Annotated in this window: 112 protein-coding genes and 1 tRNA gene (1 of these 113 running past the window's edge); 59 read left to right on the forward strand and 54 right to left on the reverse strand. The window is 65.1% G+C overall.

Annotated elements, in window-relative coordinates:
• Positions 1–124 precede the first annotated feature (124 nt).
• The 4 genes from D4754_RS10900 to D4754_RS24645 form a co-directional block, all read right to left on the reverse strand.
• The gene (locus tag D4754_RS10900) at positions 125–619 is read right to left on the reverse strand and encodes a DUF1937 family protein (RefSeq protein WP_121063441.1); all 495 of its coding nucleotides are present in this window, start codon (positions 617–619) and stop codon (positions 125–127) included.
• Complete coding sequence (locus D4754_RS23945; protein WP_163025875.1) at positions 612–773, reverse strand: hypothetical protein; 162 nt, start codon at positions 771–773, stop codon at positions 612–614. Before D4754_RS23945 ends, D4754_RS10900 begins: the two co-directional genes overlap by 8 nt.
• Positions 770–1,012 carry a hypothetical protein gene (locus tag D4754_RS10905; RefSeq protein ID WP_121063443.1) on the reverse strand — a complete coding sequence of 81 codons (243 nt, stop codon included), beginning with the start codon at positions 1,010–1,012 and terminating at the stop codon, positions 770–772. The genes D4754_RS23945 and D4754_RS10905 overlap by 4 nt, the downstream gene beginning before the upstream one ends.
• Before the next feature lie 119 nt (positions 1,013–1,131).
• Entirely contained in the window at positions 1,132–1,368 is a 237-nt protein-coding gene (locus tag D4754_RS24645; RefSeq protein ID WP_420837208.1) for a carph-isopro domain-containing protein, read from the reverse strand.
• Between the two features lie 48 nt (positions 1,369–1,416).
• Between D4754_RS24645 and D4754_RS10910 the strand changes: the two genes are divergently transcribed.
• The 6 genes from D4754_RS10910 to D4754_RS10930 all read left to right on the forward strand — a co-directional run bounded on the left by D4754_RS10910 (position 1,417) and on the right by D4754_RS10930 (position 4,052).
• Positions 1,417–1,764 carry a helix-turn-helix domain-containing protein gene (locus D4754_RS10910; RefSeq protein ID WP_121063445.1) on the forward strand — a complete coding sequence of 116 codons (348 nt, stop codon included), beginning with the start codon at positions 1,417–1,419 and terminating at the stop codon, positions 1,762–1,764.
• A 263-nt stretch (positions 1,765–2,027) separates the two neighbouring features.
• A complete protein-coding gene (locus tag D4754_RS10915) occupies positions 2,028–2,486 on the forward strand; it encodes a hypothetical protein (protein WP_121063447.1) in 459 nt (152 codons plus the stop codon).
• Between the two features lie 12 nt (positions 2,487–2,498).
• Positions 2,499–2,687: a hypothetical protein gene (locus D4754_RS23950; protein WP_163025876.1), complete on the forward strand. Its 189-nt coding sequence runs from the start codon at positions 2,499–2,501 to the stop codon at positions 2,685–2,687.
• Positions 2,687–2,863 (forward strand): DUF4031 domain-containing protein, encoded by a 177-nt coding sequence (locus D4754_RS10920; RefSeq protein ID WP_121063449.1) that lies wholly within the window; start codon positions 2,687–2,689, stop codon positions 2,861–2,863. The genes D4754_RS23950 and D4754_RS10920 overlap by 1 nt, the downstream gene beginning before the upstream one ends.
• A 56-nt stretch (positions 2,864–2,919) precedes the next feature.
• The gene (locus D4754_RS24650; RefSeq protein WP_420837210.1) at positions 2,920–3,168 is read left to right on the forward strand and encodes a helix-turn-helix domain-containing protein; all 249 of its coding nucleotides are present in this window, start codon (positions 2,920–2,922) and stop codon (positions 3,166–3,168) included.
• A 107-nt stretch (positions 3,169–3,275) separates the two neighbouring features.
• Positions 3,276–4,052 carry a tyrosine-type recombinase/integrase gene (locus tag D4754_RS10930; RefSeq protein ID WP_420837209.1) on the forward strand — a complete coding sequence of 259 codons (777 nt, stop codon included), beginning with the start codon at positions 3,276–3,278 and terminating at the stop codon, positions 4,050–4,052.
• A gap of 52 nt (positions 4,053–4,104) precedes the next feature.
• On the opposite strand, the gene D4754_RS10935 is transcribed toward D4754_RS10930, so the two are convergent.
• From D4754_RS10935 to D4754_RS10960, 6 genes are all read right to left on the reverse strand, one after another.
• Positions 4,105–4,179: transfer RNA gene (locus tag D4754_RS10935), tRNA-Val, on the reverse strand.
• A 112-nt stretch (positions 4,180–4,291) separates the two neighbouring features.
• Entirely contained in the window at positions 4,292–4,657 is a 366-nt protein-coding gene (locus D4754_RS10940; RefSeq protein WP_121063455.1) for an HU family DNA-binding protein, read from the reverse strand.
• A gap of 267 nt (positions 4,658–4,924) precedes the next feature.
• Positions 4,925–7,345: an endopeptidase La gene (gene lon, locus D4754_RS10945; protein WP_121063457.1), complete on the reverse strand. Its 2,421-nt coding sequence runs from the start codon at positions 7,343–7,345 to the stop codon at positions 4,925–4,927.
• A gap of 598 nt (positions 7,346–7,943) precedes the next feature.
• Positions 7,944–9,134, reverse strand: coding sequence for a PRC-barrel domain-containing protein (locus tag D4754_RS10950; protein WP_240453846.1), 1,191 nt, complete (start codon positions 9,132–9,134; stop codon positions 7,944–7,946).
• 216 nt (positions 9,135–9,350) lie between these two features.
• Entirely contained in the window at positions 9,351–10,481 is a 1,131-nt protein-coding gene (gene tgt, locus D4754_RS10955) for a tRNA guanosine(34) transglycosylase Tgt (protein ID WP_121063459.1), read from the reverse strand.
• A 337-nt stretch (positions 10,482–10,818) separates the two neighbouring features.
• The gene (locus tag D4754_RS10960; RefSeq protein WP_121063461.1) at positions 10,819–12,216 is read right to left on the reverse strand and encodes a nucleobase:cation symporter-2 family protein; all 1,398 of its coding nucleotides are present in this window, start codon (positions 12,214–12,216) and stop codon (positions 10,819–10,821) included.
• 433 nt (positions 12,217–12,649) lie between these two features.
• On the opposite strand from D4754_RS10960, the gene rimK reads away from it, so the two are divergent.
• Positions 12,650–14,038 carry a 30S ribosomal protein S6--L-glutamate ligase gene (gene rimK / locus D4754_RS10965; protein WP_121063462.1) on the forward strand — a complete coding sequence of 463 codons (1,389 nt, stop codon included), beginning with the start codon at positions 12,650–12,652 and terminating at the stop codon, positions 14,036–14,038.
• A 122-nt stretch (positions 14,039–14,160) separates the two neighbouring features.
• Here rimK and D4754_RS23955 read toward each other — a convergent pair whose 3' ends face one another.
• Entirely contained in the window at positions 14,161–14,697 is a 537-nt protein-coding gene (locus D4754_RS23955; RefSeq protein ID WP_163025878.1) for a Pycsar system effector family protein, read from the reverse strand.
• Between the two features lie 33 nt (positions 14,698–14,730).
• Positions 14,731–15,639, reverse strand: coding sequence for an adenylate/guanylate cyclase domain-containing protein (locus D4754_RS10970; protein WP_163025879.1), 909 nt, complete (start codon positions 15,637–15,639; stop codon positions 14,731–14,733).
• Between the two features lie 477 nt (positions 15,640–16,116).
• On the opposite strand from D4754_RS10970, the gene D4754_RS10975 reads away from it, so the two are divergent.
• Positions 16,117–16,479, forward strand: coding sequence for an SUF system Fe-S cluster assembly protein (locus D4754_RS10975; protein ID WP_121063466.1), 363 nt, complete (start codon positions 16,117–16,119; stop codon positions 16,477–16,479).
• A 114-nt stretch (positions 16,480–16,593) separates the two neighbouring features.
• Here the strand turns inward: D4754_RS10975 and D4754_RS10980 are convergent, their stop codons facing one another.
• The 6 genes from D4754_RS10980 to D4754_RS11005 form a co-directional block, all read right to left on the reverse strand.
• On the reverse strand, positions 16,594–17,331 hold the full coding sequence (locus D4754_RS10980) for an enoyl-CoA hydratase/isomerase family protein (RefSeq protein ID WP_163025880.1): 738 nt from the start codon (positions 17,329–17,331) through the stop codon (positions 16,594–16,596).
• Between the two features lie 110 nt (positions 17,332–17,441).
• Positions 17,442–18,563: an NAD(P)/FAD-dependent oxidoreductase gene (locus D4754_RS10985; RefSeq protein WP_121063470.1), complete on the reverse strand. Its 1,122-nt coding sequence runs from the start codon at positions 18,561–18,563 to the stop codon at positions 17,442–17,444.
• Positions 18,564–18,679: 116 nt separating this feature from the next.
• Complete coding sequence (locus D4754_RS10990) at positions 18,680–19,057, reverse strand: hypothetical protein (protein ID WP_121063473.1); 378 nt, start codon at positions 19,055–19,057, stop codon at positions 18,680–18,682.
• 26 nt (positions 19,058–19,083) lie between these two features.
• The gene (locus D4754_RS10995) at positions 19,084–20,127 is read right to left on the reverse strand and encodes a hypothetical protein (RefSeq protein WP_121063475.1); all 1,044 of its coding nucleotides are present in this window, start codon (positions 20,125–20,127) and stop codon (positions 19,084–19,086) included.
• A 105-nt stretch (positions 20,128–20,232) separates the two neighbouring features.
• Positions 20,233–20,526, reverse strand: a complete 294-nt coding sequence (locus D4754_RS11000; protein WP_121063477.1) for an HdeA/HdeB family chaperone — start codon at positions 20,524–20,526, stop codon at positions 20,233–20,235.
• 44 nt (positions 20,527–20,570) lie between these two features.
• Positions 20,571–20,876, reverse strand: a complete 306-nt coding sequence (locus tag D4754_RS11005) for a hypothetical protein (protein ID WP_121063479.1) — start codon at positions 20,874–20,876, stop codon at positions 20,571–20,573.
• Positions 20,877–21,407: 531 nt separating this feature from the next.
• On the opposite strand from D4754_RS11005, the gene D4754_RS11010 reads away from it, so the two are divergent.
• The 11 genes from D4754_RS11010 to D4754_RS11060 all read left to right on the forward strand — a co-directional run bounded on the left by D4754_RS11010 (position 21,408) and on the right by D4754_RS11060 (position 31,545).
• Positions 21,408–22,403: an isopenicillin N synthase family dioxygenase gene (locus D4754_RS11010; RefSeq protein ID WP_121063481.1), complete on the forward strand. Its 996-nt coding sequence runs from the start codon at positions 21,408–21,410 to the stop codon at positions 22,401–22,403.
• A 156-nt stretch (positions 22,404–22,559) separates the two neighbouring features.
• Positions 22,560–23,552 (forward strand): ABC transporter substrate-binding protein, encoded by a 993-nt coding sequence (locus D4754_RS11015; protein WP_121063483.1) that lies wholly within the window; start codon positions 22,560–22,562, stop codon positions 23,550–23,552.
• Positions 23,553–23,603: 51 nt separating this feature from the next.
• Positions 23,604–24,389 carry an ABC transporter ATP-binding protein gene (locus tag D4754_RS11020; RefSeq protein ID WP_240453847.1) on the forward strand — a complete coding sequence of 262 codons (786 nt, stop codon included), beginning with the start codon at positions 23,604–23,606 and terminating at the stop codon, positions 24,387–24,389.
• Positions 24,386–25,246, forward strand: a complete 861-nt coding sequence (locus tag D4754_RS11025; protein WP_121063485.1) for an ABC transporter permease — start codon at positions 24,386–24,388, stop codon at positions 25,244–25,246. Before D4754_RS11020 ends, D4754_RS11025 begins: the two co-directional genes overlap by 4 nt.
• A 2-nt stretch (positions 25,247–25,248) precedes the next feature.
• Positions 25,249–26,511: a cytosine deaminase gene (locus D4754_RS11030; RefSeq protein WP_121063487.1), complete on the forward strand. Its 1,263-nt coding sequence runs from the start codon at positions 25,249–25,251 to the stop codon at positions 26,509–26,511.
• On the forward strand, positions 26,508–27,908 hold the full coding sequence (locus D4754_RS11035; RefSeq protein ID WP_121063489.1) for an FAD-binding oxidoreductase: 1,401 nt from the start codon (positions 26,508–26,510) through the stop codon (positions 27,906–27,908). The genes D4754_RS11030 and D4754_RS11035 overlap by 4 nt, the downstream gene beginning before the upstream one ends.
• On the forward strand, positions 27,905–28,483 hold the full coding sequence (locus tag D4754_RS11040) for an NAD(P)H-dependent oxidoreductase (RefSeq protein ID WP_121063491.1): 579 nt from the start codon (positions 27,905–27,907) through the stop codon (positions 28,481–28,483). The genes D4754_RS11035 and D4754_RS11040 overlap by 4 nt, the downstream gene beginning before the upstream one ends.
• 1 nt (position 28,484) lies before the next feature.
• Entirely contained in the window at positions 28,485–29,111 is a 627-nt protein-coding gene (locus D4754_RS11045; protein WP_121063493.1) for an NAD(P)H-dependent oxidoreductase, read from the forward strand.
• Positions 29,108–30,028, forward strand: coding sequence for an isopenicillin N synthase family dioxygenase (locus D4754_RS11050; RefSeq protein WP_121063495.1), 921 nt, complete (start codon positions 29,108–29,110; stop codon positions 30,026–30,028). Before D4754_RS11045 ends, D4754_RS11050 begins: the two co-directional genes overlap by 4 nt.
• Positions 30,025–30,810, forward strand: coding sequence for a creatininase family protein (locus tag D4754_RS11055; RefSeq protein ID WP_121063497.1), 786 nt, complete (start codon positions 30,025–30,027; stop codon positions 30,808–30,810). The genes D4754_RS11050 and D4754_RS11055 overlap by 4 nt, the downstream gene beginning before the upstream one ends.
• A 339-nt stretch (positions 30,811–31,149) precedes the next feature.
• Positions 31,150–31,545, forward strand: a complete 396-nt coding sequence (locus tag D4754_RS11060) for a rhodanese-like domain-containing protein (RefSeq protein WP_121063499.1) — start codon at positions 31,150–31,152, stop codon at positions 31,543–31,545.
• Here D4754_RS11060 and D4754_RS11065 read toward each other — a convergent pair.
• The 4 genes from D4754_RS11065 to D4754_RS11080 all read right to left on the reverse strand — a co-directional run bounded on the left by D4754_RS11065 (position 31,542) and on the right by D4754_RS11080 (position 37,552).
• Positions 31,542–32,354: an N-acyl homoserine lactonase family protein gene (locus D4754_RS11065; RefSeq protein WP_121063501.1), complete on the reverse strand. Its 813-nt coding sequence runs from the start codon at positions 32,352–32,354 to the stop codon at positions 31,542–31,544. The genes D4754_RS11060 and D4754_RS11065 overlap by 4 nt on opposite strands.
• Before the next feature lie 275 nt (positions 32,355–32,629).
• Positions 32,630–34,312 carry a chloride channel protein gene (locus tag D4754_RS11070; protein WP_121063503.1) on the reverse strand — a complete coding sequence of 561 codons (1,683 nt, stop codon included), beginning with the start codon at positions 34,310–34,312 and terminating at the stop codon, positions 32,630–32,632.
• Positions 34,313–34,393: 81 nt separating this feature from the next.
• Positions 34,394–36,814 carry a GcvT family protein gene (locus D4754_RS11075; RefSeq protein ID WP_121063505.1) on the reverse strand — a complete coding sequence of 807 codons (2,421 nt, stop codon included), beginning with the start codon at positions 36,812–36,814 and terminating at the stop codon, positions 34,394–34,396.
• Positions 36,815–36,958: 144 nt separating this feature from the next.
• Positions 36,959–37,552, reverse strand: coding sequence for an NADPH-dependent FMN reductase (locus D4754_RS11080; RefSeq protein ID WP_121063507.1), 594 nt, complete (start codon positions 37,550–37,552; stop codon positions 36,959–36,961).
• Positions 37,553–37,737: 185 nt separating this feature from the next.
• On the opposite strand from D4754_RS11080, the gene D4754_RS11085 reads away from it, so the two are divergent.
• A complete protein-coding gene (locus tag D4754_RS11085) occupies positions 37,738–38,154 on the forward strand; it encodes a winged helix-turn-helix transcriptional regulator (RefSeq protein ID WP_121063509.1) in 417 nt (138 codons plus the stop codon).
• 517 nt (positions 38,155–38,671) lie between these two features.
• Here the strand turns inward: D4754_RS11085 and D4754_RS11090 are convergent.
• Positions 38,672–39,931, reverse strand: a complete 1,260-nt coding sequence (locus D4754_RS11090) for a DUF2254 domain-containing protein (protein WP_121063511.1) — start codon at positions 39,929–39,931, stop codon at positions 38,672–38,674.
• Positions 39,932–40,051: 120 nt separating this feature from the next.
• Here D4754_RS11090 and D4754_RS11095 point away from each other — a divergent pair, with 120 nt between their 5' ends.
• Entirely contained in the window at positions 40,052–42,460 is a 2,409-nt protein-coding gene (locus D4754_RS11095) for a GcvT family protein (RefSeq protein ID WP_121063513.1), read from the forward strand.
• Positions 42,457–43,056 carry a nucleotidyltransferase family protein gene (locus D4754_RS11100; RefSeq protein ID WP_121063515.1) on the forward strand — a complete coding sequence of 200 codons (600 nt, stop codon included), beginning with the start codon at positions 42,457–42,459 and terminating at the stop codon, positions 43,054–43,056. The genes D4754_RS11095 and D4754_RS11100 overlap by 4 nt, the downstream gene beginning before the upstream one ends.
• On the opposite strand, the gene D4754_RS11105 is transcribed toward D4754_RS11100, so the two are convergent.
• The 5 genes from D4754_RS11105 to D4754_RS11125 form a co-directional block, all read right to left on the reverse strand.
• Positions 43,053–43,529 carry a GNAT family N-acetyltransferase gene (locus D4754_RS11105; protein WP_121063517.1) on the reverse strand — a complete coding sequence of 159 codons (477 nt, stop codon included), beginning with the start codon at positions 43,527–43,529 and terminating at the stop codon, positions 43,053–43,055. The genes D4754_RS11100 and D4754_RS11105 overlap by 4 nt on opposite strands.
• A gap of 214 nt (positions 43,530–43,743) precedes the next feature.
• Positions 43,744–44,445, reverse strand: a complete 702-nt coding sequence (locus D4754_RS11110) for a fumarylacetoacetate hydrolase family protein (protein ID WP_121063520.1) — start codon at positions 44,443–44,445, stop codon at positions 43,744–43,746.
• Between the two features lie 21 nt (positions 44,446–44,466).
• The gene (gtdA, locus tag D4754_RS11115; protein WP_121063522.1) at positions 44,467–45,513 is read right to left on the reverse strand and encodes a gentisate 1,2-dioxygenase; all 1,047 of its coding nucleotides are present in this window, start codon (positions 45,511–45,513) and stop codon (positions 44,467–44,469) included.
• A 300-nt stretch (positions 45,514–45,813) separates the two neighbouring features.
• Positions 45,814–46,557 (reverse strand): sulfite exporter TauE/SafE family protein, encoded by a 744-nt coding sequence (locus D4754_RS11120; RefSeq protein ID WP_121063525.1) that lies wholly within the window; start codon positions 46,555–46,557, stop codon positions 45,814–45,816.
• A 389-nt stretch (positions 46,558–46,946) separates the two neighbouring features.
• Positions 46,947–47,534, reverse strand: a complete 588-nt coding sequence (locus D4754_RS11125; RefSeq protein WP_121063527.1) for a TetR/AcrR family transcriptional regulator — start codon at positions 47,532–47,534, stop codon at positions 46,947–46,949.
• A gap of 72 nt (positions 47,535–47,606) precedes the next feature.
• Here D4754_RS11125 and D4754_RS11130 point away from each other — a divergent pair, with 72 nt between their 5' ends.
• Both D4754_RS11130 and D4754_RS11135 read left to right on the forward strand, forming a co-directional pair.
• Positions 47,607–48,236: an NAD(P)-dependent oxidoreductase gene (locus D4754_RS11130; RefSeq protein WP_121063528.1), complete on the forward strand. Its 630-nt coding sequence runs from the start codon at positions 47,607–47,609 to the stop codon at positions 48,234–48,236.
• A gap of 77 nt (positions 48,237–48,313) precedes the next feature.
• Positions 48,314–49,015, forward strand: a complete 702-nt coding sequence (locus tag D4754_RS11135; protein ID WP_121063530.1) for an RlmE family RNA methyltransferase — start codon at positions 48,314–48,316, stop codon at positions 49,013–49,015.
• A gap of 35 nt (positions 49,016–49,050) precedes the next feature.
• On the opposite strand, the gene D4754_RS11140 is transcribed toward D4754_RS11135, so the two are convergent.
• From D4754_RS11140 to D4754_RS11155, 4 genes are all read right to left on the reverse strand, one after another.
• Positions 49,051–50,130, reverse strand: coding sequence for an extracellular catalytic domain type 1 short-chain-length polyhydroxyalkanoate depolymerase (locus D4754_RS11140; RefSeq protein WP_121063532.1), 1,080 nt, complete (start codon positions 50,128–50,130; stop codon positions 49,051–49,053).
• Positions 50,131–50,156: 26 nt separating this feature from the next.
• On the reverse strand, positions 50,157–50,573 hold the full coding sequence (locus tag D4754_RS11145) for a CopG family transcriptional regulator (RefSeq protein ID WP_121063534.1): 417 nt from the start codon (positions 50,571–50,573) through the stop codon (positions 50,157–50,159).
• Between the two features lie 341 nt (positions 50,574–50,914).
• Complete coding sequence (locus D4754_RS11150) at positions 50,915–51,781, reverse strand: YihY/virulence factor BrkB family protein (RefSeq protein WP_121063536.1); 867 nt, start codon at positions 51,779–51,781, stop codon at positions 50,915–50,917.
• A 47-nt stretch (positions 51,782–51,828) separates the two neighbouring features.
• Positions 51,829–52,878 (reverse strand): AI-2E family transporter, encoded by a 1,050-nt coding sequence (locus D4754_RS11155; RefSeq protein ID WP_163025881.1) that lies wholly within the window; start codon positions 52,876–52,878, stop codon positions 51,829–51,831.
• Between the two features lie 242 nt (positions 52,879–53,120).
• Here D4754_RS11155 and D4754_RS11160 point away from each other — a divergent pair, with 242 nt between their 5' ends.
• Both D4754_RS11160 and D4754_RS11165 read left to right on the forward strand, forming a co-directional pair.
• The gene (locus D4754_RS11160; protein ID WP_121063540.1) at positions 53,121–54,233 is read left to right on the forward strand and encodes an AI-2E family transporter; all 1,113 of its coding nucleotides are present in this window, start codon (positions 53,121–53,123) and stop codon (positions 54,231–54,233) included.
• Complete coding sequence (locus D4754_RS11165) at positions 54,230–55,378, forward strand: acetoin utilization protein AcuC (RefSeq protein WP_240453848.1); 1,149 nt, start codon at positions 54,230–54,232, stop codon at positions 55,376–55,378. The genes D4754_RS11160 and D4754_RS11165 overlap by 4 nt, the downstream gene beginning before the upstream one ends.
• 121 nt (positions 55,379–55,499) lie before the next feature.
• Here the strand turns inward: D4754_RS11165 and D4754_RS11170 are convergent, their stop codons facing one another.
• Positions 55,500–55,934, reverse strand: a complete 435-nt coding sequence (locus D4754_RS11170; protein ID WP_163025882.1) for a potassium channel family protein — start codon at positions 55,932–55,934, stop codon at positions 55,500–55,502.
• A gap of 114 nt (positions 55,935–56,048) precedes the next feature.
• Between D4754_RS11170 and D4754_RS11175 the strand changes: the two genes are divergently transcribed.
• The 6 genes from D4754_RS11175 (at position 56,049) to D4754_RS11200 (ending at position 62,868) form a co-directional block, all read left to right on the forward strand.
• Positions 56,049–56,711, forward strand: coding sequence for an ABC transporter ATP-binding protein (locus D4754_RS11175; protein WP_121063542.1), 663 nt, complete (start codon positions 56,049–56,051; stop codon positions 56,709–56,711).
• Positions 56,708–59,110, forward strand: coding sequence for an ABC transporter permease (locus D4754_RS11180; protein WP_121063544.1), 2,403 nt, complete (start codon positions 56,708–56,710; stop codon positions 59,108–59,110). Before D4754_RS11175 ends, D4754_RS11180 begins: the two co-directional genes overlap by 4 nt.
• 70 nt (positions 59,111–59,180) lie before the next feature.
• On the forward strand, positions 59,181–60,263 hold the full coding sequence (locus tag D4754_RS11185; protein ID WP_121063546.1) for an AbrB family transcriptional regulator: 1,083 nt from the start codon (positions 59,181–59,183) through the stop codon (positions 60,261–60,263).
• 43 nt (positions 60,264–60,306) lie between these two features.
• The gene (locus tag D4754_RS11190) at positions 60,307–61,110 is read left to right on the forward strand and encodes a glycosyltransferase family 2 protein (protein WP_121063548.1); all 804 of its coding nucleotides are present in this window, start codon (positions 60,307–60,309) and stop codon (positions 61,108–61,110) included.
• Positions 61,107–61,415 (forward strand): lipid-A-disaccharide synthase N-terminal domain-containing protein, encoded by a 309-nt coding sequence (locus D4754_RS11195; RefSeq protein ID WP_121063550.1) that lies wholly within the window; start codon positions 61,107–61,109, stop codon positions 61,413–61,415. Before D4754_RS11190 ends, D4754_RS11195 begins: the two co-directional genes overlap by 4 nt.
• Positions 61,390–62,868 (forward strand): ArnT family glycosyltransferase, encoded by a 1,479-nt coding sequence (locus tag D4754_RS11200; protein ID WP_163025883.1) that lies wholly within the window; start codon positions 61,390–61,392, stop codon positions 62,866–62,868. Before D4754_RS11195 ends, D4754_RS11200 begins: the two co-directional genes overlap by 26 nt.
• A 320-nt stretch (positions 62,869–63,188) precedes the next feature.
• Here D4754_RS11200 and D4754_RS11205 read toward each other — a convergent pair whose 3' ends face one another.
• The gene (locus tag D4754_RS11205) at positions 63,189–64,406 is read right to left on the reverse strand and encodes a cytochrome P450 (protein WP_121063554.1); all 1,218 of its coding nucleotides are present in this window, start codon (positions 64,404–64,406) and stop codon (positions 63,189–63,191) included.
• Between the two features lie 114 nt (positions 64,407–64,520).
• On the opposite strand from D4754_RS11205, the gene D4754_RS11210 reads away from it, so the two are divergent.
• Positions 64,521–64,853 (forward strand): TfoX/Sxy family protein, encoded by a 333-nt coding sequence (locus tag D4754_RS11210; protein WP_121063556.1) that lies wholly within the window; start codon positions 64,521–64,523, stop codon positions 64,851–64,853.
• Between the two features lie 53 nt (positions 64,854–64,906).
• Here D4754_RS11210 and ndk read toward each other — a convergent pair whose 3' ends face one another.
• On the reverse strand, positions 64,907–65,329 hold the full coding sequence (ndk, locus tag D4754_RS11215) for a nucleoside-diphosphate kinase (protein ID WP_121063558.1): 423 nt from the start codon (positions 65,327–65,329) through the stop codon (positions 64,907–64,909).
• An 11-nt stretch (positions 65,330–65,340) separates the two neighbouring features.
• Positions 65,341–65,544, reverse strand: a complete 204-nt coding sequence (locus D4754_RS23960; RefSeq protein WP_163025884.1) for a hypothetical protein — start codon at positions 65,542–65,544, stop codon at positions 65,341–65,343.
• Between the two features lie 34 nt (positions 65,545–65,578).
• Here D4754_RS23960 and D4754_RS11220 point away from each other — a divergent pair, with 34 nt between their 5' ends.
• The 3 genes from D4754_RS11220 (at position 65,579) to D4754_RS11230 (ending at position 69,019) form a co-directional block, all read left to right on the forward strand.
• On the forward strand, positions 65,579–66,172 hold the full coding sequence (locus tag D4754_RS11220; protein WP_163025885.1) for a hypothetical protein: 594 nt from the start codon (positions 65,579–65,581) through the stop codon (positions 66,170–66,172).
• Positions 66,173–66,557: 385 nt separating this feature from the next.
• The gene (locus tag D4754_RS11225; RefSeq protein ID WP_121063562.1) at positions 66,558–68,441 is read left to right on the forward strand and encodes an ABC-F family ATP-binding cassette domain-containing protein; all 1,884 of its coding nucleotides are present in this window, start codon (positions 66,558–66,560) and stop codon (positions 68,439–68,441) included.
• Complete coding sequence (locus D4754_RS11230) at positions 68,438–69,019, forward strand: retropepsin-like aspartic protease family protein (RefSeq protein ID WP_121063564.1); 582 nt, start codon at positions 68,438–68,440, stop codon at positions 69,017–69,019. The genes D4754_RS11225 and D4754_RS11230 overlap by 4 nt, the downstream gene beginning before the upstream one ends.
• Here D4754_RS11230 and D4754_RS11235 read toward each other — a convergent pair.
• A complete protein-coding gene (locus D4754_RS11235; protein ID WP_121063566.1) occupies positions 69,016–69,489 on the reverse strand; it encodes a DNA polymerase III subunit chi in 474 nt (157 codons plus the stop codon). The two genes, D4754_RS11230 and D4754_RS11235, sit on opposite strands and share 4 nt — an antisense overlap.
• A 6-nt stretch (positions 69,490–69,495) precedes the next feature.
• Positions 69,496–70,995 carry a leucyl aminopeptidase gene (locus D4754_RS11240; protein WP_121063568.1) on the reverse strand — a complete coding sequence of 500 codons (1,500 nt, stop codon included), beginning with the start codon at positions 70,993–70,995 and terminating at the stop codon, positions 69,496–69,498.
• Between the two features lie 254 nt (positions 70,996–71,249).
• Here D4754_RS11240 and lptF point away from each other — a divergent pair, with 254 nt between their 5' ends.
• Genes lptF through rsmA form a run of 6 tightly spaced genes read left to right on the forward strand, consistent with a single transcriptional unit; the run spans position 71,250 to position 78,693 of the window.
• Positions 71,250–72,401 (forward strand): LPS export ABC transporter permease LptF, encoded by a 1,152-nt coding sequence (gene lptF, locus D4754_RS11245; RefSeq protein WP_121063570.1) that lies wholly within the window; start codon positions 71,250–71,252, stop codon positions 72,399–72,401.
• Positions 72,398–73,501 (forward strand): LPS export ABC transporter permease LptG, encoded by a 1,104-nt coding sequence (gene lptG / locus D4754_RS11250; protein WP_121063572.1) that lies wholly within the window; start codon positions 72,398–72,400, stop codon positions 73,499–73,501. The genes lptF and lptG overlap by 4 nt, the downstream gene beginning before the upstream one ends.
• A complete protein-coding gene (locus D4754_RS11255) occupies positions 73,498–75,651 on the forward strand; it encodes an LPS-assembly protein LptD (protein ID WP_121063574.1) in 2,154 nt (717 codons plus the stop codon). The genes lptG and D4754_RS11255 overlap by 4 nt, the downstream gene beginning before the upstream one ends.
• Positions 75,642–76,883 carry a peptidylprolyl isomerase gene (locus tag D4754_RS11260; RefSeq protein WP_121063576.1) on the forward strand — a complete coding sequence of 414 codons (1,242 nt, stop codon included), beginning with the start codon at positions 75,642–75,644 and terminating at the stop codon, positions 76,881–76,883. The genes D4754_RS11255 and D4754_RS11260 overlap by 10 nt, the downstream gene beginning before the upstream one ends.
• Positions 76,880–77,857 (forward strand): 4-hydroxythreonine-4-phosphate dehydrogenase PdxA, encoded by a 978-nt coding sequence (gene pdxA, locus D4754_RS11265; RefSeq protein ID WP_121063578.1) that lies wholly within the window; start codon positions 76,880–76,882, stop codon positions 77,855–77,857. Before D4754_RS11260 ends, pdxA begins: the two co-directional genes overlap by 4 nt.
• A complete protein-coding gene (gene rsmA, locus D4754_RS11270; RefSeq protein ID WP_121063580.1) occupies positions 77,854–78,693 on the forward strand; it encodes a 16S rRNA (adenine(1518)-N(6)/adenine(1519)-N(6))-dimethyltransferase RsmA in 840 nt (279 codons plus the stop codon). Before pdxA ends, rsmA begins: the two co-directional genes overlap by 4 nt.
• A 75-nt stretch (positions 78,694–78,768) precedes the next feature.
• On the opposite strand, the gene D4754_RS11275 is transcribed toward rsmA, so the two are convergent.
• The 3 genes from D4754_RS11275 to prfA all read right to left on the reverse strand — a co-directional run bounded on the left by D4754_RS11275 (position 78,769) and on the right by prfA (position 81,633).
• Positions 78,769–79,494, reverse strand: a complete 726-nt coding sequence (locus D4754_RS11275) for a DUF4167 domain-containing protein (RefSeq protein ID WP_121063582.1) — start codon at positions 79,492–79,494, stop codon at positions 78,769–78,771.
• A 250-nt stretch (positions 79,495–79,744) separates the two neighbouring features.
• Positions 79,745–80,578 (reverse strand): peptide chain release factor N(5)-glutamine methyltransferase, encoded by an 834-nt coding sequence (gene prmC / locus D4754_RS11280; RefSeq protein ID WP_121063584.1) that lies wholly within the window; start codon positions 80,576–80,578, stop codon positions 79,745–79,747.
• On the reverse strand, positions 80,575–81,633 hold the full coding sequence (prfA, locus tag D4754_RS11285) for a peptide chain release factor 1 (RefSeq protein WP_121063586.1): 1,059 nt from the start codon (positions 81,631–81,633) through the stop codon (positions 80,575–80,577). The genes prmC and prfA overlap by 4 nt, the downstream gene beginning before the upstream one ends.
• A 61-nt stretch (positions 81,634–81,694) precedes the next feature.
• Here prfA and D4754_RS11290 point away from each other — a divergent pair, with 61 nt between their 5' ends.
• Entirely contained in the window at positions 81,695–81,982 is a 288-nt protein-coding gene (locus D4754_RS11290; RefSeq protein ID WP_121063589.1) for a hypothetical protein, read from the forward strand.
• Here the strand turns inward: D4754_RS11290 and D4754_RS11295 are convergent.
• The 3 genes from D4754_RS11295 to speB (D4754_RS11305) form a co-directional block, all read right to left on the reverse strand.
• Positions 81,923–82,336: a DUF1499 domain-containing protein gene (locus tag D4754_RS11295; RefSeq protein WP_163025886.1), complete on the reverse strand. Its 414-nt coding sequence runs from the start codon at positions 82,334–82,336 to the stop codon at positions 81,923–81,925. The genes D4754_RS11290 and D4754_RS11295 overlap by 60 nt on opposite strands.
• Before the next feature lie 120 nt (positions 82,337–82,456).
• Positions 82,457–83,425 (reverse strand): agmatinase, encoded by a 969-nt coding sequence (gene speB / locus D4754_RS11300; protein WP_121063591.1) that lies wholly within the window; start codon positions 83,423–83,425, stop codon positions 82,457–82,459.
• On the reverse strand, positions 83,422–84,384 hold the full coding sequence (speB, locus tag D4754_RS11305; protein ID WP_121063592.1) for an agmatinase: 963 nt from the start codon (positions 84,382–84,384) through the stop codon (positions 83,422–83,424). The genes speB (D4754_RS11300) and speB (D4754_RS11305) overlap by 4 nt, the downstream gene beginning before the upstream one ends.
• A 183-nt stretch (positions 84,385–84,567) precedes the next feature.
• Between speB (D4754_RS11305) and mazG the strand changes: the two genes are divergently transcribed.
• The 7 genes from mazG (at position 84,568) to D4754_RS11340 (ending at position 90,189) form a co-directional block, all read left to right on the forward strand.
• Positions 84,568–85,392 (forward strand): nucleoside triphosphate pyrophosphohydrolase, encoded by an 825-nt coding sequence (mazG, locus tag D4754_RS11310; RefSeq protein ID WP_121063594.1) that lies wholly within the window; start codon positions 84,568–84,570, stop codon positions 85,390–85,392.
• Positions 85,393–85,630: 238 nt separating this feature from the next.
• Entirely contained in the window at positions 85,631–86,572 is a 942-nt protein-coding gene (locus D4754_RS11315; protein WP_121063596.1) for a nucleoside hydrolase, read from the forward strand.
• A 112-nt stretch (positions 86,573–86,684) separates the two neighbouring features.
• Positions 86,685–86,987, forward strand: coding sequence for a hypothetical protein (locus tag D4754_RS11320; protein WP_121063598.1), 303 nt, complete (start codon positions 86,685–86,687; stop codon positions 86,985–86,987).
• A 320-nt stretch (positions 86,988–87,307) separates the two neighbouring features.
• Entirely contained in the window at positions 87,308–87,769 is a 462-nt protein-coding gene (locus D4754_RS11325; protein WP_121063600.1) for a DUF2852 domain-containing protein, read from the forward strand.
• Between the two features lie 168 nt (positions 87,770–87,937).
• Positions 87,938–88,372, forward strand: a complete 435-nt coding sequence (locus tag D4754_RS11330; protein WP_121063602.1) for an RDD family protein — start codon at positions 87,938–87,940, stop codon at positions 88,370–88,372.
• A gap of 90 nt (positions 88,373–88,462) precedes the next feature.
• Positions 88,463–89,290 (forward strand): arginyltransferase, encoded by an 828-nt coding sequence (locus D4754_RS11335; protein ID WP_121063604.1) that lies wholly within the window; start codon positions 88,463–88,465, stop codon positions 89,288–89,290.
• A gap of 74 nt (positions 89,291–89,364) precedes the next feature.
• Positions 89,365–90,189 (forward strand): hypothetical protein, encoded by an 825-nt coding sequence (locus tag D4754_RS11340; RefSeq protein WP_163025887.1) that lies wholly within the window; start codon positions 89,365–89,367, stop codon positions 90,187–90,189.
• Positions 90,190–90,264: 75 nt separating this feature from the next.
• Here the strand turns inward: D4754_RS11340 and D4754_RS11345 are convergent, their stop codons facing one another.
• From D4754_RS11345 to D4754_RS11355, 3 genes are all read right to left on the reverse strand, one after another.
• Positions 90,265–92,619 (reverse strand): TRAP transporter large permease, encoded by a 2,355-nt coding sequence (locus tag D4754_RS11345; protein ID WP_121063608.1) that lies wholly within the window; start codon positions 92,617–92,619, stop codon positions 90,265–90,267.
• Positions 92,620–92,631: 12 nt separating this feature from the next.
• Positions 92,632–93,528, reverse strand: a complete 897-nt coding sequence (locus tag D4754_RS11350; RefSeq protein ID WP_121063610.1) for a TRAP transporter small permease subunit — start codon at positions 93,526–93,528, stop codon at positions 92,632–92,634.
• 75 nt (positions 93,529–93,603) lie between these two features.
• On the reverse strand, positions 93,604–94,695 hold the full coding sequence (locus tag D4754_RS11355; protein WP_121063612.1) for a TRAP transporter substrate-binding protein: 1,092 nt from the start codon (positions 94,693–94,695) through the stop codon (positions 93,604–93,606).
• Positions 94,696–94,820: 125 nt separating this feature from the next.
• On the opposite strand from D4754_RS11355, the gene D4754_RS23965 reads away from it, so the two are divergent.
• The 3 genes from D4754_RS23965 to ilvN all read left to right on the forward strand — a co-directional run bounded on the left by D4754_RS23965 (position 94,821) and on the right by ilvN (position 97,748).
• Positions 94,821–95,234, forward strand: a complete 414-nt coding sequence (locus D4754_RS23965) for a hypothetical protein (RefSeq protein ID WP_163025888.1) — start codon at positions 94,821–94,823, stop codon at positions 95,232–95,234.
• 165 nt (positions 95,235–95,399) lie between these two features.
• On the forward strand, positions 95,400–97,151 hold the full coding sequence (locus tag D4754_RS11360; protein WP_121063613.1) for an acetolactate synthase 3 large subunit: 1,752 nt from the start codon (positions 95,400–95,402) through the stop codon (positions 97,149–97,151).
• 36 nt (positions 97,152–97,187) lie between these two features.
• Positions 97,188–97,748, forward strand: a complete 561-nt coding sequence (gene ilvN / locus D4754_RS11365; protein ID WP_121063615.1) for an acetolactate synthase small subunit — start codon at positions 97,188–97,190, stop codon at positions 97,746–97,748.
• Positions 97,749–97,853: 105 nt separating this feature from the next.
• On the opposite strand, the gene D4754_RS11370 is transcribed toward ilvN, so the two are convergent.
• Positions 97,854–98,198, reverse strand: coding sequence for a hypothetical protein (locus D4754_RS11370; protein WP_121063617.1), 345 nt, complete (start codon positions 98,196–98,198; stop codon positions 97,854–97,856).
• Between the two features lie 267 nt (positions 98,199–98,465).
• On the opposite strand from D4754_RS11370, the gene D4754_RS11375 reads away from it, so the two are divergent.
• The 3 genes from D4754_RS11375 to D4754_RS11385 all read left to right on the forward strand — a co-directional run bounded on the left by D4754_RS11375 (position 98,466) and on the right by D4754_RS11385 (position 100,729).
• Entirely contained in the window at positions 98,466–99,233 is a 768-nt protein-coding gene (locus tag D4754_RS11375; RefSeq protein ID WP_121063619.1) for a helix-turn-helix domain-containing protein, read from the forward strand.
• A gap of 99 nt (positions 99,234–99,332) precedes the next feature.
• The gene (locus D4754_RS11380) at positions 99,333–100,508 is read left to right on the forward strand and encodes an aromatic ring-hydroxylating oxygenase subunit alpha (protein ID WP_240453850.1); all 1,176 of its coding nucleotides are present in this window, start codon (positions 99,333–99,335) and stop codon (positions 100,506–100,508) included.
• Positions 100,505–100,729: a hypothetical protein gene (locus tag D4754_RS11385; protein ID WP_121063621.1), complete on the forward strand. Its 225-nt coding sequence runs from the start codon at positions 100,505–100,507 to the stop codon at positions 100,727–100,729. Before D4754_RS11380 ends, D4754_RS11385 begins: the two co-directional genes overlap by 4 nt.
• Before the next feature lie 185 nt (positions 100,730–100,914).
• On the opposite strand, the gene D4754_RS11390 is transcribed toward D4754_RS11385, so the two are convergent.
• The 5 genes from D4754_RS11390 to D4754_RS11410 all read right to left on the reverse strand — a co-directional run bounded on the left by D4754_RS11390 (position 100,915) and on the right by D4754_RS11410 (position 108,789).
• Positions 100,915–101,694, reverse strand: coding sequence for a DUF2189 domain-containing protein (locus D4754_RS11390; RefSeq protein ID WP_121064062.1), 780 nt, complete (start codon positions 101,692–101,694; stop codon positions 100,915–100,917).
• Between the two features lie 64 nt (positions 101,695–101,758).
• On the reverse strand, positions 101,759–103,159 hold the full coding sequence (locus D4754_RS11395; protein ID WP_121064064.1) for an amidase: 1,401 nt from the start codon (positions 103,157–103,159) through the stop codon (positions 101,759–101,761).
• Between the two features lie 204 nt (positions 103,160–103,363).
• Positions 103,364–104,485, reverse strand: coding sequence for a peptide chain release factor 2 (gene prfB / locus D4754_RS11400; RefSeq protein ID WP_121063623.1), 1,122 nt, complete (start codon positions 104,483–104,485; stop codon positions 103,364–103,366).
• A 244-nt stretch (positions 104,486–104,729) separates the two neighbouring features.
• On the reverse strand, positions 104,730–108,188 hold the full coding sequence (gene mfd, locus D4754_RS11405) for a transcription-repair coupling factor (protein WP_121063625.1): 3,459 nt from the start codon (positions 108,186–108,188) through the stop codon (positions 104,730–104,732).
• 73 nt (positions 108,189–108,261) lie between these two features.
• The gene (locus tag D4754_RS11410; protein ID WP_121063627.1) at positions 108,262–108,789 is read right to left on the reverse strand and encodes a component of SufBCD complex; all 528 of its coding nucleotides are present in this window, start codon (positions 108,787–108,789) and stop codon (positions 108,262–108,264) included.
• Between the two features lie 186 nt (positions 108,790–108,975).
• Here D4754_RS11410 and hemB point away from each other — a divergent pair, with 186 nt between their 5' ends.
• From hemB to D4754_RS11425, 3 genes are all read left to right on the forward strand, one after another.
• Entirely contained in the window at positions 108,976–109,974 is a 999-nt protein-coding gene (gene hemB, locus D4754_RS11415) for a porphobilinogen synthase (protein ID WP_121063629.1), read from the forward strand.
• A 250-nt stretch (positions 109,975–110,224) separates the two neighbouring features.
• A complete protein-coding gene (locus D4754_RS11420) occupies positions 110,225–111,898 on the forward strand; it encodes a M10 family metallopeptidase (protein WP_121063631.1) in 1,674 nt (557 codons plus the stop codon).
• A gap of 136 nt (positions 111,899–112,034) precedes the next feature.
• Positions 112,035–112,643 carry a lipid-binding SYLF domain-containing protein gene (locus D4754_RS11425; protein ID WP_121063633.1) on the forward strand — a complete coding sequence of 203 codons (609 nt, stop codon included), beginning with the start codon at positions 112,035–112,037 and terminating at the stop codon, positions 112,641–112,643.
• Between the two features lie 93 nt (positions 112,644–112,736).
• Here the strand turns inward: D4754_RS11425 and D4754_RS11430 are convergent, their stop codons facing one another.
• Positions 112,737–112,901: the end of an NAD(P)-dependent oxidoreductase gene (locus tag D4754_RS11430; RefSeq protein ID WP_121063635.1), read on the reverse strand. The gene runs 708 nt beyond the window's last position; the window shows 165 of its 873 coding nt (coding positions 709–873); its start codon lies beyond the right edge, outside the window; the stop codon is at positions 112,737–112,739.

Genomic DNA, 112,901 nt, shown 5'->3' on the forward strand with positions numbered 1-112,901 from the left:
GTCCGTGGGGGGTCCGGCATCCGCGGGCGATGGCCTTCGTCCCGCGCCACCTCGCGCATCCGTTCGCCCAAGCGGCCCTGGTAAGCCGGGCCCATGACGGGCCGGATCGGCGGGCTGAAGTATTTCACGGCATCTCCCCCATCACGAACACCGGCGTGCGCAGGCCCAGGGCCCACCGCAGGACGGCCCAGACCTCGGCACTGGAATCCCAGCCCGGCACGGGCGCGATCGCCACCGCGCCGGCCCCGCGCAGGAACGGCGCCGACCAGCAGGCCCAGAATTCGCGGTCCAGCGGATCGAGGCGGAATTCGTCCAGGTCGGCCTGCACCATCCCCGCCATCAGCGCGGCAACCGGCAGCGCCGTGACCCCGGCCAGCACCAGCTCCCGCGCGCAGGCCATCGCGGCGTCGCCACAGGCGATCGATGCGTCCAGGTCGAAAGGCATGCCGTTGGCATCGCCTGCGATGTCGTCGACATAGGGCGTGGCCAGGTACACGATCCGCCCGGCTGCGTGCCGGGCGATCAGGGCCGGCGTGGCGTTGTGGGTCAGGAGGCCCGCGGCGGCGCAGTGGCTCAGCGCCGGGTGCGTCCAGTCAGGGATGGCGGGCAGGTCAGCCATTGGCCCGCGCCTCGCGCCGATCAATCGTTTTGGTCAAAAACGTTTGGGCCGGGGTCAAAAGGCTCGCCAGCCATTGAAAAGTTATTCCCGACCCGGCGAGGATGCCGATGGCGAGGGACACCGCCCCCCGCGCAATACGAAGGGCGGCAATCATGCGGTCTCCTCCCCCATGTGCTTGGTCAGCGCGTCGCCGTGGCGCAAGACGGCCATCATGACGAATTCGCCACCGGGCTTGTTGGCCCCGTTCCACCAGTTGAGAGCCGTCTGGTACCGCACACCGAACGCGACCGAGACTTCCTCCGGATTGCGGTAGTTCTCGTGAAGGAATTCTGACCAGCGCGCCGCAAAGAACGTACGAAATCCGCGTGGTTCAAAAGGTTTGGATAAAGACATTTGAGCTGGTGCCCCCCTATGTTCGCCTTGTGACGGGCGAACAGGAACACTGGTTGAAAGGGCGGATGCGGAGGCCATCAGAGGGTGGTCTCCGTTTCTGTTTGGGCGGNCGGAGGCCATCAGAGGGTGGTCTCCGTTTCTGTTTGGGCGGCTTGATCATGGGCCGAGATAATGGCCTCGGCCGTGATACCGGTCCTGTTTCGGCTCGCTACTCGAAACACCCCCGCGAGGTGCCTCGAAGGTATCGACCCGTTTCTCGACCATCGGTAGACGGCGATTGGTTCAACGCCGCACGCTGCCGCGATCTCCTCACGCGTGCCAACTTGATCCAGCAAGATTTTGATCTTTGATGTCATGCCTCCGCAAAATGACTATCACAGTCACTATGTCAAGAGGCTGAAACAGTGATTGCCCGCACGCCAGCCGCCGAACATGGTTTCGGCATGTCAATCAAGCCAGACTCACTGCTTCCGCCAGACGTCTGGCAGGCCATGAAAAACGAAGCCGTCGGTCATCGCCTTCGCCTTCTGCGCCGGGCGCTTGGCATGTCCCCGTCAGAAATGGCGGACAGTCTCGGAATCGAACGCACCTACTGGTCACGGTACGAAAAGGGTCGCCAAGGCCTATCGGATGCCGTTGCGGCCTTGCTCACAATCCGATTTGGCGTGACCCTGGACTTCATCATGCTCGGAAAGTGGGACAAGCTTCCGCTCGACCTCGCAGAAAAGATGCGCGCGCTCCCGCCTGAATAAGTCATCCAGGCACTCGCCCGAACAGGCCGCTCGCATTGCAAGCACATAGAGTTTGCTCTGCCGCATCGCACTCCCTCCCACCAAGAACTTTAAGAACACAACAAGAACAATAAACACTTTCCGGGAGGCATCGCGCAACCACTGGGTTTCAAAAAAGACTATTTTGGTCATTCGTCGATTGACAAATGACCTTTTCAGTCATAGCCAAGCCACTCATTAGCCGCTGACCAACCTATCAGGTCCCGGCCCGATGGAGGAAACAAATGCACGCGCAAGCCGACAACATCGCCCCCGAACTTGTCACCCTCTGCGACGAGCTGGACCGCCTGCCGCAGGCCGACATGGCCGACCGTCTGTGCACGGCCATCATGGAAAACGACGGCTTGATGGCCCTTCCGTCGCTCAATAGGCGCCGCGGGCAGGCAGGCTACGAATTCCAGGTCTTCGGCATCCGCGCCATCGGCCACACACAGCGCGCCGCCGCGGAACTGTGGCGCTGCACCGCCCGCACCTCGATCGGCGGCTACGATGCCCCCGCCGTCGGCGACATGGTTGTGCTGCAGGCGCAACTGCGCTGGCTGCAATCCGCGATGATCATCCGCATGTCGCCCGACACGCGCCACCGCTGGGCCACGCTGGTCATGGCCATTTCCACCGACCACGGCCTGCTGACCCGCGCCGATGCGGTGCTACGTGCCAGTGTGCCGATGGCGGCGGAATAGGAGCGCAGCCCCATGGATCATCGAAACGCAACCACGTTCACCCTGGCGATCACCGCATCGGCCCCGCGGGCACCAGCGCAACGACGGGCCCAGAAACGGAAGCCGTCCGCCCATTGGCTCAGCTGGGCACTGCCCGCCGCACTGGTGTTCTGGGTTCTTTTCCTCGCCGTGATCGCAGCGGCTTGCGCAGGGGCGCTGTGATGGCCGTATACGTCGATGACATGCGCGCCCCGTTTGGCCGCACGGTCATGTGCCACATGGTTGCCGACACCACGGTCGAGCTGCGCGGCCTGCCCCGTTTGATCGAGGCCGCGCGTCTGCGCAGCCGGTCCTTCCCCGGAATGATGAACGCCGCCGCCGATCAATGGGGCGGATAAGCGATGCAGGAGGTAGCAGCGTGATGGCCCAACCCGCCCGCCCACTTACACCCAACATGCTGGCAGACCGCTGGATGTGCTCGGCCGAGACTGTGCGGCAGCTCGTAAAGCGTGGCGACTTGCGCGGATTCCGCGTCGGACGCATGATCCGGATACCAATCGACGCCGTGGAGGAATACGAATGCCTGACATCAGTATCGGACGCCTCCGGGGCGGTTTCTGCGTCTACTGGGACGATGGCGGGAAGCGACGGCGCCATAAGCTTGCGGCACGCACCAGAGCGGAAGCTGAAGCCGAAGCGGTAGAGGTATTCCGGCGCGAGACCTTCGCAACCCGCTCCCAAGATCCGACGGTTGCCGAGATCTGGGAAGTGAAACGGGAAGACTTGGGCGCCAAGCCGACCGCGACGACAATGGCTTGGACCGGCAAAGCTGTGTTGTCCCATTTCGGACCCTATCGACCGGACGACATCGACAAGCGCTTGTGTGTCGAGTACGAGCGTCGGCGCCTCGAAGCAGGTATATCCACCGGTTCGATCTGGACCGAGCTCGGCCATCTTCAATCGGCCCTGAACTTCGCGCGCGACACGCGCATGATTGATCGCGCGCCGAAGATCTGGCGCCCCACCAAACCGCAGACGGACAAGCGGATCCTGAACCATGGTGAGGCCAGGTCGCTGATCGAGGCCGCGCACGATCCGCACATCCGTCTTGCGCTGATCCTTTTGCTTGGGACAGCCGCACGCGTGGGCGCCGTGCTGGATCTGACCTGGGACCGGGTGGATTTTGACCGCGGCACGATCAACCTGCGCCTCTCGGACAGCGTGACCCGCAAAGGACGCGCCATCGTGCCCATGAACGCATCGACGCGCGCCGCGCTGGACGTCGCCTATAGGGCCGCGCTGAGCGACTATGTGATCGAGTATGCCGGCAGACAGGTAAAGAGCATCCGGAAGGGTGTTCAGAACGCGGTGGCCCGTGCCGAACTTGGGCACGTTCGCATCCATGACCTTCGCCACACCGCGGCGGTGACCATGCTTTCAAACGGCGTTCCGCTGGAGAAAGTCGCCCAGGTTCTAGGCCACTCGAATACCGGCGTGACCTTCTCGACCTACGGGCGATTCCTTCCCGAACATATGCAAGACGCCGTCGATGTACTGGATTTCGCGAGCCTGAAATGGGGCACCTAGGTTCAAGGAACCATGGAGCACTTCGCAGATTTCAGCTAAGCCATTGAAAGTATGGTGGGTGATAAGAGATTTGAACTCCTGACATCTTCGATGTGAACGAAGCGCTCTACCACTGAGCTAATCACCCGTGAGGCGGGTATTTAGCGAGCCTGCCCGGGGTCTGCAAGGGGGTTCAGGCCAAAAACAAGGGCCCCGGACCCATGTCCGAAGCCCTTTTGGATCATCCCGGTTTGGACGGATCAGGTGGCGTCGGTGCCGCCCGCGTCGTCGGCCGGTGTTTCGGCCGCCTTGTTCTGGCGGACCTTGCAGATGATGATCCGGTTGCCGTCCTTTTCCTGCGCGCGATTGATGCGCAGCTTGCCCAGCGGCGGCAGGTTGAAGGCGCGGCCTTCGGCCAGAGAGCTGCCAAGCGTCGCCAGCATCGCTTCGACCACGGGCTTGGCGAACTTCTTCTTCACGCCCGAGCTTTCGACGACAAGGTCGATCAACTCGCGGCGTCTCAGTTCCGGCGTGCCGTCGACGACGGGCGCGCTGGCCGCGACGACATCGCCGCCGGTTTCGGCAGCAACGGTGCGGGCTGCGAGTTTGGATTTAACGGTACTCATCTACGATCCCCAAAAGGTTGTACGTTTCGCGAACGGTACACCCATTTGGAACACGAAACCACGGAAAACGGACGGTTTCCGAAAAGCGCCCGCGGATATCCGCCCAAAATCATGCGTTTTGTGACAGATCGCACATCCAAGTGGTCATTTATGTGTCTTCGGGAGCAAACGGGGGGCGCGGACCCCGCCGACCAAGGGCCAAAACGAAATCACCGGCCGGGCGCTGGGGCCCGGCCGGTGATCGATGTTTCCAGTGCCGGGCACCGTTCAGTGCGCGGTGGTCGCCTGCGAACCGTTGCCGCTGGCCATGGCGGCACGGGCGGCGGCGGCCTCGGCATCGGCGGCCTCGTCCCAGTCCACCGGCTCCGGCTTGCGGGAAAGAGCGTGTTCCAGCACCTCGGACACGTGCGAGACGGGGATAATCTCCAGCCCCTCCTTCACGTTGTCGGGGATGTCGGGCAGGTCCTTGGCGTTTTCCTGCGGGATCAGCACCGTGGTGATGCCGCCACGCAGCGCCGCCAGCAGCTTCTCCTTCAGACCGCCGATGGCCAGCGCGTTGCCGCGGAGAGTCACCTCCCCCGTCATCGCGATGTCCTTGCGGACCGGGATCTGGGTTAGCACCGACACGATCGACGTCACCATGGCCAGACCGGCAGACGGCCCGTCCTTGGGGGTGGCGCCCTCGGGCACGTGGACGTGGATGTCCCAGGCTTCGAACTGCGGCGGCTTGATGCCAAGCCGTGGACCCACCGACCGGACGTAGGAACTGGCGGCGTCGATGCTTTCCTTCATCACGTCGCCCAGCTTGCCGGTCGTCTTCATCCGGCCCTTGCCCGGCAGGCGCAGCGCCTCGATCGACAGAAGCTCACCGCCGACCGAGGTATAGGCCAGCCCGGTGACGACACCGATCTGATCCTCCTTCTCGGCCAGGCCATAGCGGAACTTCGGCACGCCAAGGAAATCGTCGAGGTTGTCGGGCGTGACTTCCACGTTTTCGACTTCCTTCCGGACGATCTTGGTCACGGCTTTCCGCGCCAGCTTGCCGATCTCGCGTTCCAGGTTCCGCACGCCCGCTTCGCGGGTATAGGTGCGGATCATCTGGGTCAGCGCCTCGTCGGTCAGCTCGAACTCCTTCTTCTTGAGCCCGTGGTTCTTGACCTGCTTGGCCACCAGGTGCTGCTTGGCGATCTCGGCCTTCTCGTCCTCGGTGTAGCCGGCCAGCGGGATGATCTCCATCCGGTCCAGAAGCGGCCCCGGCATGTTGTAGGTGTTCGCCGTGGTCAGGAACATCACGTTCGAAAGGTCATACTCGACCTCAAGATAGTGGTCCGAGAACGTGGCGTTCTGTTCCGGGTCGAGCACCTCCAGCATCGCCGACGCCGGGTCGCCCCGGAAGTCCTGGCCCATCTTGTCGATCTCGTCGAGAAGGATCAGCGGGTTGGTCGTCTTGGCCTTCTTCATGGCCTGGATGATCTTGCCCGGCATGGAACCGATATAGGTCCGACGGTGGCCGCGGATCTCGGATTCATCGCGCACGCCGCCAAGCGAGATGCGGATGAATTCCCGCCCCGTGGCCTTCGCGACCGATTTGCCAAGCGACGTCTTGCCCACGCCCGGAGGGCCGACAAGGCACAGGATCGGGCCTTTCAGCTTCTTCGAACGCTGCTGCACCGCCAGGTATTCGACGATCCGTTCCTTGACCTTTTCAAGCCCGTAATGGTCCGTATCCAGGATATCCTGCGCACGGTTCAGGTCTTTCTTGACGCGGCTCTTCGTGCCCCACGGGATCGACAGCATCCAGTCGAGATAATTGCGCACGACGGTGGCTTCCGCCGACATCGGGCTCATCGTCTTCAGCTTCTTGATCTCGGCATCCGCCTTTTCGCGTGCCTCCTTCGAGAACTTGGTCGCGGCGATCTTTTCTTCCAGCTCGGCCACTTCGCCGGCGCCGTCCTCGCCATCGCCCAGCTCCTTCTGAATGGCCTTCATCTGCTCATTCAGATAGTACTCGCGCTGGGTCTTCTCCATCTGGCTTTTCACGCGGGTCTTGATCTTCTTCTCGACCTGCAGGACCGACAATTCGCCCTGCATCAGGCCATAGACCTTCTCAAGCCGTTCGCTGACGGACAGCGTCTCCAGAAGCTCCTGCTTCTGGTTCACCTCGATGCCAAGGTGACCTGCGACGAGGTCGGCGAGCTTCGCCGGTTCGGTCGTCTGATCGACGGCCGAAAGCGCTTCCTCGGGGATGTTCTTGCGGACTTTCGCGTAGCGTTCGAATTCCTGCGCGACGGTGCGCAGCAGCGCCTCGGCGACCGAGATGTCGCCGGCCTCTTCCGCCAGCGGAATGGCGCGCGCTTCGAAATAGGACGGGTTGTCCACGAATTCGGTGATCTGCACCCGCTCCTGCCCTTCGACAAGCACCTTCACGGTGCCGTCGGGCAGTTTCAGCAGTTGCAGCACATTGGCCATGACGCCGGTCTTGTAGATCCCGTCGGTTTCAGGATCGTCTTCCGCCGGGTCGATCTGGCTCGACAGCAGAATCTGCTTGTCGTCTGCCATTACCTCTTCCAGTGCCCGCACCGATTTCTCGCGGCCGACAAAGAGCGGCACGATCATGTGCGGGAAGACCACGATGTCCCGCAACGGCAGGACAGGGACCGGCGAGAGGGTGTACTGTGGCTCTTGCATTTGCATTCCTTATCATTGGCAAGACGGCCCGGGCCCCGCTTCGCGGCAGCATGTAGGGCTGTCTCCGGCTCGAATGAAATAGGTGGGGTACGGGTGCCCCACTGTCAACCGGTTGGTAACCTGTCACGACGGGCCATCCGTTCCCGGCCGTCGCCATTCAATCTGCCGTTTTCGGGGCCCTGTGGCCCGTGGCTTGCGCCATGGGTCCCGTTTTCGAAGGCGGGACCCGCGCTTGCAGGTGCAGGGCGCCCAGTCCCGACGGGGCCAAGCCGTCTCCCGAGGCTTGGTATTGGCAAAGACGAGTGGGCCCGGCGCCGCATTTTGCAACGTGGTGAAAGAATATTAGGCATGACGCACCCTATCAATATCGATCACTCAGCATGGTGAACCAGCCCGCAGCGCCCCAGGGTCGCAGTGGGGAGGGTGCTCCAGAAGGGCGCACCGTTCCCCCTCGCATCATCCGATCTTCCCGGGGTTTCAAGCGTCCGGCGGTCGTCGCGTCACCCGAGCGAAAAGGACACCGTCTCGGCAAAAGAAAAACGGGCCGGCCCCTCAAGGCCGGCCCGATACCTCTCAGCCGTGGTCACGGTCGGTCGGATCAATCCATTTCGAGGATGCTCATGATCGACCGGTTGCCTTCCACGAGTTGCACGTCGCGGTCGGAGTATTCCGGCATCGATTCAAGCTCTGCCTCGGAATGGGTGGGCAGCAGGATATCGTCACGGACCAGTTCCATCCTCTCGAGCGGAATGGCGACCGAATGCTCGCCCAGCCCAAGGAACCCGCCGACGCTGACGATGGCCACGACCTGGTCACCGCGTTTGCCGACACCGTCGATTTCACCGATGTCTTCGCCAGTTTCGCTCAGCACGTCACGGCCCAGGAATTCGTCGACCTGCATGTTGGCCCACGGTGCGGTCCGCATCTGCTCGCGGTATCCCTCACGGTCCTCATCATTGGCCATGCGGCCGGATTCGTCGACGTCGAACAGGATGACGGCTGTATCCGGCGACGTGTCGCTGGACTCGGTGTCGTCGGCACGATCCGTGTCCATCGCGGCTTGATCGTCATCGTTCTCGCCGGTCTGAACGTTCACATCCGCCTCGCCCTGCTGGACGTCGATGTTTGCCTCTTCAGCCTCTTCCACGTTGACCTGCGGGTCCTCGGTGTCGACGTTGACGTTCGCCTCGCCCTCGGCCTGCTCGATCTCGACATTCGGTTCGGCCTGCTCGACATCGACCTGCGCGGCCTCGCGTTCATCGATGCTCACGGTCGGCTCGGCCTGACGTACATTGACCTGCGGTTCGGATTCTTCGATCTGGATGCGGGGCTCGGGGCGGATGAACTCCACCTTGGGCTCGGGCATCTGCACGGCGATATCGGGGTCAGCCTGGTCGACGTCAACGTCGGGGCGCGGCACGATAACGGTGATGATCGGTTCGGGAATCCGCACGGTCACGACCGGCTGGGCCTGCTCGATCGTGACGATCGGGGCCTGCTGCTCCACGTTCACGGTCGGCTTGGGCACCCGGACGGTGATCTCGGGCTGCGGCTGTTCGACGGTAACCTGTGGCTGCGACTGATCGACGTCGACATTCGGCTCGGCAATCGTGACCGACACCTTCGGCTGGCCTTGCTCGACCTTCACCTGTCCGTCCATCGCGGTGGTGGCGGCGCCCGTATCTGTATCGGTCGACTGGGCAAGGGCCGGTGCGGCAAATACGATCGAGGCGGCGGTCAGGATGGTCGTCGCCTTGTGAAATTGCTTGAGAGATTTCCAATTCGTCACTGATATTCTCCACTTGGGGGAGCCGGCGTAAACACGCGGCCCGTTTGCGGTAAATGACCCCGGCGTCCCCGGGGGGGCTGTATCAGTGAAACAATCTGTGACCGGTGACCGTTCCGGTTTTCCGGTTTAACATTTCTCTCCAAATTGTTTGGGAACCCCAGCGCAGTGCGACCGGTTAACGTTCAATCTGCGTGCCGCCCGACCGGTTGGTCTTCGTCAAAGTGGCGCGATATCGCCCTCGGCACGCGCGGCGTGGAACCCGGCCTCGAAATCCGCAAAGCGGGCCTCGGCAATAGCCGTTCGCATCTCTGCCATGATCTGCTGAAAGTAATGCAGATTGTGCCATGTCAGCAGCATCGACGACAGGATCTCGCCCGACCGGAACAGGTGGTGCAGGTAGGCCCGCGAATAGCTGCGGCAGGCCGGGCATGTGCACGCCTCGTCCAGGGGCCGCGGATCGTCCTGGTGACGGGCGTTCTTGATGTTGACCTGACCGCGGCGCGTCCACGCCTGCCCCGTCCGGCCCGAGCGCGACGGCAGCACGCAATCCATCATGTCGATCCCGCGCTGCACGGCGCCGACGATATCGTCGGGCTTGCCCACGCCCATCAGGTAGCGCGGCTTGTCATGGGGCAGCATGGCGGGCGCATAATCCAGCACGCCGAACATCGCCTCCTGCCCCTCGCCCACGGCCAGCCCGCCCACGGCATAGCCATCGAACCCGATGGATGTCAGCGCGTCGGCGCTCTCCTCGCGCAGCTCCCGCGTGACACCGCCCTGCTGAATGCCGAAGAGCGCATGGCCCGGCCGGTCCCCGAACGCCTCGCGCGACCGCTCGGCCCACCGCATCGACAGGCGCATGCTCTCTGCGACCCGGTCATCGGTCGCGGGCAGCGCGGGGCATTCATCGAAACACATCACGATGTCCGATCCCAGCAGCCGCTGGATCTCCATCGACCGTTCGGGCGTCAGCGTGTGCTTCGAGCCGTCGATATGGGACCGGAAGGTCACCCCCTCCTCGGTCAGCTTGCGCAGCTCGGCCAGGCTCATCACCTGGAACCCGCCCGAATCCGTGAGGATCGGCTTGTCCCAGTTCATGAACTTGTGCAGCCCCCCCAGCCGGTCGACCCGCTCGGCCCCCGGGCGCAGCATCAGGTGATAGGTGTTGCCCAGCAGGATATCGGCCCCGGTTTCGGCCACGCTTTCCGGGCGCATCGCCTTGACCGTGGCCGCGGTGCCCACGGGCATGAAGGCCGGCGTCCGGATCTGACCCCGCGGGGTCGAGATCGTGCCGGTCCGCGCCGCCCCGTCTGTGGCGTGCAGGGAGAATGAGAATCGTTGCGTCATGGCCGCAAGGCTTACCCCGTTGGCGCCCGAAGGCAAAGCGCACGGCAAGGTTTACCGCGCCGGTCCCTGCATCAGAGGCCGCAAAGGGGGGCTCTGCCCCCGCCCGGGCCTGCGGCCCGGACTCCCCCGGAGTATTTCCAGAAAGAAGAGAACAAGAAGACGCGCCCCTGTTTCTCCTTTTTCCAAATACTCCCGCCGGAGGCATCCGACAGAGGCGGCAAGAGCCGTCTTTCGAAAGACTGGCGCCACGACTCTAACGGCAGGCAGCCCGGGAAACGGCCGGCGCGCCCGAAGATGTCTTCGGGCGCGCAGACGAAGGTGCGGGATCCGCAATCGGTCAGATCGGGTCGGCCTCGGAGGCCATCTCCAGCGCTTCCTCGCGTTCCGGGTCGGTCACCTCGCGTTCGGGGATGACCAGCGACAGGATGATCGCCGAGAGCCCCGCCAGCGTGATCGGTGCGGCCACCACCTGCTTGATGAAGGTCGGCAGATGCTGCGTGGCGTCGGGCACCAGCACCACGCCCAGCGACAGGCCGAAGCTGACCGCCATGATGTAGACACGCCGCTGGTCGATGGGCTCGGTCGCGAGGATGCGGATGCCGGCCACAGCGATCGTGCCGAAGAGAACGAGCGTCGCCCCGCCCAGAACCGGCTTGGGGATGATCAGGAAGGCCGAGCCAACCACCGGGAACAGCCCCATGATTACCAGGAACACGCCGATCCACATGCCGACATGCCGGCTGGCCACGCCCGTCATCTGGATCACGCCGTTGTTCTGGCTGAAGGTCGTGTTGGGAAAGGTCGAAAAGATCGCCGCGATCCCCGAATTCACCCCGTCGCCCAGCACGCCCCCGCGAATGCGGCTCATGTAAAGCGGACCTTCGACAGGCTCCCCCGAAATCACCGAGTTCGCGGTCAGGTCGCCCGATGTCTCGATCGCCGTCACGAGATACAGAAACGCGATCGGGATGAAGAGCCCGATGTCGAAGTTGAACCCGTACTTGAACGGCATCGGCACCTCGAACAGCGGCGCGCTGGCCAGCGGGGCCAGGTTCACCATGCCCAGCACGCTCGCAAGCGCCGTGCCCGCCACCAGCCCGATCATGATCGCTGCGATTCTGAGCATCGGCTTGCCGATGAACGTCAGCACCAGGATAACCACGACGACAAGGGTGCCGAGCAACAGGTTGATCGGCTCACCCAGCGCCTCGCCCGCCCGCGCGCCGCCGGCGAAATCGGTGAAGCCGACCTTCAGAAGGCTCAGACCGATCACCGTGATCACGATGCCCGTCACCGTCGGCGTGATGATCTTCTTCAGGTAGGGCAGGAGTTGCGACAGGATCATCTCGACGAAACAGCCCGCGAAACACAGACCGAAGATCATCGCTAGGATCTCTTCCGGCGTGCCGCCGCTGTTCTTGACCGAAAACCCGGCCGCAAGGATCGCGCCCAGGAAGGCAAAGCTGGTGCCTTGCAGGCTGAGAAGCCCCGAGCCCACCGGCCCGATGCGGCGACACTGGATGAAGGTGCCCACGCCCGACACGAAGAACGCCATGGCGATCAGGTAGGGCACGTGTTCGCCCAGCCCCAGCACGCCGCCGATGATCAGCGTCGGCGTGGCGATCCCCACGACGGCGGCCATGATATGCTGTACCGCCGCCAGCGCCGCCTGGGGCGGGGCCGGTATGTCGTCGAGCCTGTAGACGAGATGATGATGCGAGTCCGCGTCGGCCATGGGGATCCCCTTCGATGAACAGAACAGAACTGGTTACTGCCTGCGATCTTCACGCCTGTTCCGGAATCGCTTCAACAAGGCCGAAACCGGATGGCGCCTCAGCGCGCGCTTCATGTCATTTTCAAGACAATCCCCTGCGACCTGCCCAATTTTCGTGCATCCCGGATATCGCGCCCGAGCGATTGAGCACCGCACGCCCCGATCATCGGGGGGAGAACAATCGAAGGTTGATTGACACATTTCGCCCCCAACAACCGTGGCGCAGATGGCCGCTCATTGGCGCGGGAATCCGGGGGGCGGCGCTCAAGGAAAGGCCCTTCGGGGCGCGCCGCCGCCATCCCCTCCCACGACGGCCCCCCATGACACCCGGCGCGGTTCCCCCTGAGCGCAACCTCTGTCATACCTGAAGGCGAACAGACGCGACGGAGATATCATGACCGAACCCCTCACCTTCGGATGGGAAGAGTGGGTTGCCCTGCCCGACCTCGGCCTGCCTGCGCTCAAGGCGAAAGTGGATACCGGGGCCAAGACCTCGGCGCTGCATGCGTCCGAGATCGAAACCTTCGGCCCCGCCGCCCGCCCCCGCGTGCGCTTTTCCGTGCACCCGATCCCGGGACGGACGGACCTGACGATCCCCTGCTCGGCCGATCTGGTCGACCGCCGCGAAGTCACGTCGTCGAACGGCGAGACCGAGCTGCGCTATGTCATCGGCACGCGGATCCAGGTCGCCGGCCAAAGCTGGCCGATCGAGGTGACGCTGACCAACCGCGGCTCCATGGCCTCGCGCATGTTGCTGGGCCGGCAGGCGCTGTCGGAACATATCTCGATCTCGCCCACCGAACGGCACCTGCAGCCGGATCTGTCCTTCGACGTCTACCACTCCTCGCAGGTCCGCAAGGCCGCGCCCAAACGTGCGCTCAGGATCGCCGTGCTCAGCCGCGAGAACAACTATTCCACCCGCCGTCTTGTCGATATCGGCGAAAGCCGCGGTCATACGGTCGAGGTGATCGACACCACCCGCTGCTACATGGCCATCAACGCGCTGGCGCCCGAAGTGCATTACGACGGCAAGCGCCTGCCCCGCTACGATGCCGTGATCCCGCGGATCGGCGCGTCGATCACGCCCTATGGCACCGCCGTCATCCGCCAGTTCGAAACCATCGGCACGTTCTGCGTGAACGGGTCCGACGGGATCACCGCCAGCCGCGACAAGCTGCATGCCCACCAGGTGCTGGCCTCGCGCCAGATCGGGATGCCCGCGACGGCCTTCGCGGCCTCGCCCAAGGACACGACCAACCTGATCGGCCTTGTCGGTCAGGCGCCGCTGATCGTGAAGCTGCTGGAAAGCACCCAGGGCAAGGGCGTCGTGCTGGCGGAAACCAAGAAGGCGGCCGAAAGCGTGATCTCGGCCTTCCGGGGGCTGCGCGCCAACTTCCTTGTGCAGCAGTTCGTGAAGGAAGCCGCGGGCGAGGATATCCGCTGCCTTGTCATAGGCTCCCGCGTGGTGGCCGCGATGAAGCGCACGGGGGCGGAGGGCGATTTCCGGTCGAACCTGCACCAGGGCGGATCGGCCTCGGCGGTGCGCATCACCAAGCCGGAGCGCGACACGGCCCTGAAAGCCGCCCGCGCCTTCGGGCTGAACATGGCAGGCGTGGACCTGCTGCGGTCCGAGGACGGGCCCAAGGTGCTGGAGGTCAATTCCTCCCCCGGGTTCGAAGGGATCGAGAAGGCCACGGGCAAGGATATCGTCGGCAAGCTGTACGACGAGATCGAGTTGCGGGTGCGGCCGCAACCGGTTAGGCGGCGGAAGGTGGTTGGGTAAGAGCATTAACACCAGACAGGTACAATGCAACTGAGAGCTTGTCTGCCATGTGCACAAAACAGCCTTCGCGCACTTCGCCTGTGTCGGTATGATCTAGAAAAAATTTGTCAACGCCCCAAGCGCTAAACGACAAATTTCACCCAACATGCAAGCGCGAGGCTAGGAGGAGTCATCCAAATAGAGAAGCGCAGACGGCTATATTTTCTTGCGCAGACTTTAGCGACATCATAACAGTGCGCCAATCTCTCCCTCGAGATATCAGAATCGGATAGTTTGAGTAATTCCATGGTATAATGATCGCCATCTTCGAAACTGGCAACCGCATCAAAGAAAATAAATCCTTGAGGATTAGAGGATCGCAATCTAGGAGCGACGACCGAAAATGCGGAGCCCGCCCCAAGAAAAAGAAAAATAAATGTCAAGATGGTAGCAGAAAAATCCACGCAAATCACAGCATTCGCCACCATTTTACGGACAGATGCATCAGACACCAGCCCACCAATTACCAAAAAATAGAGCGAACAAAAAAACGTCGCCTTCGCGTCCGCCAGCGATATGTAATGACGAATGTACACCTCCTCGAAGCTCGAAAAGTTTTCAAGCCACTCAGGCAATTCGCTTATCACTTCACCAGAAACTTTACCTTCGCTTTCAGTCAAGATTGATTACCTCCAGAAACACCGAATGACCAACTAACTTATCCGGAATACTTTGTAGGAACCAAGTGAAGTCGGCCGACCGCTTTCCGGGACCTCAAAGGCTCTCTCCAGCCAGCCCACGTGAACCAATTTATATAGATCGAAGCCGATCCTCATTTCATTTGGGGGGCAGCTTTGTTCAATCTTTACGGCACGGTTAAGTGCATCACCATACACGTCAATGCTAGAGTATCCTGTGATCGGCACCGTCACTCGCCTCACAACCGCGAATCCGTAATCTGCACCCACTCTAACATCAAGTTTAGGGAGAGATCTTTTCTCAAGTGCAGGATTAATACTTTCTCTCAACAATTGGATGCAACTAACACCCAAATCCACAAGGGAATCGCAGAGATTGGTAAAAGACGGATGATCGATGTAGGCGATGAACCCATCTCCAGTTGTCTTCAAGATAGCTCCATTGAAATGACCCACCAGCGAACCCATTTCGCGAATCAACATCTCATAACTCCGATCGAAAGCCTGAGAGTCAGAAGACCTCAATGCAGTAGACCCGCATATATCCAGAGAGATAAAACCGAAATCTTTACCCTCCTCATCAGCCGAGAGGTCACTTTGAGGTTTCGCGCTTTCTGATGGCGGCCGATATTCACCCACCTCCAGCTCCTCATCTAAAGAACTGCTGCGTGCCTCAACGTATTCTGTTGCGGACTTCACGCTTGGACCCATTGCGTACATGGGAACTCCGGGTCCAAATCCTGAAAGCAGTTCATCCAAGTACACTTTGACCTTTAGGAACTTATCGACGTAATAAGTACCCCCTTGATCTTCTCCCTTGTCATACCTTCTCGGATCAGGTTCCAAACACACAATCGCCTTTCCTGTGTCCGGATCATAGCTTTCTACTCGTTGAATGAAATCCGCCCTTCGCTTCTCCTTCAATCTTACCTCCTGTGGTCCCCACGAATTTCACGATACTGCTTTCGGTCCACTATCCTAATACCGGCAAGGACATGAATGTCTATATTGATAATGCTGGCGGAGCGTGACGCAAAGTCTTTTTCAAAGCGACTTACCGGGCACCCTCAGTTGAAAAACTGGCTTTCGCACCACACAGGCGTAGTGAAGAGCGCGATGTGCGCCATGTTAACGCCGATTTTAGGCTGCGAGCGGGTTTGTTTCCAACAATAACACATAGCTTCACCACGGTTTCCGTGGCGCGACCCCTTCAGCCCAGAAGCAAAGTACAGTTGAACACGAACATCAGCTCCAGCAGGTAGAGCGACACCAGCGCCATGACGAGGTGCCGGTTCAGGTGAGGTCCATCATGAGCATGCCGGCAAGGGACGCTTGTGGCACGGGCTGGACGTTCCCCCCCACAATTCCTATATATTCACTCAGATACCGCGCGAGGAATTGATGACCGACGCCCCCCAGCCTCTTGAAGGCACGCCGCTGATCGCACCGTCCAGCACCGACCATCCGCTCTATGACGCGGTGGCCGACGCGTGCCGCTCTGTCTACGATCCCGAGATCCCGGTGAACATCTTCGAACTGGGTCTCATCTACACGATCGACATCAGCGACGAGAACGACGTGAATATCAAGATGACCCTGACCGCTCCGGGCTGCCCCGTGGCCGGCGACATGCCCGGCTGGGTCGCCGAGGCGATCGAGCCGCTGCCCGGCGTGCGCAAGGTCGATGTCGATCTCACCTGGGAACCGCCCTGGGGGATGGAGATGATGTCGGACGAGGCGCGGCTGGAGCTGGGCTTCCTGTAAGCCCCGACGGTGCGTGGGGACCACGCACCCTACGCTGCCAGTTGGCGTAGCGATCCGTGCTCCGCCCCATTCGACATCCCGTGGGGTGCGTGGTCCCCACGCACCGGAATGCGTCTACCCCAGGATATCCTTCGCCACCGTCCGCTGCCCATTTGCGCGGCGCGATGCCTCGCGTTCATAGACCAGAGCGTCGGCCATATTCATGCCATAGCCCTCGTCGATCTGGTGCTTCAGCCCGGCGATGGTGTCCGGGTCGAACGCCGCGATGGATTGCGCCAGCGCCGTGACCTCGGCCACCAGCGCGTCGTCCTCGACCACGCGGTTGATGAAGCCCAGCCTGTCGGCCTCCTCCGCCGTGACCCGACGCGCGGTCAGCGAGATCTCCTTCGCGCGGTGCGGGCCGATCAGCCGCGGCAGGCGTTGCGACAGGCCCCAGCCCGGCAGCAGACCCACCTTGCCGTGCGTGTCGCAAAACCACGCTGACCGCGCGGCCAAGGCCATGTCGCAGTTCAGCACGAGTTCAAACCCGCCGGTCACCGCAAGGCCGTTCACCGCGGCGATGGTGGGCTTCGCCAGCCGGGCCAGCGCGGCGGCCGTGTCGATATCGGCATCCGACACGCTGACGCTTTCGGTCGAGACTGACAGTTCCTTCAGATCGACCCCGGCGCAGAAGGCGCGGCCCCGCCCCATGATCGCCACGACGCGCACGGCGTCATCCGCGCCCATCGCATCCAGCGCCGTGACCATCTGTGTCCGCAACGCCCGCGACAGCGCGTTCAGCGCATCGGGCCGGTTCAGGATCACCCAGCCGATATGGTCCTCGACCCGCGTCTCGATCAGTGTGTCGCTCATCCGTCGTCTCCCCGTCCGCGCAGGGCCATCCGGCCCTGCCTCCCGCTGGCAAGTCATGCATGTTTGCCCGCGCCCTGCCAGCCCGGCTCCGCCTGACGCTGCGGCGCGGCCTAGGCGTGCGCCAACCGCAAGGGCGACAGGTCGTCGGGGGAAAGACCTTGGGCCGCGATGTCTTCGGGTGTCGGCGCGCCGGTGGCCAGCGCTGCGGCAAAGCGGGACAAGGCAGGCGCCGTCTGGATGCCATAGCCGCCCTGCCCGGCAAGCCACAGGAATCCGTCCGCCTTGCCCGACAGGCCCACCACGGGCGTCCCGTCGGCCACGAAGCTGCGCAGCCCCGCCCAGCGGCTTTCGATCCGGCGCACGGACAGGTCGAAGGCGCGTTCGATATGGTCGATGCAGATGGCGATATCCAGCTCCTCGGGCTGGACGTCCTGCGGCTCCACCGGATCCGCGTTGGCGGGAGAGATCAGCAGGCGGCCGGCATCGGGCTTGAGGTAGAAATCCTCGACCGCGTCCACGACCATGGGCCAGGCGTCGATCTCCATGCCCTCCGGCGCGGCGATGGTCAGGGCGGTGCGGCGCTTGGGTTGCAGGCCGATCCGTTCCGCGCCCGCCAGCGCGCCGATATGGTCGGCCCAGGCACCGGCGGCATTGATCACGACGGGCGCGCGGAAACGGCCCTTCGGCGTCTCGACCGTCCAGACACCGTCCTGACGGGTCATCGCGGTGACAGGCGCTTTGGTTTCGACCGTACCTCCGCGCGCACGGAAAGCCCGCAGGAACCCCTGCAGCAGCGCGTCGACGTCGATATCGGCCCCCACCCGGTCGAGCATCGCCGCCGCGGCATAGCCTTCGCGCAACAGAGGCATCTCGGCTCGCGCCTCTGCCGCGTTCAGCCGTTCGACCGGGCCATGCGCCGCGGCCTCGGTGATCTGCGCCTCCAGCGCGTCGAGCTGATCGGACCGCGCAATCACCATCATGTTGCGTGGGGTGACCAGCGGCACGTCGGCAAAACCTGCGGGCGGATCGCGGAAGAACGGGCCCGACGCGCGGGTCAGCGCGCGGATCGCCGGGGGCCCGTAATTCGGTTCGTAAAGTGCGGCCGACCGGCCCGTGGAGTGATACCCGGGCTGCGCTTCCATCTCGAGCATCCGGACCGTACCCATGCGCGACAGTTCGGCCGCCACGGATGCGCCCGCCATGCCTGCGCCGATCACGATGAAATCATGCATGTTGTGCCCCCGTTGTGCTTCGGCCCGTTCTGGCAGGTTCCGGGAGCGGGCAAAAGGGCACGACTGGCTGCACCGAAAGATGCAGCCGGAACAGCCTCTTCAAAGCCTGAAAGGGATCAGTCCAGCCCGAACGCGGTCGGATTGACCGATTTGCCGTTCGCCACGCGCACCGCTTTCTGACGCGCGCCGGTGGCCGTGTCGCGCAGGAACAGCGTCGCGCCTTGGCGTTCGACGGCGTAGGTCGTGCTGCCTACCTTGACCGTATCGACACCTACCGCCGGTGCAGGGATCATCGTGGGTCCGCCGGTCGTATCCATCCGGTAGACAACGCCCTTGAATTCGTTCGACGGATTTTCGGGAAGAATGAAGGGCTTGACGGTCGGCATCACCGAAAGCACTTCTCCGTCGCTGTCGCGCAGGTAGTTGCCCGCAAGGGCCGGGCTCGCTGCCAGGGTCGTCAGGGCCAGGCCCGCCGCCACTTTCAACTTGATCATGCGCGTCACTCCACCCTCGTGAAAACTCAAAACCGGGCCAGCGTTACTGCAACGGAACCCGTCAATCGCGGCCCGTCGCCCGTGTTGCCGGTCAGATCGCGCAGGCCAAGCCTGACGGAAACCGGCGATTCGGGAAGGGCCATGGCGAAGCCTACCGTCAGATTTCGCCCGTTCCAATCTGCAATGAGGTTCAGCCGTTCCGTCATCTCCCACGCCAGGGCGCCAAAAAGTATAGTGCCCTCCCGGCCCTTGCCTTCGGCCGTGTCGCGCTCGGTCTTGTCCGCGAACCGGCCGGATCCTGCGCCCAATGTCAGGACGCCGTCGAACGGCATCGTGCCCCGGTCGAACGCCCAGGACCCCACGGCATAGTAGCTTTGCTGCCCGTCGGTTTCCTGCACGAACAGGTTCTCGCCGCCAACCGCCACCGACAGCCCGTCCCACAGGTAGCGGCTGATCTCGACCGAGGCCGATATCCTGTCGGTATTGCCGGGTTCGGACAGGTCGTTGAGCGAGACGCCCAGCGAAACACCCACGGTTTCGAACGCGTTGCCAAAACCCACGCCCAGCCCGAAACCGCCATCGGCCTCGTCGGTATAGGGCACGCGGCTGACACCGCCGAAGCCTGCGCCGATGCTGACCTTGCCGTCCTGATTGGAAAACAGTGCCGGGCCATAGCCCGATGGCACCGTCAGCACATGGGCGGCCGCGTTGGGCAACGCCACCTTGTTGGCACGGTAAAGGTCACGCACGGCGCGCGGATCTTCCAGATCCAGCGCCGACACCTGGCGGCGCAAGGCACGTTCCGAGGTAACAGACGGCCCGAAGGAAAACCGCTGCCGGTCGGGGTCGAAGCGTAGCGTGCCGGCCTCCAGCATCCGTTCGGCATCGCCTACGGGCAGCAGGAAGCCCGCGATCTCGATCGTCTGGTAAGTGCCGCCTGCGCCAAGATCGGGCGCCTGCGCGCGTGCTGATGAGGCTGCGAGACAGGCCGCCAGCGCCGCCCCCGCGATGCGCGTTCCGGCCAGTCGCGCGGATTTCCGGTTCGCCCGGGTTTCGAGATGTTCAACCACTGACACGCACTGTCCTGCCCTACGCAATCCGGCCAACCCCTGGCAGGGATTGGCCGACCGAGAACAGGCGCGCAAGGGTCTTGGCGCGGCGGATGCCGGAAAGACTTACTTCGCGGCCTTTTCCAGCGCGCCGAAGACGGTGCCTTCGGGATCGGCGATGCAGGCATCGACGACCTCGTCGGTCAGCGCGGCCATCGCCGCGGCCTCGGCCTTCCGTTTGCCGTTCAGTCCGTTCAGGAAGCCGTGGGCATAGACCATCGTGTATTCACGTTCGGTCCCGCCCATGTGCAGCAGATCGCGGCAGGTGATGTCGTCGATATCGACGGTCACCGTGTCCTGTGCGGTGGCGGCGGTGGCGGCAAGGGCAACGCCTGCGGCGAGGATCAGAGCTTTGTTCATCGTATCATTCCACTTGTTAACGTCAGAAAAGAGATGGGTATGACTTAATCGGTCATGCAGGTGCCGTAGACCGCATTTCCGACGGCACGCCCTCGCAGGCCGCCGCGGGTGCCGCCGGCCACGGCGCCGAATCGTGCGCCGCGTCCCCGGCTTCCCGGTGTATGGGCGATCGCACCCACCACGTCGCCCCGGACCGCCCCACGGGCAGCGCCCCTCAAAGCACCGCCAGCCGTCGCCTCGCGGGCATAAGAACTGCAATCGGCGGCGTTCTGGGCATCTGCCGGGCCTGCCGCCAAACCGGACAGGCCAAGAAGGGCGACCGCACAGGCCGCCCGGATTGTAACATGCATGGATGTGCTCCCCACCATACGTACTCGACAACAAGAACCGGGCGGACTGGCCGCCCCAGACTCTGACGTAGCCAGCCGCGGCAGGATCCGTCAACTGACGGATTGCCGTCATTTCGCGCATCTCTTGATCAACCCGTGGAATACCAGCCCGAAAAATGGGCATGCACGATCCGCCAGAGCGGGGCGCCCGCGCTGACAACTGGCTCTGCCGCTGCGCCGCGTCCTAGATTTCTCTCGAGTAGAAGCCGAACGGCTCCGGCCGGATCATTGCTCATCCATTCCAACGGACCGCACGCGGTGTGCGGATCTGGGTCTGTTTGTGGTGAGGCGACGCGTGCTCGAAATCTTTCCGGATACGGGGTCTGAACCGGGCGACCAGCGTGTCGCCGCTCGCGCCTGTGCCCGGCCCACCGACCGGAGACACGCCATCAGGCCGCCTTTGCATAGCCCGTCCGTTGTTCCCGGAGTAGAAGCAGTCAGCGTCCGCGTGGGCGCAGGTCATTGCTCCCCTCTCCCGAAAGGAGACCTGTCATGACCGACACGACAAAGCTGGCCGAGTTGGAGAAGGAATCCCGCATCGGCGACTACGGGACCGAGACCCATCGCGACATCCCGCTGATTGACCTGTCCGATTTCTTTGCCCGCAAGGCAGAGATCACGGACGCGTTGTGGCAAGCGGCAACCGATATCGGGTTCTTCCAGCTGACCGGCCACGGCATCCCGCAGGCCCTGATCGACGAGGCCTTCGCCATCTCTGCCGCCTTCTTCGACCTGCCGGCCGAGACGAAGGAGGCGTTGCCCCTGAAGCCCGGGACCAACGCGGGCTGGGAGTACCTGGCGCAGGTCCGCCCCTCCACCGGAACGCCGGACCACAAGGAAAGCTTCCAGATCACCCTGCCGCGGATGGCGGACCTGTGGCCGTCGGAAGACGACCTTGCCGGGTTCCGCGCCACGATGCTGGCGTTCGAGCGGATGAACTGGGCCGTGGCAATGAAGGTCCTGTCGTGCTTCGCCGACAAGCTGGGCTTCGCGCCGGACCTGTTCGTCAAAGGCCACGATCCGCAATCGCCGGACTACCAGTCCACCCTGCGCCTGATCCACTACCTGGGGATGGAAGAGGCCAAGGCGGAGGATTTCAGGTTATGGCGTGCCGGGGCGCATACCGATTTCGACTGCCTGACGCTGCTGCATCAGAAGGACGGCCAGGGCGGTCTGCAACTGTGCCCCGGCAAGGACAGCAAGGGCCGCGCGCTGGCGTGGACGGACGTGCCACCCACCGGTGGCGTGATCACCTGCAATATCGGCGACATGCTGATGCGGTGGTCGGACGACAAGCTGCTGTCGAACCTGCACCGGGTTCGGATGCCCAAGCCCGACGAATACCTGGGCCCACGCTATTCAATTGCCTTCTTCGCACAGGCCAACAGAGACACGCTCCTTGAAGGGCCGGACGGCAAGTACGACCCCATGACGGGCCACGACTACATCCAGATGCGCCTTGGCGCGAATTACGGAACGAAAGGATGAAAGCGGCCCCACAAGAAATCCGGCAGGTGCGCGATACGCTCGCGTGCCAACCCCACCCTCTTCAAATCTTCCTCGACACTGACGAGAGGGTCCAACAGCGCTCCCCGCGCCGGACGGGAGGCTCAATGAACAACAAGTCCAACACGGAGGTTACTCATGAAAACCAAAGCACTTGCAGGCGCGCTTCTGGCGCTTGCCGCGGCGCCCGCCGCAGCACAGGACCTGCCCAAGGTCGTCTTCGGCACCAACTGGCTGGCACAGGCCGAACATGGCGGTTTCTACCAGTCCGTCGCTGACGGGACGTACGAGGAATGCGGCCTGGACGTGTCCATCGTCCAGGGCGGTCCGCAGGTCAATAACCGCGCGTTGATGCTTGCGGGACGGATCGACTATCACATGGGCGGCGACCTGCTGCAGGCGTTCAACGCCGTCAAGGAAGGCGTGCCGGTCGTGTCCGTGGCCGCGATCTTCCAGAAGCACCCGCAGGTCATCGTCACCCACCCGGGCAAAGCCGAAACCTTCGAGGATCTGAAGGACCTGACGCTTCTGATCGGCGACAACGGGTATCAGTCCTACTACCAGTGGATGATGGCCGAATACGGCTTCACCGCCGAACAGCGCGAACCCTACACCTTCAACCCCGGCCCGTTCCTCGCCGATGATACCAAGGGCATGCAGGGCTACCTGTCGTCGGAACCCTACCTGATCAAGAAAGAGGGCGGTTTCACCCCCGATGTCTTCCTGATCGCCGATGCGGGTTATTCCACCTATGCCACGACGATCGAGACGATGGCCGACACTATCGCCGAGAAGCCCGAGCAGGTGAAATGCTTCGTCGATGGGTCGATCAAGGGATGGTACAACTACCTGTACGGCGACCATTCGGCCGCCGACGAAATGATCATGGCAGACAACCCGGAGATGACGCAGGACAAGATCGACTACGGCATCGAGAAGATGCTGTCGGAAGGCATCGTGGTGTCCGGCGATGCCGAAACGCTGGGCATCGGCTCGATCACCGACGAGAAGGTCGGCGGCTTCTTCCAGAAGATGGTCGATGCCGGCGTGACCGACAGCGATATCGACTGGAAATCGGCCTACACGAATGAATTCGTGAACGAAAAGGTCGGAATGGACCTGAAGAAGTAAACCCCTGGCCGGCGGGGCGAACCGCTCCGCCGACCCCTTACGGAGGTGGCAATGGCCAAGGAACGCAAAGCCCTCGGGCAACGCGACCCGGTGCTGACGATGAGCCATGTGGAAAAGACATTCCGCGGCAATATCGTGGCCCTGAAGGACATGAACCTGGACGTGAACGAGGGCGATTTCATCTCGCTGCTTGGTCCGTCGGGCTGCGGGAAGTCGACGGCGCTGCGCCTGATCGCCTCGCTGATGCAGCCCACGTCGGGCGGTATCCGCTGGGCCGGGGGGCAGTCGAACGACGATCTGGGCGTCGTGTTCCAGGAACCCACGCTGATGCCCTGGGCGCGCGTGGCCGAAAATGTCTGGCTGCCCTTTCGGCTCCGCGGCAAGAGCTACGGCGAAGTGAAGGACGACGTGCTGGAAGCGCTGAAGCTGGTCGGGCTGGAGAAGTTCCAGCGCGCTTTCCCCCGCGAATTGTCGGGCGGGATGAAGATGCGTGTGTCCATCGCGCGTGCGCTGGTCACGAAGCCGCGGCTTATCCTGATGGACGAACCCTTCGCCGCGCTCGATGAGATCACCCGCCACAAGCTGAACAACGATCTGCTGGAGCTGCGCGAACGCGTCGGCTGCACCGTGATCTTCGTGACGCATTCCGTGTTCGAATCCGTCTTCCTGTCGGACCGTATCGTCGTGATGGCCGCCCGCCCCGGCCGCGTGATCCGCGAGCTTGAGGTCGACGCCCCCTACCCGCGCGGCGAGGAATTCCGCACCTCGGCCGAATATGCCGCCTATTGCCGGCAGGCCTCGGAAGCGCTCCACGAAGCGATGGGAGAACCCGCATGAGCATCGCCGAAGACGGCGGCCCCGTCATCCATCCTGAGCTGGACGCAGAAGAAGCACAGCGCGCCCGGACCGAACGCATCCTTAAGATCGCGCGCTGGACGCTCCCGTCGCTGGTAATGGTGCTGACGATCCTCGCCTGGCATCTTTACGTCACGCTGTGGGAGATCCCGCATTACATCCTGCCCGGCCCCGGCCTTGTGGCGCAGAAGATGGTGGAAGACTGGGATCTTCTTTGGCCCGCCATGCTGAAGACCGGGCGGCTGACGATCCTGGCCCTGCTGCTCGCCGTCATGGGCGGCGTGGGGCTGGCGGTAGCGTTCACCCAGTCGAAATGGGCGGAGATGTCGTTCTTTCCCTATGCTGTCATCCTGCAGGTGACGCCGGTGGTGGCGGTCGCGCCGCTGATCCAGATCTACGTCGAAAACGCCTTCGTCGCGGCACTTCTGTGTGCGTGGATCGTGGCCTTCTTCCCGATCCTGTCGAACACGACCATCGGGCTGAAATCGGCGGATCATAACCTGTCGGATCTCTTCACCATCTACGGCGCCACCAAGTGGCAGCGCCTGCGCTACCTGTCGGCGCCGTCGGCGCTCCCGTTCTTCCTGGGCGGTCTGAAGATCGCCGGTGGTCTGGCGCTGATCGGCGCCGTGGTCGCAGAATTCGTGATCGGCCGCGCAGGCACCGGGCTTGGCTTGGCCTCGACCCTGCTGGAAGCGTCCTATCGCTTCAACTTCGGCCGGCTTTACGCCGCGCTGATCCTGATTTCGGTAATGGGCGTGGCGATCTTCGCGCTGATGAGCACGATTTCCTACCTTGCCCTTTACCGCTGGCACGAAAGCGCCCTGAAACGAGAATGAATATGGACTTCAAGACACTGCCATCCGGGCGCTTCACGCTGAAAGACGTCTCGGTCCCCGCCTGCCTTCTGGGGCGGGAGGGCGACCTGATCCGCACCGATATCGGCATCGACGGCGATGTGATCGCAGCCCCCGGGGGCGAAACTGTCGACATGAAAGGCGCGATGGTGCTGCCGTCCTTCACCGACATGCACACCCATCTGGACAAGGGCCATATCTGGCCTCGCTCCCCCAACCCGGACGGGACGTTCGATGGGGCGCTCTCCACCGTCCGCGCCGACCACGCGATCTGGACGGCCGAGGATGTCTCGGCCCGGATGGAATTTTCCCTGAAATGCGCCTACGCCCACGGCACGCGGCAGGTGCGCACCCATATCGACAGCCTTGACGGCCAGTACCAGCGCAGCTGGCCCGTGGTGGTCGAGATGCGGGAGAAATGGGCCGGCAAGGTCGATCTGCAGGCCGTGTCGCTGATGAGCTGCGACCGCTTCGGCACCGATGGCGAATTCGCGGCATTGGCAGAGGTCGTGGAAGAGGCCGGCGGCGTTCTGGGCCTTGTGACCTACCCGATCCCCGATCTGCCGCGCATCCTGACCGGATTCTTCGAGATGGCGGGCAAGATGGGCCTGTCGGTCGATTTCCATACCGACGAGACGATGGACCCGGGGTCGGAAACGCTCCGCATGATTGCGGAAGCCGTGATCGAAACCGGGTACGATCTGCCGGTCGTCGTGGGCCATTGCTGTTCGGTGTCCACTCAGGAGGAGAGCCGCGCGTTCGATACGCTGGATCTGGTCGCCAGGGCCGGGCTGAACGCGGTCTCCCTGCCAATGTGCAACCAGTACCTGCAGGACCGCACCCCGGGTCGCACGCCCCGCCGCCGCGGCGTGACGCTGGTGCACGAAATGAAGGACCGTGGGATCAACGTGTCCTTCGCGTCCGACAACACCCGCGATCCGTTCTACGCCTACGGCGATCTGGACATGGTCGAGGTCATGCGCGAAGCCACCCGCATCGCCCATCTGGACCATTCCGGCACCAACTGGGTGAAGGCCTTCACGTCCAACCCGGCCCAGGCCTGCGATTTCATGGCACCGGACCTGTCGCCCGGCGCATCCGCCGATCTGACCATCTTCAAGGCGCGGACATGGACGGAACTCTTCTCCCGCCCCCAATCCGACCGGATCGTCCTGCGGGACGGCACCGCCATCGACCGCACGCTTCCCGATTACGCAGAACTCGACCACCTGATGAGGACATCATGACAGCCGACATAGAGGGCGCCAAGGCCGCGCTTTCGCATCTCGACATCGAACAGAGCCCGGCGGGCATCAAGGCCGCCAGCCGCGATTTCTTCTGGTATTCGCCCGTCCTGAAAAAGCACATGGACCACCTGGAGGCCGATTTCGTCGTCCGCCCCCGGACGGAAGCCGAAGTGATCGAGATCCTGAAGGTCTGCTATGCCCATGACGTCCCCGTCACCACGCGGGGCGCGGGCACGGGCAATTACGGGCAGGCCATGCCGATGGAGGGCGGTTGCGTCATGCACCTGCGCCACATGACGGCGGTGAAGGAGATCCTTCCGGGCCGGGTGATCGTCGAACCCGGCTGCCTTCTGCAGGATCTGGATGCCGCCACAATCGCCCATTCGGGGCAGGAACTGCGCATGTTCTCCTCCACCTGGGCCACGGCCACGATTGGCGGGTTCATCGCCGGTGGCTCGGGCGGCGTGGGGTCCGTCCGCTGGGGCTCGCTGCGCGACCTCGGCAACATCATCCGCCTGCGCGTCGTGACGATGGAGGAAGAGCCCCGCGTGCTGGAATTCACGGGGGAGGAACTGGCCCGCGTCTCCCACGCCTATGGCACAAACGGGATCATCACCGAAATCGAGATGCCGCTGGCCCCGTCCTACGACTGGACCGACATCTTCGTGACCTTCGAGGACTTCGGCGAAGCGATGGCCTTCGCCGACGATATCGCCTGCGAAGACGGGATCTTGATCAAGATCTCGTCGGTCTACGAGGCGCCTACCGCGCACGAGTACTTCCCGCGGGTCAAACCTCATGTCTCCCCCGGCGATCACCTTGTCGGGCTGATGGTGGCCCCGCAATCGATGGACGGGTTTCTGACCTTCCTGGCCCGCCGCCCCAAGGCCAAGCTGATCTACCGCTCGGACGCCAGCACGTGGGAGCGCGGCCCGGGCAAGGTCTTCGAATACGGCTGGAACCACACGACGCTCCGCGCCCTGCGCGTAGACCCGTCGATCACCTATCTTCAGGTCCGCTATGCCTTCCCCGACCACCGCGCACTGGTGGAAAAGATCCGCGCGAAATTCTCTCCCGAGATCCTGCAGCACCTGGAGGCGATCCGCGGCGGCGGCAAGGTCAACTTCGCCGGGCTGACGCTGGTCAAGTTCACGACCGAGGAACGGCTGGACGAGATCATCGCCGCCCATGAAGAGGCCGGCGCGCTGATCTTCAACCCGCACCGCTACACGCTGGAAGAAGGCGGCCGCCAGATGACCGACGACACCCAGCTGGCCTTCAAGCGCGAGGCCGATCCGAAGGGCCTTCTGAACCCCGGCAAGATGATCGGGTGGGACGATCCGGACTTCTCCTATGACGGCATGTACCATTACCCGAAGATGAGATCCCCCGCATGAAGGCACTGGTTCTGTTTGCCCATCCCTGCCCCGAAAGCTTCGCCGCGGCCCTGCATGGCACGATCGTCGACACGCTGAACGGGCGCGGATGGGACGTTGACGATTGCGATCTGAACCGCGAAGGGTTCGACCCGGTGATGTCGGAAGAAGACCGGCGCACCTATCACGACATCCCCGAAAACAAGGCCCGCGTGTCGGGGTATGTCGACCGTCTGATGGCGGCCGAGGCGCTGATCCTGTCCTTCCCGGTCTGGAACTTCGGCTATCCGGCGATCCTGAAGGGGTTCTTCGACAAGGTGTTCCTGCCCGGCGTGTCGTTCCGGCTGGAAGAGGGCAAGGTCGTGCCGAACCTGACCCATATCAAGAAACTGGTCGCCGTCACGACCTATGGCGGCACCCGCTGGCGGGCCTTCACCGCGGGCGATCCGCCGCGCCGATCGGTCACCCGCGCCGTCTGGCACACGACCCGGCCCGACACGATGCGCTACCTTGCGCTTTATGACATGAACCGGGCCACACAGGAGAAACGGCAGGCCTTCCTGGGCAAGGTCAAACGCGAAATGGAGGCACTTTAGGATGCAGGTGCTCGTCGTCTATTGCCACCCGCGCCCCGACAGCTTCACGGCGGCAGTCAAGAACACCGTTCTGGAAAAGCTGCACGCGGCCGATGCCGCTGTCACGGTGCTGGATCTCTATGCCGAAGGGTTCGATCCGGTGATGGGCGGCCCGGAAAACGCGGCCTACCTCGACTGCACGCTGGGCCGGTCCCATGTCGCGGCCCATGTCGTCGCGATCGAGGCCTGCGATACGCTGATCTTCGTCTACCCCACGTGGTGGTACGGCCTGCCCGCGATGCTGAAAGGGTGGCTCGACCGCGTGCTGCTCCCCGGCAGCGCTTTCCTGATGCCCGACGAGACACATTCCGACATCCGCCCCGGCCTGACGCATATCAAGCGGCTTGCGGTCTTCACCACCTGTGGCGCAAGCTGGTGGCTGACGCGGATCATCGGCGCGCCCGGCAAGCGCACGATCCTGCGGGGCCTGCGCATCCTGTGCGCCCCGCGCTGCCGGACGGCCTTTGCCGCGCATTACCTGATGGACGCGTCCAGCCCGACGAGCCGCGCCAAGCATCTCAAACGCGTCGCCCGGAAGATGGACCGCTTCCTGGGTGGCCCCGGTGAACCGCAGAAGGTGCCCGCATGATCCCTGTCCTGAACTGGAACGAATTCCAGACCGACCCGCAAGCCTTCGTGACCCGGCTTGGGAAAGCCTGCCGCGAAACCGGCTTCTTCCTGCTGTCGGACCACGGCGTCCCCCAGAACCTGATCGAAGGCACCTTCGCCGCCGGCGACGCGCTGTTCTCACTGCCCAAGGCAGAGAAGGCCGCGTTCTCGATCTACAACAACCCGCACAACCGCGGCTGGACGGGTGAAGGCAGCGAGAACCTCGACGACAGCTCGGACCAGGTGGACCGGAAGGAGGCGTTCAACGTCGGCCTCGACCTCGCCGCCGACGATCCCCGCGTTCTGGCGGGGGAGCCCTTCCGCGGTGTGAACGTCTGGCCCGACCTGCCGGGCTTCCGCGAGACGGTGCTGGACTACTACGACCGCGCGCTGGCCCTTGGCGTCGACCTCCACCGCGCCATCGCGCTGGATCTGGGGCTGGAAGAACATTACTTCACCCCGCATTTCTCGGCGCCCCTGTCGACGCTGCGCATGCTGACCTACCCGCCCGGTACCGGAGCGGCGGGAGAAATCGGCGCCGGCGCCCATACCGACTATGGCTCGATCACGCTTCTGATGACCGACGGCGAAGGCGGGTTGCAGGTGCAACCGCGCGGGCAGGACTGGGCGGACGTGCCCCATGTCCCCGGCGCCTTCGTGGTCAACATCGCCGATTGCCTGATGCGCTGGACGAACGACATCTACGTCTCGACCCCGCACCGCGTGCTGCCGCCGAAACGCCAGCGCCGGTCACTCGCGTTCTTCATGGATCCCAACCCCGACAGCGTAATCCGTGCGCTTCCGGGCACAGGCGAGGCCAAGTACCCGCCCGTCACCGGCGCAGACTACCTGCGCCACCGGCTCGATGCCACCTACGCACCGGAGCCGGCAGAATGAGGCGATTGGACTGGACAGAACGCCGCGCGCCCGAATTCGGCGACGTGGACCCCGAGAAGACCATCGCCATCCTGCCCACGGCGGCGGTGGAGCAGCACGGGCCGCACCTGCCCGTTGGCACCGACACGCTGATCGCGACCGGCATGCTGGACCGCCTGCGCGCCGCCTGCCCCGACGATCTGGACATCGCCATCCTGCCGATCATGGCGGTGGGCAAGTCGAACGAGCACCTTTGGGCCAAGGGCACGCTGACGCTGTCGGCCGCCACGGCGCTGGCGGCCTGGACCGAGATCGGCCTGTCCGTCGCCCGCGCCGGCGTGAAGAAGATCGTCATCGCCAATTCCCACGGCGGCAACCTCGACCTGATCTCGATCCTCTCGCGCGAATTGCGGGTCGAGGCCGGGATGCTGGCCGTCAAATGCCAGTGGGGCAATTTCGGCCATCCCGAGGGCCTCTATTCCCCCGACGAGATGCGTTTCGGCATCCATGGCGGCGATGTCGAAACGTCACTGATGCTGGCCTTCCACCCCGAAACGGTGGACATGTCGAAGGCCATCAACTTCCGCTCCGCGGCCGAGACGGACCCGATCCCGCCCACCGGCCCGATCTCCCGCGGGTGGATCGCGGCGGACCTGAACCCGGACGGGACCGTGGGCGATGCCTCGCTGGCGACAGCGGAAAAGGGCGCGGCCACGGCCGACCACCAGGTCGCGGGCTTCATAGAACTTCTGCGCATGGTCGAAGCGATGCCGGTGCCCAAGGCGCCCGCGAAGATCGGGTAACGGCACGGGTCAACACGGGACGACCAAACTCGCCCCCCCGGCAATCGACCCGCGCCAGGGGGGCTTTGCCCCCGTCCGCGCCTGCGGCCCGAACGCCCCCGGAGTATTTTGGAAGAGAAGAAGAAGCGATCTCCTCCCCCGAACGTCTTTCTCCACGTACTCCCGCCAGAGGTGGTCTGCGGCAAGTTGCAGAACCCCGTCACCAGTTGGGTGTACCCGTCCACATGGCCACCTGTTCGGCCTGTTCGACGATACGCGCTGTTTTATCGTCATTTCCGCCAGTTCCCATTGGCAGACCGCCCCGCTAGACAGGCCTCAAAGCCTCAAGGAGCACCGTTCATGCCCACCCCTGTCACTGCCATCCCCGCCGCACCTTCCGACCGCGCCCTGGCGCATTTCGAAGCCATGCTTGCGTTCGAGACCGACTGCTGGGACACGCACGAAGCGCTTCAGGCCGAACAGAGGGACTTCACGCTCATCGATGTCCGCTCGCCGCAGCAATTCGCGCAGGGCCACATCGACGGCGCGATCAACCTGCCCCACGGCAAGATCACCGCCCGGCGGATGGAGGCTTTCCCGGCAGCCACGACCTTCGTCGTCTACTGCGCGGGCCCCCATTGCAACGGCGCCAACAAGGCGGCCGTGCGGCTGGCGCGGCTGGGATTGCCGGTGAAGCTGATGATCGGCGGGATCACCGGGTGGCTGGACGAAGGCTTCACGCTGGCAGAAGGCTAGTTCGCGCCGGACGGCGGCAGGTCCACGCGAAAGACCGTTTCGGCCAGATCGCTCTGCGCCGGCGGGTAGATCCGCGCGACCCGCGGATCGTGGCCCGGCACGATGTGGGCCTCGCTTTCGGCCATTGCCCGGATCCTGTCATGGGCCGCCAGCATCTCGGGCAGGCCGAAGGCGATGGCGTATGGCACGCCGCGCTCCAGTTCCTCGAAGTAATGCAACGCGTCCGAGGCGAGCACCACCCAGCCGCGCGCGGTATGAACGCGCACCACCTCCTGCCCGGCAGTATGCCCGCCGACCCGATGCAGGCTGAGGCCCGGCGCGAATTCAAGATCGCGGTCGTGCAGTTGCAACCGGTCCCGGCGCAGCAGGTCTTCAAGCCGGGCGATATCGTCGGCGTGATAGGCATGGGCGAAAAAGGGCACCTGCATCCAGGGGCCGGTGATATGGGCCATCTCCTCGGCCTGCATCCAGAACTGCGCGCGGGGGAAAGCGTCAAGGTACCCGACATGATCGTAATGGGCGTGGGTCAGGATCACCGTGTCGACCGCGTCAGGGGCAACGCCCAGGGCCCGCAATGCCTCCGGCGGCGCGATGGTCTGGTGATGGCCGTTCGCGGCGCCCTTCGCGGCATCGATCCCGGTATCGACGACAATCACCCGGCCCGCCCCCGAGATCACCCAGAAATAGAAATCCATCTGCAACAGATCCAGCGGATCCGGGTCGTTGATGAAATTGTTGCCCCGCGTCCGCACGGTGTTCTCCGCATGGCGGATCGCGAAGATCCGGTAGTCGGGCAATGCCGCGGTCATGAAAGATCCTCCCTCCGGCGCCGGGTCTGCGCCCGGTCCCGGCCTCCCGTGCCAGTCTTCACCGACCGGCCCATCAAGGCAAGCCGCGCGCGGTAGCGGTTCGGAAGACGCCCGACCTGTCCGGGCAGCACAGGGTGGGCCGCCGCCCCCCCCCGAGATACTTGAAGACCAGAAAAACCCGGGCGCATCCCCTGTTTCTTCTTTTCCCAAATACTCCCGCCGGAGGCACCCGACGGCACGGCCCGGAACCTCCGCCGATCTGAAGAGAGGACCCGTCAGGAATGCTCCTCGGCCGCCGTGGCAGCCAGGAGACGGTTGTAGGCCTTCAGCGCATCGACATGGAACAGGGCCCCGATGATTTCGGGGGCGTCGCCGGAGGTATCGACCACCGGCAGGAAGGCCACCTGCGCGCGGTCGAAGACGGGCATGGTGGCCTCCAGCGTTTCCGAGGCGCCGACGGACAGGCCCTCGGCCAGCATGCGCTCGCATTCGTCGGGATCGGCCTCGTTCGTTGCCCCTTTTGCCCGCATCACGCCGCCCGCGCGCAGCATCGCCAGCAGGTAGGCCTGCGGCCCGGCGGCAAGATGCGTGCCGCGACGCTCCAGCTGGGTCAGGAAGAAGGACCGGTCCACAAGGCGGGAGCTGATGGCCGTCGAGAGCGAAACCGCGATCATCACCGCCAGCCCGATCTCCCAGTCGCCGGTCAGTTCGAACACGATCAGCGTGGTCGAGATCGGCGCGCCCAGCACCGCCGCGGCCACGGCGCCCATCCCGGCAAAGGCATAAAGCGTGTGATTGCCCGACACGTCCGGCAGGATCGAAGTGGCCACCAGCCCGTAGGCCAGCCCGGTCAGCGCGCCGACCATCAGCGAGGGCGAGAACACACCCCCGCCCATGTGGCCGCCGAAGGTGATGGCCACCGCCAGCACCTTCACCACGGTGAATAGAACCGCCTGCGTCAGGAACAGATCCCCCGTCAGAGCGCGGTAGGTCGTCTCGTACCCCACGCCGATGATATGCGGGAACCAAATCGCGATCAGGCCCAGCATCGCGCCCGACACGGCCGGGCGCAGCCAGCGCGGCAGACCGATCCAGTTCTGCGCGGCGGTTGCCACGTCTTCGGCGAAGAAGATCGACCGTATCAGGATCACGCCCACGATGCCGCAGACGATGCCCATCAGCAGGAAGGCGGGCAGCTCGACGTAGAACTGGAAATCGACCGTGTCGGCGAGATCGAACTCCACCTGTTCGCCCAGCCCCAGCCGCGTGATCACGGTGCCGGCGACGGCCGCGATGACGATGGGCGCGAAGGCATGCACGGCGAAATGGCGCAGCACGACTTCGAGCGCGAAGAGCGCCCCGGCGATCGGCGCATTGAAGCTGGCAGATACGGCGGCCGCCACGGCGCAGCCCAGAAGATCGCGGCCGGTGATCCCGTCGGCGTCGATCCGCTTCGACACCCAGGTCGAGATCACGCCCGCGATGTGCACCACCGGCCCTTCGCGCCCCGTGGACCCGCCCGAGCTGAGCGTGATCAGCGACGCCACCATCGACGCGATCCCGGCCCTGGTTTCGACCCGGCCTTCGTGCATGGCCGCGCCCTGGATCACGTCGGCCACCGACCGGACCCGACCGTCGGGCGTGAATTTGTGCAGGATCAGGCCCACGATCAGCCCGCCGATCACGGGCGCGAAGAAGATCGCGTACCACGGCAGGCCGCGGGCGAAGCTGTGCAGGTAGTGCACGTCGTGGGTGCCGTAGACCCACGCCTGCAGAAGGTCGATGCCCACCCGGAAGGCCAGCGCCGCGAAGCCCGCCGCGATCCCGATCAGGAGTGCTATGAACCAGAACTGCACCTGCCCCGGCCCGCGCCGCTTCAGCGTGTCCCATCCGCGCCGCAGCTGCGCCAGCCCCGAACGGGTCTTGCGGCTAAGGAAGGAGCGCTGGGGTTCGGTCATGGGCTGGCGTTTCGGGCTAGGATACCATCCCTCATAGGCCAGCAACGCCTTCGAAGAAACAAGACCTGCGGTCGCGGGGATTTACGCCCTCAGCCTGTGGCCCTCGGGATCGAAGGGGGGACGGACAAGGATTTCCGCCTTGTGCGGTCGGCCCAGCACCATCACCTCGACCGTATCACCCGGGTTCCCGGCCTTGATAGAGGCCAGCGCCAGCGACCGGTTCACGCCATAGCCATAGCCGCCGGAACTGACCCGCCCGATGCCGGTGCCGTTCAGGAAGATCGGCTCCCCCCCCGTCGCATCGGCGTTCGAGGCCGTCACATCGGCCTCGTCCAGCGCGAGCATCACCATCCGTTCGCGGGCGGGTTTCGCCAACGCCGTTTCCACCGCATCGCGGTTCAGGAACGGTTTGTCGAGCTTGACCAGCGCCTCAAGCCCCACTTCCTGCGGCCAGTATTCCGGCGAATACTCCCGGCCCCACGAGCCATAGCCCTTCTCGAGCCTGAGCGACATCAGCGCCCGGCTGCCCACCGGCCCGGCGCCCAAGTGGCGCCCGGCTTCCAAGAGCGCCGCGTAAAGGCGTTGTTGATCGTCCGCGGCGCAATGCAGTTCCCACCCCAGGTCCCCGGTGAAGGAGACGCGGAGTGCCATGCAATCGACACCCGCGATCTCGACCCGCTTGGAGCGGAAGAACGGGAAATCGGCGGTCTCAAGCGACGTGTTGGTCAACCGCTGCAACAGCGCGCGCGACGCAGGCCCTGCCACGTTGAAGCCGCAGGTCGTGTCGGTCAGGGACCGGTGCGTCGTGCCCTTGGGCAACGGCACGGCGTGGAAGAACCGCTGGTGATAGCGTTCGGCCATGCCGGAGCCCAGGATCCAGAATGCCTCCTCCCCGGTCTTCGTCACGGTAAAATCCCCCGCGATCCCGCCGCGTTTGCCGATCAGCGGCGTCAGGCAGGACCGTCCGACCGTCTTGGGCATCCGGTTGGCGAACAGCGCATCCAGCCAATCGCCCGCGCCCGGCCCTGTCACCTCGTACTTGGCGAAATTCGAGATATCGATGATCCCGGCCTTCTCTCGCAGCGTCCGCGCCTCGGCGCCCACGATGTCCCACCATAGCTGGCGGGTAAACCCGGCGGTATCCTGGGTGCCGGGCGTATCGGCGAAATACAACGGATGCTCCCAGCCCCCGTTCAGCCCGAAGACCGCGCCCATGGCCTGCTGGTCGGCATAAACGGGCCGCGTGCGCGCCGGACGGCCCGCACTGCGTTCCTCGTTCGGGAAATGGATCGCGAAGCGGTGGGCGTACTGGTCCGTCACGCGCGCCTTGGTAAAGGCAGGTGTCGCCCAGTCGCCATAGCGCGTCAGATCCCACGCGAACATGTCGTAGCGCGGTTCGCCCTCGACGATCCATTCCGCGGCCATCATCCCGAGCCCGCCGGATTGCGAGAAGCCCGGGATGATCCCGCAGACACAGAAATACCCCGGACGTTCGGGCACCGGACCGTAAAGCGCCGAGCTGTCGGGCGACCAGATCATCGGTCCGTTGATCACCCGCTTGATCCCCGCAGCGCCCACGGCCGGGACACGGTCGATGGCGCGCATCATGTTTTCCTCGATCCGCTCCAGATCGTCGGCAAAGAGTTCATGACCAAAGCCCTGTGGCGTCCCGTCCTCGGCCCAGAGCCGCACGTCGCGCTCATAGGCGCCGATCAGCAGGCCCTTGCCTTCCTGGCGCAGATAATATTCCCCGTCCCGGTCGGCGACAGAGGGCAGACGCCGATCCATCCCCGCGATCTCGGGGATCGTCTCGGTCACGAAATACTGGTGCTCGGTCGGTTGCAGCGGCAGGGAAATCCCCGCCAGCGCCGCCACCTCCCGCGCCCAGAGGCCGGCGGCATTGATCACCCAATCGGTGCGGATCTCGCCCTTGGGCGTCTCGACCACCCAGCCGCCATCCGGCTGGGGACGCGTCGCGGTGACCGGCGTGAAGCGATGGATCTCGGCCCCCCGCGCCCGGGCGCCGGCGGCATAGGCCTGCGTCACGCCCGACGGGTCCACATTACCGCCATCGGGTTCGTACATGATGCAGCGGATGCCATCGAAATCGACCAGCGGGTGCAGGCGTTCGGCCTCGTCGCGGGAGACCTCGTGGAAATTCATCCCGTACAGCCGCGCCTTGGCCTCCTGCAGCCGCAGCTGGTGTTCGCGTGCCTGTGTCTGCGCAAGGTACAGCGACCCCGCCTGAAAGATCCCGCAGCCCTGCCCGGTTTCCTGCTCCAGCTCCTTGTAGAGCGTCATCGTGTAATGCTGCAGGCGCGAGATATTGGTGTTGTCGTGCAGCCCGTGGATGTTGGCGGCGGCGTGCCATGTCGATCCGCTGGTCAGTTCGTCCCGTTCCAGCAGAACGACATCCGTCCACCCCAGCTTGGCCAGGTGATAGAGGATCGAGCATCCGACAAGACCGCCGCCGATCACGACAGCCTGGGCATGGGTTTTCATCTGGGCGGGCCTCCGTTTGACGGGGCCACCCTTGCGCGGGGCGGGCTGCCGGGATCGTCCGATCCCGACATGCCCTGTCGCTGTGCGACCAGTTCAAAACCTGTCGCTGGGTGACCGGTTCGGACCGGTCACCCAAGGGGTCGTTCAGGCGGCGGCCGCCTCCTGTGCGTCTGCACTGCGCATCGGCTTCAGCGCGGTCGCCCACTTGGCCAGCTCGGCCAGGGTCTGGGCCGCGCCATCCTTCATCGGCTCGTTGGGCACCAGATCGCCATTGTCGTCGAAATGGTTCCAGACGAACGGCACCGGCACGAAGCCCGGCAGAGCCATCATCTTCAGGCCGCCAACAAGGCTGCGCAGGACATCGCCGCTGCGCATGCCACCCGATACGCCGCCATAGCTGACGATCGCGGCCGGCTTGTAATTCCACTCCACCACCAGAGCCTGCAGCGCGTTCACCAGCGCCGCGGGCGGGAAGCCGTCGTATTCCGGGGTCACGAAGACAAAGGCATCGGCCTCGTCCACGATGGCGGACCAGCGCTTGGTATGGTCATGTTCGTAGGCCTGCATCGCCGGGTGCTTGGGTTCGTCCAGCAGGGGAAGACCGACCTCGGCCAGGTCGACGACATCGACGTCGAACGCACCGTTCTCGCCGGCGGCCGCGGCGACCCAGTCGGCAACCTTGGGGCCGATGCGGCCCGGACGGGTGGACCCGATGATGATCTTCAGCTTGAGTGACATGGTCATACTCCTTTGTTCTGAAATTGAACGTGCCTTCCCCGTCCGCCGGATGCAGCCGCGCTGCCCCCCGGCGCCACCGGTCTCGGTTGCGTTCGGAAACTCTGGTATCCGTCGGATACCGGGTTAACTTATGCAAATGCTGCGGCGCCGCAAGACGGCACGTTTCCGAAACCGAGGTATCCAAGATGAAACCAGACACGCATGTCCTGCCCGGCCACGAGGATCCGGCCTGCGGTCCGGTCCGCAATCTGCTGCAAACCGTGGGCAGCAAATGGAGCATGCTGATCGTCGCGCACCTGGCCGAGGAACCGCGCCGGTTCACCGATCTCAAGCGCACGATCGGGGGGATCACGCAGAAGTCCCTCACCGCGTCGCTGCGCGAGCTGGAGAAAAATGGCCTTGTAGAACGGGCGGTTACGCCGGTTGTGCCACCACGGGTCGACTACCGGCTGACACCGCTGGGCGAAACGCTGCTGGGCCCGATGAAGGCGCTCACGGACTGGGCCGTGGCCAACGAATGCGCCGTGGCCCGGGCCCGCGCGCGGTTCGAAACCGAGCAGGCGGCAGCTGCGACACGCCGCCCCGCGCCTCCCCCAATCTGATAGAAGCCCTGCGCGCCGCCGCACAGACCGATCGCCCGCGCAAGCGGGCGCGAACATCGTGTCACGCCGCGGGCGTGTCCGTTAGGCAACCACATCCAAAATCGTAGTGGATCCAGCAACTCGCTACGGATCCGATCCTATCCGTTGCAAGCACAACCACGGCCAGCATGGCAGGATTTGCTTTTGGAAATGCACGAGTCACCGCAGGCTTTCCCTTTCCTGCATGTCTTGCAGCAAGACGCTTTCAGAACGTTCTCACCGCGAAGCTTTTCGACCAGACCCCAGACACCTTGTGCCGTCAGCGCCGTCTGGACAGGGTTCCAAGCCTCACTTTGCGGGTGAGCGTAAACGGCTCCCGCACCCGAGATTGCCATCACGGCAAAACCCGCCAAGATTGTCTTTTTCACGTTGGTCCCCCACGAGCCCACCCAGCTCACGCGACACCTATACAGATTTCTACGCTCGTTAACACTTTAAATATCACATCTATGGTCGGACGAATAATCCGCCAGCCGTATCAGAAGTCCGACAGGCCTGCCCCGCGGTCGTACCATTCCCGGTCCGCGCCATCGGGCATCGCCTCCTCGGCCCGCTTGCGACACCGAAGGGCGCAGGCGCGGGCTTCCCAGATCAGGGCATCCGGCGCCTCGTCCGACAGCACCGCCAGCGCCCGCGCGACAGCGCCGTGCACCTCGACACAATCACCTGCGTCGCGAGAAATGGGGTCGTAGGACGAGCGGAAGAGGCGTTCGCAATCCAACGGATGCAGGTAGAGCCGGTCGAGCGTCCCTTCCTCGGCCGGTTGCGCGACCTTGCTCCGGCAGCTCAGCACCCGGGCCAGCCGGTGCGCGATATCCTGCGCCGTGCCTGGATCGTTGACCGAGGCCGACAGCGCCCGCTTGGCCACCTCGGCGATCAGCCGGACGGCAAAAACCGGGTCCTGCTCGAAACTGCGCATCTCGCGGATGGGCAGCGCCTCGTGCAATTGCGTCTCGGATGATGACGCCAGTTCATCGACCCCCACGACCAAAGCCAGGGGCATGCCGCGCAGGATATGATCGCCCACCCGGATCTGCACCAGGATCCGCGCGTCGTGCGACGCGGCCCAGGCCTGCAGCGCGTCTTCGAACACCTGTTGCAAATAGCCGTTGCGATTGGCGCGCAGGATCAGCACCTCCGCATCGCCAGGATCCCATTCACGGGCCGATCGCGCGCCGTTGCAGGGCCGCGCCACCGCGGTGCCCACGGCCTGCACCGCCTCACGTTCCAGCGCGTCGAGCGTTTGCGGCAGGCTGCCCAACCCTTCCAGGTGCACGATCCAGCGCATCATGTTGTAGACGACCAACAGCACCACAAGCGCCGACACGCCGAACAGCACCACGATCCCCTTCTCGTCGAAGGCATGTGCCTCCAGCAGGATCAGGGCGATCAGCGCGAACAGGAACGACCCCACGAAGCTGGCCAGCACCGAATGCGTGATCGTGTCCTGCCGCAGCACAAGATAGGATCGCGGAGACCACTGGCCCGCGGCCAGGAAGAAGGCCGACGTCATGATCGTCAGTGAAAAGATCGAGACCGACAGCATCGAACTCGCAAGGATCTGCAGGATCGTGTCCACCGCCTCGGCGCCCACAAAATCGGACATCCGGTCGGGAATGAAGGGCGCCAGCAGCACCGCGCCGACCAGCGCAAGCAGATTCAGCACCGCGTACAGGATCACCCGCACATAGATCCGCCGCGATACCTGCAGCGCATATCGAAGAAAGGCCCGGATCATGATGCCTGTCCCGATGTCGCAGCGGTGAATGTCTGCCTGCGACAGGTCCTGTCGTTTTTCAGCTTGCTCAAGACCCTGTCCCCCGGAATGGTCGCTGCAACAACTCTAGCGGAGCATTTCATGAAAACCACCACCCGTGTTGTCGTCATTGGCGGCGGTGTCGTCGGCTGCAGCGTATTGTATCATCTGACGAAACTCGGCTGGTCGGATGTCATGCTATTGGAACGGTCCGAACTGACGTCCGGTTCCACATGGCATGCCGCGGGCGGGTTTCACACCCTGAACGGCGACACGAACATGGCCGCGCTGCAGGGCTACACCATCCGCCTCTATCGCGAGTTGGAAGAACTCACCGGCCTCTCCTGCGGTCTGCACCACGTGGGCGGAGTGACGCTTGCCGACAACCGCGACCGGTTCGATATGCTGCTGGCAGAACGCGCCAAGCACCGGTTCATGGGGCTGGAGACAGAGATCGTCTCGCCCGAGGAGATCGCAAAGATCGCCCCCATCACCAACACCCAGGGCGTGATCGGCGGGCTCTACGATCCGCTGGACGGCCATCTCGATCCCTCCGGCACCACGCAGGCCTATGCCAAGGCCGCCCGCATGGGCGGGGCGGAGATCGAGCTCCACTGCATGGTGAAGGAGACCAATCAGCGCCCTGACGGGACGTGGGATGTGGTCACCGACAAGGGCACGATCCATGCCGAACACGTGGTGAACGCCGGCGGGCTGTGGGCGCGCGAAGTGGGCGCGATGGCGGGCGTCTACCTTCCGCTGCATCCCATGGCGCACCAGTACCTGGTGACGGAAGACATCCCCGAGATCTACGAGCGCGACGCCGAACATCCCCATGTCATGGACCCGGCCGGCGAAAGCTATCTGCGTCAGGAAGGCCGGGGCCTGTGCATCGGTTTCTACGAACAGCAGGCCGAAGCCTGGGCCGTCGACGGCACGCCGTGGACGTTTGGCCATGAACTTCTGCCGGACGATTTCGACAAGATCACCGACAGCGTCGCCTTCGCCTACAACCGCTTCCCCGTGCTCGAACGCGCGGGCGTCAAATCCGTGATCCACGGCCCGTTCACCTTCGCCCCGGATGGCAACCCGCTGGTGGGCCCCGTCCCGGGCCTGCGCAACTACTGGTCCGCCTGCGGCGTGATGGCGGGCTTCTCCCAGGGCGGCGGCGTGGGTCTGACGCTGGCTCAATGGATGATCGAGGGCGAGCCCGAACGCGATGTCTTCGCGATGGATGTCGCCCGCTTCGGCGACTGGATCGGGCCCGGCTATACCCTCCCCAAGGTGGTCGAGAACTACCAGAAGCGCTTTTCCGTCTCCTACCCGAACGAGGAACTGCCCGCCGCGCGCCCCAACCGCACGACGCCGATGTACGACATCTTCACGTCGATGGGCGCGGTCTGGGGCCAGCAGTTCGGTCTCGAAGTCGCGAACTACTTCGCGCAAGGCGATGAGCCGACCTATGAGACCCCATCCTTCCGCCGCTCCGACGCCTTCGACGCCACGGCCCGCGAAGTGAAGGCCGTGCGCGAGGCGGTGGGCATCAACGAGACCCACAATTTCGGCAAGTACCGGGTGACGGGCGCGAACGCCCGCGCGTGGCTCGACCGCATCATGGCCGGCCGGATCCCGAAACCGGGCCGCCTGTCGCTGACGCCGATGCTGTCGTCCAAGGGCAAGCTGATCGGGGATTTCACGGTGTCCTGCCTGTCGGAGACGGAATTCCAGGTCACCGCGTCCTACGGCGCGCAGGCGTTCCACATGCGCTGGTTCGACATGAACGCGGCCGACGGCGTGCGGGTGGACAACATCTCGGACAGCCGCACCGGCTTCCAGATCGCCGGACCCAAGGCGCGGGAGGTGCTGGCGGCCTGCACAAGGTCTGATATCTCGGACATGAAGTTCATGGACATACGGCGCCTCATCGTCGGCATGACCGACTGCCTTGTTCAGCGCGTGAGCTATACCGGCGACCTGGGGTACGAGATCTTCTGCGACGCCACTGCCCAACGCCAACTCTGGTCCACCTTGTGGACGGCTGGCCAGCCCCACGGGATGCAGTCCTTCGGGATGCGGGCGATGATGTCGCTCAGGCTCGACAGGTTCTTCGGGTCGTGGATGTCCGAATTCTCGCCCGACTACACGCCGGCGGAAACGGGGCTCGACCGGTTCATCGCGTGGAAGAAGGACGCCGATTTCATCGGTCGCGCCCCTGCGGAGGCGGAGCGCGCCGCGGGCCCGGCCCGCAAGCTCTGCGCCTTCGTGGTCGAAGCCGACGATGCCGACGTGCAGGCCTACGAACCCATCTGGCTGAACGGCGCGGTCGTGGGCTTCTGCACTTCGGGCGGCTATTCGCACTGGACGGGCCAGTCGGTGGCGCAAGGCTTCCTGCCGGTGGACAGCATCGCCCCGGGACTGGACGTCGAAATCGAGATCCTAGGCCAGATGCGCCCGGCAAAACTGGTCGACGGCGCCCTGTGGGATCCCGACGGCGCACGCATGCGCGGATGAGGATCGCGACCGTTCTTCTGGCGGCCGGTTCGTCCTCCCGCATGGAAGGACGCGACAAGCTGATGGAGCGGGTTGGGGACCAGCCCCTCCTCCATCTCATGGCCGTCCGAGCATTGGCGGCCGGCGGCCCGGTCATCGTCGCCCTGCCCGACCGGAACAGCCCCTTCGGCCTGACCCGCTGGGACTGCGTCGAGGGGCTGGACGTGTTGCCCGTATCCGTGCCCGATGCATCCGAAGGCATGAACGCCAGCCTCCGCACCACCATCGCGGGGCTCCCCCCGGTCGATGCCGCGATGATCCTGCTGGCGGACCTGCCGGAGCTGACCGCCGACGATCTGCGCACGATGAAACAGGCCATCACGCGGAACCCCGATCACCCGATCTGGCGCGCAACGGACACAGACGGCCGCCCCGGCCATCCCGTCGCCTTCTCGGCCACCTTGTTCCCGGATCTTCTGGCACTCACCGGCGATACCGGCGCCCAAAGCATCGTCCGAGCGCACAAGGATCAGGTCCACCTGATCCCCCTGCCCGGCAGCCACGCTACGCTGGATCTCGATACCCCCGAAGCCTGGGACACGTGGCGGAACCGCTAGGCGGTCAAAACCTTCTCCATCCGGAAGTTCGTCAGTTCGACGCCCCGCCGCACGGGTTTCTGTTCCCGGACAACGTGCCAGCCCATCCGTTCGAAGAAGGGCCGCGCCTTCAGGCTGGCATCGGTCGTCATGACGGTGGCGCCAAGCGCCTTCGCCCTGTCTTCCACCGCGTCGTATAATTGTCGGCCCACACCCTGCCCGATCGCATCCGACCGGATGAACGCCAGGTCGACATGGCCATCCGCATCGATGGTCATGAACCCGACCACCCGGCCGTCTGCTTCGGCGGCGAAGCCATCGACGCCGTCCAGCCGGTCGGTCCAGCCTTCCGGATCATGCACCGCCCCGGCCCAGGCATCGCGCTGTTCCTGAGTGTACTCTGCCATGGTGCCACGCTGGACCGCGTCGAAAAACACCTCGCCCGCCGCTGGCCCGTCCGTGGCCACAAGCGGCCGAATGATAATACTGTCCATACGCACCCCGCTCCGTCAGGTGAACCCAATTGCCGGACCAGTTGCAAAGGTCAACACAACCCGCCCCACCGCGCCCGAGCGGGCGCGTCGGATCCGAAGGATACGTCGCGGGCGGGCGGGTGGGCCCGCGAGGGCGCGGTGGGGCAGCGGCATTCCCATCCAACCAGAAAACGGTCCGACGGAACGGCGATACCAAAGCTCGCACGAACCTCTCTCAGCTTTCGCGCGGCCCGATCTCCGTTCGGATCTCGTCCAGCCCGGCAACCCCGCCGGTGATCACGTCCCCCGCCACGACCGGCCCCACGCCCGCAGGCGTGCCGGTCATGATCAGGTCGCCCGCTTCCAGCGCCATCGTCCGCGACACGATCGCGATCTGTTCCTGCACGTCCCAGATCTGTTCCGCCAGATCGCCGTCCTGCCTGACCTCACCGTTCACCGCCAGCCAGATCCGCCCGGCCTCGACCGACGGTACATCCGCCCAGGGCGTGATCGCGGTGATCGGCGCCGACATGTCGAAGCCCTTGCCCCAATCCCACGGTCGCCCCATCTCGCGCGCCTTCAGTTGCAGATCGCGGCGCGTCAGATCCAGCCCCACGCCCGCGCCGAAGATATGGCCATAGGCATCCTCGGCGCGGATATTGCGCCCGCCCTTGCCGATGGCGATGACCAGCTCGATCTCGTATTGCAGGTTCTCGGTCTCGGGCGGGTACGGCACGGTCACACCGTTATCCACCACCGCATCGGCAGGCTTGGTGAAGAAGAACGGCGGCTCCCGGTCCGGATCGCGCCCCATCTCGCGCGCATGGGCTGCATAGTTGCGGCCCACGCAGAAGATCCGGCGCACGGGGAACCGCGCGCCCGAACCCTTCACCGCAACCGAAGCCTGTGGATGCGGCGGAAATACATAGTCGGTCATCTGGTCATTCGTCCCTTGTCGTCAGGCATTGCCGCGGGCTTCGCGGAAAAGTCCCAGCTTTTCCTGAATGGGCCGGTCGGAAAAGGCAAACAGAACGGCCTCGCCCTCGGGCTCGTGCACCACCTCGTGCCACGACGGCACGACGAACACATCCCGCGGACCCCAGGTGATCTCCTGCCCGTTGACCCACGACCGCCCCCGCCCCTCGACCGGCACGAAGCCCGTCGCATCGGTCGACTTGTAGGGCGCGGTCTTCATGCCCTTGGGCAGAAGCTGCAGGCAGGTCCCCACCGTCGGCATAGCCCAGTCCCCGTTCACCGGGTTCACGTAGCGCATCTTCAGACCGTGGCAGGGATCCCATTCACGGGCCGCCTTCATCCGCTCCAGCGCCTCGCGCGAGCGATCATAGGGATAGTTGAAGATCGGCGAGGCCGGGGTGCTCTTCTCGTACCCCAGCGGCAGCATGTTCGCCCCGTAGCGCGCCAGTGAATCCCCTTCAGGCGTGTCGCGCTTCTGCTGATCCTCGCCCATGCCCTCGGCGAAGGACGCGTCGAAGAACTGCACGATGGGAATGTCCAGCACGTCGAGCCACAGGACAGGATCCTGCGTGTCGTTGCCATGATCGTGCCACTGCCAATGCGGCGTGATCACGAAATCCCCGTATTGCATGTTGGTGACCTCGCCATTCACCACCGTCTCACCGCCCGCGCTTTCCAGCACGAAGCGCAGCGCCGACTGGCTGTGGCGGTGCGCCGGCGCGACTTCTCCCGGCATCACAAGCTGGACACCGGCATAAAGCGACGTCGTGATCCGCGACTGCCCGCGCAGGCCGGGGTTCTCCAGGATCAGCACCCGGCGCTCGGCCTCCTTGGCGGAGATCAGGGCCGAGGCCTCGATCAGCTTCTCGCGCACCGTGTCGTAGCGCCAGGCATGGGGCTTGCAGCCACTGGTGGGCTCCGGCGTGATGATGCCCGCCATCACCGACCACAGCGCGGTCATGTTCTCGGGGTCGATGGAGTCGTAGAACGCGCGGCGCTCCGGCGTCTCGCTCGGGGTCTCGAAAGCCATCGGGGTCTCCTCCTCCTTTGGCGACAGTTTGCAGGCCGGTTTCGAACCGGTCAGAGCCTGCCTTCGCCGTGGCAACGCGTCTCCTCCCTGCTCCCGAAACCTATCGCGCCTTTCGACAGGCGGAAAGAGTTTTGATATCCGAAACGCACCGCTTCCCGGAACGATCCCCCTTCTTCACTTCCGAAACACTCCGGGGGAGTCGCCCGAAGGGCGGCGGGGGCAGAGCCCCCTTTCAACGCCCCGGAAAGCCCCGACAAAAGGGAAACTTGCCCCCGCCCGGCCCGACCGGGTCCGGCCCGGTCAACCGGCCAGCGTCTGCCAGACCATCCGCAGCGCCATGGCCACCAGCAGGACCAGCACGATCCGGTCGAACAGTTGGGCCGAGACGTTCTTCGCCAGTCGTCCCCCCAGCGACATCGCCGCCAGTTGCCCCACCAGCCCGGCCATGCTGACCGCCGCAATCGGCCAGGTCAGAAGCCCGTGGGAGATCTGCACGGGAACCTGGCTCAGGCACATCGCCACGAAGGACAGCGAGATCGTGGGCACGAAAACCGCTCTTTCCAGCCGCAACGCGTTCAGGAACGTGATCGACACCGGCGCCGACAGCCCCACCGCCCCCTGCAGGATACCGCCCGCGAGACCTGCCGGACCGGCCAGCTTCGTGGCAAGGGGCAGTGACAGATGAAATCCGGGCCGCGCCAGACGCAGCAGAACATAGATCAGAACGATCCCGGCCAGACCCAGTATCAAAGCCTCGGCCGGCAGGCTCACCAGCATTTCCGTGCCGATCCACGCCCCGGCAAAACTGGCAGCCGCCAGGATCCACGGCAGCGGGCCGCGCATGCGGGTCTCGCGGAACTGCCACAGTTGAACGAGGTTCGACACGAGGTTCGACAGCGCCATGATCGCCACGGCATCCCGCAGGCTCAGCACCGCCGCGATCACCGGAACGGCAATCACCGGCGCGCCGGCCCCCGTCACGCCCTTGACGAGCCCGCCCAGGGCCATCGCCACCGCGATGATCGCAAATTCGGTGAGCGTCATGGCCCCAGCCTCGCATCCATCTGCATGGCCGTGCCCTTCACCCGCCACCGGGACGATGCCTAGCGCGGCGGCCCTCCGGCCACAAGCCGCGCCCCGCGGGGCCAGAGAACGGGCGTTCCGCGATGTCGACCCTGTGGATGTTCTTGTGGAAGAAGAACATTGCCCCGGCTTTCCCGCCGCGATCAGCACGGGGCCTGTGGGCAAAGCCGTGGACAGGCCGGAGGATGGCCCGGCCCCTGCGCCATAACGCCCTGCGGCACCTCAACGTGTGCGCGCTTCACGCAGAAACTGCACGAAACCCCGGCGCTTTCCATCAAGGTTTCGTGCCGTCAGGGAACGTGGAAAACTCCCGCTCTCCCCGCCAACTGCGGGCACTGGCCAACAATCGTCTAGGGCGCGCGGATTAGCGCCTTTTCTGCCGCCAGCGTCATGCGGGCGACGTAGTCGGCCTGGCTCCACCCGCAGTCGAAACGCAGTTGCCGCCAGCTTCCGACCGAAAGCATGGTCCACAGCAGATCCGTCGCCTCGGTCGCGGACAGGTCCGGCGTCAGGTCCCCGTCGCGGTGCAAAGCCGCGACCGCCGCGGCGCAGCCGTCGCGCACGGCACGCATCCGGTCGGCCAGCGCCTCGGCCGCGTCGGCGTCGGTGTGCTGCATCGCTGCCAGCGCTTCGCCCAGGCCCCAGATCTCGGGGATGTAATTGCCCCAGGACTCCACCCAGCTTTTCAGCCGCGCCCGCCCTGTTTCCGCCGTGCGGCTGGGTTCCAGCCGCGCGTCGACCTCGTTCACCTCGTCCAGGTGGCGCGCCGCGGCGATCAGAAGCTCGGCCCGGGTCGAGAAATGCAGGTACAGCGCCTGCCGGCTGATCCCGGCCGTGCGCGCGATGTCCGACATGCGGACCGATTTCGACCCGCCCTGCAGCAGATCGAGCGTTGCGGTCAGGATACGAAGGCGGGTCGTCTGATTCTCACTTGACATGATGTAAAGTGCACGCCACTTGACAGCATGTCAACTTGACACGGTGTCAAGTTCAGTTTCGGAGGGAAACCCATGAAGATCATCATTTTCGGTGCGACCGGCTCTGTCGGGTCGAAAGTTGTCGATACGCTGCTGGCGGACGGCCATGACGTCACCGCCTTCGCCCGCCATCCCGAACGGCTGGATACGGATAGCCCTGCGCTGTCCCGGGTCGCCGGCGACGCGCTGGACGCCGCGCAGGTCTCGGCCGCGATGGCCGGGCAGGACGCGGTTGTCGTGGCGCTTGGCGCGGGCAATTCGATCACCAGCCGGATCAGGTCCAGGGGCACGCTGAACGTGATACGCGCGATGCATGACCACGGCGTGCGGCGGCTGATCTGCCAGTCGACGCTGGGCGCGGGCGACAGCTGGGCGAACCTCGATGTCTTCTGGAAGACGGTAATGTTCGGCTTCCTGCTGAAACAGGTCCACCGCGAGCATGAATTGCAGGAGCAGCTGGTCCAGGCCTCGGGGCTCGACTGGACCATCGTCCGGCCCGCGGCCTTCACCGACGATCCGGCCACCGGGCAGTACAAGACCGGCTTCGGCCCGATGGTCCGCGGCCTGAAACTGAAGATCCCGCGCGCCGATCTGGCGGGGTTCCTGTCGCGCCAGGTCACCGATCTGACCTACCTGCACCGCCCTGTCGCGATCTCCACCTGATGCCACGGGGCTTGAGGCGGGGGCCGCAAGGCGCTAGGCAAGTTCAGCCCCCGCCCTTTTTTCCAAGGTGACCCCCTATGGCCCGCAACACGTCCGGCCGCGGCCAGCGCGATCTGAAAGTCAAGGTCAAGACAGCCCGCGGCCGCAAGCTTTCATCCACCCGCTGGCTGCAGCGGCAACTGAACGATCCCTACGTGCACCGCGCGAAGGCCGAAGGCTTTCGCGGGCGGGCCGCGTTCAAGATCATGGAACTGGACGACCGCTACCACTTCCTGCAACCCGGCGGCCGCATCGTGGACCTTGGCTGCGCCCCCGGCGGCTGGCTGCAGGTGGCGGTGCCGCGCGTGAACGCGCTGGGAGAGATGCAGAACAAGCCCCAGGGCCGCGTGATCGGCATCGACATTCAGGAGGTCGAACCGGTGGCGGGCGTCGAACTGCTGGAGATGGACTTCATGGCCGACGGCGCCGACACCCGCCTGCGCGAAATGCTGGGTGGTGCGGCGGACGTGGTGATGTCGGACATGGCGGCCAAATCATCCGGCCACAAGCAGACCGACCACCTGCGCATCATCTCGCTCTGCGAGGCGGCGGCGTACTTCGCCTTCGACGTGCTGGACCCGGGCGGCACCTTCGTGGCGAAGGTCCTTGCCGGCGGCGCCGAGGGCGACCTGCAACAGGTGCTGAAGCAGAAGTTCGAGAAGGTCGCCAACGTGAAGCCACCCGCGTCGCGGTCGGACAGTTCCGAGAAGTTCGTGGTGGCGATGGGGTTTCGGGGTTAGGGCAGCCTTGACGCTCGGCTGCCCCCGCCCGTCTGTCAGGTGGACGCACTGAAGAAGAAGCGGACCATCTCCGTGCTCGCATCCGGGCCTTGCGGGTCGGTATAGCTGCCCGTCGTCTGACCGCCGGACCATGCGTGTCCAAGGCCCTCGACGACCCAGTGTTCGACCGCTTCCGTACCTGCTTCGTCGTAAGTCGTGCAGCGCCGATAGGTCCGGCCGCCCGACGTGCCCTCATCCTCGGTCTGAAGGCTCTGCCGCGGGCCGCCATCAAGAGCCTGCCGCACGATACGCTCGCCGTTCGATGGGTGCACCGTGGCATCGGCATCGCCGTGGAAGACGATGGTGCGCGTGGCAGCCTTACCCGGAGCGCTTTCGATCACGCGTCCGGCCATGGCCGCGAAGGCGGAGGGGACGTCCTGCGCAGCCCCCGCGGGCAGACCGGAATGGGCGCCCACGGACTTGAACAGATCCGGATAGGTATCGCCAAGAATGACGGCCATCGCGGCCCCGGCCGACAGGCCCGCGACGAAGACCTTGCCCTTGGGAATGGCATGGTCGGCGATGGCCTCGCGGGTCAGACCCGCGATAATGGCAGGCTCGCCACGGTCGCGCTGCTGATCCCCGCGGCTGAACCAGTTCCAGCAAGACTGGGCGTTGTCGCCGCGCGATTGGTGCGGATAGACGACGATGAAACGATGCCGCTCGGCCAGGGCGTTCATCCCGGTCCCCTTGGCGAAATCTTCCGGCGTCTGGGTGCAACCGTGGAGCATGACGACCAACCCGGTGACACCCTCTGCCGCCGAGGCGGGAACATAGGTGCGATAGCGACGCGTTCCCGCGGCGCAGGTGAACGTGCCTTCTGCAAAAAGCGCCCCGTTCGGCAGGTCCTCGGGCGCGGATGCCGGGGGCGCGTTGGGCTGAAGGCGGGCCATCAGGCCGGACAGCGCGGTCGGCAGCGCGTCGCTGCCGCCACCGGCGGGCAACCCGGCCATGGGTCCGGCGGTCAGGCCGTGCTGGGCAAGGGTCCGGGTCACGAGGTCGTTGGCGGCGGCAAGTTGCGTGGCGCGCGTTTGCCCGGCCGCCGGGCGCCAGGCGCCGGCGTTGAAGTTGATCATCTGTTGCGTCCTTGTGAGGGCCGCCGCTAGTGGATGCGGTCGGCCAGGGCCTTCTTGATGTCCGCAGAAGCCTGAAGGCTGCCGAGAACGGTGATCGAGCCGATGGTCGCCCGGGCGAGATCGGGCGTGACGTCCGAGCCGATGCGGGCCAGGCCCACAACTTTGATATGCAGAACCTCTCCCGCCGCACGAAGTTGCTCAAGCTCCGCCCGTCCGAAGTCCCTGAGGCCGAGCTCCATGGTATGGCGCTCGATCGAGCGGTCGACGGCCTCTCCATGCGTGTCGAGCTGCTTGCGGATCGCCGTCCGGATGAAGTCGCTCCGGTTCGAATAGAACCCCTCCTGCACCAGAAGATCGATGCGGCCGAGGTCGACGAAGCCAAGATTGATGGTGATCTTCTCGTTATCGGGCTGCTTGTCCCTGATCTGTCTTATCTCGGCCATGGCAAATTCTCCATCTACATGGATGGTATATGGATGTTCCTAGGAAGGTTGCAAGTGCGGCCGGCGGAAATGACCACGAAAGGGCAGCGTACGCCCGCACTGCCCTGCGTCGCCTGTGCACAGGGCACGGACGGACGTCTATCAACGGTCGTTGCTTTGGGGTTCAGCAGTACGGCGAAAGGGGCAGAACGCGGAAGGGGTTTGCCACTGCGTAAGAACGGACGCTCCCCACCCGCTTCGCTGGGCCCCGGCACCGTGCCGTCAATGACCAGTCCCGTCCGACCGATGGACCAGCAGTTTTCGCCGGGACGAGGCCGCCAAAGCATCCGCGACCCGATACGCTACTCTGCCTGTGCCTTCCATTTTTCCTTCAACAACACCCCGTTGAATTCTGCCCCCACGATCAGGATCGCGGCCATCACGTAGAGGAAGATCAGCGTGGCGATCACCCCGGCCAGTCCGGCATAGGTGGCGTTGTAGGTCGCGAAATGGGCGATGTAGTAGCCGAAAACGGTGCCTCCGATAGCCCAGAGCACCAGCGTCAGCACCACGCCGGGCAGGATCTGCTGCAGCCGGATGCGGTGCCCCGGCAGCCATTTGTGGAAGGCCGACACGGCCAGGAACAGCACGATCACCGTCATGACCGAGTTCATGACCCGCAGGTATTCCGGCTTCACCCAGCCCAGCATCTGGACCGGGAAATCCTCCTGAAAGAACTTCAGGTAGATGGGCAGCGCAAGTTCCAGCGTCACCGCGGCCATCACCGCCACGGCGCCCATGATCACGAACAGGATCGCCATCAGCCGGGTCTTCCAGAACGGGCGCGGGTCGACCTCGCGGTAGGCGCCGGTCATCGCCAGCCGGATCGCGTCGACGCCGTTCGAGGCGAAGTAGATCGCCACCAGCCCGCCGAAGGTCAGCAAGCCCGGCGAGGCGCCTTCGACGACGGACCGCACTTCGGTCGTGAGGGGCTCGGCGATCTCTTCCGGCCAGGCGCCGAAGATCAGCGCGTTCACCCCCGATACGGGGATGTTCTGCGACAGGAAAGCCGCGAGCGAGACGATGAACAGGATGAACGGGAACAGCGCCAGCAGCAGCGACATCGCGAGATGGCTGCAAAAGACCAGCCCGTTCGTCGCGTTGAACCGCAGGAACGCCTGCCAGAAGGCCCAGAGCCAGAAGATCACATCCGATTTCACCTTGCGCATGCGTCCGACCGTATCATCCTTTGCGCGGTTGTGACCTGCCGGGCCGGTCATTCTTCGGCGGCTGTGGCGTCTCGGGCATTGACCTCGGCCCAGTCGGTCCAGATCGCCACGAAGATACCCGCCAGAACCGGGCCCAGCACCAGCCCCGGTGCGCCGAAGAAGCCAAGGCCCCCCAGCGTCGAGACGAGAAGCAGCACGTCATGCAGCCCGCTGTCGCGCCGCACCAGCGCCGGGCGCAGCATGTTGTCGATCACCACCGCCATCCCCGTGGCCCAGACGGCCAGCGCAGCCGCGCGGATCATGTCGCCTTCGATGGCGAAATAGATCGCGGCGCCGAAGACGAAACCTTGCGCGCCAAGCCCCGGGATCATCGCGAAGACGATCATGATCACCGTCCAGAAGGCCGGCGATTCAATTCCCGCGGCCCAGAAGCTGAAGCCGCCCAGCGCGCCCTGCAGGATGCCGATGACGAACATCACCTTCAGCGTGGCATGGCTTGTCGTCACGATCCGGTCGTAAAGCCGCTCCTGCGTCTCGGGCCGCAGACCGGACAGGCGTAGCACCTGCAGGATCGGCGGGACGTTCATCTGCACGAAGAACGCCAACGCGTAGATGAAGACGAAGAGATGCAGGAAGAACTCGGCCGCGCCCCGGGTCAGGGCCGAGACCGAATTCAGCAGGAACGCCGCGATCTGGCGGACAATGTCCCCCAGCTTTGCCAGCGCATCGTTCATCTGCGTGGACAGCCAGTCGTGATACGGCACCCAGTCGGGCAGCTGGAACTTGCCGCTCGCGCTGTCGGCCGTGACCTCGGCCAGCACGCCGCGGATATCCGTGACCATCGACGTGGCCTGTTCGGCCGCAAGAGAGATCACCCCGATCAACGGCACGATGACGGCCAGCGCGAACGCTACAAGTGTCAGCATGCCGGCCAGCCCGCGCCGCTGCCCCGTGAGCCTGAGCGCGCGCGAAAAAACACCGCCCAGCATCTCGGCCACGATCGCCGCCAGCAGAAGCGTCAGCAGGAGATGCCCCACCATGCGCACGAAGATCGCGGAAATCAGCACCGTGACCAGCATCAGGACGATCCAGCGCACGGAATCGGCGTCTTGCCCAGGGCGTCTTGGCGGTTCGCCGGAAGATGTACTCATGCCCTGCCCCTGCTTGGCCCTGCCTGCGGCCCCACCTATGTTCGCTTGCGCCTTGGCGCGGCCCGCTGCAACATCGTCGCAATATCAAAGCGCCACGCGCCGCGCAGCAACTCATTGCCCGCAAGGATCCAGATGTACCCGATCAACAACGCTTTTGCCGACATGCCCATCGGCCAACGGCGCGCATCATGACCGATCCGCACTCCTTCATCGCCGAACAGAAGCGCGCCGACGGGCTGCGCCTGTGCCGCGATGTCCTGATCATCGGCACCCTTGCGATCTGGGGGCTGGGATCGGGCGCGGGTTTCCTTGTTCCCCTCGTTCTGGCGGTGCTGGCCTTCGTGCTGATCATCTCGGTCAGCGACCGGATCCGCGCGATCCGCATCGGTCCGCTTCAGGTTCCAAGGTGGTTCGCCAATCTCGTGAGCCTCGGGTTCGTCAGCGCGGGGCTTCTGTCTGTCATAAGCATCCTCGCCACCCAGGCATCGGAACTCGTCAGCGAGTTGCCCAAGTACCAGGGGCCATTCGATTCCACGCTCGAACGGCTGGCACGTCTCGTGGGCGAGGACCTGGCCGACATGTTCCGCGGCCTGGTCATAGACATCGACACGTCGCAGTTCGCGCTGACGGCCGCAGGGGGCGCCGGTGCGTTCCTGTCGACCTTCTTCCTGATCTGCATCTATTCCGGCTTCATGATGGCCGAACGGCGCAGCTTCAATGCCAAGATCCAGCTTGCCGCCGCCGATCGCAAGACGGGGTCGGACATCTCGGAATTGCTCGAGGCGATCGCCTACAGCATGCAGCGCTATCTTTCGATCAAGTCCTTTCTCAGCCTGCTGACGGCGGGGATCAGCTATCCCGTGTTCAAGCTCATCGGGCTCGACTTCGCCGAAACCTGGGGCGTGCTGACCTTCGCGCTGAATTTCATCCCGACCATCGGCTCGATCGTGGCGGTCATCTTTCCGGCGCTGATGGCGCTGGTCCAGTTCGACACGATCACGCCGTTCCTGATCGTCGTCTTCGGCTGCGGTACGGTGCAGTTCCTGATCGGCAACGTGCTCGACCCCACGCTGCTGGGCCGGTCGCTGAACATGTCGTCCTTCATGGTCGTACTGTCGCTGATGTTCTGGACCGCCGTCTGGGGCATTCCCGGCGCCTTCCTGTCGGTGCCGCTGACGGTCTGCATCCTGATCGTCTTCTCGCACATTCCCGCGACACGGCCCGTCGCGATCCTGCTGTCGCAACGGGGGTTGTTGCTGACGCCGGCGCAGGCAATGGGAAAGGAAAAAGACAAGGAATGACGGCACCCGCGCCAGACATGCCGCCGCCGCGCTTCATCGGCAGCCAGATCTACGCACGGCCCAGCTATGACGGGGCTCACCCACTGGCGATACCGCGCGTGCCGACGGTCATGGCACTTGCCCGCGCGATGGGCTGGCTGCCGGGGTCCGTCTACCTCACCAGCCCGCGCGCCAAGCCCGAGGCGCTGCGAACCTTCCACACGCGCGACTATCTCGACGCGCTCCTCCGTGCCGAGACCAGCCAGTCGCTGGCGCCCGACGACCGCGAGCGTCACGGCCTGGGAACCCTGTCCAACCCCGTCCATCCGCTGATGTACCGCCGCCCGGCCACGGCGGCCGGCGGCTCGCTTCTGGGGGCCGAGCTGATCGCGAATGGAGGCGTCGTCTACAATCCCGGCGGCGGCACGCATCACGGCCATGCCGACCGCGCGGGCGGATTCTGCTACCTGAACGATCCTGTGCTGGCGATCCAACGGCTTCGCGCGCTGGGGCTTTCCCGCGTGGCCTATGTCGACATCGACGCCCATCATTGCGACGGGGTCGAAGACGCGTTTGTCGGCGACGACGCAATCCGCATCGTCTCGATCCACGAGGCAAAGCGCTGGCCCTTCACCGGCACGGTCGACGATACCGCCGGCGGCGTGGCCTTCAATATCCCCGCGCCACGCGGGTTCAACGACACCGGCTTCGATTACGTGCTGGAAGACCTGATCCTGCCCGCCGTGGCCGACCACCGCCCCGACGCCATCGTCCTGCAATGCGGCGCCGACGCGGTGCTGGAAGATCCCCTGTCCCGGCTGGCGCTCTCCAACGGGTCCCACTGGCGCGCGGTCCGCGCGTTAGGCGCGCTTGCGCCACGGATGCTGGTGCTGGGCGGCGGCGGCTACAACCCGTGGTCGGTGGGCCGCCTCTGGACAGGCGTCTGGGCCACGCTCTCGGGCGCCGAGATTCCGGGCCCGGACGACGCACTCCCCGCGGAGGCCCAACAGATCCTCCGCACCCTCACCTGGCGCCGCGCCGCCGGACGCAACCCGCCCGAACACTGGTTCACCACGCTGGCCGACCACAGGCGCGATGGAGAGATCCACCCAGACCTCCGCGACACCGTCACGACCCTGCGCAAGCGTCTTCACATCTATCACTGACACCCCAAGGCTCCCGCGGCGCGCGCGGGGCGGCAAGGAGGATCGCGCAGGCGATCCGACGGGGGTGGGCGGGCGGGCAGCCCCGCGCGCGCCGCGCCTGACGCGCCAGACCGCTAAACCGTCACGACCAGTTCGGCCCGCCCCGCCCGATCAGCCGGCTGATATAGGCCACAAGGAACGCGGTCGAAATCCCGAAGGTCATCATCCCCGTCATCGACGCGAACGCGGCAAAGATCCGCGCGCCCCGGCTCAGCACCACGTCGCCATAGCCCACCGTGGTATAGGTCGAGAGCGCGAAGTAAACCGAATCCGCCAGTTCCCCGAACAGCCGGTCCCGCATGAAGGCCGCCGCCCAGAACCAGATTTCGGCCACGTGCAGGAAGGTCACGCCGGCCACGGCCACCAGCAGCAGCAGCGTGCCCGCCCGCCGCGGATGCGCCTCGTCCTTCGCGATCCGGTCCAGCACGGCCGATGTCGCGCCGATCCCCACCACGTGGAAGATGATGCAGCCCACCAGCACCACGCTGCCCCAGAAAATCTGCTCCCAAAGATCCATTCCAGCCCTCGCACACCAAGACGCAACCGTCATAAGCAACCCTGCCCCGGTGGTCGAGCCTGCCCCCATGGACATTCCGGCCCCCGGCGCCGATGGTCTTCCCGGAACAGCCCCATGGATCCGCCCGTGCTCCTCACCCTCACCGATCTCACCAAGACCTATCCCGGCGCCGACCGCCCCGTGCTGGCCGGCGTCACGCTGACGCTAGACCGCGGGCAAAGCCTCGCGCTCACCGGAGAAAGCGGCAGCGGCAAGAGCACCCTTCTCCACCTCACCGCCGCGCTCGACGCCTTCGACAACGGTGAGATCACGCTGGGCGACACCGCTTATTCGACGCTGACCGACACGACGCGCGCCGCGCTGCGCCGCGACCGTCTCGCGCTCGTCTTCCAGCAGTTCAACCTCGTCCCGTCCCTTACCGTCGCACAGAACCTCGCTCTCCACGCCCGCCTCGCCGGGCGCGAAGAGGCGGACTGGACCGCCCACCTGACCGACCGCCTCGGACTCACGGACCTGACCCACCGCTACCCGGAACACCTCTCCGGCGGTCAACAGCAGCGCGTCGCCATCGGCCGCGCGCTGGCGCTTCGGCCTGCGCTTCTTCTGGCCGACGAACCCACCGGCAGCCTGGACGAGGCGACCTCGGACACGGTCATGGCCCTCCTCCTCGATCTCGTGGCCGAAGCCGGGTCCGCCCTCCTGCTCGCCACCCATTCGCCGCGCATCGCCGGGCTTCTGGACCGGCAGACCCATCTTTCCCGCGGGACGCTGACGTGATCCGCACGATCCTCGCGACCCTCCTGTCCCACTGGCGCCGCCAGCCGGTGCAGCTGTTCACGCTGCTGGCCGGGCTGGCCCTTGCCACGGCGCTCTGGTCCGCCGTCCAGGCCATCAACGGCGAGGCCCGCGCCGCCTATGCCGAGGCCAGCGCCACCATCGGCAGCGGCCGGGCCGAGGTGCTCGTCTCCCCCACCGGCCGGATCGAGCTGGCCGATTACGTGGCGCTGCGGCGCGCGGGCTGGCAGCTGGCGCCGGTGCTGGAAGGCCGCGCACGGCTGGGGGGCACATGGGTCACCGTGACGGGCGTCGACGTGCTGAACTATCCCGGCCTGCCGGTCTCGCCCGACGACGAGATGCCGGTCGTGACCGACCTGCTGGGCGACGGCCTGATCTTCGCCCATCCCGAAACCGCGACCGATATCGGCGACGCGCCGGACCTGCCCCGCATCCGCACGTCGCAAGCCGTGGCGCCGGGCACGGTCCTCACCGACATCTCGGTCGCGGAACGGCTGCTGGACCGAAACGGGGCGCTCACCCGCCTGATCATCCTGCCCGACCAGCCGATGGGGCTGACGCCGCTGGCAGACCTCGCGCCGCATCTCCGGCAGGAGGTCCGCGATCCCGGCACCAACACCGCGCGCCTGACCGACAGCTTCCACCTGAACCTGACAGCCTTCGGCCTTCTGGCCTTCGCGGTGGGTCTCTTCATCGTCCACGGCGCCATCGGCCTTGCCTTCGAACAACGCCGCGGCGCGCTGCGCACCCTGCGCGCGCTCGGGGTGCCCGTCCGGCAGCTCGCCCTGTGCCTTCTGGCCGAACTGATGATCCTTGCCCTTGTCGCGGGCACCCTTGGCCTGATCCTCGGCTACCTGATCGCCGCCGCGCTGCTGCCCGATGTCGCCGCCAGCCTGCAGGGCCTGTACGGAGCCCCCGTCACCGGCGGCCTTGCCCTGCGCCCCGAATGGGCCGCCGCCGGGCTGGCGATGGCGATGGCCGGGACGCTGGCGGCGGGGGCACGTGCGCTGTGGCGGATGATCCGGCTTCCAATCCTTGAAGGCGCGGGAACCGCCGGGTGGGTCGATGCCGCGCAGCGCAACACCGTCCGGTTGCTGGCCCTTGGCCTTGCTTTGCCCCTGGCCGGTGGTCTGGCAGTCTGGGCCTTCGACGGGCTGCTGGCGGGCTTCGCCCTGCTGGGCGGGCTGCTGCTGGGCGCCGCCGCCCTTCTGCCGCCGCTGATGAGCCTCGCCATCCGCGTCGCCGCCCGGTTCGCGCGTCGTCCGGTGGCGGAATGGATCTGGGCCGACCTGCGCGCCTTCCTGCCCGGCCTGTCGCTGGCGCTTATGGCGCTCCTGCTCGCGCTGGCCACGAATATCGGCGTGGGCACGATGGTGTCGAGCTTCCGGTACACCTTCACCGGCTGGCTGGACCAACGGCTGGCCTCCGACCTCTACGTCAACGCGCAGAGCGATGCCGAGGCCGAAACGCTGGCTGCCTGGCTGGCCCCGCGCGTGCAGGCCGTCCTGCCGATCCGCTCCGCCGAGTTTGACCGCCCGGACGGGGACCTGCGCGTTTATGGTATCGTCGACGACACGATCTACCGCGACAGCTGGCCCATGATCGCGTCCGCGCCCGACCTGTGGTCCCGGCTTCATGCGGGCGAGGCTGTGCTTGTCAACGAACAGCTGGCCCGGCGCGAAGGGTACTGGCCGGGGACCGAGCTGGACCTGACCCCCGATCTGCACCTGCCCGTCGTGGGTGTCTATTCCGACTATGGCAACCCCAGCGGACAGGCGATCCTGTCGCTGGACCTGCTGGAAGACCTGCGCCCCGATCTGCCCTATCGCCAGATCGGCCTCCGCGTCGCGCCCGGCACCGGCCCGGCATTGGCGGCGGACCTGACGGAACGGTTCGACCTGCCCCCCGATGCCGTCACCGACAACGCCGCGATCAAGGCGGCCTCGCTTGCGATCTTCGACAAGACGTTCCTTGTCACCGGAGCGCTGAACGCGCTGACGCTGGGCGTCGCGGGCTTTGCGATCCTGACGAGCCTCCTGACGCTCTGGACCCAGCGCCTGCCGCAGATCGCGCCGCTTTGGGCCATGGGCCTGACCCGCCGCCAGCTGGCCCGGATCGAGCTGATGCGCAGCCTTGCCCTTGCCGCCGTGACCGCACTGGTGGCGCTTCCGGTGGGCCTGCTGCTGGCCTGGGCGCTGCTGGCAGTCATCAATGTCGAGGCCTTCGGCTGGCGCCTGCCGATGCTATTGTTTCCCGTCGACTGGCTGCGCCTGTTCGCGCTGGCGCTGGTGACAGGCGCCGCCGCCGCGGCGCTGCCTGCGCTCCGGCTCTACCGCCTGCCGCCCTCAGAACTTCTGAAGGTCTTCGCGCAGGAGCGGTAGGCCATAGCGACCTGACGGCATACAACAATCTGCTTGCACCATTTGGCAGACAGGATCATAGGCTGGCCGCGTGAAGGACCATCTGCTGACACTGCGCAACGTTCTGGGGCTGCTACTGGCGGGATCCGTCGGCGGCTTCATCGTGTTTTACTTCGGCGGACCGATGCCCTTCCTGATCGGCAGCCTGCTGTCGGTGGGGCTGCTGGCCATGATCGGCACGGCAACAGACCGCCCCCTGCCCGAATTTCCCCAACCCCTGCGCCGCGTCTTCGTGGGCGTCATCGGCGCGATGATCGGGCAAAGCTTCACGACCGAGCTTCTGGGCCTGATCCCCGAACTCTGGCCATCGCTTCTGGCCGTGATCCCCTTCGTGGCCCTGACCCAGACCGCCAATTACGCCGTCTTCCGCAGGCTGGGCGGGTACGACAAGACCACGGCGTTCTTTTCGGCCATGCCCGGCGGGCTGATCGAGGCGATCACGCTGGGCGAACAGGCCGGCGCCAATGTCCCCGCGCTCACGCTGCAGCAGTTCGCGCGGATCGTGCTGGTGGTGATCACGGTACCGATGCTGTTCCTGATCTGGTCGGGTCACAGCGTGGGCAGTGCGGCCGGCCAGCGGCTGTCGAACGATCCCGCAACGTGGATCGACGTGGTGCTGATCCTGGGCATGGCGCTGATCGGCGCGCCACTGGCGGCAAGGATCCGCCTGCCCGCGCCCATGCTTCTGGGGCCGATGATCCTGTCGGCCATCGCCCATATCTCGGGCCTGACCGACACCCACAGCCCCGCGTGGCTTTTGCATTTCTCGCAGCTTGTGATCGGTGCCGGGCTGGGGTCGCTTTTCGGTCAGAGCAATCTGCGCCAGCTTGGCCGCGCCCTTTGGCTGGGCGCCGTGACCGTCACGATCATGCTGACGCTGGCCATTCTCACCGCGGTCTTGCTGAACCCGTTCGTGCCGATCAACGCCGAGACGCTCTTCATCTCCTACGCCCCCGGCGGCGTGACCGAGATGAGCCTGATCGCCCTGTCGTTGGGCGTGACACCGGTCATCGTGGCCACGCATCACATCTTTCGCATCCTTCTGGCGATCCTTGCGATCACCCTGTCGCCGCGGCGCTGGTACACCGACGATCCCGGCCCGCACCGCCCCTGATCCCCGCCCGGACCCGACCGGCGGTCTTTACAAACGGGCGATCATGCTGCAATCGAAGCCGACACAGATCCCGGCGCCGTCCGCACCCCTTGAAGGATTTCCCGTGAAGGTTTCCATCGTCATCCCCATGCACAACGAGGCCGAGAACGTCGACACGATGGTCGCCGAGATCGAGACCGCCTGTGCCGAGCTTCCGGGGATGGAGCTGTTGCTGGTCGACGACGGCTCGACCGATGCGACCGCCGACCTGATCCGCGCCCTGGCACCCACGCGCCCATGGCTACGGCTAATCCGGCATCCCAAGGCGGGCGGGCAATCAGCCGCCGTGCATTCGGGCGTGCTGGCCGCCAAGGGCGATATCATCTGCACGCTGGACGGCGACGGGCAAAACCCGCCGGCGGAAATCCCGAACCTCGTGGCCCCCCTGCTGGCACCTGACGCGCCGGCCGACCTCGGGCTGGTTGCCGGCCAGCGGGTGGACCGGCAGGACACCGCGTCGAAGAAGCTGGGATCGCGCTTTGCCAACGGTGTGCGCGCCTGGATGCTGAACGACGGCACACGCGACACGGGCTGCGGGCTGAAGGCGTTCAGACGCGACGCCTTCCTGGCGCTGCCCTTCTTCAACCACATGCACCGCTACCTGCCCGCGCTCTTTTCCCGCGATGGCTGGAAAGTCGCCCATGTCGACGTCACCCACCGCGAACGCGGCGGCGGCACGTCGAAGTACAACAATTTCCAGCGTGCCATGGTCGGCATCCGCGACCTGATGGGCGTGGCATGGCTGATCAAGCGCGCCAAGACGGCCCGCCCCGCGGAAGACCCCCTGCGCCCGGAGAGCACGACATGATCGACTGGCTGCTGTCCGTCTTCAAGGTCACCACCACGGGCGAACTGATCTGGGTCGCCGTGGGGCTGTTCGGGCAACTGATGTTCACCATGCGCTTCCTGCTGCAATGGATCGCGTCGGAACGGCAGAAGAAATCGGTGATCCCGGAAGTCTTCTGGTGGTTCTCGATCTCCGGCGGGCTGATCCTGTTCGCCTATGCCTGCTACCGCGCCGATCCGGTCTTCATCCTGGGGCAGAGCTTTGGCGTCGTGATCTATGCCCGCAACCTGTGGCTGCTGTATGCCGAGAAACGCCAGAACGCCTGAGAGCGCGGAAGGCGCCACGCTCCTGACCGCCTGCATCTGGGCGATCCTTGCGCTGACGGCCTACCGGATCGCGCTCCTCCCCTTCGCCACGATCGACCTGTTCGTGGACGAGGCACAGTACTGGCTATGGGGGCAGACCCTGGATTGGGGCTATTTCTCGAAACCGCCGCTGATCGGCTGGGTGATCCGGGCGTTCACCGAACTGGGCGGGTCCGATGCCGCCTTCTGGATTCGCCTGCCGGGGCCGTTGCTGCATTGTGCGACCGCGCTGATCCTTGTCCGCGCCACGCGAGAGATCGCGCCGGCGGACGCGGCGGGGCTGGTGGGGCTGGCCTATGTCTCCATGCCCATCATCGGGATCGGCACGGTGCTGATGTCGACCGACACGGTGCTGTTGCCCTTCTTTGCCGCCGCCCTGTGGTGCTGGGCGCGGCTGACCCGCGCGCCGTCGCTGGGCGTGGCCGCGCTTATGGGGCTGTGCCTTGGCCTTGGCATGATGGCCAAGTACGCGGCGATGTATTTCTGGATGTGCGCCCTGATCGCCGTGGTGATGGTGCCCGCCGCCCGCATCCGGTGGAAGGACGCGGGCCTGGCCTTCGTGGTCTACCTGCTGGTCTTTTCGCCCAACGTGCTGTGGAACCTGACGCACGGGATGACGACCGTTTCGCACACCGGCGACAACATCGCCTGGATCAAGGAAGACGCGGGCATCACGCTGAACCTGTCCGGCACGATGGATTTCATCGGCGCGCAGTTCCTTGCGATGGGCCCGATCCTGTTCGCGGGGTACCTGTGGGCGCTGGTCCGCCGCGGGCGGGGCTGGCCCAATGCGTGGCTGGTCTGGATGTCGCTGCCGGTTCTGGCACTGGTCACCGTGCAGGCGCTGCTGTCGCGCGCCTACGGCAACTGGGCGCTGGCCGCCTATCCGGCGGCCCTGATGCTGGCGATTCCTGCTCTGCTAGCGGTCGCGCCCCGGCTTCTTTGGGCCGGGCTGGCGCTGAATGCCGCGCTGGTGCTGGCGCTGCCCGTCGCGGTCACGCAGGCCACCGGTTGGCATATCGGCGACAACCCTCAACCCGTTCTCCGCCGCTACACGGGGCGGGCCAACGTGTCGAACCAGATCATCGACGAAGCCCGCCGCCAGAATGTCACCGCCGTGATGGTTCAGGGGCGGGAGGTGCTGGCGGATCTCTACCACACGGCCCGCGACAGCGACGTCGCCATCTACGCGATCCCGCCCGACGGCACGGCGCACCATTACTACGCCCAGACCTATCCGTACCCTAGGGACCGGCAGGGCGCGTTTCTCTACGTGACCATGGGCGCGGGCCGGTCGCCCTGCACGACGCCGCTTCGCGCCCCTGTCTCGGAATGGTCCACCGGCCCGGGGGCTTACCGCAGCGCGACGATGCAGGCGTATCTGCTGGATGAGAGTTGCTGGCGCGCGCCTTAGGTGCGTGGAGCTCTTGGCGTTACGAGGCGCACGCACGCCAATTCCGCCACGGAGCGTGGAGACCACGCACCCTACCAACCGTCTGAACCTTGATCATTGTCGAGGGAACCTTGGCCGGACATCGGCCCATGGAAACCTGCTCCCACGCTTCGGGCTTGCCGTAGACGGTGCGTGGAGACCACGCACCCTACCAACCCTCTGAACCTTGATCATTGTCGAGGGAACCTTGGCCGGACATCGGTCCATGAAAACCTGATCCCACGCTTCTGGCTCGCTGTAGGGTGCGTGGTCCCCACGCACCTTCCCCGCCCCCAGATCCCTCACAGAACCGCCGGCAGCGCCTTGTACCCCCGGAACCGCATCCGCCCGCCTGGAACGCGGCCCTCGGTCACGCGATAGTCCGGAAACCGCTGCAGGAACCGCGCCACCGCGATCCGGCCTTCCAGCCGCGCCAGCGTCAGCCCGACACAGACATGCGGCCCGCCCGCAAAGGCCAGGTGCCGGTTCGGATGCCGCCCGATATCGAACCGCTCGGGCCGGTCGAAAACCTCAGGATCCCGGTTCGCGGCCCCGATCACCAGATGCAGGTTCGTCCCCCTGGCGATCCGCAAACCGCCGATCTCCACCTCTCCGGTCGTCTCTCGATTGCCCAATTGGTTGGGCGAGCGAAACCGCAGCACTTCCTCGATCGCGGGTTTGATCAGGTCCGGCTCCTCCATCAGCCGCGCCCGCTCGCCGGGGTGGTCGTTCAGCAACGCCAGCGCACTGCCGATCAGGTTCGTCGTCGTCTCGTGACCCGCGTTCAGGATGAAGATGCAGTTCTGGATCAGCTCGGTCTCGCTCAGCTGCGCATCTGCCCCTTCGCCATTGATGAGCCGCGTCAGCACATCCGTTTCCGGATCACCCGGAGCCGCCCGCCGCCGTGCCACCAGATCCTCAAGATACGCGCGGAATTCCTCCACCGCCCCGTGCCCCGCGGCCAGCTGCGCCGCGCTCAAGGCCGGCTCCAGCGCGCCAAGAATGGCCAGCGACCAGTCTCGCAAAGGCCCGCGCTCCTCCATCGGCACGTCCAGCAGGTTCCCGATGATCTGGATCGGAATGGTCGAGGCGAAATCCTCGATCAGGTCCACCTGCCCCCTCCCCGCCATCGCGTCCAGCAGATGATCGACCGTCTCGACCAGCCCCGGCTCCATCCGCGCAATCGCACGGGGGGTCAGCGCCGACGTCATGATCTTGCGCACCCGCGTGTGCAGCGGCGGGTCGGAAAACACCAGCGACGTGGTGTGATGTTCGTAAAGCGGCGTCCCCGGCCCGAATTTCGGCGCAAAGGCCACCTTCTTGTCCGACGAGAAAAGGGTAGTATCCCGGTAGATCCGGTCCAGATCCGCATGGCGCGAGAGCAGGATCGACCCGTCGGGCTGGCGCAGCACCGGCGCCTCGGCCAGCAGGCGGTCGTAAAAGGGAAACGGATCCTCGACAAAGCCCTTCGGCGGCGCGGCCAGATCAAAATCCTGGATGCTCTCGGCCTTCATGTCCATCACACGCCCTCCCAAACGCCGCAGTCGCGCGCAGGGTGGTCGTTTCGGCCATTGGCGTCAATTCAGGGCGTCGAAACAGATGACAGCGTCGCGCGCCACCGGTAGATTTCCTGCATGAGCACACCGATCTCGTCCATCCGAAACCTTGGTCCGGCCTATGAACAATCCTGCGCCCGCGCCGGCATTCATTCGGCTGAAGAGTTGCACGCGCTGGGACCCGACGAAGCCTATGGTCGCCTGCTGGCCACCGGTTCGAAGCCGCATTTCATTGCCTATTACGTACTGGTCATGGGGCTGCAGGGCCGGCCCTGGAACGATTGCAAGGGGGACGAGAAAAAGGCGCTCCGCAAACGGTTCGACGCGATCAAGGCCGCGCATCACGATGTCGACCGGTCCGCGTTCGAGGCGGCGCTGGACGCCATCGGCGTGATCGAACGGCGCGCATGAAAAAGCCCGGGCGTTGCGGCCCGGGCTTTCGTATCTTCCGGCGTGGCGTCGGTTCAGCCGACGATCTCGGTGCCGGCGAAGAAATAGGCGATCTCTTCCGCGGCGGTTTCCGGTGCGTCCGACCCGTGGACCGAATTTTCGCCAACGCTTTCGGCGAACTCCGCGCGGATGGTGCCCGGTGCGGCTTCCGACGGGTTGGTGGCGCCCATGATCTCGCGGTTCTTCGCGATGGCGCCTTCGCCTTCCAGAACCTGCACGACGACCGGGGCGGACGACATGAATTCGCACAGTTCGTCGTAGAAGGGACGTTCCTTGTGGACGACGTAGAACTGGCCGGCCTGTGCCTTGGTCATCCAGATCCGCTTCTGCGCGACGATGCGCAGGCCCGCCTCTTCGAACTTGGCGTTGATCTTGCCGGTCAGGTTGCGCTTGGTTGCATCGGGCTTGATGATGGAAAAGGTCCGCTCGAGGGCCATGGGATGCTCCTTCAGAAATGGGTCCGGAACGCACCGTGCGCCCGGCCGGAATAAGCTCGCGCGCCCCTAGCATGCACCCCTTGCGAAGAAAAGCCGTTTGTCATGCGGCAGGACGACCGGCCCGTCGCGTCCGCCCGTTCCTCCGGCGGCAGAACCCGGCCCATGCAGGCCGCGCGGCCGCCGACAGGCTGGATTTCCGCATCGGCGGTTGCCATGATGAACGGGCATTTCAACAATCGGAATTTCTTCATGTTCAAACGATCGCTGCTGCTGAGCACCCTGCTGGCCGGCCCCGCCCTTGCCGACATCTCGGACGAAGCGAATGCCTGCATCGACGCGCTGCGCGCGCAGTCCGGCGCGGCGGGCGGCGAAATCCTTGAACAACTCGGCAGCGAAGCCGGCACCCTTGTCCGTCTTCGCGATGCGACCGGGACCGAATACGAATGCGTAGTCTGGTCCGGCCCCGAAGTCGCCTCCCTGAAGGCGGTCGATGGAACCGCGGCGGATGCGAACGCCTCGGCACCGATCGTTTCGGGCACACAGCGCGTACAGTTCGACAGCGGCACCAGCGGAACCGCCATGACCGTCGTGCTGAACCCCGACACGTCGGTCAGCTACGTCCTGGGCGCCAGCGAAGGGCAAACCCTGAACGTCGATATCGGCTCGCATGGCGGTGCGATCGACTACCGGATCGTCAACCCCGACGGCTCGGCCCTCCTGGGGCTCACGGCCTCCGATACACCGTACCAGGGGCAACTCGTGCAATCCGGCGACCACGTGATCGATATCCAGAACGCCGGCGCCCAACCCGTGACCTTCGACGTGGGCATCGGCATCGACTGACACGGCATCGGAGACGCCCTCGCCCACCTCCAAGCCATCTTCGCGGAGCCGCCGTCGCGCTGCCGGAAAGAGCCGTCGCGTCCTGCCTGTCAAGGGGGCGCAGCCCCGCGCGGCACGCGCGGCTTGCCCTTGATGGGCGGGACGCGATGGATCAGGCAGCAAGAGCGATGGCGGCTCCGTGAAGATGGCGGGCCCTCTTCGTGGTGAGCCCGAGCCCCTGCCACAAATCACCCGACCCGACCGCCCGTGTCCCGCGGGGTGGGCGGGCGGGCGCGGGACACGGGCGGTCGGCCACGTTCACAACCCTGCACGCAATGGCCGTTTCCGCCGTCTTTCCACCTGTCCCCCGATTGACTCCCCCCGCCCGTCACGCCACATCCCTCCCATGCTCAGGATCGACGGAATAAACTACGCCATCGCAGGCCGGCCTCTGTTCGAGACCGCCTCCGCCACGATTCCCACCGGCCACAAGGTGGGCCTTGTGGGGCGAAACGGCACCGGCAAGACCACGCTCTTCAACCTGATCCGCGGCGATCTGCACCTCGACGGCGGGTCGATCTCGCTGCCCTCTCGCGCCCGCATCGGCGGTGTCGCGCAGGAGGTGCCGTCCTCCGATGTGTCGCTCCTCGACACCGTGCTCGCGGCCGACACCGAACGGGCAGACCTTCTGGCGGAATCCGAAACCGCGACCGATCCCGGCCGCATCGCCGACATCCAGACGCGTCTTGCCGATATCGACGCCTGGTCGGCCGAGGCGCGCGCCTCGACCATCCTCAAGGGCCTGGGCTTCGATGAAGCGGCACAGGCGCAGCCCTGTTCCGCCTTCTCGGGCGGCTGGCGGATGCGCGTGGCGCTGGCGGCGGTGCTGTTCTCGGCGCCCGATCTGCTGCTTCTCGACGAACCGACCAACTACCTCGATCTCGAAGGCGCGCTCTGGCTCGAAAACTACCTGGCCAAGTACCCCCACACGGTGCTGATCATCAGCCACGACCGTGGGCTGCTGAACCGGGCCGTGGGCGCGATCCTGCATCTGGAAGACCGCCAGCTCACGCTCTACCAGGGCCCCTACGACCAGTTCGCCCGCCAGCGGGCCGAACGGCTGGCGCAGGCCCAGTCGATGGCCAAGAAGCAGGAGGCGCGGCGCGCGCACCTGCAATCCTATGTCGACCGTTTCCGCTACAAGGCCGACAAGGCGAAACAGGCGCAATCGCGGCTGAAGGCGCTGGCGCGGATGCAGCCCATCACCACCCCGCAAGAGGCCGCCTTGCGCGCCTTTTCCTTCCCCGAACCGGAAGACCTGCCGCCGCCCATCCTGCGTCTCGATGGCGGCTCGACGGGCTATGGCGACACGACGGTACTCAACCGCCTGAACCTGCGCATCGACCAGGACGACCGGATCGCGCTGCTGGGTCAGAACGGTCAAGGCAAGTCGACATTGTCGAAGCTCCTGTCGGACCGCCTTCCCCTGATGGAGGGCGAGATGGTGCGCTCCACCAAGCTGCGCGTGGGATACTTCGCCCAGCACCAGGTCGATGAACTGGACGTGTCGGAAACCCCGTTGGAGCATCTCCGCCGCCTGCGGCCCGGCGAGACGCCCGCGAAACTTCGCGCCCGGCTGGGCGGTTTCGGACTGATGTCCGCGCAGGCCGAAACGCCCGTGGGCGATCTGTCGGGCGGGCAGAAGGCGCGGTTGTCGCTGCTGATCGCGGCCATCGACGCGCCGCACATGCTGATCCTCGACGAGCCGACGAACCACCTGGATATCGAAAGCCGCGAGGCGCTGGTCGAGGCGCTGACCGATTATACCGGCGCCGTGATCCTCGTCAGCCACGACATGCACCTGCTCAGCCTCGTGGCCGACCGGCTGTGGCTGGTTTCGAACGGCACCGTGCAGCCCTGGGAAGACGATCTCGACGCCTACCGCCAGCGCCTTCTGTCCGGGACGACCAATGGGTCCAAACCGGGCGGCGCCCCCAAGCGCGACGCGCCGGCGCCGCAGCGCCGCCCCCGCCCCACCAAGGACGAGATGACGGCGCTGCGTTCTGAACTTCGCAAAAGCGAGGCGCGGCTGGAGAAGCTGAACGACATGCATTCCAAGCTGTCGACGAAGCTGGCCGATCCCGAGCTTTACGACAACAACCGCTCCGACGAGCGTCTGGTCTGGCAGAAGAAATTCGCCGAGGTCGAAAGCGGCATCGAACGGGCCGAAGCGCTGTGGATCGCCGCGCAGGAGAAGCTAGAGGCGGCGGAACAGGCGGCCCGCGGATGAACGGCGACGACTACGCCCGCCTTGGCTATCTTGCCCTACTGGGCTGTGCGCTGATCGCGTGGCTGCTGATCCAGAACCGCCATTCCATCGGCCGGCTGGTGCAGCAGATCGTGGCCTGGGTCTTGATCTTCGCCGCTGCCATTGCCGTCTTTGCGCTCTGGGACGATATCGGCGGCGCGCTGTTTCTTCAGCGCGACGCCACTGTCACGTCGGAACGGGTCGAGATCCCGCGCGCGCGGGACGGGCACTACTATGTCACGATCATGGTCAACGACGTGCCGGTCGATTTCGTCGTCGATACCGGGGCGACCGATGTCGTCCTGACCGCGGCCGATGCCGAACGGGCGGGCTTCGATCTGGATCAGCTGTCCTATTCCGGTTCGGCCCTCACGGCGAATGGCCGTATCAGCACCGCGCCCGTGTCGCTTGACCGGGTCTCGCTGGGGCCGAACACGGATTACAACGTCCGCGCGGTCGTCAACCGAAGCGACATGCAGGGATCGCTTCTGGGCGTCTCCTACCTCGACCGCTGGCGCCGGATCGAGATCGCCGATGGTGCCATGGTGCTGAGCCGCTAGCCGCTCGCGCCCTCGCGTTCGGCCTTCTTTTCCCAGCGGCCCGATTCTTCCGACCAGTACTGCGCCGCGCAGCCCGCATCGGTCAGCTGTTTCCACTGTCCACGCGCGGTATCCAGCGCGGCCTGATCGTTGCCGTCGAACAGGATGCAGGCGCGTTCCAGCCCGGTCATCTCTTCGGGGGCGATCTCGGCACCGTCGACGCTCATCACGCACTGCGCACCGTTGGGCAGCGTGCCGTCCGTCGTCAGCAGGACCGGCTGGTCGGCATCATGTTCACTGCCCGCCAGACCGTGGGCCAGGAACCCGTCTTCCGGTCCCAGCCACAGCTTTTCGTCCAGCCATTCCAGCCGCGCGCGGTCCCGGCCGCGCACCGCGACACGCCAGCCGGCGCCCCGCGCCCGATCCAGAAGCGCGGGCAGCGTGGCCTCCAGCGGGCGCTGCGTCAGGTGGTAGAAGTAGACCGCCCCCATCGCTGCCTATTCCGTCTCGTACTTGTCGGCCACCAGCCGGTTCAGCGCCATCACACCCCAGCCCGTCGCGCCCTTGGGGGCATAATCCGTATCCGACTTGACCGAGGCGACACCCGCGATATCCAGATGGATCCACGGCATCCCGTCCTTGACGAAGCGCCGCAGGAATTCCGCCGCGGTGATCGATCCCGCGTCGCGCCCGCCCACGTTCTTCACGTCGGCGATGCGGGATTTCAGCTTGCTGGCATAGGCCTTGCCCAGCGGCATCCGCCACGCGCCCTCCCCTTCCTTTTCCGCCGCCTTCAGGAAGGCGTTGCAGAACGGATCGTTGTTCGAAAACGTCCCGGCGTTTTCGTGCCCCAGACCCACGATGATCGCCCCCGTCAGCGTTGCCAGATCGACCATCGCCGCCGGTTCGAACCGCTCCTGCGCGTACCACATCACGTCGCACAGGACCAAGCGGCCCTCGGCGTCGGTGTTGATGATCTCGACCGTGTCGCCCTTCATGGATTTGATCACGTCGCCCGGCCGCGTCGCGCGATCCGACGGCATGTTTTCCACCAGCCCGACAAGACCCACGACATTCGCCTTGGCTTTGCGCGCGGCCAGTGCCCGCATCGTGCCCGACACGACGCCCGCGCCGCCCATGTCCATGGTCATGTCTTCCATGCCGGCCGCAGGCTTCAGGGAAATCCCGCCGGTGTCGAAGACCACGCCCTTGCCCACCAGGGCCAGCGGCGCGGCATCTTCCTCGCCGCCCATCCATTCCATCACCACGACCTTCGACGGGCTGGCCGAGCCGTAACCCACGCTCAGCAGCGTGCGCATGCCCAGTTCGGCCAGCTGGTCTTCTTCCAGCACCTCGACCTTCAGGCCCAGCGATGCCATCTCGGCCAGACGGTTCGCAAATTCGGTGGTGGTCAACACGTTCGCGGGTTCGTTCACCAGATCGCGGGTGAAGTGGACGCCATCGGCCACCGCCAGCGCGGTTTCCAGCGCCGCGGTCATCTCTTCGGGCTCCTTGTGGCCGATCTCGATGGCGCCGTTGGAGTTACCTGTGCTGTCGTCATCCTCCGGCGCGCTCTTGTGCACCTCGAAATCGTAGTTCCGCAGCGCGAGCCCCAGCGCCAGTTCGCCCGGGTGGCGCACGGCGCCCGCCATGACCGTCAGGGGCGACTTGCCCTTCAACGCCGCCAGCTTCGCGCCGGCCTTGCGCGTATCCAGCGGTCCGGAATTCCGCGGTAGCATAACGATATCGAGCGCTTCGACCGCCAGTCCCGTGGGCCAGGCCAGCGAGAAAACGGTTCCTTTCTTGGCCTTGCTGAACCGCTCGCTGTCGATCAGGCGGGCCACGGCGCCGCGGGTCAGACGGTTCGCGCGGCGTCCGGCCTGGTCCATCCGGCCATCCGGCGCCACGAACACGGCCAAGCGGCCCTTGGTCTCGGCCAGGGTCGACAGGTCGATGGGAATGAAGCGGATTTCGGGCGTGGTCATGACAGGCTCCATCTGGACGAAAAGCGGACCGGCAGACCCGGACCGACAGGTTGAGCGGGACCTTGGCGCAGCCGCGCAGGAAAATGAACCGCTTTCGCGACGGAACGGGGAAAAATGCGCATGCAGGGGCACATCCTGCCGGCCCGAGCGCGGCACGGCGGGGAAATGCCGGCGCGGCCAAGCCGCCCGCACAAGGCAGTTTTCCTTGCCGGGCGCGTGCTTTAAGCTTACCGGCATCAGACACGCTGGCTTCCGGGGGGATCGCAGTGCACCGCTACGACAGATATGTCCTGTCGCAATACCTGCTGTTCTTCGGTTTCTTCGCGCTGATCCTGGTCATCGTGTTCTGGATCAACCGTGCAGTCAGCCTGTTCGACCGGCTGATCGGCGATGGCCAGTCCGCGATGGTGTTCCTTGAGTTCACCGCGCTGATCCTGCCGACGCTGATCCGCACGGTAATGCCGATTTCCGTGTTCGTGGCAGCCGCTTACGTGACGAACCGGCTGATGCGCGAAAGCGAGATGACGGTGATGCAGGCGACCGGTTCCAGCCCGTGGCGGCTGGCGCGGCCGGCGCTGGCGCTGGGGCTGACGGCCGCGCTGATGATGGCGATCCTGACGAACGTACTGCGCCCGGCCTCGATCACCCAGCTGGAGCTCCGCGAGGCCGAAGTGGCCCAGAACGTCACCGCCAGCCTTCTGAAGGCCGGCACCTTCCTGCATCCCGCCGGCGGCGTGACGGTCTACATCCGCGAGATCGCACCCGATGGCACGCTCCGCGATCTGTACCTGTCGGACCGCCGCGATCCGAACGAGGGTCAGACCTACACGTCGGCCCAGGCCTACCTCGTGCGCGAAGGCCAGCGGGCCAGCCTTGTGATGGTCGATGGCACGGCCCAGCAGCTTGCCACCGCGACAGGCACGCTTTCGACGACGCGGTTTGCCGATTTCTCCTACGACATCACGTCGCTGGTCACGCAGGACCGCCAGACCTCTTTCGATCTGAGGGGCGTCTCCACCCCCGCGCTGATCTGGGACCGGGACGAGATCCTGGCGCAGGAGGGCATGAGCCTTGGCAGGCTGGTCGAGGAACTGCACCAGCGGTTCGCCTGGGCCACGGTCTGCGTGGCCGTGGCGCTGGTGGGGTTTGCGACGCTGACGCTGGGCGGCTATTCGCGGTTCGGGCAATGGCCGCAGGCGCTGGGGGGCTTCGTGATCCTGATCGGGCTGGAGATCCTGCGCGGGATGGTCGCGCCGCCGGTCGTCCGGTCGCCCGACCTGTGGCCGCTCCTGTACCTGCCGACGCTCGCCGGGGTGATGATCGCGTCGCTTTTCCTTGCGCTCGCCGGGCGCCCGGTCAGAGTGCTGCTGGCGGGGATATGGCCACCCTCCCGCGACGGAAGGGCTGACGCCGCATGACGCTGGATTTCTACTTCGCGCGCCGCTACAGCCAGAGCTTCCTGATGGTGGCCGGGGTGTTCTTCATCCTGATCCTGCTGGTGGAGCTGTTCGAACAACTGCGCCGGTTCCAGGACGCCGATATCGGGCTTGCCAAGCTTCTGCAGCTGTCGCTGCTGCGCACGCCGCAATCGATGAGCGACATCATCCCGCTGCTGGTCATCCTGTCCTCGATCCTGCTGTTCGTCGGGCTGGCGCGGACGAGCGAGCTTGTCGTCACCCGGGCCGCGGGCCGGTCGGGCATCCGCGCGCTGGTGGCGCCTGTCGCCATGACCGCCGTGATCGGCGGGCTGGCCGTGACCACGCTGAACCCGATCGCCGCGGCCACCGCGCAGCGCTATGACGAACTGTCCGACCGCTACCGCCACGGAGAGGCCGCCGCGACGCTTTCGCTTTCTGGCGAGGGCCTCTGGCTGCGGCAGGGCGGGATCGAGGAAGGGCAATCGGTCATCCACGCCCTGCGCGTCGCCCCCGACGCGCGGACGCTCAGCGACGTGTCGATCCTGACCTATGCGCCGCGCGGCGGACCGGTGCGCCGGATCCGGGCGGAAAGCGCCACGCTGGACAATGGCGAATGGCACCTGACGCGTGGTAAGACGTGGCCGCTTGGCCCCGACACAAGCCCGGAATTCGACAGCCAGACCTTCACGTCGATGACCATCCCCACGACGCTGACGGCGACTCAGATCCTCGACACCATCGGCCAGACCGCCGGCACCTCCGTCTACGCGCTGCCCCAGAAGATCCGGCAGCTGCGCGAGGCAGGCTTCTCCGCCACCCGGTTCGAGGTCACCTACCAGTCGGAACTGGCGCGGCCGCTTTTCCTTGTCGCCATGGTGCTGGTGGGCGCGGCCTTCACCATGCGCCATGTCCGTTTCGGCGGGACGGGCGTGGCGGTGCTGGCGTCCGTCCTTCTGGGCTTCGCGCTCTACTTCATGCGCAACTTCGCGCAGGTACTGGGCGAAAACGGCCAGCTGCCCGTCACCCTGGCCGCCTGGGCGCCGCCGGTCGCGGCGGTGATGCTGACGGCGGGCCTTCTTCTGTACGCGGAGGACGGATGACGCCCCCTGCGACTGCCCCGGCCCACCCGCTTGCCCTGCGTCTCCTGGCCACTTTCGTCCTGACGGTCTGGGCGGTGCTGGCCCATGCGCAGGACGCGCCCATGGGCGCGGGCCCGGCGATCCTCGTGGCCGACCGGATCTACCTCGTGAACTCCGACACGCTGGTCGCCGAAGGCAATGTCGAGGCGTTCCACGACAGCACCCGCCTGCGCGCCGGCAAGATCAGCTACGACCGCACGACCGAGAGGCTTTCTATCGAGGGTCCGATTCGCATCGACCGGGGCGAAGGCACGCTGGTGCTGGCCGACCGGGCCGAACTGGACAGCGATCTGGAAACCGGGCTGCTGGTCGGCGCGCGGCTGGTGCTGAACCAGCAGCTGCAAATGGCCTCGCAACAGATGAAGCGGGTCGGCGGGCGCTATACCCAGCTCTACAAGTCCGCCGTGACCGCCTGCCGCGTCTGCGAGACCGGCCGCGCGCCGCTCTGGCAGATCCGGGCGCGCAAGGTGATCCACGACCAGCAGGAACGGCAGATCTATTTCGAAAACGCGACCTTCCGCATTCTCGACGTGCCGGTCTTCTACTTCCCGCGCCTGCGCCTGCCCGATCCCAGTGTCAAACGCGCCCGCGGCTTTTTGATCCCGGAACTGCGCAGCACGACCGAACTGGGCGTGGGCCTGCGCCTGCCCTATTTCATCCCGCTGGGCGACAGCGCGGACGTGACGCTTTACCCCTACCTGTCGCCGCAGACCCGCACGCTGGGCGCGCGCTACCGGCAGGCACTGGAACGGGGCGAGCTGTTCTTCGAAGGCGCGCTTTCGAAGGATGACATCATCCCCGGCAAGCTGCGCGGCTACCTGTTCGGCTACGGGCAGTTCTTCCTCGATCGCGACTGGTCGGTCGATTTCGACATCAAGACGGTCAGCGACAATGCTTACCTCCTGAACTACGGCCTGCCCGATTACGACCGGCTGCGCAGCGAGGTGGGGCTGCAACGGATCCAGCGCGACAACATGTTCCGGGCCGAGCTGAACTACTTCAAGTCGCTCCGCGACAACGAGCTTGAAACCCAGCAGCCGACCTTCGTGACCGATGCGTTCTATGTCCAGCGGTTCGTGCCCGCACAGATCGGTGGCGAATTCCGTTTCATGGCCGATATCCACAGCCACGGCCGCGCCTCGCGCGAGGACATGGTCGGCCGCGACGTGGCGCGCACGACGCTCGACATGGTGTGGAAGAAGGACTGGATCCTGAGGGGCGGCTACCGCAGCACGCTGGATATCGGCGCCAGCACCGACAATTTCGGCATCACCGACGACAGTGCCTTTCCCCAGCACGTCTCGCGCACGACGCCGCGGATGGCGCTGGGAGTCTCCCGGCCGATGACGCGAACGACGCAGACCGGGGCGGTGCAGTATCTTGAACCCATCGTGCAGCTGGGCTGGGCCAACCTTTTCGGCGGCAACGTCCCCAACGAGGAAAGCCGGTTCGTCGAATTCGACCGCGGCAACCTGATCTCGCTCTCCCGCTTTCCCGCGCCCGACCGCCGCGAACATGCGCCGACATTCGTGTACGGCGCGACCGCGGCCCACTACGCCCCGTCGGGGCTGGAGCTGTGGGGCGCCGCGGGCCAGGTGCTGCGCGAACCCGAGGATGCGGATTTCACCCCGACCTCGGGCCTCGAAGGCACGGTGTCGGATCTGCTTCTTGCGGGCGAGGCCGTGATCAACAACCGTCTGTGGCTGAACGGACGGACGTTGCTGAACACCGATCTGTCCGTCTCGAAGGCCGAACTTCGCGGGCGCTGGACATCGTCGCGAACGGCGCTTGTCGGTTCCTACCTGTGGCTGGGCGCCGATCCCGAGGAAGAGCGCCTTGATACCACCTCCGAGATCTGGTTCGACGGTAGCTACGCGGTGCGGCCGGGCTGGACCGCAAATGCAAACATGCGATATGACGTAACCGAAGATACCCCGACCTCGTTGGGCGTTGGGCTGATCTACAGCAACGAATGCGTGGAACTCGACCTTTCGCTCAGCCGACGCTATACGACCACCGCCTCCGTCGATCCGTCGACGTCCTTCGGCATCAATGTCCGGCTGGGCGGTTTCGCCGTTCAAAACAGCAATTACAGGCGTACATGTTCTTGATCCTGACCCCTGCCCGCCGCACCGGCGCTTACGCATTTCTCATCGCCGCGGTGTTCGCGTTGTTCGGTGCGACCTCTGCCATGGCAAACGGGCTGTTTTTGCCCGCGGTGATCGTCAACGACGACGTGATCACCAATTACGAAATCCAGCAGCGCTCGCGCCTGCTGGCGCTTCTGCGCGCCCCCGGCAGTTCCGAAAAGGAAGCCCGCGAGTCGCTGCTGGAAGACCGGCTGCGCCAGCAGGCGATGCGGCAATACGGCCTGACCCTGGCCGAGGCCGACGTGACCCAGGGCATCGACGATTTCGCCCAGCGGGCCAACCTGTCGGGCGAAGAGCTTCTGAACGCGCTGGAGGAAAACGGCGTCGCGCGCGAAACCATGCGCGACTACGTAACCGTGAACCTTGGCTGGACAGAGCTTGTGCGCGGCCTCTTCCTTGAGACTGCCCGCCCCTCCATGGCCGAAATCGACCGGGCGCTTGGCCTTGCCGGCACCACCGGCGGCGTGCGCGTTCTGCTGTCGGAAATCATCATCCCGATCACCGCACAGACCGCCGAGGAGGTCGACGCGCTGGCCGGGCAATTGGCAGAGATCGACAGTGTCGGCGAGTTTTCGGCGGCGGCGCAACGCTATTCCGCGGCGCAGACGGCTCAGGATGGCGGCCGGATGCCGTGGATCGACCTGAACCGCCTGCCGCCGCAATTGCGCCCGATCATCCTGTCGCTGTCGCCCGGGCAGGTTTCCGACCCGCTGGGGCTCGAAGGGGCCGTCGCACTCTTCCAGATGCGCGACATCCAGGAGATCGCCGCCCAGAGCCCAAGCTATTCCGCCATCGAATTCGCCACGCTCGCCCTGCCCGGCGGCCGTACGGCCGACACGCTGGCCCGCGCACAGGCGATCAAGGCACGGGTGTCGGAATGCACAGATCTTTATGGCGAAGCCCTGGGCATGCCGGAAGAGGCTCTGCAGATCCGCAGCATGGCACCGTCCGAGATCCCGCAGGACATCTCGATCGAACTGGCGCAGCTGGACGATGGCGAAAGCTCCTATGAACTGACGCGCAACAACGGGCAGACGTTGCTGTTCGTGATGCTCTGCTCCCGCACGGCCGAGGCCAACAAGGACGCGACCCGGGAACAGGTCGCACAGGCCCTGACGGTGCAGCGACTGGAAGCGGCATCGCGCGGGTTCATCGACCAGCTGAAGGCCGACGCGATCATCGTCTACAAATGACGGCCCCCATCGCCCTGACCTGCGGCGAACCGTCCGGCATCGGCCCCGAAATCGCCGTCGCAGCCTGGGCCGCGCTGCCGCGGCCCTGCCCCTTCGTCTGGATCGGCGACCCGCGCCATCTGCCCGAAGGCACGCCGGTGACGGAACTTGCGTCGCCTGCCGCAATGGACAGCGACCCGCCGGATCGCTTCCCGGTTCTCCGGCACGACTTCGCCGCGCCGGCGGTGCCCGGCCAGCCCGATCCCGCGAACGCGGCCGGCGTGATCGCCGTGATCGAACGCGCGGTGGCGCTTGCGCAATCGGGCGAAGCCTCGGCCGTGTGCACGGCGCCCATCCACAAGAAGGCGCTCATTGACGGCGCCAATTTCGCCTATCCCGGCCATACCGAATTCCTTGCCGCATTGGGCAGCGCCCCCCGCGCCGTGATGATGCTGGCCAGCGACCAGCTGCGCGTGGTGCCCGCGACGATCCACATCGCGTTGCAGGACGTGCCCGCGGCGCTGACGCCCGCGCTGCTGCGGGACACGATCGAGATCACGGCCAAAGGCCTGCGCGACCAGTTCGGAATCGCCCGGCCCCGGATCGCCGTGGCGGGGCTGAACCCCCATGCCGGCGAAGGCGGCGCCATGGGGCGGCAGGAACTTGACTGGATCAACGATCTGGTGGCCGAGATGCAGGCCGAAGGCCATGCGCTGACCGGTCCGCACCCGGCGGACACGCTGTTTCATGCCGCGGCCCGTGCCCGCTATGACGCGGCGGTGGCGATGTATCACGATCAGGCGCTTATCCCGATCAAGACACTGGATTTCGACCGGGGCGTGAACGTCACGCTGGGCCTGCCCTTCATCCGAACCTCGCCCGATCACGGCACCGCCTTCGACATCGCGGGCAAGGGGCTTGCGAACCCGACAAGCCTGATCGAGGCCCTGAAACTGGCGCAGCGCATGGCTGCGTCCCGGAGCACCACCTCGTGAGCGCCATCGACGCCCTCCCGCCCCTGCGCGCGGTGATCGCCGAACACGGGCTGTCGGCCCGCAAGTCGCTGGGCCAGAACTTCCTGCTGGATCTGAACCTGACCGCCAAGATCGCGCGGCAGGCCGGGCCCCTGGCGGAATCGGACATCCTGGAAATCGGCCCCGGCCCCGGCGGGCTGACCCGCGGGCTGCTGTCGGAAGGCGCGCGCCGCGTCGTGGCCGTGGAAAAGGACAGCCGCTGCATCCCCGCGCTGCAACAGATCGCCGAAGCCTATCCCGGCCGGCTGGAGATCGTCGAAGGCGATGCGCTGGCCCTTGACGTGAAGGCTCTGCTGACGCCGCCCATCCGCGTCGCGGCCAACCTGCCGTATAATATCGGAACCGAACTGCTGGTGCGCTGGCTGACGCCGCCGGAATGGCCGCCCTACTGGGAAAGCCTGACGCTGATGTTCCAGCGCGAAGTGGCCGAACGGATCGTTGCCAAGCCCGGATCGAAGGCCTACGGACGGCTGGCCCTTCTGGCGCAGTGGCGGTCGACCGCGCGGATCGCGCTCGTGCTCCCGCCCGAAGCGTTTACCCCACCGCCCAAGATTTCAAGCGCGGTGGTCCACCTGGAAGCCCTGCCGGAGCCGCGTTTTCCCGCCGACCCGGCGGTCCTGTCCCGCACGGTCGCTGCCGCCTTCAACCAGCGCCGCAAGATGCTGCGCGCCAGCCTGAAGGGCCTGGCCCCGGATATCGAGGACAGGCTGCTGGCATCGGGCATCAAGCCCACGGAACGGGCCGAACAGGTCTCGCTGGAACAGTTCTGCACGCTGGCGCGCAATCTGGCGGAATAGGCCCATAAACGAAAATCGCCCCGAAAACGGGGCGATTGAAGTGTCTGGCGATGTGGTGTCAGGCGCCCGAGGCGGTTACTCGGCGGCCTTGGTGGCCGGATCGGTCTGGATCTCACCGGTTTCCGCGGGGCCTGAGGCCTCGACATCCTTGCCCTTGTTCAGGGACACGACGTCGGCCGAGCCCTGGTCGGCCCCCTTGTCGCCAGCGGCATCCGCCTTGGGCTTGCGCGGCGCCCGCGTACGCGGCTTGCGCGCGGGCTTGGGGGCGGATTCGGGCGTTTCGACAAGGTTGTTGTCGCTGCCCTGGTTTTCCCCGTCGACCACGTCGAGCCCGGTGGACGCATCGCGCGCGCCCGAGTTGTCGCGCCCTTGATCGCGCCCCTGGGAGCCATCGCGCCCGGAGGATGCGTCGCGATCGTCCTGCCCGGACTGGTCGTCACCCGATTTCTGCTGGTCACGGTCCTGGCGCTGCGGACGGTCGGTGCTGCGATCCCGTTCGGCCTGGCGTTCGCGGTTCTGCCGCTCCTGCTCTTCGCGCTTGGCGTCCTGTTCACGCTGAGCTTCGCTCAGCATGCGCAGGTAATGTTCGGCGTGTTGCTGGAAGTTTTCCGTGGCAACACGGTCATTGGCCAGCTGCGCATCGCGGGCCAGCTGGTTGTACTTGTCGATTATCTGCTGCGGCGTGCCGCGCACTTTGCCTTCGGGGCCGTTGCTGTCAAACACCCGGTTGACGACGTTGCCGCCACCTGAAGGACGGTTGCGGTTCGACTTCGACCGCGTGCGTGATTTGGACGATCTCATATCGCTGATTTGAGCCTTGTCTTCGCTGTCGTTTTATCCGGGTGCGCCTCATCCGTGCGCCTTGCCGGTTCGTCGACTTTTTCTGGCTTGATGTCGCATGGTGCCCGGGTGATCGAAAGGATCGTTAGCCCCCGGCAGCCTGTCGCTGCGACTTCCACGGATTAAACATGAGACGGGCACGCTTACAAGTGGCTGAATGGCGATTTTTCGCGTTTTTTCGTGTCAATTGCCCGTAACACGCAAGATCTTGTTAGATATTTCGTCGCCCGAGCACCACCCGGTCGCGTCCGTCCATGTCCGGGATCACCTCGATACCCGCCAGATAGGCAGCCTCCATCAGTGCTGCAACAGCCGCGCCCTGGGTCGGTCCGATCTCGACGATCAGCCGCCCGCCGGGTTCCAGCCTTCGGGGCGCGCCTGCGATGATGATCCGGTAGGCTCCCAGACCATCGCCGAAATCCGTAAGCGCCTCGGCAGGTTCGAAATTCTTCACCTCGGGTTGAAGATCCTCCATTTCGTCATGTGCGAGGTATGGCGGGTTGGAAACGATCAGGTCGTAGCTGCGGTCGATGGTCCCGTACCAGTCCATCTGCTGGATCTGCGCCCGCCAGGTCAGCCCGTGCCGGACGATGTTGGCGGAGGCCTGCAGGCAGGCCGCTTCGCTGACATCGACCCCCAGCCCCACGGCATCGGGACGTTCGGCCAGAAGTGTGGCCAGAATGCATCCGGACCCGGTTCCCAGGTCGAGAATCCGCAGGAACGGCTCCGCCAGCGCGGCCTCGATCAGGATCTCCGTTTCGGGCCGCGGGTCGAGCACATCGCGGTTGATGTTGAAGGGACGTCCGTAGAACTGACGCTCCCCCACGATCTGGGACACGGGAATCCGGGTCTCGCGCATCTCGATGAAGCGGTCGAAGCGTTCGGCGATGACCGGGTCCATCTCCTCGGGCGCGATCAGGGTTATGCGGGCGGCATCCGTCTGGGCCGCGAAGGCCAGAAGCCTGCGTGCGTCGCGCACCGGATCGGCCACGCCCGCCTCCCGCAAGCGCGACGCGGCGCGGGCAAGGGCCTCTCCGGCGGTCATGTGCCGTGCCCCATCTCGGCCAGCATCGTCGATTGCGCATCGGCGGTCAGCGCATCAATGACCTCGTCCAGGTCGCCCTGCATCACCTGGTCCAGCTTGTAGAGCGTCAGGTTGATGCGATGGTCCGTCATGCGGCCCTGCGGGAAGTTGTAGGTGCGAATCCGCTCCGACCGGTCGCCCGACCCAACCTGCGCCGCCCGGCTGGCGGAGCGTTCGCTGTCGGCTTTATGGCGTTCCAGATCGTAGAGCTTCGTGCGCAGGACCTGCATCGCGATCTCGCGGTTACGGTGCTGGGATTTCTCGGAACTGGTGACGACAATGCCCGACGGCATGTGCGTGATACGCACGGCGGAATCGGTCGTGTTCACGTGCTGGCCACCTGCGCCCGACGACCGCATCGTGTCGATCCGGATGTCGTTTTGCGATATCTCGATATCCACGTCCTGCGCTTCGGGAAGCACCGCGACCGTGGCCGCAGACGTATGAATCCGCCCGCCGCTTTCCGTCGTCGGCACCCGCTGCACCCGGTGCACGCCGCTTTCGTATTTCAGCCGGGCAAAGACGTTCTCACCGCTGATATGGGCCACCACTTCCTTGATCCCGCCAAGTTCGGTCGCCTGTTCCTCGACGATCTCCAGCTTCCAGCCCCGTCCTTCGGCATAGCGCTGGTACATGCGCAGAAGGTCACCCGCGAACAGCGCCGCCTCCTCTCCGCCCGTGCCGGGCCGGATCTCCAGCATTGCCGGGCGGGCGTCGGCCTCGTCCTTGGGCAGAAGCGCCAGTTGCAGGTCGTGCTCTGCCTCGGGCAGGCGCGCGCGAAGGATCGGCAGTTCTTCCTCTGCCAGTTCCTTCATGTCGGGGTCGGCCAGCATTTCCTGCGCATCGGCCAGGTCGGCACGCAGTTGCCGCCAGAGCGCGATCTGTTCGACCACCGGCTTCAGGTCGGAATATTCCTTGGCCAGGGCCGCGATCTCGCTGCCGCTGGCCGCCGCCATCGCCGCTTCGAGATACTCGAAACGCTGGGTGATCTGGTCGAGTCGGTCTGTCGGGATCATTGGCGGTCATTCCGATATCGCGGGGCTTTGGTCAAGCACCCGCCCGTGCTAGCATAGACGCATGATACGTATCATCGCCTTAATCACGCTTAGTGCAGCGCCCGCCATGGCCGATGTCATCGGCCCCGGCGGAAAGGTGCAGGATTGCTATTGCACCGACAAGCAGGGCGAACGGATCGAGCTGGGCGAATATTCCTGCCTGCAGGTCGATGGGCGGATGTTCATGGCGCAATGCCAGATGTCGCTGAACGTGCCGATGTGGCGCGAGATTCGCGAAGGCTGCCTGTCGTCAGAGGTCCAGCCGGTCGATCCAGCCATCGACGCGGGCACGGTTGACGCCCATATCTGACGCGCCAAAGCGCAGCCGGCCCCAGATCTTCAGCATGTCGCCGTCCTGTTGGGCGGTTGTGTAATCCGGGAAACCCATCACCTTCGTCCGCGTGATCCACGTGATCCGCCCGTCTTCGACCGATCCGGCCAGCCGTTCGGTGCGCGGCGTGTCCATCGCAATCCGGTCCAGCCGCGCCAGCCCGTCCGGCCCGGTCTCGACGATTCGTTTCACGCCGTCGGGAAGATCCTCGTCCGACGTGAATTCCAGTCGCACGTTCCAGCGCGCCGGGTCGCTGGGGGCCAGCCGGATATAGCCCGCCCCGACCACGGCCAGCACAATGACGACGAACAGGATCATCAGGATCGTTCTCATGCCCGGGTCCACATTCCTTGGCCCGCCAAACAGGGGGGCCTTCCTTCCCGACGCGGGTCGCGTCGGGATCAGCATGCCCGGACGGGGGTCGGAAACCGCTGCGTCCGGTCGTCGCTGTGCCTATTTGGGCGGGGTGGGATGGTGGTGGTATTCGACATGGGGCAGCACGCACAGCATCTCGAACATCAGGTTCGCCGCCGTCATCGCCGTGGTGCCCGCCGTGTCATAGGGGGGCGAGACCTCCACCAGGTCGCAGCCCTTAATGTAGATGCCGCGAAGCGCGTGGATCAACTCGATCGCCTGGGCCGAGGTCAGCCCGCCGATCTCGGGCGTGCCTGTACCCGGGGCGAAGGCCGGATCGAGCGCCGCGATATCGAAGCTGAGGTAGACGGGCTTGCGCGCCACGTCCCGGCGAATCTCCGACCCCAGGGGCCCAAGATCGCGGTTCCAAAGCGCGTTGGCCTGGAAATGCTGGAACCCCCATGACCGCGCCTCGGCAAAATCCGTCACGGCATAGCCCGAGCCGCGGACAGCGATCTGGTAGGTCTTGTCGGGGATCAGCAGCCCTTCCTCGTAGGCGCGGCGGAAGACGGTGCCGTGGGTTTCGCGTTCCCCGAACATCTCGTCGCTCACCTCCGGGTGGGCATCGACGTGGATCACCGCCATCGGCCCGTGCTTCTTCGCCATGGCCCGCAGGATCGGCAGCGTCATCGAATGATCGCCCCCCATTGCCATCGGCACCACGTCATTGGCCAGAATCGCGTCATAGCTTTCCTCGATGATCTTCAGCGTCTGCGGCAGGGAGAACGTGTTGATCGCCAGGTCACCGATATCGGCGATGTTCAGGCTTTCGAACGGCGCCGCGCCCGTCAGCATGTTGAAGGGCCGGATCATGGCGCTTTCGGCGCGGATCTGCTTGGGCCCGAACCGAGTGCCCGACCGCCAGGACGTCCCGATATCCGTCGGGATGCCAAGGAACGCCACGTCCAGCCCGTCAAGGCTGGTGGCCTGCGGCAGACGCATGAACGTCCCCGGCCCGGAAAACCGGGCCAGGTCATTGCCGCTGATCGGTTGGTTCTTTGAACTCATACTCTAAGTCTCGCTGCGATAAGCTGGATGATCTCGGTCGCGACATGGGCGCCGGCAATCGCCGTGGCCCCCGTCGTGTCGAAGGGCGGCGACACCTCGACCACGTCGCCACCCTTGATGTTGATCCCCGCCAGATCGCGCAACATCGCTGCCGCCTGCCAGCTGGCCAACCCGCCCCAGACAGGCGTGCCGGTGCCGGGCGCGAATGCCGGATCCAGCGCGTCGATGTCGAAGGTCAGGTAGACAGGATGATCGCCCACGATCTCCTTCGCTTTCGCGACGACGGCGGCGGTGCCTTTTTCGTGCACCTCGCGCGCGTCGATGGTGTGAACGCCCAGCGGATCGGGGTTGTGGGTGCGGATGCCGATCTGAACCGACCGCGCCGGATCCACGACGCCGGTCTTAACCGCCTTGTAGAACATCGTGCCGTGATCGATCCGGTCCATATCGTCGTCCGCCCAGGTGTCAGAATGCGCGTCAAAGTGAATCAATGACATTGCGCCGTACTTTTCGGCGAAAGCGTTAAGAATTGGGTAACTGACATAATGATCGCCGCCGAGTGCGACACAGGCGGCACCCGCGCCCAGGATTCCGGCGATATGGTCGGTCAGCGCACGCGGGAATACGGGGACGTTGGCATAGTCGAAGGCAAGGTCGCCGTAGTCGACGACGGTAAATTCCTCCAGCGCGTCGAAATCCCAGCCATAGGGCATGTCGGGCGCCTGAAGGGCCGACGCCTCGCGGACCGCGCGGGGGCCCAGCCGCGTACCGGGGCGGTTGGTCACGGCCTGATCGAAGGGCACGCCGGTCACGGCGATATCCGCGCCGGTCAGGTCCTTCGTGTACTGGCAGCGCAGGAACGATGTGGCGCCGCCAAAGGTGTTCTCGAACACCCGTCCTTTCGGGTCGGTGCGGGCAAAAGCCTGATCCACCTGAGTTTTTGCATCTTCCAAGGCCATGAGGGCAGACGTCCTTTCGAGCGTCGGGGTGGGCGGGTGGGCGACGGTCGAAAGGACGTCTGCCCGCGCGGCCCACGCAGGTCAAAACAGTACGGGACGACCGGCCGGGACTGGACTTCCAGCCCCCCGTGCGGTCAGGTCGGCACCGTCCCCATACCAGACACCGGGAGGTTCCCTGCCGCAATGCTCAACCGCGATCCGATCCACGAAATGGACGACGGCATGGACCGTCTTCTGGAAATCATGCGCCGGTTGCGGGATCCCGAAACCGGGTGCCCGTGGGACATCGAACAGGACTACGCCTCGATCGCGCCCTACACGATCGAGGAAGCCTACGAAGTCGCCGACGCGATCGAGCGCGAGGCCTGGGACGAACTGGAAGGCGAACTGGGCGATCTGCTGCTGCAGGCCGTCTACCACACCCAGATGGGTGCCGAGGACGGACGGTTCACCTTTCAGTCTGTCGTCAAGACGATCTCCGACAAGATGATCGCCCGGCATCCGCATGTCTTCGGCACCGAATCCCGCGACAAGTCGGCCCAGCAGCAGACCGCCGACTGGGAGAAGATCAAGGCCGCGGAACGGGCCGGAAAGGAACAGAAAGGCGCGCTTGATGGCGTGGCCGGGAACCTGCCCGCCCTTCTGCGCGCCTACAAGCTGCAACGCCGCGCCGCGCGGGTGGGGTTCGACTGGCCGTCCTCGGACCAGGTGCTGGCCAAGATCGTCGAGGAAGCCCGCGAGTTGGAAGAGGCCCGCGACAGCCTCGGCCCCGAAGAGATCGAGGAGGAATTCGGCGATCTCCTCTTCGTGATGGTGAACCTTGGCCGTCATCTGGGCGTCGAGCCGGAACAGGCGCTGCGGCGGACCAACGCCAAGTTCACCCGCCGCTTCGAAGGCGTCGAGGCGAAGCTGGGCGAAATGGGCAAGGCGCCCGGTGACAGCACGCTGGAAGAGATGGACGCGCTCTGGGACATTGTGAAGGCCGAGGAGAAAGCCGCGAAGGGGTAAGGGAATTCCCGGCGGCCCGGCGGGTGGCCCGCGGACGGTGCGTGGAAACCACGCACCCTACGTCGCCGCCCAAACCAATCGGTGACCGGGAACCACGGCCAACGCCGAACCCGTAGGGTGCGTGGTTTCCACGCACCGTTCCCCGCCCCCGTCGCTGACATCGCCCCCACCCCATGCCGCCCACTGGACAGCACCCCGTCCGCACGACACTCTGCGCCCAAATCCTACGGAGGCCCCCATGTCCCCCCAGAAAATCATCATCGACACCGATCCCGGCCAGGACGACGCGGTCGCCATCCTGCTGGCGCTGGCCAGCCCGGAGGAGCTCGACGTGCTGGGCATCACCGCCGTCGCCGGGAACGTGCCCTTGAGCCTCACGTCCAAGAACGCCCGCATCATCTGCGAACTGGCGGGCAAGACCGATGTGAAGGTCTTCGCAGGCTGCGACGCGCCGCTGGAACGGCCGCTGATCACCGCCGAACATGTCCACGGCAAGACCGGCCTCGACGGCCCCACCCTGCCCGATCCGGCGATGCCGCTGACCGATGGACACGCCGTCGACTTCATCATCGATACGTTCCGCAGCCATGAGGCGGGCACCGTGACGCTCTGCACGCTGGGGCCGCTGACCAACGTCGCCGTGGCGCTCCAGCGCGCGCCCGATATCGCGGAGAAGATCCAGCGCGTCGTGATGATGGGCGGCGCCTATTTCGAGGTCGGCAACATCACCCCCACCGCCGAGTTCAACATCTATGTCGACCCGGAGGCCGCGAAACTGGTCTTCGCCGCGGGCATCCCGATCACCGTCCTGCCGCTCGACGTGACGCACAAGGCGCTGGTGACGACCGAGCGCAACGACGCCTTCCGCGCGCTGGGATCTGCCGCGGGTATCGCGGTGGCGGAAATGACCGACTTCTTCGAACGCTTCGACAAGGAGAAATACGGCTCCAACGGTGCGCCCCTGCACGACCCATGCGTCATCGCGTGGCTGCTGAAGCCCGACATCTTCTCGGGCCGCGAGATCAACGTCGAGATCGAGACCGGATCGGCGCTGACCCTGGGCATGACCGTCGCGGACTGGTGGCGCGTGTCGGGCCGCCCGGCCAACGCGCTTTTCATCGGCGATATCGATGCCAATGCGTTCTTCACGCTGCTGACCGAGCGGCTGGCGCGGTACTGAGCCCGCCCTCGCGACGTTGCCGAAGCGCAAACCCGTGTTACTCTCGCCGAGGCGCCCGCTTCACATGGTGGACGGCGCCGGACCGGATAAACGGCTTCAGGAGACATCCAGGATGCGCACGATCTTTCTTCTGTCGGCGACCGCCGCCGTCTTTGCCACGGCCGGCGCGGCCAGCGAATCGTCCGACATTGCCAGCCACAAAAGCAGCGTCGCCACGGCGCTGGCCGACCTTGGCGTCAGCAGGCTGGTCGCGCTCGAATGCATGGCCAGCATGCCCGACCACGTCTGGCTGGGCTCGACCCTGACCAAGGAACAGGGCGCGGCCGACAAGAAGGCGATGTACGACTGCGTGAAAAAGCACAATCCGGACCTGTCGGAGGAGAAATTCGACGAGGCCGTTTCGCTGTTCCGGTAGGGTTGCTGACCCTCCCGCCGGCTCGATCAACAATGCCGGGCTGATGTATTTCTGTACTATCCTGGCGCCGCTGACCCCGATCATCGGCTTTGATCCGGGACGATCCGCATCGGAAGAATCCAGATTTTCTCGTGTTTTCATATTCTTGCGGGGTGCTTCTCATGGCGCTCGCCGATAATGTAAAAAACTTTCACATCAGCCCTTGCAAGAGGGCCCCCAAATCCCGATCTTGGTGATGTGAAAGGCATTCACATACCGCCCCCAAGCGGAACCGGATGCCCACCACATCCAATGTCACCTGATCCGGAGACCATAGTGCAATGACCACGACGACAACCAACGTCACCACCCAGGCCTACGGCTGGTTCAGCCGGACCGAAGCCTGGCTCGACCACAAGGGCAAGGGCGCCTGGATTGCGCTCATGGTCCTGGGCTTCATCTTCTTCTGGCCCGTGGGCCTCGCCATTCTCGCCTACATGATCTGGAGCAAACGCATGTTCAGCCACAACAAGCACCACAATCACAACAGCGCTGGCTGGGGTGGATGCGGGCGCCGGCATGGACAGTTCCGGTCGACCGGCAACTCTGCCTTCGACAGCTACAAGGACGAAACCCTGCGCCGTCTCGAACAGGAGCAGCAGGATTTCGAATCCTTCCTGGGCCGTCTGCGCGACGCCAAGGACAAGGCCGAGTTCGACCAGTTCATGGACGAACGCTCCCGCGTGGCCCGTGCGCCGCAGTCGGACGACGACACCCCGTCCGACGACGCGCCCAAGGCCTGAGCCGTCAGCGCATCGCCCTGACCGGGCCTTCACGCCCTCGCCCATGGCGGGGGCGTTTCACGTCCCGCCCCCGTTTTGGGGGGATGCAATCCGCACACGCCGAACCTATCTTCGACATCGCGTCTGCAATGGCCCATAAGCGGCAGACATACTGACAGGACCATTTACATGAACACCCTTCCCGATCCCGATCTGGCCCCGGAATTCTATGCCGGGACGACCTCGAAGCGTTTCCTGGCGTGGATCGTCGATGTCGTGCTGATCTTCATTGTCAGCGGCCTGCTGGTGCTTTTCACCTTCTTCCTGGGCGCGCTGATCTGGCCGGTTCTGTACCTGGCCGTGGCCTTCATCTACCGCACGCTGACGCTGGCCAACGGGTCGGCCACGTGGGGCATGCGCTTCGCCGGCGTCGAACTGCGCGACCGGTTTGGCCACAAGTTCGATTTCGGCACGGCATTGCTGCATACGCTGGGCTACCTGATCTCGGTCTCGATCCCGATCATCCAGGTCGTTTCGGTCGTGGTCATGATCGGCTCGCAGCGTGGACAGGGCCTGACCGACATGCTTCTGGGCACCGCCGCCGTGAACCGGCGCGTCGCGTGACCCTGCCGTTGGCAACCATGCCGCACAAGGCCCCTTGGCAGCCGAAAGTGGCAGCGTTAGCATTCGGTTTACACTGAATCTGGACGACCGATGCGCCACACCCTTCCCATAGCGCCGCAGTTCTACGTCACGGCGCCGCAGCCCTGCCCCTATATCGAGGGGCGGATGGAGCGGAAGCTGTTCACCGCGCTGCAAGGCGAGAACGCCGACCGCCTGAACAACGCCCTGTCGCAGCAGGGGTTCCGGCGGTCGCAGAACGTGCTGTACCGCCCGTCCTGCGCGGAATGTTCGGCCTGCCTGTCGGCCCGGATAGACGTGCGCGACTTCAAGCCGTCGCGCAGCCAGCGCCGGGCCACGAACCGCAACAGCCATCTTGGCCGCCGCGTGACATCGCCATGGGCCACCGACGCGCAATACCAGCTTTTCCGCCGCTACCTGGACACGCGCCACGCCGATGGCGGGATGGCCGACATGGATGTCTATGAATTCGCCGCGATGATCGAGGAAACCCCGATCCGCAGCCGCGTGGTGGAATATTCCGACGACGGGGAACTGGTGGGCGTCAGCCTGACCGACGTGCTCGAAGACGGGGTGAGCATGGTCTATTCCTTCTACGAACCCGACCTGCAGGCACAAAGCCTTGGCACCTACATGATCCTCGATCACATCCGGATCGCGCAGGAAAGCGGGCTGCCTTACGTCTACCTTGGCTACTGGGTGCCGGGCAGCCAGAAGATGGGCTACAAGGCCAAGTTCTCCGCGCTCGAGGTCTACCACGGCGGGGGCTGGCAGAAGGTTCGCAAGCCCGAGGATTACAAGGCCGAGCTGCACCCCCTGTCGACCGATCCGATTGCCGAACAGGTCGCCAACATCCACCTGCCCGACCGCCGCCCCACTAAGGTCCGCTCGAAAGGGTGAAGGCCGATATCGGGCTTGACCCCGCCGCGCCGGAACAGCATCACGGGGCGCGCGCGCCGAAGGCGGGGATGGGCATGCCTAAGAACTTTCACGGAAACGATCTGGATTGGCAGGACTGCAAGTTCCTGTTCATCTTCTGCCCCAACAATTCCGGCACGACGATCCTGTCCCAGTACATCGCCAGCCAGCTGGACGCCTACCTGCCGCCGTTCGGCAATTTCGAAGGCCAGATGGCGCCAGGCGTGAAGCCGATGATGCGTCTGAACGCCTGGGACGAGACACGGGAATTCGACTGGTTGTTTATCCGCACCCGTTGGGAAGCCCTGGCCAAGGGCAGGCTGTTCGTCGAGGCCTCGCCCCCCAACCTTCTGCGGCCCCGTGCCATTGTACGATACTTCGGCGACGACGCGACCGCCGTCACCAGCCTGAGCGATCCCTACCAGCACACGGCCTCGTGCCTGCGCCGCTACGGGAAGCCGGGCACCAAGGTGGGCGGGATCGTTCGCAGCTGGGTGATCAAGGCCAAAGCCATCAGCGGGATTCGCGGGGACTGGCCCCATTTCCCGTTCCTGCCCTACGAACGCTTCGTGGCGCAGCCCCGTTCGGTCAACGATGCGCTGTCCCTGCCCGTGCGGCCCTTCGAGGGCCCAGGCAAGAAGGGCTCGGATGCGGAGGGCATTCAGGACCTGTCACCGCGCACCACCGCCTTTCTGGAACCGGACGAGATCGACCGCGTGACGGAATTGCTGACCCCGCACGCCGGTCTGCTGGAGCCTTTCGGCTACAGGCTGTGGGAAGGTCACGCGCTTCACACCTCGCTGGAAGAGCGGACACCGCAGGAGTTCGCAAAGGGCCGCGACCGGCGGAACGCCTGGAACGAGGGTGCCGCGCCGGCCTGACGCGGAACCCAGTGCGGTCTATGCCACCGATACCGACAAAACCGGCACCGGAAACACCCGGTGCCGGAGCGCGCGTCAGCGCGGGATCATGTCGGGAATGATCGTCACGATGCCCGGGAACAGCCACAGGATCATCAGCCCCAGAACCTGGATACCCACGAAGGGGATGATGCCCCGGTAGATGTGGGTCGTCGTCACTTCCTTGGGCGCCACGCCGCGCAGGTAGAACAGCGCGAAGCCGAACGGTGGCGTCAGGAACGATGTCTGCAGGTTCACCGCGATCATGATGGTCACCCATTTCGGATCGAAGGACCCGCCATAGATCACCGGCCCCACGATCGGGATGACGATGTAGATGATTTCAAGGAAATCCAGTACGAAGCCCAGCACAAAGAGCACCAGCATCACGATCAGGAAGACCTTGAACTCGTTGTCGAAGCTCATCAGGAAGTCCTGAATGTACTCCTCTCCCCCGAATGAGATCACGACGAGGTTCAGCAATTGCGAGCCGATCAGGATCGTGAAGACCATCGACGTGACCTTGGCTGTCTCTCGCACCACCGGGCCCAGCACGCTTGTGCGCAAGAGCGTCCACAGTGCAAACAGCAGCCCGAAGAACGCGTACAGGTACGCCGCAAGGGCCACGATGTAGGCCACCCAGGTTTCGAAGGTGACGACCTCCTGGTTGATGCGCAGGTCGAAATTGGCGCCCAGCAGGATCATGATCGCGATGGCGAAGGTCGAGTTGATGATGATCTTGCCGGACTTGTCTTCGTCCTTCAGCCGCCGGTAAGCCGCCAGCATGATCGCACCAGCAGCGCCAAGGGCCGCGGCCGGCGTCGGGTTGGTGATCCCGCCCAGGATCGAGCCCAGGACCGCCACGATCAGCACCAGCGGCGGGAAGACGACGCGCAGCAGATCGTTCTGCGCCATCCGTTTCGCTGCCGCGACGATGCCGATCAGGGCTATGATCGCAGGGATCGCCATGATCATCACCGTCGCCCCTGCCAAAGTGACGGGCGTGATGAACAGCACATCGACCAATAGCAGCAGCACAAGGCCGAAGGCGCCCACGATCAGCGGCCGCGGATCGGCCAGCGCCATCACGCCGCGGCCGGTGGCCAGCACCAGCGCCCCGATGATGAAAAGCGTCGCGATGCCCGGCCCGATCGGGGGGGCATCGGCGATGTTCGCCAGCCGCGCCTCGATCACTTCTTCCTCGTTCAGGTCGACAACGGTCGACCCGCCGCCGGTGGCGTTGATCTGCTCCTGCTCGGCCACGGCGCGGTCCCAGGCCTCCTGGCCATGGAGTTCGATCATCGACGCCTGACATTCCGGCCCGACATTCGTGCGCAGGCTGGCCGAGCGCAGGGTTTCGGTGTGGCTGTTGACCGACACGTCCTGGCTCCCGACAAGGTTCACTTGCGCGGCAAGGAAAAGCGCGCCGAACAGGATCACGGGCGCGCCCACGAACCACGCCAGAGCGTCCTGCCGCATGATCACCGGGCCGGTGCCCGGTTCCGACATGACTGGCGGTGCCTTCGACGGGTTCAGGAAGGCATAACCCAGGGCATAGAGGCCATAGAGCATCGCCAGCAGGATCCCCGGCAGCATCGCTGCCTGGAACAGCGTACCGACCGACACGACCGCAGGCTTGCCCAGATAGGTCAGCGCGTCGGTACAGCCCGCCGCGGTCGCCCGCGCTTCCTGCGCGGTGGCGTAAAGGTCACCGGCCAGCGTGCCCAGCAGAACGATAACGATGGACGGCGGAATGATCTGTCCCAGCGTGCCGGAGGCCGCGATGACCCCCGTCGCCAGTTCGGGCGAGTAGTTATTACGCAGCATCGTAGGCAGCGACAAAAGACCCATGGTCACGACCGTCGCGCCGACGATACCCGTCGATGCCGCAAGGAACGCGCCCACGACAACGACCGAAACCGCCAGACCGCCCGGCATCGGCCCGAAGACGCGGGCCATTGTGGTCAGCAGGTCTTCGGCGATTTTCGACCGTTCCAGCGTGATGCCCATCATCACGAACATCAGGACCGCCAGCAGCGTCTCGATCGACTGGCCGGCCAGAACACGTTCGTTCATCCGGTTGACGATGAAGGAAATGTTGCGATCCAGCGCGGTTTCCCAGCCCTGCGGGAAGACAGGGTAGCCTACCCGTGGCAAGTCAGGGTTTCGGAATATCGTTATACTGTTGGGATTTGTCCCTGAATTCACAAGGTCCCTGTAGGCCTGTGACCCGGTATCGATCGCCTGGTGTATCAACAGCCCCGATTCATCGAGCCCGGCGATGATCGCGAAGGAAATGACCGCGGCCCCGCCGATGGCGAAGGCGACCGGAAAGCCCGAAAGAATTGCGCCGAACAGGCACAGAAAGACGATGATCAGGCCGATCTCGACGCCGTCCAAACCGAAAATCATGCACCCGTCCCCTTAAAATTCGGCGTGGTCATAAGCTTCTTCGCCCGGCTCGATCATGTCGCGATCGAGATAGCGGCCCTCGCTTTCGGGGCCTTCGCGCCATTCAAGGAACGAGCGATAGAAGAAGGCGATACCGTGGATCAGCACCATGCCGGCGAAGCCCAGAAGCAGGATCTTGAACAGGAAGTACCCGTTGAACCCGTTGGGCGAGAACGCGATGGTTTCGACGTTCCAGCGCAGCGCACGGGATTTCAGCAGCAGCCGGTCAAGCGTGTCCGACGCCGACGGCTTGGGCACCACCAGATGCCGCCACAGGAAGAACCATCCGTACATCCACGTGACCACGGCCACCGGGATCATGAAGAAGAGCGAGCCCAGCATGTCGATCACGCGCTTGGTGTGATAGCTGACATTGGCGTAGATCAGGTCGACCCTGACATGCCCGCCCTGCACGAAAGTGTAGGCCACGCAGAGGCACACGACCAAGGCGTTGTATAGCTTCAGCTCTTCCGAAAACCAGCCGACGGACTGGGTGAACCCCACCCCGAACGGCGCGATGGTCAGGTTCCCCATCCGGAAGACCGATTGCAGGAAGACCACCATAACCTGTTGCAGCACCATCAGAAGGCCCGCCCAGGCGAAGATGCGGCCCACCGTGTTGGCGAACCCTTCCAGCACCCGCACAGTACCCCACATGAAGCCGGGGCGAAGGAAGCCGATGATGGTGACGACAAGGAAGATATCGAAGATGACGAAGAAAAACTCGACCGATCCACCGTAGTAGATCACCCGCATGATCGCCTCTTTGTTGGACCAGTCCAGCCACGACGCCGGATGCGCCAGGGCCTGGAAGAGGTTCACGACCCCCAGGGCAAGCTGGGTGAAGAACCAGATTAATGCATCGATCATACGTCCCGTCCCCGAGATGCGAATTGGCCGCGCGCGATGTTACGCGCACGGCCCGTGTTGTGGGAGCTGCCCGGCTTACTGGGATTCCAGAACGCGGTTCCGCTGGGTGGTGTAGGCGCTGTCCGACTGCGACAGCCAGCCCGAGGATTCGCGCATCGACGCCTGGGCCGAGTCGTGGATCTTCTTGAAGATGTCGTCGTTCGTGTACTCTTCCAGCACCTCGATGGAGGCCGACCCGAACGCATCCCAGATGTCTTCCGAGAACGTCTCGATCTGCGTGCCGCCCGAGATCAGGCGCGACAGGGCCGGGCCGTTGTTCGCGATGAACTGGGCATAGTTGGCCTGGTGCGCTTCGCCCGAGGCGATCTCGATCGCCTTCTGCTGGGCCGGGGTCAGGCTGTCGAACACTTCCAGGTTGGTCGCAACCGAAAGCGCCGCGCCCGGCTCGTGGAAGCCGGCGGGGTAGTAGTACTGGCAGACTTCCTGCAGGCCCAGCTTTTCGTCCGACCACGGGCCGATCCATTCGGTCGCGTCCAGCGCGCCGGTCGACAGCGCCTGGTAGATCTCGCCACCCGGCACGTTCTGCACGGACGCGCCCAGTTTCGACAGCGCCTGGCCGCCAAGGCCGGGCATGCGGAACTTGAGACCCTTGAAGTCGTCGGCGGAATTCACCGGGTTACGGAACCAGCCGCCGCCCTGTGCACCGGTCTGCCCCGCAAGGTACGACTTGATGCCGAAAATCTCGCCCAGCTCGTGGTGCAGCGCCATGCCGTCCTGGCCGTAGTACCAGGTCATCATTTCGGGCGCGGTCATGCCGAAGGGCACGGCGGTGAAATAGGCGAATGCCGGGTGCTGACCGACGAAGTAGTAGTCGGCCCCGTGGTACATGTCAGCCTGACCCGCGGTCACGGCGTCGAATACCTCGAACGCGCCGACGAGTTCGCCGGCCGCCTTGGGCTCAACGGTGATCTGGCCATCGGTGAGGGCGGTGACGTTGTTAGCGACCCGCTCGACCGAATCCCACACACCTGCAAGCCCGCGGGGCCAGGTGGTGACCATGGTCAGGGTCCGGTTGCCTTGCGCATAGGCCGGCGCGGCCAGCGCGCCGCCAGTTGCGGCGGCGGTTCCGCCGATGGCGGACGTCTTCAGAAAGGAACGGCGATCCATTGTTTGTCTACTCCTCCGCTAGGATTCACTTTTTGGTTCGACCCGCGGATCAATGCGGGCCCGGTGTGAATGGACGCACCCTAGCGGCAGTGGCCCGGCCTTGAACAGTGCGAACTGCCCGGTCCTTGCCCTTTCCCGTCGGGGAAAGTGGAAATTGCAGGGCGACCATTAATCCGATCCGTAGTTCTACGTATCCGCCGCGCGAAATTGTGACCATTTTGCAGCAGCTTGGCGCCCTTTCGGGCATGCCGCACCGCGGCAACGACAAGATCCGATTCGAACTGTTTCACAAATCTAACGAAGCCTCGCCAAAGGTATCTCAATTTAATTGGACCATCCAAAGCGATAGCGCTTTATGGGAATTGAATTCGCAATTCGGAAGGTTCGCCCTTCGCATGCCGATCGGTCCGCGCCCGATCGCGCCGGAGAATTGGCGCCCGGAACCTTCTTACGGAAGTTGCGTGAAGACCCCTGTTCGGCGCAACATTTGTCTGCCGATGGGTGTTTTCCGTGTTGACGCCACAGACATGCGCCCATAACGTCCGCCTCGCACGAAGGAGCCGGAAATGTCCGCACTAGTAGTAATCGTAGGACGAACGCGCATGGGCCGGTAACGGTTAACCATAATCCAACCCATGCGCCCCCGACATCCTCGGGGGTTTTTTTGTGCCGAAATGGCAAGTGTCGCAGATGGAGTAGACCCGATGACACGTGAGATGACCGGAGCGAGAATGGTGATCCAGGCCCTGAAGGATCAGGGTGTGGACACGGTATTCGGCTATCCTGGCGGCGCGGTACTACCGATTTACGACGAGATCTTTCAGCAAAACGAGATCCGCCATATCCTCGTTCGTCACGAACAGGGCGCCGTCCACGCCGCTGAAGGGTACGCACGATCCACCGGCAAGCCCGGCGTCGTTCTTGTGACATCCGGCCCCGGCGCCACCAACGCGGTGACCGGGCTGACCGACGCACTGCTGGATTCGATCCCGCTTGTCGTGCTCACGGGCCAGGTGCCGACCTTCATGATCGGCTCGGACGCGTTCCAGGAGGCCGATACCGTCGGCATCACCCGCCCCTGCACCAAGCACAACTGGCTGGTGAAGGACACCGACAAGCTGTCGGGCGTCATTCACGAGGCCTTCCATGTCGCCACCACCGGCCGTCCCGGCCCGGTACTGGTCGACATCCCCAAGGACGTCCAGTTCGCCACTGGCGCGTACAAGAAGCCCGCACCGGAGAAATCGACGTACAATCCGCAGGTTAAGGGCGACAATGAATCCATCGCCGAGCTGGTCGCGGCCATCGAGACCGCCAAGAAGCCTGTCTTCTATACCGGCGGCGGCGTGATCAATTCCGGCCCCGAAGCCTCGCGCCTGCTGCGCGAACTGGTGGAGGCGACCGGCATTCCCATCACCTCGACCCTGATGGGTCTTGGCGCCTACCCGGCGTCGGGCAAGCACTGGCTGGGCATGCTGGGGATGCACGGGCTCTACGAGGCCAACATGGCCATGCACGATTGCGACCTGCTGATCGCCATCGGGTCGCGCTTCGACGACCGGATCACCGGCAAGATCGACGCGTTCTCGCCCCGGTCGGTGAAAGCACATATCGATATCGACCCGTCGTCGATCAACAAGGTCGTCCGCTGCGACATCCCGATCGTGGGCGACGTGGCCACCGTGCTGGAAGAGGTCCTGTCGATCTGGAAGTCCCGCGGCTCCAAGACAAATGCCGAAGGCCTGACCCGCTGGCGCAGCAAGATCGCCGAATGGAAGAAGATCAACTGCCTCGCCTACAATGGCTCCACCAAGACGATCAAACCGCAATACGCGCTTGAGCGTCTGGAAGCCCTGACCAAGGACCGCGACCGTTACATCTGTACCGAAGTGGGCCAGCACCAGATGTGGGCGGCGCAGTTCCTGGGCTTCGAGGATCCGAACCGCTGGATGACCTCCGGTGGCCTCGGCACCATGGGCTATGGCTTCCCCGCGTCCATCGGCGTGCAGATCGCGCACCCGGAGGCGCTGGTCATCAACGTCGCCGGCGAAGCCTCGTGGCTGATGAACATGCAGGAGCTGGGAACGGTCACGCAGTTCGATCTGCCGGTGAAGCAGTTCATCCTGAACAACGAACGCCTGGGCATGGTCCGCCAGTGGCAGGAGCTTCTGCACGGCGAGCGCTATTCCCACAGCTGGTCGGAATCACTGCCCGATTTCGTGAAGCTGGCAGACGCGTTCGGCGCCAAGGGCATCCTGTGCAAGGATCCCGCCGATCTGGACGACGCGATCATGGAGATGCTGAACCACGACGGTCCGGTGATCTTCGATTGCCTCGTGGAAAAGCACGAAAACTGCTTCCCGATGATCCCGTCGGGCAAGGCGCACAACGAAATGCTGCTGGGCGAAGCCGATACCCAGGGCGTCATCGACAGCAAGGGCTCGGTGTTGGTCTGACGGCCGCACCACCCTCTCCGATTGCAGGAAACGCACATGTCCGCGCTACACATCAAGAAAGGCTCGACGAGCCATTCCGCCTACAACCTACGACCCACCTTTTCGGATGTCGAAGAACGCCACACGCTGGCCGTGCTGGTCGAAAACGAACCGGGCGTTCTGGCCCGCGTGATCGGCCTGTTTTCGGGCCGCGGCTACAACATCGACAGCCTGACGGTGGCCGAGGTCGACCATACCGGCCACCTGTCGCGCATCACCATCGTCACCACCGGCACGCCGCAGGTGATCGAACAGATCAAGGCGCAACTGGGGCGCATCGTATCCGTGCGCGAAGTCCACGACCTGACGGTCGAGGGCCGCGCGGTGGAACGTGAACTGGCGATGCTGAAAGTGGCGGGCCAGGGCGACAAGCGGGTCGAGGCGCTGCGCATCGCCGAGATCTTCCGCGCCAAGGTGGTCGACAGCACGCTGTCGAGCTTCGTGTTCGAAATCACCGGCACGCCGGAAAAGATCGACGCGCTGGCCGATCTGATGCGCCCGCTGGGCCTTGTGGAAATCGCCCGCACCGGCATCGCCGCCCTGCTGCGCGGCGACTGACGGGCACCGCGCCTTGCCTTCTTTGGTCAGAAAATACCTTTGGGGAGGCCGCCCGCAACGGCGGACGGGGGCAGCGCCCCCACCCTGCCCCTAGCCAGGCAGACATCAGGCCGGTTGAAGCGACCGCTGATTGGCCGACCGCCGGGCCCGTACATCGGCAAAGGAAACCACGTTCCCGCCGGTCCTGGTCTCGGCCGCCTTGGGCGTATCCGTGACCGTCTTCAGCCGGTCCGCGATATCTGGATACATCTGCTCCTGCACGATCCTGGGATTGCGGGCCAGACGCACATCCGCGTCAAGTGCCAGGTCGAACTGGACGCAATCGCCCACGTGCAGCGATGGCTGCTCTGCCTGCCCCTTGCGCATGCAGACGGCCAGGTCACCGTGATCCTCGCACCAGATCAATGCGTTTTCGTCAGTTTTGTCACGCCACAGAACAACACCAAGCATCGCAAAGCCCTTCCCTTAAATCCCTTAAACTATGGGATAAATTCAAGCCGCCACACGAGGAAAAAACCAGCGTCGCGTGCTTGCAATTTGTGTCAAGGTGTTTAGGTTCTGCAGCTGAATAGCGTCAGCCATGACGTTGGAGCGCGTCAACTCGGGCCCCACTGATCGCCGGCACCACCATTTTCTATCTATGAGGGGCGATCTGCCACGCCTTCAACCATGACGGGTAGCAAAAATCAAGCCCGATCACCCCAGGAGCTTCGCAGCATGCTGGGCGAGAACCTCCGCCGGCTGTCGCAGTCGCGCGGATCCATCTCGCAATTGTCGCGCGAGCTGGGGATCAACCGCACCCAGTTCAACCGGTATCTTTCGGGCGAAAGCTTCCCGCGCCCGGACGTGCTGCAGCGCATCTGCAACTTTTTCGAGGTCGACGCCCGCATCATCCTGGAACCGGTCGAAAGCGTCGCGACGCGCGACGACCTGCTGGGCAGCGCGTTTCTGGGCGGCTACGTGGGCGCAGGCGTGGCCGACATCCCGGAATCGCTCTTCCCCAGCGGCTTCTACCGCTTCTCCCGCCGCAGCTTCGCCAACCAGTCGCAGTTCCTGGTGGGCCTGCTCTTCGTGATGCGCAAAGGGCCCTATACCCTTCTGCGCGGCTATGAATCGAAAGCGGTGCTGCGCCAGCAGGATCTGCCGCTCGATCCGCAAACCCGCGAATACCGCGGCTATGCCTCGCGCCATGAAGACGGGCTGGTGCTGATCGCGTCGCGCAAGAACGCGATGACCAGCTCGATCAACTACCTGGCGCGGACGGCGTCCTTCAATAACAACTTCTGGGTCGGCTACACGACCCGCACCGTGCCCGAAACGGCCAATGCCCCCCGCGCCACGCGGCTGGTCTACGAATATCTCGACAAGGGATGGCCGCAGGTGATGGCCGCCGGCCGCCAGATGGGATTCGTGTCGGAAGAACATCTGGCCGACGCCATGCCGCTGCACCGGCGGCATCTGCAGCCCAACACGCCCTTCTCGTAGCTATTTTCGCCTCACAGCGACGTCTCGGCGTCGTGCACAGACGGCTCCTTAAGGTCTCACATGCCATCATTCGCATGGACCTTGACGGAGTGTGTGCCCATGCCGATGCCCCAAGACATGCCCAACCGTTTCGCCCCGCTCGCCGCGGTGCGCCGGCAGATCGATAGCGCCTCGGGCCTGCCCAACGCCCATTACACGGACGACGCGGTCCACAAGGACGAAACCCGCGCGCTGTTTGCCCGCCAGTGGGCCGGGCTGGCGGTCGGCGCCGATGTGCCGGAGCCGGGCGACGCGGTGCCCCTGACCTTCCTCGGCATGCCGCTCCTGCTCGTCCGCGACCGTGCGGGCGCCGTGCGCGTGTTCCAGAACGTCTGCCGCCACCGCGGCATGATCCTCGTGGAAGAACCCGGCCGCTTCGAAGGCGTGATACGCTGCCCCTACCATTCGTGGTGCTATGCAACCGATGGGCGGCTGGTCAGCACGCCCCATGTCGGCGGCCCGGGCCAGAACGCCCATCCCGGCATCGACCGCACCACGCTGGGGCTGATCGAGGTCCGATCCCATCTCTGGCGCGACGTTGTCTGGATCAATCTCGACGGTCAGGCCCCCGCGTTCGAGTTCGCCTTCGAAAAGCTGATCTCCCGTTGGGCGGATTTCGACAGGCCGCTGCACCATTCCGGAGCAGACAGCCGCTTCACGCTGGACGTGGGCTGCAACTGGAAACTGGCGGTCGAGAATTACTGCGAAAGCTACCACCTGCCATGGGTGCATCCGGGCCTGAACAGCTATTCCCGGCTGGAAGATCACTACCATATCGAGGAACCGGGCGCGTTTTCGGGCCAGGGCACATATGTCTACCGCCAGTTCCGGGGCGATAACGGCGCGACCTTCCCCGATTTCGCGGACCTGCCCCCGATCTGGGACACGGCGGCAGAATACGTCGCGGCTTTCCCGAACGTGCTGCTGGGCGTGCACCGCGATCACGCCTATTCCATCGTGCTGGTGCCCGTGGCCCGTGACCGCACCTCCGAGAAGGTGAACATCTACTACGCCACCCCTGAAACCGACGCCGGAATGCGTGCCCAGAATGCCGCGCTGTGGGAGGGCGTGTTCAAGGAAGACGTCTTCGTCGTCGAAGGCATGCAACGCGGCCGCGCGGCGCCCGGCTTCGACGGCGGCCGCTTCTCGCCCGCCATGGACGGACCGACGCACCTCTTTCACGACTGGGTCGCCCGCCAGATGATGGAAACCGACACGCCGCTGGCCGCCGAATGACCGACCCCGCGACGCTCGATGCCCTGCTGCAGGACGCCCATGCCCGCCACGACAAGGCCGCGCTGGCCGATCTCTACGGTCAGGCCGCACTTGGAGCGGGAGACGGCGGCCAGCAGGCCTTCTTCCTGACCCACGCCTATGTCTGGGCGCTTGATGCGGGGCTTGCGCAGGCGGAGGCCCTCAAGGCGCAGCTCATCTCCATGGGCCGCGAAACTGCCTGACATTGTCTGACCCGGCCCCACGCTTTTCCGTCTGAATGCTTCCGGCGGGAGTATTTGGGAAAAGAAGAAGCCGGGCGCACTCCCCCCTTGTTCTTCTTTCTCCAAATACTCCGGGGGAGTCGCCCGGAACGGGCGGCGGGGGCAGAGCCCCCTTCTTGCTACAAAGCCGCGCCACCGGTCGAGGTTCACCCCGCCGCCGGGTGCCCGGCAAGGATCGCGTAAAGCCACCAGCTCGCATGCGCCCAGACCGGCAGCACGATCAGTAGCCCCAGGAACCCGGGCAGCATGGCCAGAAAGGTCGTGACGGCAATCAGCGCGGCCCAGATCAGCATCGGCACCAGGTTGCGCTGGACGTAGCCGAAGCTCGTGATCATCGCCGTGACGAAGTCTACCTCCCGGTCCAGCAGCAGGGGGATCGCCAGCACCGTGATCATGTAGAGCAGCAGCGCAAATCCCGCGCCCACCAGCGTGCCCATGCCCAGCATCATGAGCCCGTCGGCGGTCAGGAACACCTCGGCCGAGGTCGAGATATTGGTCATCGTCGCAAGCCCCAGGAACAGCGCGAAGATCATGTGGCCCAGGAAGAACCAGAACAGGAACACCACCACGATCACGGCACAGAGCGACGGCAGCTGCCGCGCACCCTGCCGAAGCACAACGCCCATGATCTCGCGCGGGATCAGCGGGCGTCCCAGTTCCAGCCGGTGTGACACCTCGTAAAGCCCCACCGCCACGAAAGGCCCGATCAGCGGGAAGCCGATGGTTGCGAGGATCAGCCAGAACGACGTGCCCGTGGCCAGCGTGATCCAGGCCATCGCCCAGCCCGCCAGAACGTAGGCCCCGGCGAAGGCCAGCCCGTAGCCCGGCGCGCGGCGGAAATCGCGCCAGCCCAGCTTCAGCGCCCGGCGCATGTCGGCCGCGGTCACGGGCCGCAGGTCGGGCACGCCGAAGGCCGGCTCTGCCATCGTTGCATCCTGCATCGTTTTCTCCTCCCTCTCGCGGGTCCCTCCCAAGACCCTTCGCGCGCTGTTACAGCACGGGCGGCCGTTTCTGCGGCCACTCCGTCGCCTGGTGATAGGCCTCGCCGATGGCCAGAAGGCGCGCATCGCTGCCCTGCCGCGCCATCAGTTGCATGCCCATGGGCAGGCCCGCCGCCCCGAACCCGGCCGGCACCGCCAGTGCGGGCAGGCCGATCAGGCTGGCAGGCACCGTCACCTGCATCCAGCGGTGATAGGTGTCCATCGCCGTCCCCTCGATCTCGGTCGGCCAGGGCAGGTCGATATCGAAGGGCCAGGCCTGCGCCGTGGGCAGCACGAGAATGTCATAGGTGTCGAAGAGCCGCGCGGCAGTCTCGAACCAGGCCGACCGTTTCACGCTGGCGGTATGGACATGTTCGGCCGTCATCTCGCGGTAGCGCCCGATCTCCCACATCGCGCTGTCTTTCAGCTCGATTCCCTTCTCGGTCAAAGGCCCAAGGCCCGCGCCGGTCAGGAACGATCGCAGCGTGATCCAGCTGTCCCACATCGCGTCGGCCGAGAACGGCGGTGCGACAGGGTCCACTTTGGCACCGAGATCCGCGAACACCTGCAAGCCGGTCTCGCACAGGTCCAGGATCCCGGCCTCGCACGGGAACGCCCCACCCCAGTCGCCCAGCCAGCCCACGCGCAGACCGCTCAGGTCGGCCGGCGCGACCGGGCTGATCGCCGTGTAGTCCCGCCCGTGCGGCTGCCGCGGATCAGGGCCCGCGATCACGTCGAGCAGCAGCGCGATATCGGCAGGGCTCCGCGCCATCGGGCCCAGCGTGGCCATCTGCTTCAGGAAGGTGTCGCCCTTGGGCTCGGCCGGGACGACGCCATAGGTGGGCCGCAACCCGTAGACATTGTTCCACGCCGCCGGATTGCGAAGCGAGCCCATCATGTCCGACCCGTCCGCCAGCGCCAGCATCCCCGTGGCCAGCGCCACCGCGGCGCCGCCCGAAGATCCGCCGCAGGTCCGGCCCAGATCGTAAGGGTTCCGCGTCGCCCCGTAGACCGGGTTGAACGTGTGCGAGCCCAGGCCGAATTCCGGCACGTTGGTCTTGCCGATCAGGATCGCCCCCGCCGCGCGCAAACGGGCGGCCAGGATGTCGTCCGTCTTCGGCACATGAGAAGCAAAGAGCGGCGAACCATGGGTCGACACGATGCCTTCGACCTCGACCAGGTCCTTGACCGCGATGGGCAGGCCATGCAGCGGACCGCGATCGGTCGCTTCATCGGCGGCGGCGGCCTGCGCGCGCAGGCGCTCCGCATCCTGCAACGCCACGATGGCATTGACCGTCGGGTTGACGTCCGCGATCTGCGCCAGCGTCGCGTCCATCAGGTCGGCCGCGGACAGCGCGCCCGATGCCAGATCGCCAAGCAGGTCCGACGCCGATTTCTCCAGCATGCTCATCGCCATATCTCTCCCGGGGGCTGTCGTTCGGACGGCATTGTGGCGGGGCTTTGCCACCGGGAACAAGGGAGTTCTGCCGCGGCGTCGAAAATTCCCGCGTGCGTGGCACGTCACGGACAGATAATACCGCGAACCAACCCGGTCGGAACGCGCCGCGCCTCTTGCGCGCGGGGTGGGCGGGTGGGCGCGCGGAAGAGGCGCGGTTTACTCCGCCTGTGCCTCGGCCCGGCTCTTGCCCGACACGTCCATGGCCAGCGTCGCCGCCATGAACGCATCCAGGTCGCCGTCCAGTACGCCCTTGGTGTCGGATGTCTCGTGCTCGGTTCGCAGGTCCTTCACCATCTGGTAGGGCTGCAGCACGTAGGAGCGGATCTGGTTGCCCCAACCCGCGCTACCCTTGCTTTCATGCGCCTCGTTGATGGCCGCGTTCCGGCGGTCCAGTTCCTGCTGGTACAGCCGCGATTTCAGCGCCTTCATGGCAATGTCGCGGTTCTGGTGCTGGGATTTCTCGGACGACGTCACCACGATCCCCGTGGGATGGTGCGTGATCCGCACGGCCGAATCCGTCGTGTTCACGTGCTGCCCGCCCGCGCCCGACGACCGGTAGGTGTCGATGCGGATATCGGCGGGGTTCACCTCGATATCGATATTGTCGTCGACAACGGGATAGACCCAGATCGACGCGAAGGATGTCTCCCGCGTGCCTTTCCCGAAGGGCGAAATCCGTACCAAACGATGCACGCCCGATTCCGATTTGAGCCAGCCATAGGCATTGTGCCCGGAAATCTTGTAGGCGCACGACTTGATCCCCGCCTCGGCGCCCGGTTCTTCCGATTGCAGTTCCACCTTGTAGCCGCGCTTTTCCGCCCAGCGCACATACATCCGCTGCAGCATCGCGGCCCAGTCGCAGGCCTCGGTGCCGCCGGCGCCGGCGTTGATCTCAAGGAACGTGTCGTTGGCATCGGCCTCGCCGTCCAGCAAGGCCTCCAGCTCCTTCTGCGCCGCCATCTCGGCCAGCGCGCCCAGCGCGGCCTCGGCCTCCGCCACGACCTCCGCGTCGTCTTCCATCTCGCCCATCTCGATCAGCTCGACATTGTCGGACAGATCCTGCGCGATCCCGTCATAGGTCTTCATCGCGTCGACCAGCATCTGCCGGTCGCGCATCAGCTTCTGCGCGGCGTCCGGATCGTTCCACAGGTCCGGATCCTCGACACGCGCGTTGAACTCTTCCAGCCGGTGCGGGGCGGTCTCGTAATCCATCCGCTGCGCCAGCAGCGCCAGGCTCTTTTCGATCTCGGAGATGAGCGTTTGCGTTTCCGCGCGCATGGGACTGCCTCTTGCTTCAGCGTAGATCGGCTGAATACACCCGACCACCCCCGGCAGCAAGCCGGCGCGCGGACCCGCGCCCGGCCCACAGACGCTTAAAGCGCATCCCCTGCTTCTTCTCTTCCGAAAATACTCCCGCCGGAGGCAGCCCGACACCGCAACGCCGGTTCGGCCCCGAAACAGGGCGCGCGTTCCCGGGTTGCCGTAGGGTGCGTGGTCCCCACGCACCGCAACGCGCGATACCCTACCCCGCCTTGGCCTTCTTCTTCTCGGCCACGACCTTTTCCGCCAGATCGCGCGCAATCGCGAAGGCGCCCTTGATCTTGTCGACATCCGACGCCCAGTCCCGCCGCACGACGATCTTGTTGTCCTTGACCTTCGCCAGCCCGTTCTGATCCTGGATGAATGCCACCAGCCCCTGCGGCGACGCGAACTTGTCCTTGTGGAACTGGATCGTGGCGCCCTTGGGCCCGCCGTCCAGCTTGGCAATGCCGGCCTTCTTGCACATGGCCTTGATCCGCACGATCAGCATCAGCCAGTTCACCTCGCGCGGGAGCTTGCCGAAGCGGTCGATCAGCTCGGCCGCAAAGCCCTCCATCTCCACCTTGGAGGTCAGCCCAGACAGACGCCGATAAAGCCCCAGCCGTACATCGAGGTCAGGCACGTAATCCTCGGGGATCAGCACCGGAACACCCAGATTGATCTGCGGCGCCCATTGATCGTCGGACTCGGACAGGCCCTCCATCTCGCCCGACTTGATCTTGGCAATCGCCTCCTCCAGCATCTGCTGGTAAAGCTCGTAGCCCACGTCGCGCATCTGGCCGGACTGTTCCTCGCCCAGCAGGTTGCCCGCGCCGCGGATGTCCAGATCCTGGCTGGCCAGCGTGAACCCGGCCCCCAGCGTATCGAGCGAGCCCAGAACCCGCAGCCGCTTTTCCGCAGCCGCCGTCAGCTTCATCCGCGGCTTCGTCGTCAGGTACGCATAGGCCCGCGCCTTCGACCGGCCCACGCGGCCCCGGATCTGGTAAAGCTGCGCCAGCCCGAACATGTCGGCCCGGTGCACGATCATCGTGTTGGCGGTGGGAATATCCAGCCCCGATTCCACGATGGTCGTGGCCAGCAGCACATCGTACTTGCCGTCGTAGAACGCGTTCATCTTGTCGTCGAGCTCGCCCGCCGGCATCTGGCCATGGGCCACGACGTAGCTGACCTCGGGCACCTGTTCCTTCAGGAAGGTCTCGATCTCCGGCAGGTCGGAAATCCGTGGCACCACGAAGAAGCTCTGCCCGCCGCGATAGCGTTCGCGCAGCAGCGCCTCGCGCACCGTCACGGCGTCGAATTCGCTGACATAGGTCCGGATCGACAGGCGGTCGACCGGCGGCGTGCCAATGATCGACAGGTCCCGCACGCCGGACAGCGACAGTTGCAGCGTCCGCGGGATTGGCGTGGCGGTCAGGGTCAGAACATGGATGTCCGTGCGCAGCTGCTTCAGACGCTCCTTGTGGGCGACACCGAAATGCTGCTCCTCGTCCACGATCAGCAGGCCAAGGCTTTGGAACCGAATGCTTTTCGCCAGAACGGCATGGGTGCCCACGACGATATCGATCGTGCCGCGCGCCAGCCCCTCCCGCGTCTTCTGCGCCTCCTTGGCCGAGATGAAGCGCGACAGCTGCCGTACTTCGATGGGGAACCCCCGGAACCTTTCGGCAAAGCCAGCCGCATGCTGACGCGCCAAAAGCGTCGTGGGTGCCACCACGGCAACCTGCACGCCCGACATCGCCGCGACAAAGGCCGCGCGCATCGCGACCTCGGTCTTGCCGAAGCCCACGTCGCCGCAGATCAGCCGGTCCATCGGGTGGCCGGAGGTCATGTCTCCCACCACGTCCTCGATGGCGTTAAGCTGGTCATCGGTCTCCTGATAGGGGAACCGCGCCGAAAACGCGTCCCAGCTTCCGGTGGGCGGATCCATGACCGGCGCCGTGCGCAGCGCGCGTTCGGCGGCGACACGGATCAGCCGGTCCGCCATTTCGCGGATGCGTTCCTTCAGCTTGGCCTTCTTGGCCTGCCACGCGCCCCCGCCCAGCTTGTCGAGCAAGCCTTCGTCGTGCCCGAACTTCGACAGCAGCTCGATATTCTCGACCGGCAGGTACAGCCGCGCGCTTTCGGCATATTCCAGCGCCAGGCATTCATGCGCGGCGCCCGCGGCGGTGATGACCTCCAGGCCCAGGTACCGCCCCACCCCGTGATCGACATGGACGACGAGATCCCCGGGCGACAGGCTCTGGGTTTCGGTCAGAAAGTTTTCGGCCTTGCGGCGTTTCTTGGTCGACCGGATCAGCCGGTCTCCCAGCACGTCCTGTTCCGAGATCACCGTCATCTCCGGCGTCTCATACCCGTGTTCCAGCGCCCAGACGGCCAGATGCAGCCCGCGCTTGCCGATGCGGGTCGCGTCGGGGATCAGGATGGTCTCGGCCAGGCCTTCGTCTTCGATCAGCCCCGCCAGCCGCTCCCGCGCACCTTCGGAATAGGACGCAACCAATACCGGCCCTTTTTCCATCCGCTTCTTCACGTGATCGGCCAGCGCGGAGAAGAGCGAGATGCTCTCCTGCTGCCGTTCGGGCGAGAAATTCCGCCCGATCCGCCCGCCCGCGTCGATCACGCCCGGCCCCGAGGCCCGCGGCAGGGGCGAGAACGTCATCACCCGCCGCCCCGCAACGGCGGCGTTCCACGCCGCATCGTCCAGATACAGCAGGCCCGGCGGGCACGGCTTATAGACCGTATCCATCCGCGATTTCTGTTCCATCGCGTGCTGGCGGGTCTCGTACTGGTCCTGCACGCTATCCCAGCGCGACAGGCGGATCGCCTCCGTCTGGTCATCCAGCGTGATGGTGGCATGGGGGAGATAATCGAAGAGCGTTTCGAGTTCCTCGTGGAAGAAGGGCAGCCAATGTTCGATGCCCTGATGCTTGCGGCCCGCGCTCACGGCCTCGTAGAGCGGATCGTCGGTGCCCGCGGCGCCGAATTCCAAGCGGTAGTTCTGGCGGAACCGCAGGATCGCCGCGTCGTCCAAAATCACCTCGGACACCGGCGCCAGTTCGATCTTGTCCAGCTTCTCGGTCGTGCGCTGGGTTACCGGGTCAAACCCACGCGCGCCGTCCAGCACATCGCCGAACAGGTCGAGCCTTACCGGCCCGCTGTCGCCCGGCGGGTAGATGTCGATGATCCCCCCGCGCACGGCGTAATCCCCCGGCTCCATCACCGTGGGGCTTTGCGAGAATCCCATGCGAACAAGGAACTGGCGCAGCGCCTGTTCATCCACGCGGCCTCCGACACGGGCCGAGAACGCGGCATCCTGCAGGACCGCCCGCGCCGGTACGCGTTGCGTGGCGGCGTTCAGCGTCGTCAGCAGCACGAAGCGGTCGGGCAACCGGTGGACCAGCGCGGCGAGCGTCGCCATCCGCGCGGCGGCGATGTCGGGGTTGGGCGACACGCGGTCATAGGGCAGGCAATCCCAGCCCGGGAAGGTCAGCACCGGCATGTCGGGCGCAAGAAAGGCCAGCGCCGACTGCATCGCCGCCATCCGCTTGTCATCGCGCGCGACATGGGCCACCGGGCCCTTGCGCGTCGCGATCTCGTTCAGGATCAGTTGCGCGTCAAAGCCTTCGGGCGCGCCGCCGACCGTGATGTGCTCGGGTGCTGTCATCGGAATTCTGCCTCTTGCGGACATGCGTCTGGCGGCGCACCCCGTCTTCGGGCACTCCGTCACGCCATGGCTTCTAGTTGCCCAGGACCCCGATGGAAAGGTTCTGATACATCCCCCAAAGCGCCGTGACGAAAATCGACAGCGACGCGATCAGCTGGATCAGCATTCGCGTGCGCATAAGCACGCCGCACAGGTCCTGCCCCATGGGTTCGTGGGTTTCGATCTTCAGCGCCACCCGCAGGGACAGGAACGCCACCAGCGTCAGCGGACCGCCCAGCAGGAACAGGGCCTGCGCAAGCTCCACCCCGTACCCGAAGCCAAGGACTGCCAGCGTTGTCAGCGCAAAGCTCACCCCGCCGATCAGCCAAGCGCCCGCCGTGCGCGAAAAGGACAGCATCCGGGTCACCCTGATCCGCACCAGATCGTGCAGGTCGGCCATCGCCTCGTCATTGCCGCGCCGCGCCCGTGACAGGATGTCGTAGGGCACGCCCAGCACCCAGTGGGTGGCCGTTGACCACGTCACCGCCAGGGCGATCCAGAACCACAGATTGGAAAACGACCGCAGATCGATCGATTCCACAAGCGACGTGTACCAGTCCAAAAAAGCTGCCTTCTTCTTGTCTCGCCGCCCGGCTCCCCGGTCTGCCTATGCCATGCCGGGCGGTATGGAACAAGAAATCCCTATGTTTGCGGCGCACCCTCGATGCGGCGCGCTCTTGAGCATTTCGGGATTCCATGCCACCCACTGGCCCAGTACGCAAGGCGCCGCGCCTATGGAGGATCGCTCATGGAGCCCAGACTAGCCCCCTTCCCCGCCTCCCGCCCGCGGCGCACCCGCGCCACCGCGCCCCTGCGCGCGCTGGTGCAGGAGAACACGCTGAGCGTGAACGACCTGATCTGGCCGGTCTTCGTGCGTGATGGGACGGATGTTGAAGAACCGATACCCTCCATGCCCGGCGTGTCGCGCCGCAGCGTCGACCGCATCGTGACCGCCGCGAAGGAGGCCGCAGGCCTGGGCATCCCCGCGATCTGCCTCTTTCCCTATATCGAGCCGTCGCTGAAGACCGAAGACTGCGCCGGCGCGTGGGACCCGGACAACCTGGTCAACACCGCAATCCGCGCGATCAAGGACGCAGTGCCCGACATTGCGATCATGACGGACGTGGCACTCGACCCCTACAACATCAACGGCCATGACGGCTTTGTCGTGGACGGAGAGATCCTGAACGACGAAACCGTGGAAGCGCTGGTGAAGATGACCGTGGCGCAGGCGGATGCGGGCGCCGATATCATCGGGCCGTCCGACATGATGGACGGCCGCATCGGCGCGATGCGCGCAGGGCTGGAAGCCGCCGGCCACCGCAACGTCACGATCATGAGCTACGCGGCCAAGTACGCGTCGGCCTTCTACGGGCCGTTCCGCGATGCGGTGGGCGCCTCGGGCGCGCTGAAGGGCGACAAGAAGACCTACCAGATGGATCCCGGCAATTCCGACGAGGCCCTGCGGCTGGTGGCCCGCGACCTTTCGGAAGGCGCCGACATGGTGATGATCAAGCCCGGCCTGCCCTACCTCGATATCTGCCGCCGCGTGAAGGACGCCTTCGGCGCGCCGACCTTCGCCTACCAGGTGTCGGGCGAATACGCGATGATCCAGGCGGCCGCGCAGAACGGTTGGGTGGATGGCGAGAAGGTGATGATGGAAAGCCTGATGGCGTTCAAGCGCGCGGGCTGCGACGGCATCCTGACCTATTTCGCGCCCGAGGCCGCAAGGCTTCTGAACGCCTGATCCACGCCCGCGCGCGGATGTGCAAGCGGCGCGGTTTACGGTGCCCGTGCTGTCGGGCGTTAACCAAGTCCTAACATCGGCCGGATAGCTACGGATGCACCGACGCTTACAGGTGCTCCGTTCAGCCATGGTCACTCCAGGCGATGCATGTCTAAGGGATGGCGATCCCCGCCCTGTGAAGGGCGGCCCGGCCGGATTGTGCGCGTGACGGACGCCCGCATTTTTACGGTGACGGGGCCGTGACCGCGGCATGACCGGCACGCCTCACGAGATCCAAAGGATCCGGTCCTCGGGCGATGCCCGCATCGACGGGCTGCTGAGCAATAGCGCCTGGGCGGAGCAGACGATCACTTACGGTTTTGCCGATGCGCAGTTCATGCGGCAACTGGTCGGATACGGATCGGGGGAAAACGCAAAGGCCCTCGCCACGACCGTCGCGATGGAAAACGCGGTGCGGTTCGCGCTGGATACCGATGACGGCAATCCATCGAACGATGGCTTCTCTCTCGAAGGCTTCACCGCGGCCCAGGTGCAGGGTGGTCATGCGACCGATGGCCATATCCGGATCGCGCAGACCGCTTCCAGCAGCGTGGGCGTCACCGCCTGGGCCTATTTCCCGTCATGGAGCGAGACCGGCGGCGACATCTGGTTCAGCACCGCCCGCTACGATTTCACCAGCCCGCGCGCCGGCAATTACGCCTGGCTGACGTCGATCCACGAGCTCGGCCATGCGCTTGGTCTGGAACATGGGCATGAAGGCGGATCCTACGGCCCGTTGCCCGCGGCGATGGATTCCCACGAATTCTCCATCATGACCTACCGGTCCTACACGGGCGGCGAAACGCGGCACCTGACCAATGACGACTGGAGTTACCCGCAAACGCCGATGATGCTCGACATCGCAGCCCTTCAGCACATTTACGGCGCCGATTTCGATACCAACGCGGGCGATACCGTCTATCGCTGGGCGCCCGCGGGCGGGCAGACCTTCGTCGATGCCGGTGTGGGGGTCGATCCCGGCGCCAACGTGATCTTTGCCACGATCTGGGACGGCGGCGGCACCGACCGATACGACCTGACGGCCTATGCCACGAACCTGGATATCGACCTCAGGCCGGGGGAATCCTCGCTCTTTTCGGCCCAGCAGCGCGCGACGCTGGGCCAGGGGGAGCACGCGGCAGGCAATATCTACAACGCGCTTCAACACCGGGGGAACGCCCGGTCGCTGATCGAAGATGCCTGGGCCGGCGGCGGGGATGACAGCGTCACGGGCAACGCGGCCAACAATCACCTTGTCGGCAATGGCGGGAACGACGCGCTGTTCGGGCTGGAGGGTGTCGATTACCTGGAAGGCCGCGATGGCAACGATACCCTGTTAGGCGGGAGGGGGAACGACGATTTGTTCGGCGGCGCGGGGAACGACCGGCTGATCGGCGACCGGGGCCACGACACGGCGCGGGGCGGCGACGGGCGCGATGTCGTCAAGGGCCGAAGCGGCTACGACGTGCTGCATGGCAATGCCGATGACGACCAGATCTCGGGCCAGCGGGGCCGCGACCGGATTTTCGGCGGTCAGGGCGAAGATGTTCTGCGCGGGGATCTGGGCGCGGACGTGCTGCATGGCGGCCCGGGGCATGATCGTTTCGTCTTCCGCGAACCGCAGGACAGCCCTGCCGGACAGCGCCCCGACAGGATCACCGATTTCACGGCCGGAGAAGACCTGATCGACCTCTCGCGCCTGACCGGGACGGGTGTTGATTTCATCGGTCCGGCCCGCTTCTCCGGTGACGGGGCCGAATTTCGCGTCGTCGAACAGGCCAAGCGGACGGTCGTCGCACTGGACATCGACGGCACGGACGGTGGCGACCTGCGCATCGTGCTGAAGGGCCGGCCTGCGATCGGTGCCGACGATTTCATCCTGTGACGATCGGCCATACCGTGCCCGGATCACGGTAACGTTGACAGCGGGCGTGACTTGGCCGCCTGCAGCGCGTAGTATGCCGCCCAAGGCCGGAAAACGGCCAGAGCAGTTGCAACATCAGACCGTACAGGCACCCTGAATGACCATTTCAACCCTCCCCCCGGGGCCCGACCGCACATGCGAGCGTCCGACCCGCCGTCGCGTTCTTTCCTTCCTGCCCGCCGCGGTCGTCGGCGTGCCCTTGCTGGCCGCCTGCAACAATGGCGTCGGCAGTTCGGGCGCCGCCACGATCGATGCGCGCGTACAGGCCACGCTGGCCGAGATGTACAGGACCTATCCCAACACGCGCGATCTCGCCGCGAAGGCGTCGGGTATGCTGGTGATGCCGCTGGTGACCGAGGCCGGGTTCTGGCTGGGCGGCGGCTACGGCCGCGGCGCGCTGTTGATCGACGGCGCGACGGTGGACTATTACGCCACCGTGAAGGGCAGCGCGGGCTTCCAGATCGGCGTGCAGCAATATGCCCACGTGCTGTTCTTCATGACCGACGCCGCATTGAACGAATTCCGCCGCTCGTCGGGCTGGGCAGTGGGGGCCGACGCCAATTACACGATCATCGACAAGGGCGACGGGGTCGCAGCCGATTCCAACACGCTGCGCGCGCCGATCCTTGCGGCCGTCTTCGGACAGGCCGGCCTTCAGGTCGGCGCGACGCTGGAAGGCACCAAGTACACGCGCGTCATTCCCTGATCGCGCACAGGGTGTGGGGGCTCTGCCCCCGCCCGAGCCTGTGGGCTCGGACTCCCCCGAGGTATCTTCGGACCAAAGAAGTGCGGAACCGCGTCAGCCGAGAGCTTTAAGCCGTTTCAGCAGGCTTGATGTGTCCCAGCGGCCGCCGCCCATGTTCTGGACATCCTTGTAGAACTGATCGACCAGCGCGGTCACCGGCAGCGCGGCGCCGGTTTCGTTGGCGGTGTCAAGGCAGATGCCCAGATCCTTGCGCATCCA

Origin of the sequence: Chachezhania antarctica, from assembly GCF_003646465.1 — a bacterium.
Taxonomy (GTDB): domain Bacteria; phylum Pseudomonadota; class Alphaproteobacteria; order Rhodobacterales; family Rhodobacteraceae; genus Chachezhania; species Chachezhania antarctica.

Bases quoted from the DNA above. Each gene is read 5' to 3' on its own strand.
- D4754_RS10900 (WP_121063441.1), bottom strand. From the start codon at position 619: ATGGCTGACCTGCCCGCCATCCCTGACTGGACGCACCCGGCGCTGAGC.
- D4754_RS23945 (WP_163025875.1), bottom strand. From the start codon at position 773: ATGATTGCCGCCCTTCGTATTGCGCGGGGGGCGGTGTCCCTCGCCATC.
- D4754_RS10905 (WP_121063443.1), bottom strand. From the start codon at position 1,012: ATGTCTTTATCCAAACCTTTTGAACCACGCGGATTTCGTACGTTCTTT.
- D4754_RS24645 (WP_420837208.1), bottom strand. From the start codon at position 1,368: ATGACATCAAAGATCAAAATCTTGCTGGATCAAGTTGGCACGCGTGAG.
- D4754_RS10915 (WP_121063447.1), top strand. From the start codon at position 2,028: ATGCACGCGCAAGCCGACAACATCGCCCCCGAACTTGTCACCCTCTGC.
- D4754_RS23950 (WP_163025876.1), top strand. From the start codon at position 2,499: ATGGATCATCGAAACGCAACCACGTTCACCCTGGCGATCACCGCATCG.
- D4754_RS10920 (WP_121063449.1), top strand. From the start codon at position 2,687: ATGGCCGTATACGTCGATGACATGCGCGCCCCGTTTGGCCGCACGGTC.
- D4754_RS24650 (WP_420837210.1), top strand. From the start codon at position 2,920: ATGCTGGCAGACCGCTGGATGTGCTCGGCCGAGACTGTGCGGCAGCTC.
- D4754_RS10930 (WP_420837209.1), top strand. From the start codon at position 3,276: ATGGCTTGGACCGGCAAAGCTGTGTTGTCCCATTTCGGACCCTATCGA.
- D4754_RS10940 (WP_121063455.1), bottom strand. From the start codon at position 4,657: ATGAGTACCGTTAAATCCAAACTCGCAGCCCGCACCGTTGCTGCCGAA.
- lon (WP_121063457.1), bottom strand. From the start codon at position 7,345: ATGCAAGAGCCACAGTACACCCTCTCGCCGGTCCCTGTCCTGCCGTTG.
- tgt (WP_121063459.1), bottom strand. From the start codon at position 10,481: ATGACGCAACGATTCTCATTCTCCCTGCACGCCACAGACGGGGCGGCG.
- D4754_RS10960 (WP_121063461.1), bottom strand. From the start codon at position 12,216: ATGGCCGACGCGGACTCGCATCATCATCTCGTCTACAGGCTCGACGAC.
- rimK (WP_121063462.1), top strand. From the start codon at position 12,650: ATGACCGAACCCCTCACCTTCGGATGGGAAGAGTGGGTTGCCCTGCCC.
- D4754_RS10975 (WP_121063466.1), top strand. From the start codon at position 16,117: ATGACCGACGCCCCCCAGCCTCTTGAAGGCACGCCGCTGATCGCACCG.
- D4754_RS10980 (WP_163025880.1), bottom strand. From the start codon at position 17,331: ATGAGCGACACACTGATCGAGACGCGGGTCGAGGACCATATCGGCTGG.
- D4754_RS10985 (WP_121063470.1), bottom strand. From the start codon at position 18,563: ATGCATGATTTCATCGTGATCGGCGCAGGCATGGCGGGCGCATCCGTG.
- D4754_RS10990 (WP_121063473.1), bottom strand. From the start codon at position 19,057: ATGATCAAGTTGAAAGTGGCGGCGGGCCTGGCCCTGACGACCCTGGCA.
- D4754_RS11000 (WP_121063477.1), bottom strand. From the start codon at position 20,526: ATGAACAAAGCTCTGATCCTCGCCGCAGGCGTTGCCCTTGCCGCCACC.
- D4754_RS11005 (WP_121063479.1), bottom strand. From the start codon at position 20,876: ATGCATGTTACAATCCGGGCGGCCTGTGCGGTCGCCCTTCTTGGCCTG.
- D4754_RS11010 (WP_121063481.1), top strand. From the start codon at position 21,408: ATGACCGACACGACAAAGCTGGCCGAGTTGGAGAAGGAATCCCGCATC.
- D4754_RS11015 (WP_121063483.1), top strand. From the start codon at position 22,560: ATGAAAACCAAAGCACTTGCAGGCGCGCTTCTGGCGCTTGCCGCGGCG.
- D4754_RS11020 (WP_240453847.1), top strand. From the start codon at position 23,604: ATGGCCAAGGAACGCAAAGCCCTCGGGCAACGCGACCCGGTGCTGACG.
- D4754_RS11025 (WP_121063485.1), top strand. From the start codon at position 24,386: ATGAGCATCGCCGAAGACGGCGGCCCCGTCATCCATCCTGAGCTGGAC.
- D4754_RS11030 (WP_121063487.1), top strand. From the start codon at position 25,249: ATGGACTTCAAGACACTGCCATCCGGGCGCTTCACGCTGAAAGACGTC.
- D4754_RS11035 (WP_121063489.1), top strand. From the start codon at position 26,508: ATGACAGCCGACATAGAGGGCGCCAAGGCCGCGCTTTCGCATCTCGAC.
- D4754_RS11040 (WP_121063491.1), top strand. From the start codon at position 27,905: ATGAAGGCACTGGTTCTGTTTGCCCATCCCTGCCCCGAAAGCTTCGCC.
- D4754_RS11045 (WP_121063493.1), top strand. From the start codon at position 28,485: ATGCAGGTGCTCGTCGTCTATTGCCACCCGCGCCCCGACAGCTTCACG.
- D4754_RS11050 (WP_121063495.1), top strand. From the start codon at position 29,108: ATGATCCCTGTCCTGAACTGGAACGAATTCCAGACCGACCCGCAAGCC.
- D4754_RS11055 (WP_121063497.1), top strand. From the start codon at position 30,025: ATGAGGCGATTGGACTGGACAGAACGCCGCGCGCCCGAATTCGGCGAC.
- D4754_RS11060 (WP_121063499.1), top strand. From the start codon at position 31,150: ATGCCCACCCCTGTCACTGCCATCCCCGCCGCACCTTCCGACCGCGCC.
- D4754_RS11065 (WP_121063501.1), bottom strand. From the start codon at position 32,354: ATGACCGCGGCATTGCCCGACTACCGGATCTTCGCGATCCGCCATGCG.
- D4754_RS11070 (WP_121063503.1), bottom strand. From the start codon at position 34,312: ATGACCGAACCCCAGCGCTCCTTCCTTAGCCGCAAGACCCGTTCGGGG.
- D4754_RS11075 (WP_121063505.1), bottom strand. From the start codon at position 36,814: ATGAAAACCCATGCCCAGGCTGTCGTGATCGGCGGCGGTCTTGTCGGA.
- D4754_RS11080 (WP_121063507.1), bottom strand. From the start codon at position 37,552: ATGTCACTCAAGCTGAAGATCATCATCGGGTCCACCCGTCCGGGCCGC.
- D4754_RS11085 (WP_121063509.1), top strand. From the start codon at position 37,738: ATGAAACCAGACACGCATGTCCTGCCCGGCCACGAGGATCCGGCCTGC.
- D4754_RS11090 (WP_121063511.1), bottom strand. From the start codon at position 39,931: ATGATCCGGGCCTTTCTTCGATATGCGCTGCAGGTATCGCGGCGGATC.
- D4754_RS11095 (WP_121063513.1), top strand. From the start codon at position 40,052: ATGAAAACCACCACCCGTGTTGTCGTCATTGGCGGCGGTGTCGTCGGC.
- D4754_RS11100 (WP_121063515.1), top strand. From the start codon at position 42,457: ATGAGGATCGCGACCGTTCTTCTGGCGGCCGGTTCGTCCTCCCGCATG.
- D4754_RS11105 (WP_121063517.1), bottom strand. From the start codon at position 43,529: ATGGACAGTATTATCATTCGGCCGCTTGTGGCCACGGACGGGCCAGCG.
- D4754_RS11110 (WP_121063520.1), bottom strand. From the start codon at position 44,445: ATGACCGACTATGTATTTCCGCCGCATCCACAGGCTTCGGTTGCGGTG.
- gtdA (WP_121063522.1), bottom strand. From the start codon at position 45,513: ATGGCTTTCGAGACCCCGAGCGAGACGCCGGAGCGCCGCGCGTTCTAC.
- D4754_RS11120 (WP_121063525.1), bottom strand. From the start codon at position 46,557: ATGACGCTCACCGAATTTGCGATCATCGCGGTGGCGATGGCCCTGGGC.
- D4754_RS11125 (WP_121063527.1), bottom strand. From the start codon at position 47,534: ATGTCAAGTGAGAATCAGACGACCCGCCTTCGTATCCTGACCGCAACG.
- D4754_RS11130 (WP_121063528.1), top strand. From the start codon at position 47,607: ATGAAGATCATCATTTTCGGTGCGACCGGCTCTGTCGGGTCGAAAGTT.
- D4754_RS11135 (WP_121063530.1), top strand. From the start codon at position 48,314: ATGGCCCGCAACACGTCCGGCCGCGGCCAGCGCGATCTGAAAGTCAAG.
- D4754_RS11140 (WP_121063532.1), bottom strand. From the start codon at position 50,130: ATGATCAACTTCAACGCCGGCGCCTGGCGCCCGGCGGCCGGGCAAACG.
- D4754_RS11145 (WP_121063534.1), bottom strand. From the start codon at position 50,573: ATGGCCGAGATAAGACAGATCAGGGACAAGCAGCCCGATAACGAGAAG.
- D4754_RS11150 (WP_121063536.1), bottom strand. From the start codon at position 51,781: ATGCGCAAGGTGAAATCGGATGTGATCTTCTGGCTCTGGGCCTTCTGG.
- D4754_RS11160 (WP_121063540.1), top strand. From the start codon at position 53,121: ATGACCGATCCGCACTCCTTCATCGCCGAACAGAAGCGCGCCGACGGG.
- D4754_RS11165 (WP_240453848.1), top strand. From the start codon at position 54,230: ATGACGGCACCCGCGCCAGACATGCCGCCGCCGCGCTTCATCGGCAGC.
- D4754_RS11170 (WP_163025882.1), bottom strand. From the start codon at position 55,934: ATGGATCTTTGGGAGCAGATTTTCTGGGGCAGCGTGGTGCTGGTGGGC.
- D4754_RS11175 (WP_121063542.1), top strand. From the start codon at position 56,049: ATGGATCCGCCCGTGCTCCTCACCCTCACCGATCTCACCAAGACCTAT.
- D4754_RS11190 (WP_121063548.1), top strand. From the start codon at position 60,307: ATGCTGCAATCGAAGCCGACACAGATCCCGGCGCCGTCCGCACCCCTT.
- D4754_RS11195 (WP_121063550.1), top strand. From the start codon at position 61,107: ATGATCGACTGGCTGCTGTCCGTCTTCAAGGTCACCACCACGGGCGAA.
- D4754_RS11200 (WP_163025883.1), top strand. From the start codon at position 61,390: ATGCCGAGAAACGCCAGAACGCCTGAGAGCGCGGAAGGCGCCACGCTC.
- D4754_RS11205 (WP_121063554.1), bottom strand. From the start codon at position 64,406: ATGGACATGAAGGCCGAGAGCATCCAGGATTTTGATCTGGCCGCGCCG.
- D4754_RS11210 (WP_121063556.1), top strand. From the start codon at position 64,521: ATGAGCACACCGATCTCGTCCATCCGAAACCTTGGTCCGGCCTATGAA.
- ndk (WP_121063558.1), bottom strand. From the start codon at position 65,329: ATGGCCCTCGAGCGGACCTTTTCCATCATCAAGCCCGATGCAACCAAG.
- D4754_RS23960 (WP_163025884.1), bottom strand. From the start codon at position 65,544: ATGGCAACCGCCGATGCGGAAATCCAGCCTGTCGGCGGCCGCGCGGCC.
- D4754_RS11220 (WP_163025885.1), top strand. From the start codon at position 65,579: ATGTTCAAACGATCGCTGCTGCTGAGCACCCTGCTGGCCGGCCCCGCC.
- D4754_RS11225 (WP_121063562.1), top strand. From the start codon at position 66,558: ATGCTCAGGATCGACGGAATAAACTACGCCATCGCAGGCCGGCCTCTG.
- D4754_RS11230 (WP_121063564.1), top strand. From the start codon at position 68,438: ATGAACGGCGACGACTACGCCCGCCTTGGCTATCTTGCCCTACTGGGC.
- D4754_RS11235 (WP_121063566.1), bottom strand. From the start codon at position 69,489: ATGGGGGCGGTCTACTTCTACCACCTGACGCAGCGCCCGCTGGAGGCC.
- D4754_RS11240 (WP_121063568.1), bottom strand. From the start codon at position 70,995: ATGGAGCCTGTCATGACCACGCCCGAAATCCGCTTCATTCCCATCGAC.
- lptG (WP_121063572.1), top strand. From the start codon at position 72,398: ATGACGCTGGATTTCTACTTCGCGCGCCGCTACAGCCAGAGCTTCCTG.
- D4754_RS11255 (WP_121063574.1), top strand. From the start codon at position 73,498: ATGACGCCCCCTGCGACTGCCCCGGCCCACCCGCTTGCCCTGCGTCTC.
- D4754_RS11260 (WP_121063576.1), top strand. From the start codon at position 75,642: ATGTTCTTGATCCTGACCCCTGCCCGCCGCACCGGCGCTTACGCATTT.
- pdxA (WP_121063578.1), top strand. From the start codon at position 76,880: ATGACGGCCCCCATCGCCCTGACCTGCGGCGAACCGTCCGGCATCGGC.
- D4754_RS11275 (WP_121063582.1), bottom strand. From the start codon at position 79,494: ATGAGATCGTCCAAATCACGCACGCGGTCGAAGTCGAACCGCAACCGT.
- prmC (WP_121063584.1), bottom strand. From the start codon at position 80,578: ATGACCGCCGGAGAGGCCCTTGCCCGCGCCGCGTCGCGCTTGCGGGAG.
- prfA (WP_121063586.1), bottom strand. From the start codon at position 81,633: ATGATCCCGACAGACCGACTCGACCAGATCACCCAGCGTTTCGAGTAT.
- D4754_RS11290 (WP_121063589.1), top strand. From the start codon at position 81,695: ATGATACGTATCATCGCCTTAATCACGCTTAGTGCAGCGCCCGCCATG.
- D4754_RS11295 (WP_163025886.1), bottom strand. From the start codon at position 82,336: ATGAGAACGATCCTGATGATCCTGTTCGTCGTCATTGTGCTGGCCGTG.
- speB (WP_121063591.1), bottom strand. From the start codon at position 83,425: ATGAGTTCAAAGAACCAACCGATCAGCGGCAATGACCTGGCCCGGTTT.
- speB (WP_121063592.1), bottom strand. From the start codon at position 84,384: ATGGCCTTGGAAGATGCAAAAACTCAGGTGGATCAGGCTTTTGCCCGC.
- mazG (WP_121063594.1), top strand. From the start codon at position 84,568: ATGCTCAACCGCGATCCGATCCACGAAATGGACGACGGCATGGACCGT.
- D4754_RS11315 (WP_121063596.1), top strand. From the start codon at position 85,631: ATGTCCCCCCAGAAAATCATCATCGACACCGATCCCGGCCAGGACGAC.
- D4754_RS11320 (WP_121063598.1), top strand. From the start codon at position 86,685: ATGCGCACGATCTTTCTTCTGTCGGCGACCGCCGCCGTCTTTGCCACG.
- D4754_RS11325 (WP_121063600.1), top strand. From the start codon at position 87,308: ATGACCACGACGACAACCAACGTCACCACCCAGGCCTACGGCTGGTTC.
- D4754_RS11330 (WP_121063602.1), top strand. From the start codon at position 87,938: ATGAACACCCTTCCCGATCCCGATCTGGCCCCGGAATTCTATGCCGGG.
- D4754_RS11335 (WP_121063604.1), top strand. From the start codon at position 88,463: ATGCGCCACACCCTTCCCATAGCGCCGCAGTTCTACGTCACGGCGCCG.
- D4754_RS11340 (WP_163025887.1), top strand. From the start codon at position 89,365: ATGCCTAAGAACTTTCACGGAAACGATCTGGATTGGCAGGACTGCAAG.
- D4754_RS11345 (WP_121063608.1), bottom strand. From the start codon at position 92,619: ATGATTTTCGGTTTGGACGGCGTCGAGATCGGCCTGATCATCGTCTTT.
- D4754_RS11350 (WP_121063610.1), bottom strand. From the start codon at position 93,528: ATGATCGATGCATTAATCTGGTTCTTCACCCAGCTTGCCCTGGGGGTC.
- D4754_RS11355 (WP_121063612.1), bottom strand. From the start codon at position 94,695: ATGGATCGCCGTTCCTTTCTGAAGACGTCCGCCATCGGCGGAACCGCC.
- D4754_RS11360 (WP_121063613.1), top strand. From the start codon at position 95,400: ATGACACGTGAGATGACCGGAGCGAGAATGGTGATCCAGGCCCTGAAG.
- ilvN (WP_121063615.1), top strand. From the start codon at position 97,188: ATGTCCGCGCTACACATCAAGAAAGGCTCGACGAGCCATTCCGCCTAC.
- D4754_RS11370 (WP_121063617.1), bottom strand. From the start codon at position 98,198: ATGCTTGGTGTTGTTCTGTGGCGTGACAAAACTGACGAAAACGCATTG.
- D4754_RS11375 (WP_121063619.1), top strand. From the start codon at position 98,466: ATGCTGGGCGAGAACCTCCGCCGGCTGTCGCAGTCGCGCGGATCCATC.
- D4754_RS11380 (WP_240453850.1), top strand. From the start codon at position 99,333: ATGCCGATGCCCCAAGACATGCCCAACCGTTTCGCCCCGCTCGCCGCG.
- D4754_RS11385 (WP_121063621.1), top strand. From the start codon at position 100,505: ATGACCGACCCCGCGACGCTCGATGCCCTGCTGCAGGACGCCCATGCC.
- D4754_RS11390 (WP_121064062.1), bottom strand. From the start codon at position 101,694: ATGGCAGAGCCGGCCTTCGGCGTGCCCGACCTGCGGCCCGTGACCGCG.
- D4754_RS11395 (WP_121064064.1), bottom strand. From the start codon at position 103,159: ATGAGCATGCTGGAGAAATCGGCGTCGGACCTGCTTGGCGATCTGGCA.
- prfB (WP_121063623.1), bottom strand. From the start codon at position 104,485: ATGCGCGCGGAAACGCAAACGCTCATCTCCGAGATCGAAAAGAGCCTG.
- mfd (WP_121063625.1), bottom strand. From the start codon at position 108,188: ATGACAGCACCCGAGCACATCACGGTCGGCGGCGCGCCCGAAGGCTTT.
- hemB (WP_121063629.1), top strand. From the start codon at position 108,976: ATGGAGCCCAGACTAGCCCCCTTCCCCGCCTCCCGCCCGCGGCGCACC.
- D4754_RS11420 (WP_121063631.1), top strand. From the start codon at position 110,225: ATGACCGGCACGCCTCACGAGATCCAAAGGATCCGGTCCTCGGGCGAT.
- D4754_RS11425 (WP_121063633.1), top strand. From the start codon at position 112,035: ATGACCATTTCAACCCTCCCCCCGGGGCCCGACCGCACATGCGAGCGT.